The following is a 112,036-nucleotide window of genomic DNA, read 5'->3' as shown; positions in this document are numbered from 1 at the left end:
TCTACGCCCGGCTCCTGGACTGGCCGGATGACCCGGCGCCCGCCGCCGACAACTCGTGGGTCTCGATCACCGGCGACAGCGGCCGCGTCGACTTCCAGCGGGTCGACAACTACGTGCCGCCGACCTGGCCCGCGGCCGACCGCCCGCAGATGCTCCACCTGGACCTCCAGGTGGCCGATCTGGCCGCCGCGCACGAGCGCGCCATGACCCTCGGCGCCCGCCTGCTCGACGACGCCCAGGAGACCTTCTGGGTCTACGCCGACCCTGCGGGCCACCCGTTCTGTCTCTGCGCCTGCTGATCATCGGCGCAGCTCAGCCCTCTATTCGTCATGTGTATACACATGCTGTAGAGTCCGTCGCATGTCAATCGGACACGCCTTGCTCGGACTGCTCGAAACCGGACCCCGACACGGCTACGACCTCAAGCGCGTCTACGACGAGCACTTCGGCGCGGACCGGCCCCTGGCCTACGGGCAGGTCTACTCCACGCTCTCGCGGCTGCTGCGCAACGGACTGGTGGAGGAGAGCGGTGTCGAACCAGGGGGCGGCCCGGAACGCAAGCGGTACGCGATCACCGACGCGGGCGTCACCGACGTGGCGGTGTGGCTCGTGACTCCCGAGAGCCCGCAGATCTACCTGCAGAGCGCGCTCTACACCAAGGTCGTGCTCGCGCTGATGTCCGGCCGCAGCGCCGAGGACGTGCTCGACGCCCAGCGCGTCGCGCATCTCAAGGCGATGCGCGAGCTGACCGCGCGCAAGCAGCAGGGCGACCTGGCCGACCAGCTCATCTGCGACCACGCGCTGTTCCACCTGGAGGCGGACCTGCGGTGGCTGGAGTTGACCACGGCCAGGCTCGCCGACCTCGGCAGGCAGGTGGCGTCGTGACCGACGTCCTGCTCAGCGGCACCGACCTGCGCAAGTCCTTCGGTCAGACGCCCGCGCTCGACGGCGCCTCGATGACGGTGCGCCGCGGCGAGATCGTCGCGGTCATGGGGCCGTCCGGGTCGGGTAAGTCGACCTTGCTGCACTGCCTCGCGGGCATCGTCGCGCCCGAGTCGGGCTCGGTGGTCTACGCGGGCCAGGAGCTGTCGGCCATGTCCGACAAGAAGCGCAGTGCGTTGCGGCGCACCGAGTTCGGCCTGGTTTTCCAGTTCGGTCAACTTGTTCCAGAACTCTCGTGCGTGGAGAACGTCGCCCTGCCGCTGCGGTTGTCCGGTGTCGCCCGCAAGGAGGCCGAGCGCGTCGCCAAGGACTGGCTCGGCAGGCTGGAGGTCGACGCCGCCGCGGACAAGCGTCCCGGCGAGGTCTCCGGCGGCCAGGGCCAGCGGGTCGCGGTCGCCCGCGCGTTGGTCGCGGCCCCGAAGGTGATCTTCGCCGACGAACCGACCGGCGCGCTCGATTCGCTCAACGGCGAACAGGTGATGCGGCTGCTGGTGAGCACCGCGAAGGAGACCGGCGCGGCCATCGTGCTGGTCACCCACGAGCCGCGGGTGGCCGCGTACTCCGACCGCGAGGTCGTGGTGCGCGACGGGCGGACCCGTCAGGTGGAGCTGGTCCAGTGAGGGCCAGGCTCAACGACCTCGCCATCGGGATCCGGCTGGCCGTCGGGGGCGGCCGGACCTCGTTGGCGCGGTTCGTGCTCAGCGCGGTCGGCGTCGGCATCGCGGTCGCGGTGCTGCTGCTGGCCTCGTCGGTCGGCCCGATGATGGACGCGCGCGAGCAGCGTGGCATCGCCCAGTCGCCGAACACGGACGCGATCGCGGGCGTCGACCCGCTGTACTACTTCTCGTCCGGGACCGAATTCGGCGCCACATTCATCAACGTGGGCTACTTGAACGCCGGCGGTCCCGCCGCGCCCACGCCGCCCGGCGTGCCGAAGCTGCCCACCGAGGACGAGGTCTACCTCTCGCCAGGGCTGGCAGAGCTGTTGGCAAGCCCGGACGGCGAGCTGCTCCGCCCGCGGTTCCCGCAGCGCGTCGTCGGCGTGCTGGACCGCGACTCGGTCCGCGACCCGGGCGAACTGTTCGCCTACACCGGCGCCGGGCCGGAGATCCGCGAATCGTCGATGGCGGTGTACTCCTTCGGCAGGGCGCCGGTCGATCATCCGCTGGACCCTGGGCTGCTGCTGTTGCTCCTGCTCGGCACGGTCGCGCTGTTGGTGCCGGTCTTCATCTTCGTGGCGTCCAGCACCCGGATCGCGGGCGCGGAACGCGATCGCAGGCTCTCGGCGCTGCGGCTCGTCGGCTCTGACAGCGGTCAGGTACGCCGCATCGCGGCTGCCGAGGCGCTGGTGAGCGCTGTCGCGGGCCTGGTGCTGGGTGCCGGACTGTTCCTGGTGGGCCGGGAACTGGCCGCGAAAGTCCGCATCCTGGACGTGAGCGTGTACCCGTCCGACATCGTCCCGGTCTGGTGGCTCGCGGCGCTGGTGGCGCTGGCCATCCCGGTGCTCGCGGTGCTGACGGCGCAGTTCGCGTTGCGCCGCACCATCATCGAGCCGCTGGGGGTGGTTCGGTACAGCAAGCCGATCCGCAGGCGGTTCGCGTGGCGGATCGGCGTGGTGGCCCTCGGGGTGGCGCTGCTGTACTGGCACGGCGGCACCAGCGCCAACAGCCAGTTCTGGGCGTACAGCATCGCCGCGGGCGCGACGCTCGTGCTCCTCGGCGTGCCGATCCTGCTGCCGTGGGTGGTGGAGCGCACGGTCGCCCGGCTGGGCGGCGGCGGCCCGTCGTCCTGGCAGCTCGCGATCCGCCGACTCCAACTCGACAGCGGCACGTCGGCCCGCGTCGTCGGCGGGGTGGCCGTGGTGCTGGCGGGCGCGATCGCCGTGCAGGCGGTGCTGCTCTCGCAGGCCCAGGTCTACGACGTGCCGCTGACGGCGGCCGCCGATCGGCAGCAGATCCTGGGCATCGACGTCGACGAGGAGTTCGTCGACGCCGCCGCCCGCGCGGTCCGCGGCGTCGACGGTGTCCGCGCCGTCGACAAGATCCAGAACGTCACGGTCCGGTTCGACGCCGAGGGCAGCATGAGTTCCCTTCCGGTGGCGGACTGCGCCACGATCGAACGGTACTTCGCGGTCACGGGCTGCGTCGACGGCCAACTGTTCTCCGTCGACATCGGCGATTCCTACCTGGGCGGCTTCACCCCCGGGCGGAGCGTGGCCGTGGTCGAGTTCGACAAGACCGGCTACCGAGTCGTCGCGACCTGGACCGTGCCCGAGTCCCGCGGGCTCTCGCCGCCCGTGCGGCAGATCGACTTCATGGGGACGGTGATCGCCACGCCCGGCGCCCTGCCCGCCGCCACGAAGTCGACGTCCTTGCGGGTCGAACTGGACCAGGTCCACTCAGCCGCGGCGGAGTCGGTGCGCAACGCCGTCGCGCCGCTGCGGTGGCGGGTGTCGATGTACTCCTCGAATGTCTACACCGGACTGGACCCGAACCAGGAGACGTACCTGACCATTCGCCAGGGTCTGCTCATCGGGTCGGTGTTCACCCTGATGCTGGCCGGGATCAGCCTGCTTGTGCTTGCCCTGGAACACATCCGCGAACGCAGACGACCACTGGCGATCCTCGCGGCCGGCGGTGTGCCGACCGGGGCATTGGCCCGGTCGCTGCTGTGGCAGATCGCCGTGCCGATCGGGCTGGGGGTGGCGGTCGCGGTGGTCACCGGGATCGCGTTGGGCGGCCTGGTCATGCGCCTGTCGGTTGACCCACTCATCGTCGACTGGGCCGGTGTCGGCGTCATGGCATCGGCGGCGGCCGTGCTCGGGGTGCTGGTGTCGCTGGTGACCATGCCGTTCCTGCGCAGCGCGACCAGGTTGAACTCGCTGCGCACGGAATAGCTGGGGGTGATCGCCTGGGGGCCGTTTCGGGGGCGGCCCCCAGGCGGCCTGGGCACCGGTTACCTGTCGAGGCCCCAGAATCGGCCGATGTGCCAGGCGGCGCAGATGTTGGCGTCCGGGAAGAAGAGTCCGGTGTGGCCGCATTGCCCGGTGGCGCCGCCGGGGTCGACGGCTTGGCCGTGGCCCATGCCGGTGATCGTGTATGACTCGACCACGGTGCGGGATCCGCTGCGGTAGACCGCGTGCGGGTAGCCCGCCACGGTGTCGGTCGCCGACGGGGTGGCCGGGATGCCGTGCACGTTGGTCCACTGGTCGACGATCTCGCGCAGGTTGCCTGGCGAGACCGTGAAGTCCAGCGGGCCGTGCCACACGCTGACGGTCGGCCAGGGGCCGGGGTGTCCGGTCGATCGCACCTTGTCGCCCCACTGGCCTGGGGTCAGGTTCATCCCGGGGAGCAGGCAGACTCCGGCCGTGACGAGGACGGTCGAGCACAGGTAAGGCACGCCCGCGACGATGCCGCCGCCCGCGAACAGGTCCGGGTACGAGCCCAGCATCGCCGAGGTCATCGCGCCGCCCGCGGACAGGCCGGTCGCGTAGACACGGACCCCGCCGACATCCGCCACGGTCCGGCGGGTCATCTGGGCGATCGACTCGGCCTCGCCCCAGCCGCGTCGGGTGTCGGCGCCGTAGAACCAGTTGAAGCACCGGCTCGGGTTGTTGATCATTTGCTGCTGCGGCAGCACGACGGTGAACCGCCAGCGCTGGGCCAGTTCGATCCAGCCCGCGTCGGTGCCGTAGTCCGCGCCGCCCGCCAGGCAGCCGTGCAGCGCGACGACCACCGGCCTGCCCGCGGGCAGGCCGTCGGGCACGTAGCGGAACATCCTGAGGTTGCCGGGATTGTCGCCGAACCCGGTCACCTCCGAGATCGACGCGGCCGACGCCGGTGCCGTGCCGCTCAGCAGGCCGGCCAGCATCGTCAGTGCGATCACCAGTGAACGCATCCCGATCACCCCCGTGTGATGTGGATCACCTGACGGTAGAAGATTACGTTGGACATTGACCACAGTGGCGCACACCACATTCGCCCAGCGCATTGTGTGGCCCGGCGGCATATCCGTTGGCCCGTGACGTCCCTAGGTTCACCTACACCCAACGACGTGGAGGTGTGCCGTGTTCACCCGCATCGCCCTGGCCGTGGTCGGCCTGGTGGCCGCGACGGCTGTCCCCGCCACCGCCACCGGCCACTCCGGCCACTGCGCGGCCCAGGACCGGCTGCGCGTGCCGGGTGCCGAGCAGCAGAAGACCGCCTGCCTCGACGACCTCACGACCGTCGGCACCCTCGCGTCCGGCCACACCGTGCTCGCCGACTGGAACGGCCTCACCTCGGTCGGGCTGCCGCAGCCGTCGGGCGTCCCGGGAATCCAGGTGGACGGCTACTTCCCGGACACCTCGACGTCGAACACCAACAACGGCTGGAACCACGACTCCCAGTTCGTGGTGCGGCTGCCGGACCGGTGGAACGGCGGACTGGTGGTGTCCGGCGCGCCCGGCGTGCGGCGCCAGTACGCGAACGACCGCACGATCGCCGACCACGTGCTCGCCGCCGGGTACGCCTTCGCGTCCACCGACAAGGGCAACATCGGCGCCGCGTTCTACACCGACGGCAGGCGCCCCGGCGACGCGGTGGCGGAGTGGAACACCCGGGTCACCCAGTTGACGGTGGCGGCGAAAGTCGTTGTGGCGCAACGCTATGGTCGACTTCCCGCGCGCACCCTCGCGGCCGGTGTGTCCAACGGCGGCTACCTGGTGCGCTGGCAGTTGGAGAACCGCGCGTTCCTCTACGACGGCGGTGTCGACTGGGAGGGCACGCTGTGGACCGAGCGCGGCCCGAACCTGTTCACCTCTCTGCCCACCGTGATCAAGAACTACCCGGCGTACGTGGCCGGTGATCCCGCCGCGCGCCAGGCCATCCTCGACGCCGGGATGGCGCCGGGCTCGGAGTTCCTGTGGGCCTTCCACTACCAGGTCTACTGGGACCTCACCCAGCGCATCTACCGCGAGGAGTTCGACCCCGGCTTCGACGGCGACCTGCAGGCCGGAGTTCCCTTCTGTGCCAGCGGAACGCCGAACTGCGACGCCGACTACGACTACGCGTCCCGGCCGCGGCAGGTGCACTCGGCGGTCGAGCGGATCTCGCTGACCGGCCGCATCGGCAAGCCGATGATCACCCTGCACGGCACCCTGGACGCGCTGCTGCCGATCTCGACGGGCTCGGACGTGTACGCGCAGATGATCTCCGACCGCGGCCGCGGCTCGCTGCACCGGTACTTCCGCATCGTCGACGGGACGCATGTGGACGGTCTGTACGACGCGTACCCGGCCAAGCTCCGCCCGATCGCCCCGTGCTTCCTCACCGCGTTCGACGCGGTGGCGGGCTGGACCAACGGCCAGCGGCCACCGCGGTCGGCGACGATTCCGCGGTCGCCCACGGTGAACGAGGCCACCACCTGCGCGTTGTCCTGACCACAGGTGCGCAACTGGTAATACGTTGATTAGTTGATGAGTGACCCAAGTCACAATCGCGCTCTGTTCGGTGGCGGTCTTCGGTGAGGATTCGCTCGGCGGCACCCTGTGGCCGCCCAGCGAATCCTCACCCCTGCATGGAGGACGCACATGTCGAACACCCGCTCCACCCGAGTGCGCTCGGTCCTGGTCGCGGCGACGCTCGCCGTCGGCGGTCTGACCCTGGTCACCGGCGCGGGCACCGCCAACACCGCGGCGCGCCCCGAACTCTGCGATGACGTCCTCTCGGCCGCCCGGGTCAAACCGGGCACCGCGGCGGGCGTCGAGCGCAACGAGTTGACCAAGGCCGAAGCCGACCGGATGGACAAGGAACTGCGGGACAAACTCGCGCAGTTGACCGCGACCGGACAGCTCGGCAAGGCGGGCGCCACGATCCCCGTCGTGTTCCATGTGGTGACCGGCGCCAACGGCGTCGGCGCCATCTCCGACGCCACGATCGCCCAGCAGATCCGGGTGCTCAACGACGGCTTCGCTGGCTCGGAAGCCCCCGGTGTCGCCGCGAACACCGGATTCACCTTCACGTTGCAGCAGACCAAACGCTGGTCGAACGCGACCTGGTTCACCAGGGCCGATCGGTCCAATGTGGAGCGGGACATGAAGTCCTCGACCCGCGTCGGCACGGCCACCACGCTCAACGTGTGGTCGGTCGACATCTCCGGCCTCGGCTATGCCACGTTCCCGTCGTCGTATGCGAAGAATGCCAAGGTGGACGGCGTCGTCATCGACTACACCAGCGTGCCGGGCGGCAGCGCGGCAAACTTCGACCTCGGCAAGACGCTCACCCACGAGGCCGGGCACTGGATGGGGCTCTACCACACCTTCCAGGGCGGCTGTACCTCGACCAATGACGAGGTCGCGGACACCCCGGCGCAGTCCAGCCCGACCTCCGGCTGCCCGCAGGGCCGCGATTCCTGTGCCCTGCCCGGCCTCGACCCGATCCGCAACTACATGGACTACTCCTACGACGACTGCTACGACCAGTTCACCCCGGGCCAGTCGGCCCGAATCCAGAGCGCGTGGACGGTCTACCGCGCGGGCAAGTGAAGTCCGGCCCCGGCGGGCGGTCGTCCCGCTCGCCGGGGCCAACGCACTAGCCCGCCAGGAGGGCGTCCAGGCCTGCGGCGACGACACGGTCGGCGTCTTCGCGGTATTTCAGCACGGCGCCCAGGGTGACCGCCGCGCTCGCGGCGTCGAGTTCCGTGCGGCCCAGCGCTATCAGGGCCGTGGCCCAGTCGATCGACTCGGCTACGCCCGGGGGCTTGAGGAGTTCGGCTTCGCGGAGTTTGCGGACCGCGTGCGCGACCTGGGCGGCCAGCCGCTCGCTGATGCCGGGGAGTCGGCTGCGCAGGATGGCCAGTTCGCGAGTGAGGTTCGGGTGTTCCAGCCAGTGGTAGAGGCATCGCCGCTTGAGCGCGTCGTGGACCTCGCGGGTGCGGTTGGAGGTGAGCACGACCAGCGGCGGGATCTCGGCGCGGACCTCGCCCAGTTCCGGCACGGTCACCGAATTCTCCCCCAGCACCTCCAACAGGAACGCCTCGAACTCGTCGTCGGCGCGGTCGACCTCGTCGACGAGCAGGACGCACGGGGCGTTCTCCAAGGCCCGCAGCAGCGGCCGCGCGAGGAGGAAACGCCTGGTATACAACGACTTCTCGGCCTCGTCCGGGTCGAGTTGGCCCGCTGTCGACGCCTCAAGTGCGCGCAGGTGCAGCAACTGGCGGGGGAAGTCCCAGTCGTAGAGGGCCTGGGTGGCGTCGATGCCCTCGTGGCACTGCAGCCGGATAAGCTCGACGTCGAGGGCCTTGGCCAGCGCGGCGGCGAGGGAGGTCTTGCCGGTGCCCGGTTCGCCTTCGCAGAACAGGGGGCGGCCCATCCGCAGCGCCAGGAACGCGGCGGTGGCCAGGCCCTCGTCCGCCAGATAACCGACCTGGTCGAGGGCACCGACCAACTCGTCCGGTGCGGCGAACTGCGGCCACGGCTCCATGGAGTCACAGTAACCGGCACAACCGCGCCGCGCCGAGTCCGCTCGGGGTGACCCTGACCTTGAGTTCAGGGGCCTTCCCGGATGTCGGGACGCCGTCCGCCGGGGAGTCTGGAGTCATGACGAACGACATCTACTCCGACAGCCCGCCGCGCGGGAACGTCCGCAAGCTGCGCCGCAGCCGCACCGACCGGATGGTCGCCGGGGTCTGTGGCGGCGTCGCCGCCGTGCTCGGCGTGGAAGCCGCCCTGGTGCGCATCCTGCTGGTGGCCGCGACCCTGCTCGGCTTCGGCACCGGCGCCCTGATCTACCTGGCCTGCTGGATCCTGATGCCCGAAGCGGACTGACGCGCCCTAAGGTCGGCCCGTGGTGACCAACCGGACCGGGACGGCCAAGGCGCTGGTGCTGCTCGCGGCGGCGACGCTGTTCGCCGCCGGGGGCGTGGTGTGTTTCGTGGTGATCGTGTTCGGCCCGACGCTGACCAAGGGGCAGGGGTCGCCGGTCGCGGGGGCGGTCGCCTATTCGGTGATCACGCTGCTCACGGTGGTGCTGGCGGTGGTCGCGGCCATCCGTGCCGCGACAACCCGGCGCACGATCCTGGCAGGCTGCGGGACGCTGCTGGTCGGCACCATCGTCGCGATCGGGACGCTGCTGGTCCTCGTCACGACTTGAGGACAGTCACCAGCGCTGGCCGCGCTGGACCTCCAGCAGCTTCGGCCGGACGTCGACGATGTAGACCAGCGCGGCGACGAGACCGGCCATCCAGAAGATCCACCCGTTGCCCGCGAAACTGAACAGCAGCAACGCGACCGCGGCTCCGGCGGTGATGCCCAGCCAGGCGGTCTTGGTCATCCGGTTGGCGGCGGAGTAGGCGTCCGGCCGCTGCATGAGCGCATGGATGAACGCGAAGACGCCGACCGGAACCGCTGCCCAGTCGATGATCGTCAGAATCCAGACCGCGGTCACCGGCACCCGTCCAGCCTACGTGCGAACCGGGCATCTCCACCACTTCCCCCCATCTCGGCCCGCAACACGCGCCGTAGCAGCGGTTTCACCCCCCGGCGCAGCACCGAGCCCCCGCACTCGGGGTGCGGGGGCTCGGGTGCGTTGCGACAGTTACTTGGCGGTCGGCGCGGTGGGCTTGGCGGTGGTCGACCGGACGGCGGGCTTGCGGGCCGGGGCGGTCTTGTTGGCGACCTTGCGGGAGGTGCTGCGCACCTCGTGCGCGATGTCCTCGCCCGCCTCCTCGACGGCCTCGGACACCTCCGCGGCGACCTTCTCGGCGGTGCGGGCGGTCTTCTCGCCGACCGAGCGGGTCTTGCGGGTCACCCTGGCGAGCACGTCCTCGGCCAGCGTGCGGGCGTCACCGGCGACGTCGCCGACGCGCTCCTGAGCGGCCGAGATGGCCTCTTCGAGCTGCTCGATGGCCTTCTTGACCTGCGGCTGGGAGCGCAGCTTGCCCAGCGCGTCCTCGCCTTGGTCGGCCAGCTTCTGGTAAAGCTTCAGCGCGGCGTCGGTGTACTCGTCGACGAGCTTGCGCAGCTCGGCCGGGTCGAGCTTGTCGCGCAGGCCGGTGAGGTCACTGGGCAGGTCCTCGACGGCGGTCTTGGTGGCGTCGGCGCGCACCTTGGCCTTGTTGACGGCGTCAGCGACGGCCTTGGCGGCCAGGTCGCCCGCGCCGAGCGCGGCCAGCAGCGGGGTGCGGGCCTGCTCGATGGCGGTGTTCACCACGGACACGGCCTGCTCGCCCACCTTGCGGACGTCATCGCTCTTGGGCAGCGTCATTCTGCTCACTCCTCGAAGCTGGGGTCCGATCGGTTTCGTCGTCCACATCAGACCCCTCTACTGTGGACTGTTTGAGGGAATTCTCGCGCCGGAAGGACTCGTAGATGTCCAGCAGCACTTGCTTCTGGCGTTCGGTCAGTTCGTCCGCGGTGCGCACGGCGTCGGCCACGGGGCCGCCTGCCGGGAGATCGAGGATGCCCGCCTGCACGTACAGCGCCTCGGCGGAGATCCGCAGCCCCTTGGCGATCTGTTGCAGGATCTCGGCGCTCGGCCTGCGCAGCCCGCGCTCGATCTGACTCAGGTACGGATTGGAGACCCCGGCGAGTTTCGAGAGCTGGCGCAGCGAGATCTTGGCGTTGTTGCGCTGCTGCTTGATGTACTCGCCGATGTCGCGCCCCAAGTCGGCGACCTTGTCGATCGCCCGGACCTCGCCGTTGCCGGTCTCGTCCATTCGGTACCGCCTCCTTGGTGACAGGATCGACGGTACGCCGCGGTGCTAGCAGTTGCAAGCGGTCTGCTTGCACACGATCGGTGGGGTCGGTCACACCGGTCCGAGGTGCTCAGAGGCGGGCGCGTACCCAGTCCGCGACCGCGGCCGCCGTCTCGTCCACAGTGGCCGTCGTGGTGTCCAGCAGTGCCATGGGCGGGCTGGTCAGATCGGCGTTGTCCTTGATCCAGCCGTTGAACGCGAGCATGTCGGACACGCGCTGCTCGTCGTCCCATTCGCGCCAGGCGGGACGGGCGCACAAGCGTTTGCGCAGCGTCTCGTCCTCGGCGACCAGTGCGAGGTAGTGGATTTCCGTGAACAGCGCCCGCTCGGGGCGGCGCTCGAACTGCGGCGGCGCGACCGTCCCGCACAGCACGGCGGGCCGACCGCTCTGGTTGACCATCGCGACCGTGCGCAGCCAGGTCTGCCGGAACGCGCCGAAGTCGTCGTCCGGGTCGCGCAGGGCGCCGACCCACAGCACGTCCTGCTCCAGCACGACCACCCGCGAACCGAGCAGCGCGCCGAGCCGACGGCACACCGTCGACTTGCCGGTGCCGCTGGGCCCGGTGAGGGCGAACATCGGGAGCCGCGCGAACGGCTCCCGATGTCCACATCGGACACAGACGAGCACAGCCTGACCGTCGTCGTGGTCGACCTGAGGTGCGTCGGCCCACTCACCGCAGGCCGCGCAGATCATCAGGTTCACCGACTCGACTCAGTCGAAGAGGTCTTCGAGGAAGCTCTTGCGCCGCTTCTTGTGGTGCCCGCCGTGCGAGCTGTGGCCGTACCCGGGCGGCGAGTCGCGGTGCCCGTAGCCGGGCGGCGAATCGCGGTAGCCCGCGTGGCCGCCATAGCCGGGGGGCGAGTCGCGGTAACCCGGCTGCGGCGCGTAGCCCGGCGGCGGGTACGCGGCAGCGGGCGGCGGGTAGGCCGCGGTCGGCGGAGGCGGGCTCGGCTGATACGCCTGGGGCGGAGCCGCCGTGTAGTGGCGCTGCTCGGCACTGGCGATCTGCTCAAGCTCACCACGGTCGAGGAAGATCCCCCGACACCCTTCGCACTGGTCGATGTGGACGCCGAGGCGGTCCACCGTGCGCATCGCGTTCTGACACTTCGGACAAATCACTGTGCCAGCCTACGCAGACATTGATGCGCGCGCCCGCATGGTTGGACCCGACACGCCAAATCGGAAAGTTGTAGGAGCGGCACACATGGCTGCCGGGTCGCGGTGAACCTAACGTCGTGTGCCATGACCAGTGGTCCTGATCACAACCCCACCGACGGCCTCGACGGGCGCACCGCGTTGGTGACCGGCGGCGCAGGCGGTATCGGCCGCGCCTGTGTGCGGGCACTCGCCGCGGCGGGCGCCAAGGTGCACGTGGTCGACCGCGACGGCCCCGGCGCCGAAGCGGCGGCCGCCGAGGTGGGCGGCTGGGCGCACGTCGTCGACCTGGCCGACGCCGCGGCAGTGGAGACGTTGCCGACCGAGGTCGACGTGCTGGTGAACAACGCCGGACTCCAGCACGTCGCCGCACTGCACGAGTTCCCCCCGGAGCGGTTCGCGCTGATCCAGCAGGTCATGGTGACCGCGCCGTTCCTGCTCATCCGCCGGTGCCTGCCGCACATGTACGCGCGCGGCTGGGGCCGGATCGTCAACATCTCCAGCGTGCACGGCCTGCGGGCCAGCGCGTACAAGGCGGCGTACGTCGCGGCGAAGCACGCGCTGGAGGGGCTGTCCAAGGTGGCGGCCATCGAAGGCGCGCCGCACGGCGTGACGAGCAACTGCGTCAGCCCGGGGTACGTGCGCACCCCGCTGGTGCAGAACCAGATCGACGCGCAGTCCCGCGAGCACGGCATCGCCGCCGACGAGGTCGTCGAGCGCGTGCTGCTGGACCGGGCGCCGATCAAGCGGCTCATCGAACCGGAGGACGTCGCCGAACTCGTGCGCTGGCTGTGCGGCAAGAACGCGGGCCACCTGACCGGGGCGTCGGTCCCGATCGACGGTGGCTGGACCGCGAACTGATTCCCTTCCCCACCCTGTCAACGGAAATGCGGTGACAACCTTGTCAGCCAACACGGCAACGAAGCCCAAGTCGTTCGTGCGGATCGTCGGGGCGAGCCTGATCGGCACGACGATCGAGTGGTACGACTTTTTCCTCTACACCGCGGCCGCCGCGCTGGTGTTCAACAAGCTGTTCTTCCCGACCGCCGACCCGCTGACCGGCACCCTGTTGGCGTTCCTGACCTACGCCATCGGTTTCCTCGCCCGCCCGATCGGCGGGCTGGTGTTCGGCCACTTCGGCGACAAGGTCGGCCGCAAGAAGCTGCTGGTGCTGAGCCTGCTGCTGATGGGTGGCGCGACGTTCGCGATGGGTCTGTTGCCCACCTACGCCGCGATCGGCGTGGCGGCGCCGATCCTGCTGACGCTGTTGCGCCTGGTCCAGGGCTTCGCGCTGGGCGGCGAGTGGGGCGGCGCGGTGTTGATCGTCTCCGAGCACGGCGACGACAAGCGGCGCGGGTTCTGGGCGTCGTGGCCGCAGTGCGGCGCGCCCGGCGGCAACCTGCTGGCCACGGCCGTGCTGGCGATCCTGGCCGCGGTGCAGACCGACGAGGCGTTCCTGTCCTACGGCTGGCGCATCCCGTTCCTGATCTCCGGCGTGCTGGTCGTCATCGGCCTGTGGATCCGGCTCACCGTCACCGAGTCGCCGGTTTTCCTTGCCGCGCAGCAGAAGGCGGCGGAGCGCGCGGAGGAGAAGCAGCACGTGCCGGTGGTCGAGGTGTTCCGCGACAGCTGGCGCCAGGTGCTGATCACGATCGGCGCGCGCATGGCCGAGAACGTGTCCTACTACGTGATCACCGCGTTCATCCTGGTCTACGTCACCACCGGCCTCGGGCTGGCCAAGGGCGTCGGGCTGAACGCGGTGCTGGTCGGCTCGGCGGTGCACTTCATCTCGCTGCCGCTGTGGGGCTCGCTTTCCGACCGGATCGGCCGTCGGCCGGTCTACCTGTTCGGCGCGGTCGGCATGGCGGTGTGGAGCTTCGCGTTCTTCGCGATGCTGGACACCAAGTCCAGCGGCGTGATCATCCTCGCGACGACGGTCGGCCTGGTGCTGCACGGGGCGATGTACGGCCCGCAGGCGGCGTTCTTCTCCGAGCAGTACAACACCCGGGTCCGCTACACCGGTCTGTCGGTGGGCAGCCAACTGTCCTCGATCGCGGCGGGCGCCGTGGCGCCGCTGATCGCGGTGGCGCTGTTCAAGGCCTACGACAGCACGGTGCCGGTCTCGCTCTACGTGGTCGCGATGTGCGCGATCACCGTGGTCGCGGTCCTGTCGGCCCGTGAGACCAAGGGCGAGTCGCTCGGTGACCGGCTTGAGGAGGCCGACATCCCGGCCGCGCGCCCCTCGGCGGACGCCGCGTCCACCGAAGCGGTGCGCTGACCTGACCGACTTGCCCCGGGCCCGCCTGGCCACCACACCGGGCGGTCCCGGGGCGCCCACTTTTCAGTGCACAGGACAGCGTGCGGTGCGACTATGACCCCCGTGAACGCACACGACGCCGTGCGCAAGCTGTTCGATCTGCTCGCCCGCGGCGCCAACGCAGAGCAGTTGGCCCAGGTCGCGGTGGCCGCGGGGGCCGCCGGGCTCGACGGCGCCGACCTCGCGCTGCTGGAGCAGGCGACCAAGGACGCGCTGCGCATTCGGCACACCCTGGCCGAGCACCGGCGGCGGGAAGCCGAGCTGACCGCGCTGTTCGACACCGCCAGCGACCTCGCCGGGCTGCGCGACACCGATGCCGTGCTCCGCTCGATCGTGCACCGGGCGCGGATGCTGCTCGGCGTCGACGTCTCCTACCTGACGCTGAACGACGAGCACGCGGGCAAGACCTACATGCGGGTCACCGACGGGTCGGTGTCGGCGCTGTTCCAGCAGGTCAACCTGGGGATGGGCGAGGGGCTCGGCGGTCTGGTGGCGCAGACCGCCCGCCCGTACGCCAGCCGCGACTACTTCGCCGACGAGCGGTTCCACCACACCCACCCGATCGACTCCTCGGTGCGCGACGAGGGCCTGGCCGCGATCCTCGGGGTGCCGCTGGCGATCGGCAGCAAGGTCATCGGTGTGCTCTACGCCGCCGACCGCACCCCCCGCGACTTCGCCGCCGAGGAGGTCGCGCTGCTGTCGTCGCTGGCCGACCACGCCGCGATCGCCATCGACAACGCCCACCTGCTCGACGAGACCCGCCTCGCGCTGTCCGACCTCAACAAGGCGAGCGAGACGATCAGCGCGCACAACGAGGCCCTGCACCGCGCCGAGGCGGCGCACGACAAGCTGATGGACTTGGTGCTGCGCGGCGGCGATGTGCCCGATGTGGCCGCGGCGGTGGCCGAGGTGCTACGCGGCGGCATCACCATGTACGACACCAAGGGCATCGAGTTGGCCAGGGTCGGCGCGGGTACGGTCCGGCCGCCGGAGACGGCGGTCGCGGCGTCCCGGTCGTCCGGCCGCGCGGTGTCCACACAGGATATCTGGGTGTGCGCTGTGCAAGCGGGACAAGAACTTCTGGGCAGCCTCCTGCTCACCGGCCGGCCCACCCTCGGCGACGCGGACCGGCGGCTGTTCGAGCGCGCGGGCGTGGTCACCGCGCTGCTGCTCATGCTGCGCCGCTCGGTCGCCCAGGCCGAGGACGAGGTGCGCGGCGAACTGCTGACCGACCTGCTGACCGCGCCGGAGCGCAACCCCGCGGCACTGATCGCCCGCGGCCACCGCCTCGGGGTCGATCTGGCCGAGCCGCACGCCGTGCTGGTGGCCACCGCCGACCACGTCCCCCGCAGGCGCCTCGCGCTGGCCGCGGCCAGGTACGGCGCGCTGGTGGGGGTGCACGCCGAGCAGGTGGTCCTGCTGGCGCGCGAGGGCGACCCCGGCAAGCTCGCCTGCCGGATCGCCGCCGAGCTGGGGTCCACTTTGGACGTGGAGGTCACCGTCGGCGCCGCGGGCCCGGTCGCGGGCGTCGGCGCCCTGGTCGACGCGCACGCCGAGGCGGCCCGCTGCGTGCGGTCGCTGCTGGCCCTTGGCCGCGCGGGCCAGGGCGGCTCGATGGCCGACCTGGGTTTCGTCGGGCTGCTGCTGGGCGACCGCGCCGACATCGAGGGCTTCGTGCACACCACCCTCGGCCCCGTCCTCGACTACGACGACCGGCGGGGTACCGAGCTGCTGCGCACGCTGGAGGCGTACTTCATCTGCGGGGCGAACCTGACGCGGGCCAAGGACGTGCTGCACGTCCACGTGAACACCGTCGTCCAGCGGCTGGAGCGGATCGGCTCCCTGCTGGGGGAGGACTGGCAGACGCCCGAGCGAACCCTGGAGATCCAACTGGCGTTGCGGCTGTACCGACTGTCCCCTTGACACCGCGCGTCCTGGTTGTCCCGCAAGGCTTAGCTTGGCAGGGTGGGCAGGGCGGCGTCGAAGAGCCAGCTCGCGAACAGCTCGGTGAGCGGCCAGGGGGTGTGCCGCTGCGCCATCGACGTGAAACCCTCCGTCGTCACGGTCGCGTGCCGGTGGGTCGCGGTCCACTCGACCAGCAGCGCGAAGAAGGCGTTGTCCCCCAAGCGAATCCGCAGCGCGTGCAGGGTCGCCGCGCCGCGCAGGTACACCCGGTCGTCGAACAACTGGCGGACGCCAGGGTCGGCCAGGCGCAAGTCCCGCGGGAGCGCGGCCAGGTCGCGCCACGCCCGGCGGGCGTGGGTGTCGGCGGAATCGCCGCCGGAGACCTCGGACCAGAGCCATTCCGCGTAGGTCGCGAAGCCCTCGTTGAGCCAGATGTGCCGCCACTCGGCCACGGTCAGGCTGTTGCCGAACCACTGGTGCGCCAACTCGTGCGCCACCAGGTTCTCCGCTCCCCGCCGACCGTCGACGTGGTTCGCGCCGAAGATCGACAGGGCCTGTGCCTCGACCGGGGCGTCCAGGTCCGCGTCCACCACGACTACGCCATAGCGGTCGAACGGGTAGGAGCCGAACAGGTTCTCGAACGCCGCCAGCATCTTCGGCTGGCGCCCGAAGTCGTGCTGGAACGGCACCATCAGCCGCGCGGGTACGGCGGCGTCCATCGACACCCTGCCCACGGCGGACTCGGTCAGCACGTACCGTCCTATTTGGACACTGATCAGGTACGACGACGTCGGCTGCGGGAGCCGGTACACCCACGTCGTGGTGCTCGCGGCCGTCCGCCGCGACTCCAGCACCCCGTTCGCCACCACCTGGTAGACCGACGCGACCGTCACCTCGATCCGGTACGCCGCCTTGTCACCGGGGTGGTCGTTGCACGGGAACCACGACGGCGAGCCGATCGGTTGGCTCGCCACGATGACGCCGTCGTCGAGGTAGTCCCAGCCCAGTTCGCCCCAGTGGCTCGGGATCGGCGCGGGCGACCCGCCGTAGCGCACCTCGACGGTGAACTCCGCGTCCGCCGCGAGCGCCCGCGCGGGGACCACGTGCAGCTTCGCGCCGCGCTGGGAGTAGCGCGCGGGCTTGCCGTTCACCGTGACGCGGCTCACCCGCAGCCCGCCGAAGTCCAGGCTGAACCGGGACAGCGTCTGCGTGGCGACGGCCGTCAGCCTGGCCCGGCCGTCGAGCCTGCCGGGGCCGACTCGGTAGTCCAGCACGAGGTCGTAGTGCGTGACGCGATAGCCGCCGTTTCCGTGCTGCGGCAGGTAGGCGTCGGCGGACGTGACGGCGCCGGGCTGACCGGCGCGAGCCGGATCAGCCTTGGCGCTCATGGCCCCATTCAAACAGGACGGGTCAGACAGCGGCAGACCACACCGCGATCGGGTTGCCCAGCCACCGGCTGCCCTCGGGCACCGACTCGCCGCGCATCACCAGCGACGCGGGGCCGACGGTGGTCCGCTCGCCGATGGCCGCGCCGGGCAGCACGATGCCGTGCGGGCCGAGCGTGGCGCCCGCGCCGACGGTGACCGTGTCCATGCTCATGATCCGGTCGTGGAACAGGTGGGTCTGCAGCACGCAGCCGCGGTTCACCGTGGCGCCCGCGCCGACGCGCACCAGGTCGTACTCCGGCAGCCAGTACGTCTCCACCCACGCGCCCCGGCCGATCTTCGCGCCGAGGCCGCGCAGCCACACCGCCAGCAGCGGCGTACCGTGCGCCGACGCCGCGAACCATGGCACCGCGAGCATCTCCACGAACGTGTCCGCCAGCTCGTTACGCCAGACGAACGAGCTCCACAGTGGACGGTCGATCGCGGCGAACCGGCCTACCAGCAACCATTTCGCCAACGCCGCCACCGCGCACGCGGCCAACCCCGCGCCGAGCAGCAGCACGCCGCCGAGCAGCAGCGCCACGCCGAAGCCGAGGCGCGCGGCCACCAGTTCGAACCCGGCCGCGACCAACACCGCCAGCGCCACCGACGCCATCACCGGCACGATCCGGCACAGCTCCACCAGCGCCCGCGCCACCATCAGCCGCCGGGGCGGGTCGAAGGTGGTGCTCTCGTCGCCGGACTCGGGGGTGCGCGGCAGCCTCATCGGCGGCATGCCCAGGTAGGACGAGCCCGCCTTGGCCTTCTTCGGCGTCGAGGACAGCACGCCGACCAGGCCCCGGTTGGGCACCTTGCGGCCCGGCGCCGTCATCCCCGAGTTGCCGAGGAACGCGCGCTTGCCGATCCGCGCCTCCGCGATCCGCATCCAGCCGCCGCCCAGCTCGTAGGAGGCGATCAGGGTGTCGTCGGCGAGGAACGCGCCGTCGGCGATCGTGGTCATGCTCGGCAGCGCCAGCACGGTCGACGCCTCCACGCGGCGGCCGACCCGCATGCCGAGCGCCCGCAGCCAGACCGGGGTGAACAGGCTGGCGTACAACGGATACAGCCCGACCCGCGCGAGCCCCATCAGCCGCTCGGTGGCCCACGCCTGCCAGGCAATGCGGCTGTGCACCGGGTGTTTGCCCGCGCGCAGGCCGATGCTCAGTGCCCGCACGCCGACCAGCACCGCGACGGCGTAGGCGACCAGCCAGACCGCCGTCGCCGCGGGCACCGCGAGCAGCGCGGGGCCGAGCGCCGCGCCGAGCGTCGGCGAGCCGTCGAGGGCCGCGCCGAGCACCAGCAGCGCGGGCACCGCGGCGGCGACCGGGACCAGGCTCAGCGCGACCGACATGACCGCGTACGCGAAGACCCAGCGCCTGCGCCGCGGCGGCCGCGCGTGCTGGTGGCTCGCCTTGCCCGCGCGGCTAGCGGGCGACCCGGACCAGAGCTGACCGGCGGGAACCGCGCCACCCACGCCGGATCCCGGCGCTACCTCGGCCCGCTTGCCGACGCGTGCACCGGGGAACAGGGTGCTGCGCGCGCCGACCGTGGCGCCCGCGCCGATCCTGATGCGGCCGATGTGCAGCACGTCGCCGTCGAGCCAGTGGCCGGACAGATCCACCTCGGGCTCCACCGCCGCGCCCTTGCCGAGCTTGAGCAGGCCGGTGACCGGCGGCAGCGAGTGCAGGTCGACGTCCGAGCCGATGCGCGCGCCGAGTGCCCGCGCGTAGTGCGTCAGCCAGGGCGCGCCCGCGAGGTTCGTCGCCCCGGTCAGCTCGACCATCCGCTCGGCCGCCCACAGTCGCAGGTGGACACTGCCGCCGCGCGGGTAGCTGCCCGGCCGGACACCGCGCAGCAGCACCCGCGCCGTGCCCGCCGCGATGGCCATGCGGCCCGCCGGGCTGAGGAACACCAGCCAGCCCGCCAGCACCAGCCACCAGGACACCGTCGGCGCCCACGGCAGGCCGAGCACGTTGTTGACCGCGGCCAGCGTGACCGCCCAGCGGGCGCCCACCACGGTGAGCATCGGGATGGTCAGCAGTACCTGCGCGACCTGCGCGCGGCGCGGCGTCGGGGTGATCACCCGGTCGCTCTGCACGCTCGTGGCGCACGCGTCGATCAGCGCGGCCAGCCCGCCCAGCGTCGAGTGCTGGTAGACGTCGCGGACGGCGATGCCGGGGTAGGTCTCCCGAATCCGGGACACGAGCTGCGCGGCCGACAGACTGCCGCCGCCGTGGGCGAAGAAGTCGGCGTCCGGGCTGGTGAAGCCGACGCCGAGCAGGTCTGTCCACAGCCCGGACAGCCATGTCTGGGTGGCGGTGAGCGGGGCGGCGGTGTCCAGCGCGGGCAGCGGCCACGGCAGGGCGGCGCGGTCGACCTTGCCGGACGTCCGCGTCGGCAGCGTGTCGACCACCGCGATCACCGGCACCAGCGCGGCGGGCAGCGCGGCCCGCAGCCGCTCGACCGCGGCGGCGGCGTCGAACCCCTCACCGGCGACCACATAGCCGACCAGGAGCTGATTGCCCGCCTTGGTCGCGCGCACGGCCGCGGCGGCGCCCGCCACGTCGGGGAGAGCCTGGAGCGCGGCGTCGACCTCGCCCAGCTCGATCCGGCGCCCGCCGAGCTTGATCTGCTCGTCGGCGCGGCCGAGGAACAGCAGGCCCGCGGGCTCGGCCTTGACCACGTCGCCGCTGCGGTACGCGCGCGACCAGGCCAGCGCGGGCAGCGGGGCGTACTTCTCGGCGTCCTTGCCGGGGTCGAGGTAGCGGGCCAGACCGGCGCCGCCGATGACCAGTTCGCCGGTGCCGCCCATGGGCACCAGCGCGCCCGCCTGGTCGACCACGGCCAGCTCCCAGCCGTCGAGCGGGAGGCCGATGCGCACCGGGTCCTCGCCGGTCAGCCGGGCGGCGCACGCGACCACCGTGGCCTCGGTGGGGCCGTAGGTGTTCCACACCTCGCGGCCCGGCACGGCCAGCCGCTCGGCCAGCTCGGGCGGGCACGCCTCGCCGCCGAAGATCAGCAGCCGGACGTCGTCGAGCGCCTCCGCGGGCCACAGCGCGGCCAGCGTCGGCACGGTGGAGACCACGGTGATCTCGCGCTCGACCAGCCAGGGACCCAGGTCGACGCCCGTGCGCACGAGCGAGCGCGGCGCGGGCACCAGGCACGCGCCGTGTCGCCAGGCCAGCCACATCTCCTCGCACGAGGCGTCGAACGCGACCGACAACCCGGCCAGCACCCGGTCGTCGGGGCCCAGGTGGTCCTCAGGCAGGAACAGGTCGGCCTCGGCGTCGACGAACGCCGCCGCCGACCGGTGGCTCACCGCGACGCCCTTGGGCTTACCGGTGGAACCAGAGGTGAAGATGATCCACGCGTCGTCGTCGGGCGTGGGGGTGCCGGTCAGGCCGAGCGGCGTGCCGCGCATGGTCAGCGCGCGCTCGGCGCCCAGCACGGCGCACACGTCCGCCTCGCCGAACACCAGGTCGGCGCGCTCGTCCGGGTCCTCGAAGTCGACCGGCACGTAGGCCGCGCCCGCGGCGAGGACGGCCAGGATCGACAGGTACAGGTCGGCGGTGCCCGACGGCACCCGGATGCCGACCCGGTCGCCGCGGCCGATCCCGGTCTCGGCGAGGGTGCGCCGCAGGGCGTCGACCTCGGCCAGCAGTGCCTGGTAGGTGAGCGGCGTGGTGCCTGCATCGATCGCGTGCGCGTCGGGGTGGCGCGCGGCGGCGGCGGTGAGGATGTCGAGCAGGGTGCGGGGGACGCTCTCGGGTCCCGCGCGGAACACCGCGAGTCCGCGCTCAGCGGCGTCGGCAAGGAGATCCGGGGCGGCGAGCAGGGGCAGCGGCTGATCGACGAGCGTCATCTGGACGGACGCATTTCTCACCTTTTCGGCGGTACTGGGACGCCTGGCTGATGGCGCTGACCAGCGAACATTACCGGCGGTCACGTGCATTGTCGCGCTGTGGACGTGCCGCGTGTCGGGATTCACACGTTCGGGTTACCGGCAGGTCAACGAATCCGATGTCGTCCACAAATATCGTACACCGATTTCAGCACGCGAAACCCTGCTATACAAGTAGATCCATGCCAACTCGAAACACGATATCGGTATCCGATATCGTGGTGGAATGGATGTGGTCCGGGACTTCAGGAACGGCGCGCTGCGGCTGCGCGTGCTCCGGTACGCCGCCGCCGACGAGGTGCACGGCGCCTGGCTGAGCACGGAACTGGGCGCGCGCGGGTACCGCGTCTCACCCGGCACGCTCTACCCGCTGCTGCACCGGCTGCAAGAGGCGAACCTGCTCAAGTCGCGCACCGAGGTGGTCGACGGCAGGCGGGTCCGCCGCTACCGCGCCACCAAGCGCGGCAAGCGCGTGCTGGCCGACTGCCGCGCGGTGCTCGCCGAACTGGCCGCCGAGGTCGGCTGAGCAGCGTCCGCCACCGGATCGGGTGACAATGGTCGGGTGAGTGTGCCGTTTGTCGACCCGCTGCCCGGCCTGGTGGGATTCGCCGTGGCCCTGCGGGAGGCAGGCGTCGCGTGCGGGCCGGACCGGGTGCAGGCATACCTCGCGGCCGTGGCCGACCTCGATCCGGCCGAGACCACCCAGCTCTACTGGGCGGGCAGGCTCACCCTGTGCTCGGAGCCCGACGACCTCCCGCGCTACGACAACGCCTTCCAGGCGTGGTTCATCGGTGACGCGCTGTACACCCCGCGCCCCGGCAAGGACCACCGGCCGCGGCGCGGCGGGGTGGCCGCGCTGTCGCTCGCGCCGGAGCTGGGCGGCGAGTCCGACAGCGAGGTTCCCCACGTCGACCGCACGGCCAGCGACACCGAACTGCTGCGCCACCGCGATATCTCCGGGCTCAGCGCCGCCGAGCGCGCCCACCTGCGCGAGATGATCGCCCTGCTCCGCCCCGACCCGCCGCAGCGCCCCGCGCTGCGCTGGCGCCCGCACCGCCGCGGCCCGATCGACGCGCACGGCACCGTGAAGATCATGCGCGCGTCCGGCGGCGAGCCCATCCGACTCGCCCGCAAGCGCAAGCGCAGCAGGCCCCGCCGCGTGGTGCTGCTGGTCGACGTCTCCGGCTCGATGCACCCCTACGCCGACGCGCTGCTCCGCTTCGGCCACGCGATGGCCCGGCGGGCCCCTATGAGCACCGAGGTCTTCACTCTCGGCACCCGGCTGACCCGGCTCACCCGCCAACTCCGCCAGCGCGACCCGGAACTCGCCCTCACCGCCGCCGCCCGCGCGGTGCCCGATTTCGCGGGCGGCACCCGGCTCGGCGAGACGCTGCGCGCGTTCCTCGACCGCTGGGGCCAGCGCGGCGTTGCTCGCCAGGCCGTCGTGGTGCTGTTCTCCGACGGCTGGGAGCGGGGCGACCCGAGCCTGCTGGCCGAGCAGATGGCCCGGCTCAACCGGCTGGCCCACCGCGTCTACTGGGTCAACCCGCACGCTGGAGGCGCCGCCTACCAGCCCGTACAGTCGGGAATCGCCGCGGCGCTGCCGCACGTGCACCGCCTGCTGGCGGGCCACAGCGTGGCCACACTCGAACGACTGCTGCAGGAGGTACGCCGTGCGTGACGTGCTCGACGAGGTGATGCGTCGCTACGACGCCGGCGAGTCGGTCGCCATCGGCACCGTGGTCGCCACCTTCTCCTCCGCGCCGCGCGCGGCGGGCGCCTCGATGCTGGTCTCGGTCGACGGCACGGTGACGGGCAGCGTGTCCGGGGGCTGCGTCGAGGGCGCGGTCTACGAGCTGGGCCGCGAGGTGCTCGACACCGACAAGCCCGTCCTGCAGCGCTACGGCGTCAGCGACGACGACGCTTTCGCCGTGGGCCTGACCTGCGGTGGCATCATCGACATCTTCGTAGAGCGGCTCGACCGCGAGAGCTTTCCCGCGCTCGCCGAGCTGGCCGAGTCGGTGCGCGCCGAGGTCCCCGTCGCGCTCGTCACGATCGTCGCGCACCCCGACCCGGAGCGGCTGGGCAAGCGCCTGGTCGTGTGGCCGGACCGCACCGCGGGCGGCACCGGGTCGGCCCGCATCGACGCCGCCATCGTGGACGACGCGCGCGGCCTGCTCGCGGGCGGCCGCAGCGGCACCGTCGGCTACGGCACCGACGGCGAGCGCCGCGGCGAGGGCATGTCGGTGTTCGTCAGCTCCTTCGAGCCGCCGCCGCGAATGCTGGTCTTCGGCGCGATCGACTTCGCCGCCGCCATGGCCCGCATGGGGTCCTACCTCGGCTACCGGGTCACCGTCTGCGACGCGCGGCCTGTCTTCGCCACCACAAGCCGGTTCCCCGGCGCGCACGAGGTGGTGGTCGACTGGCCGCACCGGTACCTGACCGCCGAGCTGGCCGCGGGCCGGGTCGACGAGCGCACGGTTGTCACCGTGCTCACCCACGACCCGAAGTTCGACGTGCCGGTGCTGGAGGTCGCGCTGCGCAGCAAGCTCGGCTACGTCGGCGCGATGGGCTCCCGGCGCACCCACGACGACCGGATGGCCCGGCTGCGCGAGGCCGGTCTGACCGAGGACGAGCTGTGCGGGCTGGCCTCGCCGATTGGTCTGGACCTTGGTGCGCGCACCCCGGAGGAGACCGCCGTGTCGATCGCCGCGGAGATCATCTCGCTGCGCTGGGGCGGGCACGGCCAGCGGCTCACCGCGCTGTCCGGGCGCATTCACGGCTGACGTTCGCACGCCGCATCCACGGCCGATTCAGGCCACGTGCAGCGCATCTGCGGACGATGTTCACCTGCGCCCCGGTTGGGGTTGTCGGATGGTCCCAACGGGGGCAGGCTCTCGTGTGAGTCCGATCACCTGCGCCCCCGGACTTGTACGTGAACCGTTCGCCGCCAGCCCGCCTCAGGCGGGCGATTTAGCTTGGAGGCACGATGCGCATCACCGTCACTGTCGACGGAACGAATTACACCGACGAAGTCGAACCCCGCCAACTCCTGGTCCATTACTTGCGCGAACAGGTGGGCAAAGTCGGCACCGTCGTCGGCTGCGACACGAGTAACTGCGGCGCCTGCACCGTGCACCTCAACGGCCAGAGCGTCAAATCCTGTTCGGTGCTGGCGGTGCAGGCCGATGGCAGTGAGATCACGACCATCGAGGGACTGGCACGAGACGGCAAACTGCACCCGGTGCAGCAGGCGTTCCACGACAACCACGCGCTGCAGTGCGGGTTCTGCACGCCTGGGATGATCATGCAGTCGATCGATCTGCTCGGCGACAACCCCGACCCGGACGAGCAGCAGGTGCGACACGGCCTCGAAGGCAACCTGTGCCGGTGCACCGGCTACCAGAACATCGTCAAAGCGGTGCGGGACGCCGCACAGAAGATGAGCCCCGGCGCCGGTCCCGAGGCCGAACAGGTCTCGCGCACCCCGAGCCACGCCACCGGGGGTGAATGATGACCGCCACCGTCGAGCCCGAGGTCGGCAAAGCGCGGCTCCGCAAGGAGGACGCGCGCCTCATCACCGGCCGCACCCGCTGGACCGACAACCTCACCCTGCCCGGCCTGCTGCACATCGAGTTCCTGCGCAGCCCGTCCGCGCACGCCCGAATCGTCAGCATCGACACGACCGAGGCCAAGAACAAGCCCGGCGTCATCGCGGTGCTCACGGGCGCGGACATCGCCGCCGAGCAGGGCAGCCTGCCGTGCGCGTGGCCGATCACCCCGGACATGAAGGCGCCCCCGGCGCCCTCGCTGGCCGTGGACACGGTCAACTTCGCCGGTGAGGCCGTCGCGGTGGTCGTCGCGCGGACGAAGTACGAGGCGCGCGACGCGCTGGAGGCCATCGAGATCGACTACGAGGATCTCCCGGTCGTGCTCGACATGGCGGCGGCGGTCGCCGACGACGCCGATCTCGTGCACGCCGACCTCGGCACCAACAAGTCGGCGCTGTGGGTCTTCGACTCGGCCGCCGCCGGAACCGGTGGCGACGTCGAGGAGGCCATCGCGGGCGCCGAGGTGCTCATCGAGCGCACCTACCGCCAGCAGCGGCTGATCCCGGCGTTCATGGAGCCCCGCTCGGTGCTGGTCGACCCCACGGGTGAGCAGATCACCATGTGGTCGGCCACCCAGGTGCCGCACATCCTGCGGCTCATGCTCGCCCTCACCACGGGCGTGCCCGAGCACAAGATCCGGGTGATCGCCCCGGACGTCGGCGGCGGGTTCGGCGGCAAGCTCCAGGTGACCCCGGAGGAAGTGGTCACCCTGGTCGTCGCCAAACGCCTGGGCAAGCCGGTCAAGTGGACCGAGTCCCGCTCGGAGTCGCTGGTGTCGGCCCACCACGGCCGCGACCAGATCCAGAAGCTCACCCTGGCGGCCAAGAGCGACGGCACGGTCACCGGCCTCAAGGTCGAGCTGCTCGCCGACATGGGCGCGTACCTGCGCCTGGTCACCCCGGGCGTGCCGATCCTGGGCGCGTTCATGTTCAACGCCATCTACAAGTTCCCGGCCTACCACTTCGCGTGCACCAACGTCTTCACCAACAAGACGCCCACCGACGCCTATCGCGGCGCCGGGAGGCCGGAGGCGACGTTCGCGATCGAGCGGCTGATGGACGAGCTGGCCGTCGAGCTGGGCGTGGACCCGCTGGAGATCCGCGAGAAGAACTGGATCAAGCACGAGGAGTTCCCGTTCACCTCGGTGTGCGGGCTGCAGTACGACTCGGGCAACTACGAGGCGGCCACCGCCAAGGCGAAGGAACTCTTCGACTACGACGGCCTGCGCGCCGAGCAGAAGCAGCGTCGCGAGAGCGGCGACACCATGCAGCTCGGCATCGGCATCTCCACCTTCACCGAGATGTGCGGCCTCGCGCCCTCGCGGGTGCTCGGCTCCCTCGCCTACGGCGCGGGCGGCTGGGAGCACGCGGCGATCAGGATGCTGCCCAGCGGCAAGGTCGAGGTCGTCACGGGATCGTCGGCGCACGGCCAGGGCCACGAGACGGCGTGGAGCCAGATCGTCGCCGACCAGCTCGGCGTGCCGTTCGAGGACATCGAGGTCCTGCACGGCGACACCCAGACCTCGCCAAAGGGCCTGGACACCTATGGCTCGCGGTCGCTGACCGTCGGCGCCATGGCGGTGCTCAAGGCGGGCGACAAGGTGATCGAGAAGGCCCGCCGGATCGCGGCGCACATGATGGAGTGCGCCGAAGACGACCTGGAGTTCGCGGGCGGGAAGTTCACCGTCAAGGGCACCGAGAAGGCCACCGGCATCACCGACATCGCCCTCGCGGTGTTCGCCGCGCACGACCTGCCCGACGGCGTGGAGCCCTCGCTCGACTCCGAGGCCACCTACGACCCGGAGAACTTCTCGTTCCCGCACGGCACGCACCTGTGCGCGGTCGACGTGGACACCGAGACCGGGTTCGTCAAGATCCGCAAGTACGTCTGCGTCGACGACATCGGCACGGTGGTCAACCCGGTCATCGTCGAGGGTCAGGTGCACGGCGGACTCGCGCAGGGTCTCGCGCAGGCGCTCTACGAGGAGGCTGTGTACGACGAGAGCGGCACCCTCACCACCGGCACGCTGGCCGACTACCTGGTGCCGTCGGCGATGGACCTGCCGCACTTCATCACCGGCCGCACCGAGACCCCGTCGACCACGAACCAGTTGGGCGTCAAGGGTGTCGGCGAGGCGGGCACGATCGCGTCCACCCCGGCCGTGGTCAACGCGGTGGTGGACGCCGTGCGCCAGTTCGGCGTGAACGACATCGAGATGCCGTGCACCCCGATGCGGGTGTGGACGGCGATCAACGGCGGCCCGACGGACGCGGGCGGTACAGGGGCGCAGGCCGGCGGCGGTCTGGGTTCGATCGACGCGACCGGAGGTGCCCAGTGATCCCCTCGGCTTTCGACTACGTCGCCCCCACTTCGGTGGACGACGCGGTGCGGGCACTCGCCGAGGCGGGCGAGGACGCCAAGGTGCTCGCGGGCGGGCAGAGTCTGCTCCCCGTGCTGCGCATGCGTCTGGCCGCGCCGACCGTGCTGATCGATCTCGGCAAGGTGGCCGAGTTGCGCGGTGTCCGCGAGGACGGCGACGCGATCGTCATCGGCGCCATGACCACGCACTACGACGTCCAGCGCGACGCCATGGTGCACGAGCACGCCCGGCTGCTGCAGGTCGCCACCGACACGGTGGCCGACCCGCAGGTTCGCCACCGGGGCACCTTCGGCGGGTCGATCGCGCACGCGGACCCGGCGGGCGACCTGCTCGCCCCCGTGCTCGCGCTGGACGCCGAGCTTGTGCTGTGCGGCCCGGACGGCAGACGCACGGTGTCGGCGGCGGACTTCTTCGTCGACTACTTCACCACCGCGCTGCGCCCCGACGAGCTGCTGGTCGAGGTGCGGGTGCCCAAGCACACCGGGTGGAGCGCGCATTACGAGAAGTTCAACCGGGTCGCGCAGGCGTGGTCGATCGTCGCCGTCGCGGCGACGGTGCGGGCCGAGGGCGGCTCGATCGCGGAGGCGCGGGTGGGGCTGACGAACATGTCGTCGGTGCCGGTCCGGGCCACCGCGGTCGAGCAGGCCCTGGTCGGCCAACCGGCCACGGCCGAGAGCATCAAGGCCGCCGCCGAACACGCCGCCGAGGGCACCAGCCCGTCCAGCGACGGCAACGCCGATGCCGCCTACCGGCAGCACTTGGCTCGCGTGCTCACCTCACGCGCGCTGTCCGCTGCCGTCGGCGCCTAGGAGGTCAGGCAAGTGCAGTTGGAGCACCGGTTTTCCGTTCCGGCGGGGATCGATACCGTCTGGGCGGCCGTGCTCGACCCGGAACGGGTGGCGCCGTGCATGCCCGGCGCCACCCTGACCGCGGTCGACGGCGATTCGTTCACCGGCAACGTCAAGGTCAAGCTCGGCCCGATCTCGTTGCTGTACAAGGGCTCGGGTGAGTTTCTGGCGAAGGACGAGGCCGCTCGCCGGGTCGTCATCAAGGCCGCGGGCAAGGACTCCCGCGGCAACGGCACCGCCTCGGCCACGGTCACCCTGACCCTGGTCGCCGACGGTGCCGACGCCACGACCGGCGAGGTCGTGACCGACCTGGCCATCACGGGCAAGCCCGCCCAGTTCGGTCGCGGTTTGATCGTCGAGGTCGGCGGCAAGATCCTCGACGCGTTCGCGGGCTGCCTGGCGACCAAGCTGGGCGGCCCGGCCGAGGATGCGGCGCCCGCACCCCCGGTCGACGCCAAGAAGGCCGACACCAAGGCCCAGCCCGAACCGGACCGGCCGCTGCACGCTGTCCCCGAGGAGCCGAAGGTTCCCCGGGCGGCCGCGGCGGAACCGGCCTCGGCGCCGATCGACCTGATGGAGTTCGCGGGACCGTCCCTGGTCAAACGCGCGCTCCCGCTGGCCGTCGGCGCGGTGCTGATCCTGGTGTTCCTGATGATTCGCAGGCGGCACTGACCGCCGGAACCTGACCTGTGGCCTCCCCGCCGAGCACTGTCGGGGAGGCCACAGGTGTCTGCGGACGTGGTCGAGTAAGGTGCCCGGGTGCGCCTGCGCCAGGCATCCGCCGTCTTGTTCAGTGGTCTCGTGCTGGCCGGATGCGCGGCCACGCCCGCGAGTCCACCCGCCCAGCGGTCGATCCCGGCCGGGCCACCGCCGAGCACCGCCGCCAGCCCCCCGCCGGCCACCGGGTTCACCCTCGTCGCGGGTGGCGACGTGCTGATCCACCCGGAACTCACCGACCAGGCGGAATGGGACGGCGACGGCAAACGCGACTTCGCGCCGCTGTTCGCGGGGGTCAAACCGGTGCTGGACCAGGCCGACCTCGCGCTGTGCCACCTGGAAGTCCCCATCGCCGAGGCAGGCGGCCGGTTCCAGGGCTACCCGAAGTTCAACGCGCCGCCGGAGCTGGCTCCCGGCCTCGCCACCAGCGGATTCGACGTCTGCTCAACGGCGTCGAACCACACCATGGACCAGGGTCCGGCGGGCGTGAAGGCTACGCTGGACGCCCTCGACAAGGCCGAGATCGGGCACACCGGCTCCGCGCGGTCGGCCGCCGAGGCGGCCAAGCCGCTGATCCGCACCGCCAACGGAGTCAAGGTCGGCCTGGTGTCGTACACCTTCGGCTTCAACAAGGGCACCACCCGGCCCGCGCAGTCGCCGTGGATGGCGAACCTGCTCGACCCCAAGGCGGTGCTCGCCGAGGCGCGTGCCGCGCGGGCGGCGGGTGCCGAGGTCGTCGTGGCGAGCCTGCACTGGGGTGTCGAGGGGCAGCACGAGCCGTCCGCCGACCAGCGCAAGATCGCCAAACAGATCCTCGCCGACCCCGCGGTGGACGTGATCATCGGCCACCACGCGCACGTGGTGCAGCCCTTCGAGCGGATCGACGGCAAGTGGGTGACCTACGGCCTTGGCAACCAGGTCGCCAAGCACGACGAGCCCAAGGGGGTCACGGAGGAAGGCGTGCTGGCGCGCTTCCGGTTCGTCAAGACCGGCCAGACCTGGGCCGTCGACAAGGCCGAGTACCTGCCGACACTGGTGGATCTCGGGCCGCCGATCCGGCTGCGGAACCTCACCGTCGGCACCGAGCTGACCCCGGCCCGGCGCAACCAGGCGCTCGCGCGGACCGACGAGATCGTGCTGAGCCGTGGCGGCGCCGCTGCCGGGCTGACCCGACCGGGCGCCTGAGGCCGGGTTGTCAACCGAGATCGACGTCGAGCAGGCCTACCTCACCATGCTCTACGCGCACCTCGACGAACTCCGCACCGACACCGACGCCCGGCTGGCCAGGACGTTGCGGGAGACCAGCAGCCTGCCGCAGGCGATGACCCTGCGCGACGCGGCCACCGCGCACTACACCGAACAGCTCGCGCAGTACAGCGCGGTCGAGAACGGGCTGTGCTTCGGCAGGCTCGACTTCGCCGACGACACCCGCGCCTATGTCGGCAGGCTCGGCCTGTTCGACGCCGAAGGCGACTACGAACCCCTGCTGATGGACTGGCGTGCCCCCGCGGCGCGCCCGTTCTACATGGCCACCGCCGCCGCGCCGGACGGTGTCCGCAGGCGCAGGCACATCCGCACCAGCAGGCGCAAGGTGACCGGGCTGGACGACGAGATCCTCGACCTCAGCGCCGGCGCGCGGAACGTCCACGAGGGACTCGCCGGTGAGGCCGCGCTGCTCTCCGCGCTCAACGCGAGCCGCACCGGGCGGATGAGCGACATCGTGGAGACCATCCAGGCCGAGCAGGACGAGATCATCCGCGCCGGTCTCAACGGTGTCCTGGTCGTGCGGGGCGGGCCGGGCACCGGCAAGACGGCTGTCGCGCTGCACCGCGCCGCGTTCCTGCTCTACACCTACCGTGAGCAGCTTTCCCGCCGCGGCGTGCTGATCATCGGCCCCAACGCGACGTTCCTGTCCTACATCGGGCAGGTGCTACCCGCGCTCGGCGAGACGGGCGTGTTGCTGCAAACCGTCGCCGAGCTGTACCCGGGCGAGCACGGCACCCGGCCGGAACCGGCGGCGGCCGCGGAACTCAAGGGCCGCGTCGGGATGGTCGAGGTTCTGCGCAAGGCCGTGGCCGACCGCCAGGAGGTGCCGGACGAGCCGCTGGTCCTCGTGGTCGACCGGGTGGAACTGGTGCTCGACGGTCCGACCGTGGCGGCCGCGCGTGCCACGGCGAGACGGTCGGGGCGTCCGCACAACGACGCGCGCCCGGTGTTCGCGGGCGAGATCGTCGCCGCGCTGGCCCGGCAGGAGGCCGACCGGCTGGGCGCCGAGTTCCTCGACCAGGCCGACCTGGCCGACATCCGCCGCGAGCTGGGCGAGGACGGCGTCGTCCAGGACGCCGTCGAGGCGCTGTGGCCGGTGCTGACCCCGCAGCGCCTCCTCGCCGACCTCTACGCCTCGCTCGACCGGCTCGCCGCCGCGATGCCCGGCCACACCGGCGCCGAGCGCGCCCTGCTGCTGCGCTCGCCCCGGTTGGGTTGGACCGCCGCCGACGCCCCGCTGCTTGACGAGGCCGCCGAACTGCTCGGCGCCGACGACCGCGCCGAGCGCGCACGCGCCGAGCGGCGCCGCAAGGACGCGCAGGACTACGCCCAGGGCGTGCTCGACATCCTGCAACTGGAAGACGAGGCCGACCCGGACATCCTGACCGCCTACGACCTGATCGACGCGGGCAGGCTCGCCGACCGGTACGACGACGACGACCACCGCACCGCGGCCGAGCGCGCCGCCGCCGACCGCACGTGGACCTTCGGCCACGTGATCGTGGACGAGGCGCAGGAGTTGTCCGCGATGGCGTGGCGGGTCCTGATGCGCCGCTGCCCGTCGCGCTCGATGACGCTGGTCGGCGACACCGCGCAGACCGGCGCCCTCGCGGGCACCGACTCGTGGGCGGACGTGCTCGGCCCGTACGTCGAGGACCGCTGGCGGCTCACCGAGCTGACGGTCAACTACCGCACGCCCGCCGAGGTGATGGCCGTCGCCGCCGACGTGCTGGCGGAGCTGGACGTGGACCTGGCGCCGCCGCGTTCGGTGCGCGAGACCGGGGTCGAGCCCTGGCGGCTGCGGGTTGCCGAGGACGAGCTGCCCGAGGTGCTGGCCGGGTTGGCGGCCGACGCCGGGCCGGGCACGCTGGCCGTGCTGGCGCCGGAGTCGCTGGTCGACGCGGTGGGCCGGGCGGTGGCCGCGGCGGTGCCGGACGCCGCGGTGGGGGAACAGCCCGACCTGGAGACCCGGGTGGCGGTGTTGACCGTGCGGCAGGCGAAGGGCCTGGAGTTCGACGCGGTGCTGCTCGCCGAGCCCGGGTTGATGGTGGCCGAGTCCGCCCGCGGGCTCAACGACCTGTACGTGGCGCTGACCAGGGCGACGCAGCGGGTGGGCGTGGTGCACGCGGGCGAACTGCCGCCCGCGCTGGCCCGTCTCGCTACAGCACCACGGTCGGCGTGACGACGGTGCGCGGCTTGCCGCCGGTCATCCGCACCAGGATCTGCGTGGTGCCGCGCGGAACCTCGGTGAGGACGAAACGGCCGCCCTCGTCGGCGGTCGTCGCGGTGGAGCCGTGGTCCGCCACCCGGACCTCGACAGAGTGTTCACCGGCGGGTACCAGCCAGCCGTCGATGCGCTGGCGCTCGCCGGTGCGGGTGACGTTGACCATGACGGTGAGGTCGCCGACGAAGAACGTGATGGTGCCCGGCGCGCCGCCGCGCACCCCGACCAGCGGGCGCTGGTCGGCCCAGCTCGCGGCCTCCAGCTCCATCTCGGCGTCGATGTCCTCGATGGCGATGGCGAACTGGGCGCGGTCGACGAGCCCGTCGGGAACCGGGTCGAGTTCGTCTACCAGCCTGGCCACCTGGGCCAGCCAGTACTCCTGCTCGGCGGGTTCCATCTCGTAGTCGTCCATTGTCCTCATCTGCCACCATCCCCGTTGTCGTACAAGGCGCGCAAGGAGTTGAGGCAACGTCCTCGGGTCGGCCCGATGCTGCCGTGCGGCATCCGCATCGTCTCCGCGACGGTGCGGTACTCGGCACGACCGGCCAGCACGGTCAGCCGCAAGAGCTGCTGACAGCGCTGGGGCAACTTGTGGAAAGCGGACCAGAGCTGGCGGTCCCGCTCGTCGCGCAGGGCTTCCGCCTCGGGCATCGGCTCGCTGCTGAGCACGTGCTCGGCCACTTCCGGCGCCAGCTCGACCTGCGCCGACCCGCGCTGGCGGGTCCGGTTGGCCTCGCGGCGGGTGGTGGTGATCAGCCAGCCGACCAGGGCCCGGGGCTCGTCGAGCCGGTCGAGGTGGCGCAGCAGCGCCAGCCACACCGTCTGGACGACGTCCTCGGCGGTCGTCCGGTCCAGCCCTGTCCCTCTCGCCACGTGCCAGACCAGCGGAGTCAGCTCGGCGACCAGCACGTCGAGTGCTCTGCGGTCGCCGTCACGGCCCGCGATCATGCACGCGGCGTGCCGCTCCGAGCCCTCCAGTCCGTCCCATGGCGGATTCGTCCCTACCGTGTGGAGCTCGGTCACCGCTCCCACCCCATCTTCCGTGTTCCGGGGTTGTGCATTCTGGTGGCTATCTGTACATCGCTCGCCCGTGTGTCGACGCGTCTCCGTAGCCGCCGACTCACCCGAACGGATGAACTTATCCACCATCAGTGTCCCTACAGCGCGTGGAGCACGAAAGTCAGTGCCCGCTGCGCCTCGCCTTCCCATGGTCGGGCCAGTTCGGCCCGCAGCTCGTGCAGGCCAGACGCGGTCACGTCGAAGGCCAGTCTGCGCTCGCCCGCCGCTCCCGGCGCCCCGATTTCCGCCGGTTGCCGAACGTGTTCGTCGGCGACCATGCGCAGCGCCTCCGGCAACCGCCACCGCCACCGGTAGCCCGTCGTCGGGGACTCCGGCAGCCGCAGCTCGACCGTATCGCCCTTGTGCAGCTCGGTCGGCCCGTCGGCATCCGTCGCCGCCAGGTGCACCAACGCCATCGGTGGCTCCTCTTCGCATACCGGCTCTCCGTCGTGCGTCGCGGCCGGACAGGTCCCCTGCACCCGTCCGGCCGCCACGGTCCGCGTGGGTCACACGAGCATCTGGTCGATCCGGCCGGACGCGTCCTCGTGGTAGTCCACGGCCAGGTTGTCGTGCGTGGCCATCGTGGCCAGCATGGTCATGTGGCTGTGCCCGGACTCGGACGCGGGCGAGAGCCGCTTCCAGCCGATCCCGTCGACCCAGACCCACCCGCCGGTCGTGGCGTCGTAGGACCACAGGTGCGTGATCGTCCGGTTGAGCACCCAGCCTGCGGCGATCCCGGCGGCGGGCGCGCCCTGTGCGTCGAGCGGCGGTGGCACGGGCGCGCTGTCGACCCGGACCTCGGCGGTGGTGCAGGCGTCGATCCCGGCGGGCGTCGGCGGCGCCACGGCGGCGTCCACGGCGATCGGCTCGGGCGGTGCGATGGCCGGGCTCTTGCGGGCGCGGCGCGCGACGGTGGTGGTCATGGCGTGTCCCTTCAGTCCGCGACCAGCACGGAGCCCAGCTCGGTGCCGTCGACGAACGGGGTGACCAGGTGGCCGCTCGCCCGGGCGTGGGTGAGTTCGGCCAGCTTGTTCGTGGTGGTGTGCGGTCCGCCCGCGAGGTGCGACCAGCCGAAGTGCTGCAGGTAGGCCCAGCCGTTGGCGTCGTGCGCGGTGGCGAACAGCCGCAGCGTGCGCTGCGCCGGGAGCCAGGCCCGCAGCGACACCGACGTGCAGCCGAAGACGGTCGGCCGCGGGTCGGGGTAGTCCTCGATGAACGAGTCGCCGTAGGCGATGCGGAAGAAGCCGCCGTCGCCCCAGCCGGTGCCCCAGGAGTTCTTCGCGATCCAGCAGCCCGCCGCGTCGTCCCAGCCGATCAGCGCCACGCAGTGCCCGCCCGCGACCGATTCGGTGGTGTGTCGGTAGACCCCGGAGCGGTAGTGGAAGAAGTCGTCGTAGACCACGAAGCACGCTTCGACGGCGCCGTAGCCGCTGACGTGCGCCTTGATGGCGGCCGGGTTGGCGGTGAGGTCGGTGACGCCGACGGCCTTGGCCAACCGGTTGGGCCAGTCGGCGTTGGGCGAGCCGGAGCCGGTGTCGCTGTAGGGGAAGTAGTCCTCGAAGGTCACCCCGACGGCCGCGCAGTCGGCGAACAGGTCGTCGGGCCACGAGCCGGTGGCGCAGGTGTAGCCGCGGGCCTTCGCGTGCACGTGGAACAGGTGCGCCTCGGACAGGTCCAGCGCGAGACCGGGCGTGCCGCGGGTGTAGGCGGCGGTGCTCTCCATCGCCGCGACAGTCCCGAAGGCCACGCACGCCCCGCAGCCGCCCTGGTCGCGGATCGGGCCCGCGTAGTCGTGTCCGCCGACATCGCGGAGGTCGAAGCTGGTGGGCAGCGCGGCGGCGGCGGTGTCCTGCGCGGCGGCGGCCATCGCCTCGGGCTGGCCCGCCCGGTCGGCGATCTCCTGCTCGCTCGGCGCGGGCACCCCCAGCCGGGCGGTGCGCCACTTGGCGGAAAGTCTGCTCATCCGCGTCTCGGCGGCCTGCCACGGGTGGCCCTGCTGGGCAAGGGTCTCTCGGACAGCCGCGATCTCCGACGCATTCGGTCGATCGTGGCTCATCGTTCCTCCCGATCCGGGGGACGGATTTTCTCGGACACCTGCAAAGAGCGCGTTCCGGCGTCCTGGATACGTCCGCGAAACGGCCAGTTTGCGCCGTGTCAGCAGGTCGCCTGCCCGATTTCGGCGCCGACTAGTGGTTGCGACCGGAGGTTCGTCGGGGGTATCGGTGGATCGAGGTTTCCGCTGGGCGTGCCGGTGGAAGGTCCTCGTACCGGGTTGTACTCGGGCCTTTCGCCGGTGCGTCCAGCGGGAAGCTCGGCCGCCGATACCCCCGGCGAGTCTCCGGTCGTGACCACTAACCTGAATCGGTGACCTGGACCATCGCCGGAACCCTGACCGTGCTGCCCGCCCTGGACCACCCCGAGCTGCTCGCCGAGCCCGTCGCCAAGGCCCTCGCCGCGCTCGACGGCGGCCACCGCGTCGGGGTGGCCGAGATCGACCCCGACCTCGCCGACACGGCCGCGTTCTGCGCCGCCTACGGCTCCCCGCTCGACGCGTCGGCCAACTGTGTCGTCGTGCTCGGCAAGCGCGGCGCCACCGAGCGGCTCGCCGCTTGCCTGGTGCCGGCCACCACCCGAGCCGACGTCAACGGGCTCGCCCGCCGCAGGCTCGACGTGCGCAAGGCGTCGTTCGCGCCGATGGACCGCGCGGTCGAGGCGACCGGGATGGCGTACGGCGGCATCACCCCGATCGGCCTGCCCGCCGACTGGCCGTTGCTCATCGACGCCGCGGTAGCCGCCGCGCCCGAGGTCGTCGTCGGCAGCGGCATCCGGGGCAGCAAGCTGCTCGTCCCCGGCGACCTGCTCGCCGCGCTGCCCGGCGCCGAGGTGCTCGACGGACTGGCCCGCCCGGCGGAGTAATCCCTACGTTCGTCGGTTGCCCCGATATGCCCTGTTCGGGTCCGATTTCCTGGGCTTGCATACCGCCGTTGGGGCAGGCCGGAAGGGGCCAGGCGTGAGTACGCAGTTCGAGGTCGACGGAACCCGCGCCGAGCGGGCCACCATCCGGGTCGGCGTGGTCGACGACGAGCCGATGGCGCGCACCTTCGTCGCCAAAATCCTGGGCTCCGCCCCCGACCTCGAAGTCGTCGCGGAGGGGGCCAACGGCGCCGAGGCGCTGGAGCTGGTCCGCACCCAGAACCTCGACGTGCTGCTGCTCGACCTGCGCATGCCCGGCATGGACGGCCTGGGGGCGCTGCGTGAACTGCGCAGAAGGCCCACGGCCCCCGCCGTGGTCGTGCTCACCACCTTCCACGCCGACCAGGCCGTCGCCACGGCGCTGCGACTCGGGGCGAAGGGGTTCCTGCTCAAGCACGTCGACCCGGCCGAGCTGGTCCGCGCGGTGCGGGTCGCCGCGCGGGGCGGCGCCGTGCTCGACCCGACGCTCACTCAGGACCTGATGGGTCACCTCGCCTCCCACCACCTCGACCGGCTCGGCGCGGCCACCGAGGTCGCCCGCCTCTCCGCCCGCCTCCTCGATGTCCTGCGGCTGGTGGGCATGGGCCGCAGCAACGGCGAGATCGCCGGGGACCTCGGCCTGTCCGACTCGACCGTGCGCGGCTACGTCTCCGAGATCCTCGCCGCCACCGGCTGCTCGAACCGGGTCACCGCCGCCGTCCTGGCCCAGCGGGCGGGCCTGCTCGACTAGTCCGTTCAGGCCGTCGCCGCGTAGCGCTCCAGCAGGGCCACGGCCTCCGCGGCGTCGTCGGTGACCAGGATCCACTGCTCGGCCGCGCGCCCGCGGGCCAACTGCCGGACCAGCGGCGCCGCGGGTACCTCCTCGGTCCAGAACCGGGTGCCCAGGAACACCATCGGCGCGGGCGGCCCAAGCGAGGAGTAGTGGTTCTGCGTGTAGTCCTGGAACACCTCCTGCACCGTGCCCGCGCTTCCGGGGGTGTAGACGATGCCGCCCGTGGCCACGGCCAGCAGGCCGTCCTCGCGCACGGAGTTGGCGAAGTACTTCGCGTGCAGCTCGCAGAACGGGTTGGGCGGTTCGTGGCCGTAGAACCAGGTGGGGATGCCGATGGTGCGCGGGGACGCGCTCACCGGGAGGTCGACAGCCAGTCCTGCCGCGAGCCAGCGCCCGATCTCCACCGCGTCGACGGTCGTCCCGCTGGCGAACCGGGGCACCGCCGCCAGCGTCCGCACCGCGTCGTCCACAGTGGACGAATCGGACAGCCGCACGCCCAGCGGCACCGCCTCCATCGCGCCAGGGCCGCCGCCGGTGAGCACGGTGAACCCACTGCGTCCCAACGCGACACCCAGGTCTACCGCCGCCCGATAGCCCGCGGAGTCCCGGGTGAGCGCGTGTCCGCCCATCACGGCTACCGGACGCCCGGTGAGCACGTCGTTCAGTGCCTCGGAGATGCCGTGGTCGTGCAGCCGCTCGGTGAGCGCGTGCAGCGGGTCGATGTGGCCGCACTGTGCCTTGACGTGCTGGTAGATCCGCGCGTCTGGAGTGTCCGCATAGGACTCCGGGCGGTCCGGGTCGAAGCCGTCGAACAGTTCGGCGGCGGTGTAGAGGCTCGACCGGTATATCTCGTACGGCAGATCGGGCACCATGGGGAACAGCAGCGCCCCGGCCGCCTCCGCGCGCCGCGCGCTCTCCGGGGTCAGCACGCAGCCGAGCAGTAGCGCGCCGTCCATCGCGGTGCGCAGCAGCCGGTCGTGGTGCGGCGGGGAGAGGTCGAGCCGGGTGAGTACCGCGTTGCGCAGGTCCATGCCCTGGTCGCGGTGGTGGCGCAGGGAGTCCAGGTCGGTGATCTCGGTCCGCACGCGGGTAGCCTACGGGCGCCGGTCAGCCGACGTACGGAGAACCATGAACCAGGTCCAGACCATCGCCGAGCGCACCGTCAACGCCCCGGTCGACCGGGTTCGCGCCGCCGTCGCCGACTACGCGGGCACCCGGTCGAAGATCCTCACCGGGCACTACAGCGACTACGCGGTCCAGTCGGGCGGCACCGGCGCGGGCACCGTCGCGCACTGGAAGCTGCGGGCCACGAAGAAGCGCGTCCGCGACTGCGTTGTCGAGGTCAGCGAGCCGCAGGCGGGCACCCTGGTCGAGGCCGACCGCAACTCCACCCTGATCACCACCTGGACCGTCGACGGCGCGGGCGAGACCAGCACCGTTCGGCTGGCGACCACCTGGGAGGGCGCGGGCGGCATCGGCGGCTTCTTCGAGCGCACCTTCGCCCCGGCAGGCCTGCGCCGCATCCACGACGAACTCCTGGCAAACCTGGCCGCCGAAGTCGAGCGGTGAGTTCGACCACTTCGGGAACAGTGTTTCGGCAGGTCGTGTTGATCACGAGTGCCGTGTCCGCCGACCAGGGAGCAACGCCGCGATGACCGCGCTGGAGATCCACCTCGCCGCCCGCCCCACGGGCAAGCCCACCCTCGACAACTTCGCCTTGGTCGAGGTGGCCGTCCCGGAGCCCGCGCCCGGTCAGGTCCTGGTCCGCAACCACGTGATGAGCGTCGACCCCTACATGCGCGGCCGGATGAACGACGTGAAGTCCTACGCGCCGCCGTTCGTGCTGGGCGCCCCGCTCACCGGTGCCGCGATAGGCGAGGTCGTGAAGTCCACTGTGGACTCCCTGCGGCCGGGTGACTTCGTGCTGCACGACTTCGGCTGGCGCGACTACGCCGTGGTCGATGCCCGGGGCGCGGTCAAGGTCGACCCGGACGCCGCGCCGCTGGGCGCCTACCTCGGGGTGCTCGGCATGACCGGGTTGACGGCGTATGTGGGCCTGCTCGACATCGCCGAGTTCCGCGAGGGCGACACGGTGTTCGTCTCCGCCGCCGCGGGTGCCGTCGGCGCGCAGGTCGGCCAGCTCGCCAAGCTGCGCGGCGCCAAGCGCGTCATCGGCAGCGCGGGCAGCGACGACAAGGTGCGCTACCTGCTTGACGAACTCGGCTTCGACGCGGCCTTCAACTACAAGTCCGCGCCCGTCGCCGAGCAGCTCGCGGCCGCCGCGCCCGAGGGCATCGACGTCTACTTCGACAACGTCGGCGGCGACCACCTGGAGGCCGCGATCTCGGCGATGAACCTGAACGGCCGGATCGCCGTCTGCGGGATGATCTCCATCTACAACGCCACGGAGCCGACCCCCGCGCCGCGCAACCTGTTCCAGTTCATCGGCAAGCGGCTCGCGATGCGCGGCTTCCTCGTGTTCGACCACTCGGCGCGTCGCTCGGACTTCGTGCGCGAGGTCGGCCCCTGGGTGCGCGACGGCACGCTGCGCTACACCGAGACGGTGGTCGAGGGCCTGCGCAACGCCCCGACCGCGTTCCTGGATCTGCTCGACGGCGCCAACACCGGCAAGATGCTGGTCACGCTGGTATGACCTAGCCGAGTGCCTGCATGAACGGCAGGAACAGCCGCTCGCGGTCGCCCGGCAGTGTTCGGTCGCCGTGCACCATGATCGAACACGCGAACGCGGGCTCGAACCCGTGGCCCGCGGCCCACTCGGCCAGGCCGGGACGGGAGTCGTCGAGGTCGAGTCGGACCTGGCCGTCGGTCTCGGCGGCCAGGTCGGCGATCAGGGCGCGGGCGTCGGTCTCGTCGGCGGCGATCACCGGGCCCACGATCGCGTACTCGGCGTCCCTGCCGCTGCGCCAGGTCGCGGCGAAGCCGGTGATCGCGCCGTCCCGCTCGACCACACGCAGGCGTTCGGCGTAGGCGGGTAACGCGCACAGGACGTGCGCGCGGTCGGCGCCGAACACCTCCGTGTCGAGCCGGATGATGCCGGGCAGGTCGGCGCTGGTCGCCGGTCGGGTCGTGCCGGGGGCGGTGCCGGTGAAGGTGCCGACGCGCGTGTCGGCCGCCGCGACCGCGCGGAAGCCGAGTTTGCGGTAGAGCGGACACCCGTCGGGCGTCGCGTAGAGGGTGATCGTGGCGTCTCCGGCGGCCTCGATGACGTGCCGCATGAGCCGGGTGCCCAGCCCGCGCCCGTCGTACCTGGCGGCGACCAGCACCATGCTGATCGCCGCCAGGTCGCCGAAGGTGGCCAGGATCGCCGCCGCGGCCAGCCCGCCCGCCGGGTCGGCGATCCCGTAGCCCTGGCCCACGCGTAGGAGGAACGTCCACTTGTCGTCCTCGTAGGGCCACTCGCGATCGCCCGCGAGCGTGAGGCAGGCGTCGAGATCCACTGTGGACAGTAGGTATGGGTCGGTGGTCGGCAGGGTGGGCAGGTCGCGGGTGTTCACCGCACGAGAATGCTCGGTGATCGCCGTTTCGGGCAATCGAATTACTCGAATGCACATTCTCAGAATTTCGTCAAACGGCTATCCCCACACCAAAGTGGCAATGACATCCACCCCAACCCCCACTAATCTCGAACTTGACCCCAGGAGGCCAACATGAAACCCATCACCCCACCGGCGATCCAGCTCAGAACACCACGGTCTTGTTGCCGTGCACCAGAATGCGGCTTTCCAGGTGCCAGCGCAGCCCGCGCGCCAGCACCACTTTCTCGATGTCGCGGCCTTTGCGCACCATGTCGGCCACGGAGTCGTCATGGTCCACCCGGATCACGTCCTGCTCGACGATCGGCCCCGCGTCCAACTCGGCGGTGACGTAATGGCAGGTCGCCCCGATCAGCTTCACCCCCCGCTTGTGCGCCTGGTGGTACGGGCGCGCCCCCACGAACGACGGAAGGAAACTGTGGTGGATATTCAGCGCGCGACCGGCCCAGTCCGCGCACAGTTCGGTCGGCAGCACCTGCATGAACCGCGCCAACACGATCGCGTCCGGCGAATTCGCGTCCACCAGTTGCCGCAACTGCGCGAACGCGGCCACCTTGCCTTCCGGGTCGGCCACCGGGAACGGCACATGGTGGAAGGGGATGCCGTGCGCCCGGGTGATGCTGGCGAGGTCGGTGTGGTTGCCGATCACCGCCCGGATGTCGATGTCCAGTTCGCTGCTGTGCACGCGGCCGAGCAGGTCGTAGAGGCAGTGCCCCTCCTTGGACACCAGGATCACCACGCGCCGTTTGGCCCCGGTGTCCACGATGCTCCAGTCCGACTGCCCGCTCAGCTCCCGCGCCACCAAGGCGAACCGCTTGCGCAGCTCCACCACGCCGTAGGGCAGCGAGTCGGCCCGGACCTCCTGGCGGGTGAAGAACCAGTTGGTGTCCGGGTCGGAGTGGTAGTCCGCCTCGACGATCCACCCGCCCGCCTCGGTCAGGAACCCGGCGATCTTCGCGACGATACCGGTCCGGTCCGGGCACCCCAGCTTGATCACATAGCGACGCTCATTGGACGGCACGCGGCAGATTGTCGCAGTCCGCCGCACGTCCGGCACTTGTCGCCACGTTCGGATGCTTCCGCCGCGCACGCACACCGGATGAAACCGGGCGGCCTGCGCGGTGCGCGAAAGGCAGGATGAGGCGTGCTGGTTGATCATTTTCCGCTCTCGGGGCTGCGGCTGCGAACGCCGCGGCTGGAGCTGCGCCTGCCCGCACCCGAGGAACTCGGGGCCTTGGCTGAGTTGGCGGTCGACGGTGTCCATTCGCCCGAGGTCATGCCGTTCCGCACGCCGTGGACCCAGCAGCCACCCGCCGATGTGGCCCGCAAGGTCGTCCAAGACCAGGGCCAGGGAATCGGCACCGAGATGCGAGCGGCCGTGCCGCATCTGGCATTCGCCGGACTGGACGCCGCCGAGGCGGTCTCCGCCGCGTTCGAGCGCAACATGTCGTCGCTGGTCGTCTCCCGCAAGTTCGGCTACCAACCCGACGGCATCGAGCGGTCTCGTGGTCCTCGACGAGCTGGTCATCGACCGCCGGATGCGCCTCACCCGCGCGGCATGGGAGCGGCACCGCACTGTCGCGGTCGCCATCGATGGACTCGCCCCGTGCCGCACCCTGTTCGGGCTCGACGCCGCGTAACCACAGATGGGCCGCATACCTCCGCAAATGGGGGCATCACGTGGCTTGTTCGGCGACCGCGCAAAAAGGTGTAGGGCAATTACGGTGGAGATGGTTGTAGTCCCCTCGATATCGCTGTCGTGCGGACTAGAGGAAGTGTGAAAAGGTGGCCAAAGTGCGGGCTAAGCGCTCGATGAAACCGGTGGCGAAGCGATTCGCCCTGGTGCTGACGGTCGTCATGGGCAGGTTCACCCTGTTCACCGGGACGGCCCAGGCGGCAAGCTAAGTACCCATTCCCAGCAACTACGTGTACGCCCCGAGTCGGGTATCTACCACGATTACTGCACCGGCCTCGCCCCGAACAAGCCCTACATCATCCTGGCCGACACCTACTACAACTTCGTCCGCGTGCTGGCGCCGTAGTCGTCCTGGCGCGGCAATGACCAGCCTGCCTGTCCTCGTGCGGTCGCCACACGAGGACAGGCTGTCGGCAACCACTAGTGGTCGTGACCACTAGATGAGCCGGGTGCGGGCGTACTCGGCCATGGCCGCGCGGAGGAACTCCGCCAGGCGGGGGTCGGTCTTGTCGAAGTTCGCGCGGAACCTCGGGTCGTCCGCGTACAGGTCACCGAGACCGGTGTAGGACTCCCGGTTCGGGGTCCAGAACCCCAGCAGCCACTGGTGGTGGCCGCGCACGGTCTCCTGGACCTCCGCGTCCCGCGGGCTCCGGCCCGCCTCGATGTGGGCGACGAGGGCGTGGAGGGAGTCGGCCCAGACCTTGCCCTGGTCCTGCCACCAGTCCTTGCCCTTGTCCTTGACTCGGGCGCTGGCGGCGTCCACCGCGTCCGCGCCCCAGCGCTCGCGGGCCTCCTGCTGGAGTTGCTCCTGCTTGGCGGAGTCGAACCCCTCGAACCACTCTTCTGCCGACTTGGTCGTCATGTTGTCACCTCCTTCCACCTCATCGATCGTCCTGGAGACGGTCCTGGCCAGTTGGTCGAACCGGTCGCGTTCGGCGAGCAGCCACCGGTGGTGCATGCGCAGCGCCGCCACCTTGTCGCGCCCGTCGTGCACGATTTCGGCGATGGCGTCGAGGCCGAGGCCCAGCTCACGCAGGACCAGGATCTGTTGCAACCGCAGCAACTGCTCGCGCTCGTAGTACCGGTAGCCGTTGCCGCCGACCGACGCCGGGCGCAGCAGCCCGATGTCGTCGTAGTGCCGCAGCGTTCGCGACGTCACCTTCGACATCCGGGCCACCTGTGCGATCGACCAGGCCATCGTCCCGTCTCCTCCGGGCCGGTCCGTCCGACCCGATGTCCACGGTAGAAGTTGACGCAACGTCAAAGTCAAGCGCTGACCGAACTCCAGCCCAACGTGACTTCGCCGAGCCGCCAGCGCTTGCGGGTGTCCAGGACCGGCCAGCCCCCGGCCGCGAGCAGCCGCACGGCCTCCACCCAGCGCGCCCGGGGCCCGAACGGCGCGAACGGGGCCGCGGTCGCCCAGCACGCGTCGAGCGCGGTGAGCAGGTCGTGCACGCGTTCGCCGGGGACGTTGCGGTGGATCAGCGCCTTCGGGAGGCGCTCGGCCAGGTCGGACGGGCGCTCCAGCCCGGCGGGCAGACACGCCAGGGTGATCGTGCGCGGGCCGTCGGCGTCCAGGGTCACCCAGGTGCAGCGCCTGCCGATCTCGTCGCAGGTGCCCTCGACCAGCAGGCCGCCGGGGGCGAGCCGGTCGAGCATCGTGGCCCACGCCGACGCGGACTCCGCCTCGGGGTACTGCCGCAGCACGTTGAACGCGCGCAGCAGCACCGGCCGCGCGCCCGCCAGTTCGAAACCGCCGCGCCGGAAGTCCAGCCTCGGCGGGTCGGCGACGGGCCTGGCGGCCTCGACTCGCGCCGGGTCGATCTCCAGACCGAGCACCCGGACGTCGGCGCGCACCGCCCGCAGCCGCGCGGCCAGTTCGACCGTGGTGATCGGCGTGGCGCCATAGCCGAGATCGACGACCAGGGGGTCCGCGGCGCCGGTCAGCGCCGCGCGGACCTGGGGGGAGCCGACCAGCCACCGGTCGACGCGGCGCAGTCGGTTCGGGTTCGTGGTGCCTCGGGTCGGCGCGCCGAGCGCCCGCGCCCGGCCCGCGGCCAGCCGGGCCACGCGGTCAGCGGCCGTGCTCGGCCAGCCACTTGGCGGCGAACTCGGCCTCGGCGGCCAGCAGCTTGCCGACCTGCTCGGCGATCACGGCCTCGATCTTGCCGCCGAACAGCGGGATGCGGACCTTCACCTCGGCGGCCGTGGTCAAGTCGCTGCCCACGGCGGTGTCGGTGAGCCGGACGCGGCCCTTGATGTCGCCGGGCACGCCGGAGACGGTGGCGCTCGTCGTGCCTGCGAACGCGGCGCCGTCGGGCCGCCAGGACTCCGTGCGCTCGACCACGAGGTCGTCCTTGATCACCGACCGGGCCGCGGACGGCAGCAGCGCGTTGTCGAGGCCCTGACGCAGCTTGTAGGTCACGGTGCCACCCTCGGCCGAGTACGCGACCAGCGCGGCGCCCTTGCCGCCCAGCACGCGCAGGCGCTCGTCGAGAAATGCCCGGTCGATGAGCGAGGAGTGCACGGTCGACGCGGGTGCGGCGAACTCGGCACGGTGCTCGATGCGGCTTCCCATGGCCAGGAGGTTACCGTTGGCGCCCGTGACGGGCCTCCCCCTCGGCGCCGACGTGCGCGCCTGCGTACCGCTCAGCGGCTACACGACGCTGCGGCTCGGCGGACCCGCGGCCACCTTCGTGGCCGCCGCGACCGCCGCCGAGGTGGTCGACGCGGTCCGCGCCGCCGATGCGGACAGCGCGCCCCTGCTGGTCCTCGGCGGCGGATCCAACCTGGTCGTGGGCGACCTCGGGTTCGACGGCACAGTGGTGCGGGTGGCCAACCGCGGCAGCAAGATCGACTGCGTGGCCCCGGGCCGGGTCCAGCTCACCGTCGAGGCGGGGGAGGACTGGGACACGGTCGTGGCGGGCACCGTCGAGGCCGGTCTCGGCGGGCTGGAGTGCCTCTCGGGCATCCCCGGCCTGGTCGGCGCGACCCCGGTGCAGAACGTCGGCGCGTACGGCGTCGAGGTCGCCCAGGTCCTGGTCTCGGTCGACCTGCTCGACCGGGCGACCGGCGAGGTGCGCACGCTCGACGTGTCCGAACTCGGCCTGGGCTACCGCACGAGCGTGCTCAAGAACACCGACCGCGCCGTGGTCCTGCGGGCGCGGTTCGAGCTGGTCGACGACGGCCTGTCCACCCCGGTCCGCTACACCGAGCTGGCCCGCGCGCTCGGCGTGCGCCAGGACGAGCGGGTGCCGGTGGCCGCCGCGCGGGAGGCGGTGCTGGCGCTGCGCCGGGGCAAGGGCATGGTGCTCGACCCGGCCGACCACGACACGTGGAGCGCGGGCTCGTTCTTCACCAACCCGATCGTTCTCGACGCCGCGCTGGACGAGGTGCTGGCCCGGATCGTCGCGCGGGTGGGCCCGGATGTGGCCGTGCCGCGCTACCCGGCGAGCCCCGGCGCGTCGAAGCTGTCGGCGGCGTGGCTGATCGAGCGGGCGGGCTTCGGCAAGGGCCACGCGGGCCCCGGCGGCCGCGTGGCGCTGTCCGACAAGCACACGCTCGCCCTGACCAACCGCGGCGACGCCACCACCGCCGACCTGCTGGCCCTGGCCCTGGAGGTCCGCGACGGCGTCCGGGCCACGTTCGGCGTCGACCTGCACCCGGAGCCGGTGCTGGTCAACTGCACTCTCTAGTCCCGGTGGGCGCGGGTGGCTGAGGCTTGTGCGCGGGGCTTGAGCACGATCTGGTCCAGGTTCACGTGCGGCGGCCGGGTGACCGCGAACGTGATCACGTCGGCCACGTCGTCGGCGGTGAGCGGCTCGATGCCCGCGTAGACGCCTGCCGCGCGCTCGGCGTCGCCGTCGAAGCGGGTCACCGAGAACTCGGTCTCCACCATGCCCGGCAGGATCTCGGTGAACCGCACCGGCTCGCCGAGGTGCTCACCGCGCAGGGTGCGGTGCAGGGCCGACTGGGCGTGCTTGGCCGAGGTGTAGCCCGCGCCGCCGTCGTAGACCTCGTAGGCGGCTATCGAGGTCATGGTCACCACGTGCCCGTTGCCCGAGGCGACGAGTTTCGGCAGCAGCGCCTTGGTGATCCGCAGGGTGCCCAGCACGTTGGTCTCCCACATCCACCGCCAGTGCGCCTCGTCGGCGGTGTCGACGCGGTCGAGGCCGCGGGCGCCGCCTGCGTTGTTCACCAGCACGTGGCACGCTGGTATCTGGGCACAGAACGCCTCGACCGACCCGGCGTCGGTCACGTCCAGCTCGATGGCCCGGCCGCCCGTCTCGGCCGCGACCTCGCCGAGCCGGTCCAGCCGCCGGGCGCCGAGGACGACGCCGAACCCGGCCGCAGCCAACCGCCGGGCGGTCGCCGCCCCGATGCCCGCGCTCGCTCCGGTCACTACCGCAATGGGGTTCGTCACGGCACCGATCCTCCCTTTCGACTGAACCGAACCTCCGCCGAGGTCGTTATGAGCACTGTCACACTCGGTCCGGCCGCACCCCGTCGCCGCCCGCACGTCCTCATCAGTGGGGACTCGACTCGACTTCGGAGGTTCACGGTGAGACGCACAGGGCGCGGAACACGGACGACCGGCCTGCTCGGGGCCTTCCTCCTGGTCTTCGCGCTGCTCGCCGCGTGTACGTCGGAGACCGGCGGGTTGCCGGGCGGCGGTGGACAGGCCCAGGACGCCCCGCCGAAGGCCAAGCTGACCGCGGTCCCGGTCGCCGATGCCACCGAGGTGCCGGTGTCCGAGCCGGTCAAGGTCGCCGTCACCGAGGGCGCCATCGACTCGGTCGAGCTGACCAACGCCGACGGTAAGGCCATCGCGGGCAAGGTCGCCGCCGACAAGCTGAGCTGGACCTCGTCGGAGGTGCTCGGCTACGGCAAGTCCTACACCTACACGGCTGCCGCGACCGGTGTCGACGGCAAGAAGGTCGAGCTCAAGGGCTCCTTCACCACCCTCAAGCCCGCGAAGACGCCGCGCGCCACGATCAACCCGGCCGACGACGCGCAGGTCGGCGTGGCCATGCCGATCAGCATCAAGTTCCCGGAGGGCAAGGTCACCGACAAGGCGACCGTGCAGAAGGCGCTCAAGGTCGACACGTCGGTGCCGGTCGAGGGCTCGTGGGCCTGGCTCAACGACCAGCAGGTCGACTGGCGGCCCAAGGTGTACTGGCCCGAGGGCACCAAGGTCACGGTCACCGCGTCGCTCTACGGCCTGGCCTACGGCGGCGGCGCCTACGGCAAGTCCGACCTGAGCACCAGGTTCACCATCAGCCGCAACCAGGTCGTGAAGATCAACACGCCCGACCACGAGATGAACGTCTACCGCGACGGCAAGCTGTTCGCGAGCTACCCGTCGAGCAACGGCAAGGACGCCGACCCGAACCTGAACACGCCCAACGGCACCATGATCGTGATGCAGAAGGACCCGATCGGCGACTTCTCCAATCCGCAGTACGGCTACACCAACGTCAAGAAGAAGTGGGCCGTCCGGTTCTCCAACCACGGCGAGTTCATCCACGAGAACGAGGAGAACCGCGCCAACATCGGCAAGGCGAACACCTCGCACGGCTGTGTGAACCTGTTCGAGGCCGACGCCAAGGCGTACTTCGACAGCGCGCTGATCGGCGACCCGATCGAGGTCACGGGCTCCGCGGCGAACATGCCCACCACCTCCGACGTGTTCGACTGGCTGATCTCGTGGAGCCAGTGGCAGAAGATGTCGGCGCTGTAGTGCGCCGGTCGGTTCGCGGCGCGGGTGGTGTCCGGCTCGCGGTGCGCACCGCGGGCGACCCGGCGCAGCCGCCGATCGTGTTCGTGCACGGCTGGGCGCAGTCCGCGCTGGTGTGGTCGGCGCAGTTCGCCGACCCGGACCTGGCCGCCGCGCACCACCTGCTCGCGGTAGACCTGCGCGGTCACGGGGAATCGGACGTGCCCGCGGACGGCTACGCCGACCCGGCGGTGTGGGCGGCCGACCTCGCCGCCGTGCTCGACTTTGCCCAGGCGCCCGCGGTGGTTGTCGGCTGGTCCTACGGCGGTCTGGTCGTCACCGACTACGTGCGTGAGCGCGGGTGTGCGGCGTTGGCCGGGATCGTGCTGGTCGGCGCGTTGACCGAGATCGGCCGCGACCGCCCGGGCGGGGCTATCGGCGCGCTCATGCGCGGTGCGCTCCCGGCGGCGCTCTCCGAAGACCCGGCGGTCGCTATCCCGGCCGTCACCGCGCTCACCGTGGGCATGACAGCCGAGCCCGGGTCGGGCATGGACGTGCAGCACCGGGTCGGGGCCACCCTGCTGGTGCCGCCGCGGGTGCGCAAAGCCCTGTTCAAGCGGGACATCGGCAGCGCGGAGGTGCTCGCGGGCATCACCGTGCCGACGCTGGTCGCGCACGGCACGGAGGACACCGTGGTCGACCCGAGCGCGGCCGAGTACGCGGTCGGGAAGATTCCGGGGGCGTCGGCGCGTTGGTTTCCCGGTGTGGGGCACATGCCCTTCGCCGAACGCGCCGACGAGTTCAACCGCGCCCTCCGCGAGGACGGGGCGGGCCGGAAGGAGTGAACGTGGTGCCTCCGACCCTGCTGCGGCGACCGCGCCGGGTGGCCGTCCTGTCGGTCCACACGTCCCCGCTCGAACAGCCCGGAACGGGCGACGCGGGCGGCATGAACGTCTACATCACCGAGACCGCCACCCGGATGGCCCGCCGCGGCATCGCCGTGGAGGTGTTCACCCGGGCCACCGCGTCCGACCTGCCCCCGGTCGCCGAGTTGGCGCCGGGGGTTCTGGTGCGGCACGTGTCGGCGGGCCCGTTCGAGGGGCTGGAGCGCTCGGAGTTACCCGCGCAGCTCTGCGGGTTCACCGCGGGCGTGCTGCGCGCCGAGGCCCGGCACGAGCCCGGCCACTACGACCTCGTGCACTCGCACTACTGGCTGTCCGGCCAGGTCGGCTGGCTGGTCCGGGACCGCTGGGGGGTGCCGCTGGTGCACACCGCGCACACCCTGGCCAAGGTCAAGAACGCCGCGCTGGCCGTTGGCGACACGCCCGAGCCGCGCGTGCGGGTGATCGGTGAGCAGCAGGTGGTGGACGAGGCCGACCGGCTGACCGCGAACACCGATGTCGAGGCCCGCCAGCTTGTCGACCTCTACGGCGCCGATCCCGACAAGGTCCACGTGATCGCCCCCGGCGTCGATCTCGACCGCTTCCGCCCCGGCGACCGGCACGCCGCGCGCCGCGGGCTGGGGATCGCGCCGGACGCGACGGTGTTCGCGTTCGTCGGCCGGATCCAGCCGCTCAAGGCGCCCGACGTGCTGCTGCGGGCCACCGCCGAGCTGCTCGCCCGGGGCGACGTGCCGCGCGACCGGCTCGTGGTGCTGGTCGCGGGCGGTCCGTCCGGGTCGGGGCTCGACCAGCCCGCCGCCCTGCAAGACCTGGCCGTCGCCCTGGACATCACCGACGTCGTGCGTTTCCTGCCGCCGCAGTCCGGCGACGCGCTGGCCGCGGTCTACCGGGCCGCCGACGTGGTGGCCGTGCCCAGCCACAACGAGAGCTTCGGCTTGGTCGCCCTGGAGGCGCAGGCGTGCGGCACGCCCGTGGTGGCCGCCGCTGTCGGCGGGCTGCCGGTCGCGGTCGCCGACGGGGAGTCCGGGCTGCTGGTCGACGGCCACGCCGCCGCCGACTGGGCCGACGCCCTCTCCCACCTGGCCCTGCGCCCGGGGCTGCGCGTCGAGCTGGGCGTGGGTGCCGTCGAGCACGCCAGGGCCTTCTCCTGGGAGCGCACCACCGACGCGCTCGTCGCGGGCTACGTCGAGGCGGGACACGCGCTGCGGTACTCCCTCGCGCGTGCTGAGGTTGCGGTGTGAACACGCTGGACGAGGTCATCAAAGCCGCGCTGGACGAGGGGGAGCTGACCTACGAGCACCCGGAGCCGGGGCGCTTCCACGTCACGCTGCCCGGCACGAAGAAGCAGCAGACCAACTGCTGGCTGATCGTCGGCAACCACGCGCTGGTGGTGGAGGCGTTCGTCTGCCGCAAGCCCGACGAGGCGCACGAAGAGGTGTACCGCTTCCTGTTGCGCCGCAACGCCAAGCTCTACGGCGTGCACTACACGATCGACCGGGCGGGCGACATCTACCTGCTCGGCAGGGTCGGCCTCGGCGCGGTCACCGCCGCCGAGCTGGACAAGTTGCTCGGCCAGGTGCTGGAGGCTGCGGACGGCGACTTCAACACCCTGCTGGAGATCGGCTTCGCCACCGCGATCCGCCGCGAGTGGGACTGGCGCAGCTCGCGCGGCGAGTCGCTGGCCAACCTCAAGGCGTTCGAGCACCTGCTCGAACCCGCACAACGGCGCCGTGTCTCAGACGAGGCCGACTCGTGACCGCCCCCTCGCAACGCCCCGCCGGTCCCGGCACGTCTGCTGTGCAGGAGAACGGGAACCTGGAGGGGTCATGCGCACGTACCACCGGAGAGTTCGCTTAGCCGGGCTGCTGTTGCTCGCCGTCGCGGCGGTCGGGACGACCGCCGCCTGCGGCTCGTCCGAGTCGAGTTCGACGGCCGCGTACGACGTCGGCGCCCCGGCCGTCGCGCCGCAGACGCCCGGCGCCCGCAACGGGGCAGGCGACGGGGCCACGTCGGGCGGCAGCGGCCGTGACCCCGCCGCCACCGAGTCGAAAGCGCAGGAGGTCAACCAGCCCGGCGTCGACCGCAAGCTGGTGCGCACCGCGAGCCTGGACATCACCGCACCCGATCTGCTCGACACCGCGGGCCGGGCGCGCGCGGCCGTGGTCGGCGCGGGCGGGTACTCCGGGCAGGAGCAGGTCGGCGAGCGGAACGCGACGCTGACCCTGTACGTGCCCTCGGACCGGTTCGACGCGGTGCTCGGGGAACTCGAACGGTTCGGCAAGGTCACCTCGCGCACGCAGAACGCGCAGGACGTCACCGAGCAGGTGGTCGATGTGGAAAGCCGCGTCCTGACCCAGCGGGCCAGCCTGGAGCGGGTGCGCGCACTGCTCGGGAGGGCGACCGGGATCGCCGAGATCGTGCAGATCGAGTCCGAGGTGACCAGGCGCGAGGCCGACCTGGAATCGCTGCTCAAGCGGCGGGAGGCGCTCGCGGGCAGCGTGGCCATGTCCACGGTGACGCTGCGGATCAGCCTCGGCGGCCCGGCCCCGGCGCCGGTCGAGGACGACGACACCTTCCTCGACGCGCTGGCGGCAGGCTGGTCGGCGTTCCTGGCCGCGGGCGGCTTCGTGCTGCGGCTGGTCGGCACGGTGTTGCCGTTCGCGGTGGTGCTGGGGGTGCCCGCGGTGCTGGTGTGGCGTTGGCGGCGCGGTCGGCCTGCGCCCGTGGTGGTGCGGCCCGCCGAGTGAAGCCGAGCGCGGGGCGGTTCGAGCGAGGGGGGAGTCGCGTATTCGAACCGCCCCGCGTCAGTCCCTCCGTAACCCCGTGGCGGGGGGCACCCGGGGTCCGGGCGGGATGTGCGGCTCGGCAGGGGAGTCGAGCCGCATGGCTCACACTGGATCAGGGAGTGCGTGGGAGCTGATCCAATGCGGCAGAAGCCAACTTGTCAGATGGTGGACAGGTGCACAAGAGCAGGTAATCGCCCGATCGAGGAAACTGCGCACATTTGGTAACAATTAGGTCACGGAATTTCATGATTCGGCAACTATCCGTCGGTCTAGTTCGAGTCGGCGGGGCGAGGACGCCCGGTCGGGTGAACTCGGCCGGCCCGCCGCGCCTGTGGATGGTTTCGGCGGGCGGTCGGGGCCATCTGGCAGGCTCACCGCCATGGCCATCGGAACCTTGGTGCTGCTCCGCCACGGCGAGAGTGTGTGGAACGCCCAGAACCTGTTCACCGGCTGGGTGGACGTCGACCTGACGGAGAACGGCGTCGCCGAGGCGACCCGCGGCGGCGTGCTGCTGCGCGAGGCCGGGGTGCTTCCCGACGTCGTGCACACGTCCCTGCAACGGCGGGCCATCTCCACCGCGAACCTGGCCCTCGACGCCGCCGACCGGCACTGGATTCCGGTCAAGCGCGACTGGCGCCTCAACGAACGGCACTACGGCGCGCTCCAGGGCAAGAACAAGAAGCAGACCCTGGCGGAGTTCGGCGAGGAGCAGTTCATGCTCTGGCGCCGCTCGTACGACACCCCGCCGCCGCCCATCGAGCCGGGCAGCGAGTTCAGCCAGGACGCCGACCCCCGCTACGCCGGTCTCGGCGACGCCCTCCCGCTCACCGAGTGCCTCAAGGACGTGGTGGCGCGGATCATGCCGTACTGGGAGAGCGAGGTGGTGCCCGATCTGCGGGCGGGCGCCAACGTTCTGATCGCCGCCCACGGCAACTCGCTGCGCGCGCTGGCCAAGCACCTGGACGACATCTCGGACGAGGCCATCGCGGGCCTGAACATCCCGACCGGCATCCCGCTGCGCTACGACCTCGATGACGACCTGCGCCCACGCGACCCGGGCGGCAGCTACCTCGACCCGGTGGCCGCCGAGGCCGCCATCGGCAAGGTCGCCAACCAGGGCCGCTGAGAGCCCGGCCGCGGTCCGCCGGGGGTCCGCGCCCCGCGACAAGGCAGGCCGCGCGGAGGCTCTACCAGCCACGTCCGGGACGCTTGGGTTACCCGCCGGTAGGACACGGAAGGGTGAACGAGGACTGGCCAGGCCGCGAACAAGCGGCCGGATCGATGTCAGCACCGTCACTGAACGGCGGGGCGGGCTGGTCCAAACCCCTCCCCACCTGCCTACGATCCTGTCCGTGGCCGCCCCGGTCTATCTCACGCTGTCGCTCGGCACCCTGCTGATCGGCCTGCTCGTCGGTTTCCTGATCGGCCGATCCCGGCCCAGGTCAACCGGTCGCAGGCCGGTGGGGCCGACCGTGTCCGAACTCCTGCAACGGCTCGTGCACTCGTCGCGGACCAGTGTCATCGTGCTCAACCGGTTCGGCGACGTGGTGATCCACAACCCGAGATCCCAGGAGCTCGGCCTGGTGCGCAACCACCAGGTGGACGACCGCGCCCGCAAGGCGGCGGAGGTCGTCCGGGAGACCGGCGACCCCATCGAGATCGACCTGTCGCCGCTGGAGTCGCGCGGCGGTCGCACGCCGGAGGCGGTGCTCGGCGAGGTCCGGCCGCTCGGCGACGGGTTCACCGTGGTCGACGCCGACGACCAGTCCGACGCCGTGCGCCTGGAGGCGACCCGGCGCGACTTCGTGGCCAACGTCAGCCACGAGCTCAAGACCCCGGTCGGCGCGATGGCGCTGCTCGCCGAGGCCGTGCTGGACGCCGCGGACGATCCGGTCGAGGTGCGCCGGTTCACCGCCAAGATCCTGCGCGAGGGCACCCGCCTGGGGACGCTGGTGACCGAGCTGATCGCGCTGTCCCGGCTCCAAGGCGCCGAACGGCTGCCGGAGATGCACACCGTCCAGGTCGACGCCGTGGTGCGGGAGGCGCTCGGGCGCGCGCAGCTCGTCATGGAGTCCACCGGTATCGCGGTCACCACCGACGACGCGAGCGGGCTGCTGGTCGAGGGCGACCGGACGCTGCTGGTCACCGCCCTGTCGAACCTGCTGGAGAACGCCCTGGCCTACTCGCCGCCGGGGAGCCCGGTGTCGGTGAGCAGGCGCCTGGTCGACGGCTTCATCGAGATCGCGGTGACCGACCGCGGCATCGGGATCGCCGAGGAGGAGCAGCAGCGCGTGTTCGAGCGGTTCTACCGCGTCGACAAGGCGCGCTCGCGGGCGACCGGCGGCACCGGCCTGGGCCTGGCCATCGTCAAGCACGTCGCCGCCAACCACGGCGGCACCGTCAAGCTGTGGAGCAAGCCAGGGCTCGGCTCCACCTTCACCCTGCGCATTCCCGCGCACCTGGACGTCCCGGCGGTCGCCGGCGCGGACAACCCGAACGGGGCGGAGCTCACCAGGGTGGGCGCCCGGATGGCCATCAGCCCGTCCACCGCACCGACAGCACCGTCGAGGTCCGACGGCGCCGGTTCCGATCATGGAGGAATGGCATGACGAGAGTGCTGATCGTCGAGGACGAGGAGTCCTTCGCCGACCCGCTTGCCTTCCTGCTGCGCAAGGAGGGTTTCACTGCCGCGGTGGCCGCGACCGGCCAGCAGGCGCTGGAGGAGTTCGACCGCAACGGCGCCGACATCGTGCTGCTCGACCTGATGCTGCCCGGCATGAGCGGCACCGACGTGTGCAAGGCGCTGCGCCAGCGCTCGACCGTGCCGGTGATCATGGTCACCGCCCGGGACAGCGAGATCGACAAGGTCGTCGGCCTGGAGTTGGGCGCGGACGATTACGTCACCAAGCCGTACTCGGCGCGCGAGTTGATCGCCCGGGTGCGGGCCGTGCTGCGCCGCGGCGGGGAGGCGGGCGCCGACGGCGAGCTGCTGCCGCAGGTGCTGGCCGCGGGCCCGGTGCGGATGGACGTCGAGCGGCACGTGGTGACCGTCGACGGCGAGGACGTGCCGCTGCCGCTCAAGGAGTTCGACCTGCTGGAGTACCTGCTGCGCAACGTCGGCCGGGTGCTCACCCGCGGCCAGCTCATCGACCGGGTGTGGGGCGCGGACTACGTCGGCGACACCAAGACCCTCGACGTGCACGTCAAGCGGTTGCGCTCGAAGATCGAGCCCGACCCGGCCTCGCCGCGGCACCTGGTCACCGTCCGCGGCCTGGGTTACAAGTTCGAGTCCTGATCGACACCGGGTACGGTTCACGCCGTGCGTCTCGGTGTGCTGGACGTCGGCTCCAATACCGTCCACCTGCTGGTGGTGGACGCGCATCGTGGTGCCCACCCGACGCCTGCGCGCTCGGAGAAGACCGTGCTGCGGCTGGCGGAGCGGATCACCCGCTCCGGGCAGCTCTCGAAGGTCGGCGCGGACGAACTTGTCCGCACGGTGGCCGCGGCGAGGGATTCCTCGGTGCGGCTGGGTTGCGCGGACCTGATGGCGTTCGCCACTTCCGCGGTGCGCGAGGCCGGGAACTCCACCGCGGTGCTGCGCCGGGTCGCCAAGGAGACCGGGGTGGAGCTGAAGGTTCTCTCCGGTGAGGACGAGGCCCGCTACACCTTCCTCGCCGCCCGCCGCTGGTACGGGTGGTCCGCGGGGAACCTGCTGGTCGTCGACATCGGCGGCGGCTCGCTGGAGATCGCCGCGGGCATCGATGAGAACCCCGATTTCGCCTGGTCGCTCCCGCTGGGCGCGGGCAGGCTGACCCGGACCCGGTTCCGCACCGACCCGCCGAGTCGCGACGAGGTCGAGGAGACCGGGGAGTGGCTGGCCGAGCAGTTGGCGCCGGTGGCGAAGAACATGGCGAAGGCCGGCCCGCCGGACCGCGTGGTGGCGACGTCGAAGACGTTCCGCACGCTCGCCCGGCTGACCGGCGCGGCGCCGTCCTCGGCGGGCCCGCGGGTGCGCCGGACGCTCACCGACACCGCGCTGAGCCAGCTCATCGCGTTCATTTCGCGGATGTCCGCGGCGGATCTGGCCCAACTGGAGGGTGTCAGCCCGAGCCGGGCGCACCAGCTCGTGGCGGGCGCGCTTGTGGCGCAGGCCACTATGCGAGCGTTGTCACTGCCGGAACTGGAGATCGGGCCGTGGGCGTTGCGGGAGGGCGTGATCCTGCGGCGGCTGGACCAGACGAACGCCGAGGACCACACTGTCTCCTCGGACTGACATGACCGGGATCGAACTTGACCGGGCGGACACCGATCCGGTGCCGCCCGCGGAGCGTGCCGGCACTGGACGGATCGGCCAGCACGGGGCACGGTGGAGTGGATGAGCCAAGAAGGCGGGTCGGAGCGCACACAGCGCACCGTGGCGGAGTTGCTGGCCAAATACGGCGGCAACTCGGGCGAGAACGCACCCAGGCGACGGCGCCGCAGGCCCGACGACGTCTCGGAGACCGCCCCCCAGGCGATCATCGAGCGGGTCATGTCGGACAGCGGCAAGATGCTGCCGATCCGCGAGGACCAGGCGCCGCACGAGCGCGCGTCGCACCGGCAGGGCCGTCCGCAGCCGCCGCCCATGCCGCCCCGGCGCCCCGCCCCGGGGCGCGACGGCACTGATGCGCTGGCGGAGCCGCCGCGCAGGCCGCCGCCCGCGGGTCGGGACGCCACGGAGTCGATCGCCGAGCCGCCGCGCAGACCGGCCCCGTCGCCCGTCGCCCGGCTCGACGTGCCCGAACCGCAGGCCGACCTGCGCCGCCAGCCGCTTCCCGCACGGCAGGACACCCCGGAACCGCTCACCGAGCAGATCCCGCGGGTGCCCGCCGTTGTCGACCCGCGCGGGCCCGCCGTCGACGCGCCCGATCCCGCCGAGCCCCCCGCCGGGCTGGGCAAGGGGCCGCGCCGCGCGCCGCTGTTGCCCCGGCGCGCGCCCGGCACCTCGCGCCGACCCGCGCCGCCGCAGACTTCGCAGCGACTCCCAGTGCCGCCGCCACAGCCGTCGCAGCCGCTGCCCGTCCCGGTGGTGCCGCAGCCGTCGCAGCAGCTTCCCGCGCCCGGTGAGGCGCCCGTACGGCCGCGCCCGGGATTCCCGCCCAACCGGCAGCCCGCGGAGTTCCCCGGCGACGCGTCGGAGACGGCCATCGACCCGCGGGGTGCCCCGGCGGAGTTCCATGAGGAGTTCGAGGGCTTCGACAAGAAGGCCGCGACCCGGTTCGGGGACTACCAGGCCCACGACGACTACGCCGACGAGCGCGACAGCGTCGCGGTCCGGGACGACCGCGACGACTTCGACTTGGACGACGACCGGGACGACCTGGACGAACTCGATGACCTGGACGAACTCGATGACTTGGACGAAGACGACGAGGACGAAGACGAGGAGGCCGCCGAGGGGTCGGTGGGCCGCGAGTGGCTCATCATGGCCGGGCAGCTCGCCCTGGGCGTGGTCGGCGGCGCCGCGGTCTGGCTGGGCTTCAACTGGCTGTGGGGCTTCCTGCCCGCCGCCGCGCTGATCGCCGCTGTCGTCGTGATCGTCGGCATGGTGCTCATCGTGCGCAAGATCCGCCGCGCCGAGGATTTGCAGACGACCGTGCTGGCCGTGCTGGTCGGCCTGGTGGTCACGGTTTCGCCCGCCGCGCTGTTGCTGCTCGGACGTTGACCGCGATCCCGGTCGGGCTGTCCACCGCCTCGGTGTGGCCGCAGACCGCGGCGACCGCGTTCGCCCTGGCCGCCGACCTGGGCTACGACGGCCTGGAGATCATGGTCTGGGCCGACCCGCTGAGCCAGGACGTGCCCGCGCTGCGCCGCCGCTCGGTGCGGATGGGTATCCCGATCATGGCCGTGCACGCGCCCTGTCTGCTGATCACGCAGCGGATCTGGTCGCCCGACCCGGAGACCCGGCTGCGCCGCTCGGTGGAGGCCGCGCAGGACTTGGGCGCGCCGACCGTGGTGGTGCATCCGCCGTTCCGGTGGCAGCGCCGCTACGCCGACTCGTTCGCCGATCTGGTCGCCGAGTTGGAGGATGCCACCGGGGTGGCCGTGGCGGTGGAGAACATGTTCCCGGTGCGCCGGGGGTTGGGGCCGCGGTCGGTGGAGATGTCGGCGTTCCGCCCGTCCATCGACCCCACCGACGTCGGGCACCGCAACTACACCCTCGACCTGTCGCACACCTCCGCCGCCCACGTCGACGCGATGGAGTTGTTCAAGCGGATGGGTACGGGCCTCACCCACGTGCACCTCGCGGACGGCCGGGGGCTGCCCAAGGACGAGCATCTCGTACCCGGGCGCGGCGACGAGCCGTGTGCCGAGCTGTGCGAGGCGCTGGCCGCGCAGGGGTTCGCGGGCCAGGTCGTGCTGGAGATCAACACCCGGCGCGCGAAAGGTCCCGCCGACCGGGCGAAAGACCTGGCCGAGGCGTTGCTGTTCGCCCGGCTCAACCTGGGGATAAGCATGGGAAGGTAGGACGACCGGACGGCGGTCGGTCGGTGTCAGCCCGGGACGTACAGTCTGCGGCGTGAACCCGTTGCGTTCGTTGATTCTGGCCGCCGCGCGGAACGGCGCCATCCGCCGGGTGGTGGCGACCGCGCCCGTCAGCCGGGACGTGGTCCGCCGGTTCGTGGCCGGGGAGACCACCGAGGATGCCGTCGCCACGACGCGGCGGCTGGTCGAGTCCGGTCTCACCGTCACCCTCGACTATCTCGGCGAGGACACCACCGACAGCACCCTGGCCGAGGCCACCGTGCGGGCGTATCTGGAGCTGCTCGACCGGCTGCGCGCCGAGGGCCTGGCCGACCGGGCCGAGGTGAGCGTCAAGTTGTCGGCTGTCGGCCAACTCTTGGACGAGCGGCTCGCGCTGGACAACGCGAGCCGCGTCTGCCGCGCGGCGGAGACGGCGGGCACGACGGTGACCCTCGACATGGAGGACCACACCACCACGGACTCCACGCTGCGCATCCTCGCCGAGCTGCGCCGCACCTGGCCGTGGGTGGGTGCGGTGCTCCAGGCATATCTGCGCCGCACGCTGGACGACGTCGGGCGCCTGGCCGCGGAGGGTTCGCGGGTCCGGCTGTGCAAGGGCGCCTACAAGGAGCCGGACACGGTTGCCTTCGCGGACGCGGGCGAGGTCGACCGCGGCTATGTCCGCTGCGTCAACGCGCTGCTCGCGGGTGACGGCTATCCGATGTTCGCCACGCACGACCCCCGGCTGGTGCGGATCATCAGCGAGCGCGCGGAGGCGCACGAGCGCAAGCCGGGCAGTTTCGAGTTCCAGATGCTCTACGGGATCCGCCCGGACGAACAGCTCCGTCTGGCCCAGCTAGGTCACACCGTGCGGGTCTACCTCCCCTACGGCGGCGAATGGTACGGATACCTCATGCGCAGAATGGCCGAGCGGCCCGCGAACACGACTTTCTTCCTTCGTGCCCTGATGAGCCGGAACTGAGCGCCCGGCGTGGGGCGTATTGCCGATCGCGCGGCCCCGGCGTGGCAGGCTGTCGCTCATGAGTAGTGCTGCTGGACACGGCGACGTGCGGACTGGCGGGCAGCCACCCGCGGGCGGGGCGTTCGCCGCTGCGGCCAGGGTGCGACCGTTGGGGGACGGCACGTTCGCCGCCGACCTCCCGGCCACCTGGACCGTGGGGGGCAAGCCGCACGGCGGATTTCTGCTCGCCCTGTTGGCCAAGGCGGCCGTGGCGACGCACAGCGGGTCCGGTGCGCCGCTGGTCGACCCGCTCGCGGTGAGCGCGCAGTTCCTCCGCCCGCCCGCGGTCGGCCCGGTGCTGTTGCGCGCCGACGTGCGCAAGTCCGGCAGACGCACCACTGTCGTGTCCGTCCACTTGGAACAGAGTGGGCGGGCGTGCGTGGAGGGTGTGGTCACCACCGGCAGGCTGCCGCGCGAGCGGGCCGCCTGGTCCGACCTGCCCAACCAGCCCGCCGAGCCGCCGGGCAACGCCATCGATCTGGCCACGCTGCCCTCGGCCGCGGTGTTCCGGCTGACGGAGGTGTGCGACATCCGGCTCGACCCGAACGGCGCGGGCTTCCTGCACGGCCACATCGGCGACCCGCTGCGGCTGCGGCTGTGGGTGCGCCCGCGCGGCGAGCAGGCCGACCCGCTGTTCACGCTGATCGCGGGCGACGTCTCGATGCCGGTGACGTTCAACCTCGGCAGGCTCGGCTGGTCGCCGACGGTCCAGTTGACCGCGCACCTGCGCTCGCGCCCGGCGCCGGGCTGGCTGCGGGTGCAGGTGGAGTCCAAGGCCGTGCACGGCATGTGGTTCGACTCGGATGCCACGGTGGTCGACTCGACCGGTCGGCTGGTCTGCCAGGCGCGCCAGCTCGCGTTGTCCGCGATCGGGTGACGGGCGCTGTTAGCTTGGCGGCATGACTGAGGCGAAGGCGCGGCCCACGGTCGCCGTGCTCGGGGCGGGCAAGATCGGCGAGGCGCTGCTGTCCGGGCTGCTGCACGGCGGCAGGCGGGCCGATGAGCTGCTGTTCACCGAGCGCTACCCGGAGCGGTCGGCCGAGCTGACCGGCACCTACGGCATCCGCTCGACCGATGTCCCCACCGCGGCCAAGATCGCCGACGTGCTGATCGTCGCGGTCAAGCCGCAGGACATCGAGCCGCTGCTGGACGAGCTGGCCCCGGTCGTGGACACCGACACGCTCGTGGTGTCGCTCTGCGCGGGCCTGCCGACCGCGCTGTTCGAGCGCAGGCTGGCCGCGGGTGTGCCGGTGGTGCGGGTCATGCCGAACACGCCGATGCTGGTCGGCGAGGCCATGAGCGCCATCTCGCCCGGCAAGCACGCGGGGGCCGAGCACCTGGCGATCGTCGAGGAGCTGCTCGGCATGGTCGGCAAGGTCGTGCGGGTGCCGGAGTCGCAGCAGGACGCGGTGACCGCGCTGTCCGGGTCCGGTCCGGCGTACTTCTTCTTCCTGGTCGAGGCCATGATCGACGCGGGCATCCTGCTCGGCCTGCCGCGCGCGGTGGCCGAGAAGCTGATCATCCAGTCCGCCGTGGGCGCGGCGGCGATGCTGGTCGAGACCGGCGAGCACCCGGTGATCCTGCGCGAGGCCGTCACCTCGCCCGCGGGCACCACGATCATGGCGATCCGGGAGTTGGAGCGGCACGGGGTCCGCGCGGCGCTCATCGCCGCGATCGAGGCCGCCCGCGACCGGTCCCGCGAGCTGGGGCAGGCCCACGAGCCGGGCTGAGCCCGGATTTTGCCCCGCCCATGGCGTCGCATGAGTCACACCAGTCCCGCTACTCTCGACCGAAGCACGTGCGTGTCGAATCCGTCGGTGGGGAAGCCGGCGGCGCGACGCGTGTTTAAGGACGCGGTGAGCCATGCCGGCAAGGAAGCGCGACCCGGACCCACCCGGACTTCCGCAGGTGCAGTTCCTGACGGTGGCCGAGGTGGCGACCATCATGCGAGTCTCCAAGATGACGGTGTACCGGTTGGTGCACAACGGCGAACTGCCCGCCGTGCGAGTGGGCAAATCCTTCCGTGTGCCGGAGAAAGCGGTGCACGACTACCTGCAGAACGCCTACTTCGACGCGGGCTGAGCCGCCCGCCGGCCGGCCGCCGGCCGGTGCTCTCGGGCACCCGGGTACTCTGGTCAGCCGTTGTGCCTGGTGTTTTGGCGTGCGTCCGTGACGTCGCCGCACCGGAGCGCCGGACACCGGAATCGACCTCCCGACGAGAGCTAAGGACCCACATGGGCTCGGTCATCAAGAAGCGCCGCAAGCGCATGTCGAAGAAGAAGCACCGCAAGTTGCTGCGCAAGACTCGCGTCCAGCGTCGCAAGCTCAAGAAGTAGTTTCTTTGACTGCCCGGCAGCGCCCGCACCGATCCGGTGCGGGCGCTGCCGCGTCCGGGCCTCCACCATTCGGGTGACATCCCCCAACAACCCGTGTGACCTGCGTTAAGAGTGTGTTGCTGCGTTCGGCCGAACCCGTTGGTGCGAGTACAGTCGGCCACTCGGTTCCCCTCAGCTAGACCACTCCGCAGGGATTCCCATGACGCCCAAAGTCGTCCTGGTCACCGGTGTCGGCGGCTACCTCGGTGGCAACCTGGCCGCCCGGCTCGCGGCGAACCCGGACATCGATCGCGTACTCGGCGTGGACACCGTGCCACCGCCCAAGGACGTCGTCCGCACCATGGGCCGCGCCGAGTTCGTCCGCGCCGACATCCGCAACCCGCTGATCGCCAAGGTGATCACCTCCGCGAACGTCGACACCATCGTGCACGCGTCCACCACGGCGAATCCGCCCGGTCCCACGCGGCGCACGGTGCTCAAGGAGATGAACGTCATCGGCACCATGCAGTTGCTCGCCGCGTGCCAGCGGGCGCCGTCGGTGCGCAAGCTAGTGGTGAAGTCGACGGCCGCGGTGTACGGCGCGAGCGCCCGTTCGCCCGCGGTGTTCACCGAGGAGGACACCCCGAAGGACATCTCCTCCAGCGGCTACGCCAAGGACGCCGTGGAGGTCGAGGGCTACGTGCGCGGCTTCGCCCGCAGGCGCCCCGACGTGGCGGTCACCATGCTGCGGCTGACGAACCTCATCGGCCCGCGCGTCGACACGGTGCTGACCCGGTACTTCGCGCTGCCCGTGGTGCCCACGGTGCTCGGCTACGACGCCCGCATCCAACTGCTGCACTCCGAGGACGCGCTGGCCGTGCTGGAGTTGGCGAGCATGGGCGAGCACCCGGGCGTGTTCAACGTCGGCGGCGACGGTGTGCTGATGCTGTCGCAGGCCATCCGGCGTGCGGGCAGGCTGCCGCTGCCGGTGCTGCGCCAGGCCATGCCCGCCGCGGGCAGGTTGCTGCGCGGCGCCCGTGTGGTCGACTTCTCGCCCGATCACGTGCGGTATCTGAACTACGGCCGGGTTGTCGACACCACCCGGCTCAAGTCGGTCTTCGGGTTCACCCCGCGCTGGACCACCCGACAGGCGTTCGACGACTACGTGCACGGCACCGGGCTGCGCCCGGTTCTCGACCCGGCGCTGTTCGCCGGGCTGGAGCGACGGGTTCTGGGGACCCCGTCCTGACCACGCGCCAGGAGGGTGCAGGAATGCAGGAAGCCCGGGTAATCCCGTTGCAGCGGGCGGACCGCCACCGGCGGTTCACCGCGCCGACCAAGGAGATCGAGGGGCCGCCGGTCGAGCCGGTCCCGCTGCGGCCGGAACGTCCGGCGCCCGAAGTGTCCGGTGTCCGCCGCGGCATCGCCGACGCCATCGGCTTCGCCCACCGCAGGCTCGCGGGCGACTACCGCGTGGACGAGTTCGGCTTCGACCCGGAGCTGACCGACCGGCTGCTGCTCCCGCCGCTGCGGCTGCTGTACCGCAACTGGTTCCGCGTCGAGGTCAGCGGCGTGGAGAACCTGCCGCTCGACGGTGGCGCGCTGGTGGTGTGCAACCACTCGGGCACCTTGCCCATCGACGCGCTGATGACCGGCCTCGCCGTGCACGACAATCACCCGCGCGGGCGCTATCTGCGGATGCTCGGTGCCGATCTGGTGTTCCAGGTGCCGCTGCTGGGCGCGCTGGCCCGCAAGTCGGGGCAGACCTTGGCGTGCAACCCCGACGCGGAGCAACTCCTGCGTTCGGGTGAGCTGGTCGGGGTGTGGCCGGAGGGCTTCAAGGGCGTCGGCAAGCCCTTCGCCGACCGGTACAAGCTCCAGCGCTTCGGCCGGGGCGGGTTCGTCTCGGCCGCGCTGCGCACGGGCGTGCCGATCATCCCGTGCTCCATCGTGGGCGCCGAGGAAATCTACCCGAAGATCGGCGACCTGAAGACCGTGGCCCGGCTGCTCGGGCTGCCGTACTTCCCGATCACGCCGTTCTTCCCGCTGCTGGGTCCGCTCGGCGCCATCCCGCTGCCGTCGAAGTGGCATATCCGCTTCGGCGAGCCCATCGCGACCGACGACCACGCCGTGGGCGCGGCCGACGATCCGATGCTGGTTTTCACCCTGGCCGACCAGGTCCGCGAGACCATCCAGCAGACGCTCTACCGGATGCTCAGCCAACGCGGCGGCACGTTCTTCGGTTAGCGGTCGGCGTGTCGGGCGAGCAGGTCGTGCCAGGTGCCCGCCGGGAAGGCCAGCGTCGGTCCGGTGGTGTTCTTGGAGTCCCGCACGGCCACACCCACACCCGGCCAGCCCACCTCGACACAGTCACCGCCGTTGGCGCTGAAGCTGCTCGTGCGCCAGGAAACGTGCTCAGGCAGCCAGCCCACCTCGACACAGGTACCGCCGTTGGCGCTGAAGCTGCTCGTGCGCCAGGAAACCTGGCTCAGCTCAGGCATCATCATGACCCTCTCGATCCGCATAGAGCCTGGTTGCCAACGCGGCAATCATGTCCCGGGATTGTCCCTCGTCTAACGACGTGTCCGCCAGCAGGTCAAGGATCCGCTGATAGGCGCCGATCTCCACTGGATCTTCCAGGAACAGGCAGGATGTTTCGCTGTCCAGGTATACCACTGGCTTGAAGTCGGCGACATCAAGCAGGGTGAACGGTCCGGCCGAGGCGGCGTGCACGCCGATTGCCACCGGGACAATCCGCAAACTCAGGTACTTGCGCACCGACATGCGGAGCAGGTGATGCAGTTGATCAGACATGACTTCTGATCCGCCTACAGGCATCCGCAGGGCGAACTCGTGTAGGTAAAAGGTGAACTTCGGCGGCCGGATACGGCTGAACAGGTTCTGCCGAGCCAATCGTGCAGCTACCCGGTCATCGACTTCGTCCGGCGGCACCGTGCCTGCTCCTTGGATCAGCGCTCGGGCGTAGTCGCCAATCTGTAGCAGTCCGGGTACCCAGGTCGACTGGAACTGGACGATCGTCAGGGCCTTGTCCTCGTGGTCGATCAGGGTGCGGACCTGCTTGGGCAGGCGGGGGCCGTATTGCTGGAACCAGCCGGAGACATTGCCCTCCCGGCTGAGCTTCACCAGCCGGTCGCATTCGCTGCTCTTCACCCCGCAGGCGGTGAGGAACGCGACCACATCGGTCTCCGAGCCACCGCGTTTGCCCGACAGCAGCCGCGACACGCGACTGTCCGACCAGCCCAGCCGCAGCGCCAGTTCGTGTCCGTTGAGACCGGCCATCTCCATCGCCGCGCGCAGGGCGTCACCCAGTTCGCGGGTGCGCACCGTGGGCTCTCGATCACGCATGCGCCGACCATAAGGCCCCGGCGCGACCCATTCGGCGTGTTCGCGATCGTTGTCCCCCGAAGAGAGGTTGGCTTGTCCCCGGTGCCGGCTGTCTAGTACAGACAGAGCGAGCCGTGGGGGCTCCTCTGGATTTCGGAGGCGGCTGAATGAACCCCGTGCGGGCCGAAGCGTTCTACCTACTGCGGTACAGCCTCTATGAGTACCTGGACGAGGCCGAGCTGTTCGCCTCCGGCCACGAATGGTCCGAAGAGGACATCGACGCGGCGCAGGCCGTCATTCCCGACCTGTGCGACGTCATCAGGATGATCGTGATCGAGCACGCCGACGAGCCGGACGGGCGCTGCCGGGTCTGCGCCACCGAGTGGCCCTGCCCGGTCGTGCAGACCGTCAACCGCAAGGTGAAGGACAAGACCACCGAATTCGGCAAGCTCATCGCCCGGATGCGCGAACGGACCTTCGATCAGCTCGCGCGCTTGCGGTAGGCCAGGCCCGCCGCGACCGCGCCCGCCACGGCGCCCGCGCCCAGCACCGACGGCACGCCGATCTTGGCCGCCTTGCGGCCGGTGCGGAAGTCGCGGATCTCCCAGCCGCGCTTGCGGGCCGTCTCGCGCAGGCCGCTGTCGGGGTTGACCGCGACCGCCGTGCCCACCACGGACAGCATCGGGACGTCGTTGGACGAGTCCGAGTACGCGGTGCAGCGGCGCAGGTCCAGGCCCTCCCGCGCGGCCAGCGAACGCACCGCGTGCGCCTTCGCGGCGCCGTGCAGCATCTCGCCGACGAGCTTGCCGGTGAACACGCCGTCCGTACTCTCCGCGACCGTGCCGAGCGCGCCGGTCAGGCCGAGCCTGCGGGCGATGATCCCGGCCAGCTCGACCGGCGTCGCGGTCACCAGCCAGACGCGCTGGCCCGCGTCGAGGTGCAGTTGGGCGAGCGCGCGGGTGCCCGGCCAGATTTTGTCGGCCATCAGCTCGTCGTAGATTTCTTCGCCCAGCGCGGTCAGCTCGGCCACCGTATGTCCGGCCACAAAGGACAGTGCCTGTTCCCGGCTGGTGCGGACGTTCTCGACCGTCTCCTTGCCACCGACGCGGAACATCACCTGCTGCAACGCGAACTTCACCAGATCGGAGTTGCTGAAGAACTTCCGCGCGGCCAGCCCGCGGGCGAAGTGGAAGATCGACGCGCCCATCATGACCGTGTTGTCCACGTCGAAGAACGCGGCCGCGGTGAGGTCGACCGGCGTGGGCCCGCCCGTGTCGGCCTTCTCCATCGCGACGGCGGCCTCGGCGCTCGCCTCGCCCGCGACAGCGGCCAGGCGTTCGCGTTCGAGTTCGGGGTTCTGTCCACCCCCACGCCGCAGGGACACCGCACGCCTCCTGGTCGATCAGGCACCGCAACTTAGCCGTGGGCACAGCGTAGCGATCGGCCGCCCGGTCGCGCGCGGACCTCAACTGATCAGGAGTCCGGGCAGTCCGGGGAGCAGCGGCGGCAGCGCGATCGTGGGCAGCGGCAGGGGCAACGGGAGCGTGATGGTCGGCGCCGTCGAGCCGCCCGGGCCGGTCGAGTTCGGCCCGCCCAGCAACGGCGGCAGCACCACGATCGTCTGCGGCGGCGCGGACGCACCCGGCGGCGTCAGCGCGGGCTGACCTGGCGCGGCCTCGGTCGGCTGCGCCTGCGGCGGCGTCGTGAGGGCGGGCCCGGTCGGCGCGGGTCGCGTGCCCGCCTCGGTGTTCGACGGGAGTATCCGGGGGCCGTCCGCCCGCGGCTCGCAGACACCCGTCGCGGGCATCGGGCCGACGTCATCGACGGCCCCGGAGGTGATCTGGTAGCACGGCAGCCGCGCGATCAGCGCGTCCGACCGGCGCTCGATCTTGGCCAGCAACGCCACCGACGCGGCCTGGCGGGTGCTCGCCGCGCTCGGCAGCTTCGGCCCGAGCGCGCTGAGCCGGTCGCCCTGCTGGTTCGCCCAGGTGCGCAGGATCTCAAGCTGGCTGCCGTCGCCCGAGGTGGCCAGCGCGGTGAGCTGGCGGGTGCCCGCGGCGGCGTCGGTGTCGAAGTCGCCGAGGGCGGACAGGTAACTGCCGATCGGCGCGTCGGCCGGATTCGGGTGGCGCTGGGTCAGCGTCTCGATCTCGGTGATCCGCGCGGTGGCGAACTCCAGGTGCTTGAACGCCCGGTCCTCGTCGCCGAAGGTGAGCCCCAGCGACGCGGCCTCCCCGGTGCGTTTGACGCCGTAGAGCGCGTCGCCGGGCAGCGCGTCGCGGGCCAGCAGCAAGCTCATGCCCGCCAGCGAGAACACCAGGGCCAGCACCGCGATCGACGCCACGACCAACCGCCCGCGGGCGCCCGACCCCGTTCTCGGCGCCTCCCCGGGGCGAGTGCCGCCCGGCGCTAAAGCACTGCGCGTACGCGGCGCGCGACCCGCGCGCGGAGACCTGGTCGCGCGGGGCCGGTCGAGCACCGGCGCGGTCGGGTCCGCGGACTCGGCCAGGCCGGCGAGGATGCGTTCGCGCATCCGGTCGCGCGTGGCCGGGTCGGGTGCGGTCAGCGGGGCGAGACCCGCGAACAGTTCGACGACGGTGCGGTCGTCGGCACTGAGGTTGTCGGCACTGCGGTCGTCGGCACTGAGGTCGGGGTCCCGCGGTTGCGGCCTACCGACGCGAGCACTGCGCTCACGCCGACCGCGCGGGGTCGATGGACCCGATCCGCTCTCCACTGTCTCGCTCCGACTTGTAGGGATCTCGCTGTGTGAAACGACTGGTGGGCCGCAGGGTTACGGCCCGGGCACGGCACGCGTGGCCGAATGACACTACCGAGTGAACGCCGTCACCTCAGTTCGGCGGGCAGCAGCAGCGCGAGCCTGCGTACGGCCCGATGTTGCAGCGCCTTCACCGCGCCCTCGTTGCGGCTCATGATCGCCGCGGTCTCGGCCACGGACAAGCCCTGCAGGAAGCGCAGCACGATGCACTCCCGCTGGTCGTCGCCGAGCTGGTCGACGCACGCCAGCAGCGCCTCGCGGGTCACCTTGGACATCACCTGCTGCTCGGGCCCCGCCTCGACCCGCTCGGAGTCGCGGATCTCCGGGGTGGTCACCTCCAGCCGGTAGCGGCTGGACTTGACGTGGTCGAGCACCAGGTTGCGGGCGATCGTGACGAACCACGCGCCCACGTCGCGGCCCTGGTAGCTCACCGAGCCGATCCGGCGCAGCGCGCGCAGGAACGTCTCACTGGTGACGTCCTCGGCCAGCTCGCGGTCGCCGACGCGGAACAGCACGTACCGGAACACCACGTCCACGTAGTGGTCGTAGAGCTTGCCGAACGCGACCTTGTCCCCGGCCTGCGCGGCGTGCACCAACTCCCACGACTCGCGGTGCGCCGAATCGGCGTCCGGGACCGCGGGCTGCATGACCGGCTCGGCGGCGCGCGCGGGCACCCCATCCGTCGCCGGTCGGGCCTGCGGCACGGACGCGGCCGCGTTGGTTCGCGTCTGGCGGGTCATCGAGCAGCCGCACACTCCCTCAACGGTCCGAGCGGTCGCACCACCGCTGGGCTCCACTGGCAGCTTACGTGTTGTTACTTGGTAGTAGGTACCGCGCTGAAGTTCCAAGCATGAGACGCAGTGGGTAGTTAACCGTGACGTCGGTGATCGATGCCACACTGCGTCTCCCGTGATCCTTCGTGATCGCTCGTGATCCCCACGGAGATGAGGTCCAGGAATGGCCGATGCGTCCACCGGCAATGTCGCGGACCTGGTGGCTGGAGCGTGCGCGAAGGTACCTCGCCACGTGGCCTTCGTCGACGTTTCGACGCAGCGTTCACTCACTTGGCAGCAGGTCGACGCCGGCGTCAACCGGTACGCGAACGTGCTGGTGGGAGCCGGGATGGCGGCGGGCGACCGGGTCGCGCTGCTGCTGCCCAACAGCGCCGAGCTGTGCGTCGCGGTGTTCGCCGTGCTGCGCGCGGGCGGCGTCGCGGTGCCCATCGGAGTCGACTCCGCACCCCGCGAGATCGAGCGCGTCCTGGCCGACAGCGGCGCCGCGCTGGCCGTCGGCGAAATCGGTGTCGGCGGGGCGACGGTGCTCGACCCGCCCGACCTGAGCGACGGCGAGGCCGAGCCGGTGGCCGCCGTGCGCGGGGGCGAAGACCTCGCGGTGCTCTGCTACACCTCCGGCACCGCGGGCGTGCCCCGCGGCGTGATGCTGTCCCACCGGGCACTGCTGGCCAACGTCGAGCAGTGCGCGCAACTGCGGCCCGCCCCGGTCACCTCCACCGACAAGGTGCTGCTGATCGTGCCGCTCTCGCACGCCTACGGGCTGTCCGGGCTGTGGCAGACCGCCGCCGCGGGGGCCACCGCGGTCCTGCTCGACCGCTTCGGCGTCGAGCGCGCCCTCGACGCCTGCCAGACGCACCGGGTGTCGAAGATCGTCGGCGTGCCCACGATGTACCAGGCGTTCGTCGCGGCGGGCGCGGAACGGCTCGGCGAGGCACTGGCCACCGTCCGGCTGGCCACCTCCGGCGCCGCCCCGCTCGACCCGCGCACGCTCGCCCTGTTCCGCCAGGAGACCGGTCTGATCGTGTTCGAGGGCTACGGGCTCACCGAGACCGGCCCAGTGCTCACCTCGACGCTGGTAGGCGGCGTGGCCAAGCCCGGCTCGGTCGGCCGCGCGATCCCCGGCGTCGAGATCCGCCTGGTCGACAGCGACGGACGGCCGCTGACCTCGCTCGCCGACCCCGACGAGAGCATCGCCGTCGACTTCGTGGACGAGGACACCGACACCGGCCTGGTCGCCGCCCGCGGGGCCAACCTGTTCAGCGGCTACTGGCCGGACGGCGCGCATGGCCCCGACGCCGAAGGGTGGTTCCGCACCGGCGACGTCGGCTACCTGGACGAGGACGGCGACCTGCACCTGGTCGACCGGGCCAACGACCTGATCATCGTCAACGGCTTCAACGTCTACCCGCACGAGGTCGAGCAGGTCGTCGCGGAGTTGGCCGAGGTGGCGGAGGTCGCGGCTGTCGGTGTGCCGGACGACCGCGCGGGCGAGCGGGTGAAGGTCGTCGTGGTGCTGCGCCCCGACACCGAGCTGACCGAGGAGCGGCTGCTCGCGCACTGCGCCGAGCGGCTGGCCAGGTTCAAGGTGCCAGGGTCGGTCGAGTTCATCGAGGCCCTGCCGCACTCGGTCACCGGCAAGCTCCGCCGGGCGAGCCTGCGCGGTAGCGTGGCCGGGTGAGCGTGGCAGGGGTGAGCAGGGTGACGGTGATGACGCGGCAGGGCTGTTCGGCCTGTGTCGTCGCCGAGGCCGACGTCGAGCGCATCTGTGCCGAACTGGACGTCGCGTGGGACACCGCCGACGTCGACGGCGACCCGGAGTTGCGCGCCGAATACGGCGACCGCGTCCCGGTGATCCTGGTCGACGGCGCCGAGCACGGGTACTGGAAGGTCGAGGAGCACCGGCTGCGCGCGGCGCTGCGCCCCTGATCAGCGGCCTACCGGGCCTTTTCCGGCGGACATTCGCGAATTCGTTAGATCCGCGGGCCGACCTGCTCCGAATACAGACCGTGGACGTCAAAGAGAGCACTCAGACCACCCAGCGCATCCGGTGGCCGATAGCGGCGCTGATCGGCATCATCGCCGTCGCCGCCGCACTCGCGGCCGGGCATTTCGTGGCCGGCCTGGTGGGTCCGAATGCCTCGCCTTTCCTCGCCGTCGGCAACTCCGCGATCGATATGACGCCTGCCTGGCTCAAGGACTTCGCGATACGCACCTTCGGCACCTACGACAAGATCGTCCTGCTCGGCGGGATGGCACTGACCATCCTGCTGGCCGCGATCGTCGCGGGCCTGCTGTCGCGCCGCTCGCCGCTGCCGGGCATGGTGCTCGCGGGCATCCTCGGCGTGCTCGGCATCCTCGCGGTGCTCGACCGGCCCGACCTGGGCCAGATCGCCGTGCTGGCGCCCGTCGCCAGCCTGGCCGCCGGTCTCGTGGTGTTCCGCTGGCTGCACGACCTGGCCGTGCGCAACGCGCAGATCATCGATGAGCCCACCTCCGACGGCGAGGGCGCGACCCGACGCAAGTTCATGGTCACCTCCGGCGGTGTCGCGGTGGGAGCGGTCGTCCTCGGCGGCGCGGGCCAGTTCCTCTCCGGCCGCGTCGACGTCGAGGGGTCCCGGGCCGCGGTCGGTGCGCTCAAGCCCGCGATGCCCGCTGCCGCGATTCCCGCGGGCGCCGACTTCGCCGCGCTCGGCACACCGAAGTTCATCACCACCAACCGGGACTTCTACCGCATCGACACCGCGCTGACGGTGCCCCGGCTGCGGGCGGAGGACTGGAACCTGAAGATCCACGGCATGGTCGACTCCGAGTTGACCTTCGACTTCGGCGACATCCGCGACCGACCGCTGGTGGAGCGCACGATCACGATGACCTGTGTGTCCAATGAGGTCGGTGGTCCGTACGTCTCCACGGCCAACTTCGTCGGCGTCCCGATGCGCGAGCTGCTCATGGAGGCGGGCGTCAAGCCGGGGGCCGACCAGCTCTTCTCGACCAGTGTGGACGGTTGGACCACGGGCACGCCGGTCGAGGATCTGATGGACGAGAAGCGCGGCGCGCTGCTCGCGATCGGGATGAACGGCGAGCCGCTGCCCCTGGAGCACGGGTTCCCCGCGCGCATGGTGGTGCCGGGTCTCTACGGCTACGTGTCGGCCACCAAGTGGGTCGTCGACATGGAGCTGACGAAGTTCGGCGAGAAGACCTTCTACTGGGAGGAGCGTGGCTGGGCGAAGCGGGCGCCGATCAAGACCCAGTCCCGCATCGACGCTCCCCGCGGGTTCGCCACCGTGCCCGCTGGAAAGGTGACTGTCGCCGGCATCGCCTGGGCGCAGCACACCGGTATCGACAAGGTGGAAGTGCGGATGGACGGCGGCGAGTGGAAGCCCGCCGAGCTGGCCACCGAGGTGAACAACCAGACCTGGCGCATGTGGCGACTCGACTTCGACCTGACGGCCGGAAGCCACCGCGCGGAGGTGCGCGCCACCGATCGCAACGGTCGGACTCAAGGCGAAGAGCGGGTTCCCCCGATCCCGGACGGTGCCACCGGGTGGCACTCGTCACTCTTCACCGTGAATTAGCAGGTCAATACCCCTCTGGGGTGCGCCCTTTCACTCGAAAGGGCGACGTGCGGCAGATTTTTCAGATTCATCCGAAAGTGCACCCAACCTTCGGCGCGACTGTGCCGAAGTAACCCATGAATGCCTTCTGTTCGGAACGGAGTGATCCTGTTGAGGAACATCAAACTGGTTACCGGTGCTGCCGCCCTCGCCGCTGCCGCCCTGACGCTGACTGCGTGTAGCAGCAGCGACACGGCGAGCTCGGGCTCCAGCAGCACGGCTGCTGCGCCCACCACCACGACGGCTGCTGCCACGTCTTCGGCGGCCAGTGGCGGTACCGGTGTCACCACCCCGGCCGACACCTTCGGCCCGGCCTGCGCGTCCCTGCCGAAGGACGGCGAGCCCGGCTCGCTGACCTCCATGGGTCCGCAGCCGCTCGCGACCGCCGCCAGCACCAACCCGGTGCTGACCAAGCTGGTCGCGGCTGTCGGTGCCGTCCCGGGTCTGGCCGACACCCTGAACACCACCGACGGTCTCACCGTCTTCGCGCCCGCCGACCCGGCGTTCGCCGCCCTGGGTGACGCAGCGTTCGCCGACCTTGCCGGCAAGCCCGCCGTGCTCGGCCCGATCCTGCAGTTCCACGTGGTGCCGAAGCGCTACGACGCCAAGGGCCTGGCGGCCGCGGGCACCGTGACCCCGCTCAACACCGCCGGTGGCGAGATCAAGATCGAGGGCACCGGTGACGCCATGACCATCAATGGCGCCAAGATCCTGTGCGGCAACATCCCGACGAAGAACGCGACTGTCTTCGTCATCGACACCGTGCTCATGCCGAAGGCCTGATCACACCCAGTTAGCCAGTGGCGGGGCGGAGAGCGATCTCCGCCCCGCCGCTTTGCTGTGTCCGGCACCCTGAGAGTGGTCCCCTGTCAGCGCCCTCAGCGATGATGTGGGCTGAATCAAGCCCCTGGCCACCGACTTTGTGCACGCGTTCACAAGCGGTACCGTGTGACCATCCCGGAGACGATTCTCGTCAAGGAGTACCAGCGTGGCGGCACAGCGAGGCCAGCGGAACGGGGTCGGCGACACCCCGCCCGCCCCGACCGCCGCGGAGATCACCACCCCCATCCCGCGCGTGGCCGACGTACCCGCCGCGCGTGAGCGGGCCCGCGCCATCCCCGAGGCCGCGGTTGCCCGGCTCGCCGTCTACCTCCGCGTCCTCTCGGGCATGCAGGAGCAGGGCTGCGGCACGGTGTCCAGCGAGGAACTGTCCGCCGCCGCCGGGGTCAACTCCGCGAAGCTCCGCAAAGACCTGTCCTACATCGGCTCCTACGGCACCCGCGGCGTCGGCTACGAGGTCGCGGTGCTCATCGAGGAGATCGAGCGCATCCTCGGCCTGACCCGCAAGCACAGCGTCGCCGTCGTCGGCATCGGCAACCTCGGCCACGCCCTGGCCAACTACGGCGGGTTCCCCGGCCGCGGCTTCCCCGTGACCGCGCTGTTCGACGTCGACCCGGACCTGCTCGGCGTGCCCGTCGGCGGGCTGCTGGTCGCCCACATCGACGACATCCCGCGGGTGTGCGCCGAGCGCGAGGTCACCATCGGCGTCATCGCCACGCCGCCGCCCGCCGCGCAGACGGTCTGCGACCGTTTGGTCGAAGCGGGCGTGCAGTGCATCCTGAACTTCGCGCCGGTCGTCCTGCAGGTGCCCGACCACGTCGAGGTCCGCAAGGTCGACCTGGCCGTCGAGTTGCAGGTGCTGTCGTTCCACGTGGCCCGCAGGGCCGACAACGCGTCCGCCATGAACGGCGTCGCGCAGGCTCTGGAGGTCAACGGGATGGTGGTGTCGTGAGTATCTTGGCTGTCGGCATGTCGCACCGCACCGCCGACCTGAACGTCCTCGAACGCGTGACCGTGTCCGCGACCGACGTGCCCAAGGTGCTGCACGAGCTGCTGGCCTGCGACAACATCACCGAGGCGGTGCTGGTCTCCACCTGCAACCGGGTCGAGGTCTACGCCGTTGTCGAGGCGTTCCACGCGGGTCTCGCGGATGTCGTCGGCGTGCTGTCGCGCCAGTCCGGCGAGGACGTCTCCGCGCTCTATGAGCACCTGTACGTGCACTACGCGGGCGCCGCCGCGCAGCACCTGTTCACCGTCGCCGCCGGGCTCGACTCGATGGTCGTCGGCGAGTCCCAGATCCTCGGCCAGGTCCGGCTGGCCTACCAGGCCGCGCGCGACGCGGGCACCGTCGGGCGTCCGCTGCACGAGCTGACCCAGCAGGCGCTGCGCATCGGCAAGCGCGTACACACCGACACCGGCCTGGACCAGGCGGGCGGCTCGGTGGTGTCCGAGGCGCTGGCCGACGCCGAGCGGGCGCTCGGCGGGCTGGCCGGGCGTCGTGCGCTGATCGTCGGCGCGGGCTCCATGGGCGGCCTGGCCGCCGCCGCGCTGCGCCGGGCGGGCATCGGCGACGTCGTCGTCGCGAACCGGAGCGAGGCCAACGGCGCGCGGCTGGCGGCGTCGCTGCGCGAGCAGGGCGTCCCGGCCGAGTCGGTCGGGCTCACGGACCTGCGGTCGCAGGTGGCCGCCGCCGACGTGGTGGTCTCCTGCACCGGCGCGGTCGGCGCGGTGGTGCCGGTCGAGGCAGTCGACCCGCGCGGGGCCGACCGGCCGCTGGTGATCTGCGACCTCGGCCTCCCGCGCGACGTCGAGCACGGTGTGGCCGAGCTGGCGGGCGTGCGCGTGGTCGACCTGGAAAGCCTCCAGCGCAGGCTCGCCGAGTCGCCCAGCGGGCTCGACACCCGGCGCGCGGGCGAGATCGTGGCCGAGGAAGTGCGCGCCTACCTCGCCGCGCAGCGCTCCGCCGAGGTCACCCCGACCGTCGCCGCGCTGCGCAAGCGGGCCGCCGAAGTGGTCGACGCCGAGCTGCTGCGCCTCGACGCGCGGCTGCCCGAACTGGACGCCCCGGTCCGCGACGAGCTGGCCCGCACGGTCCGCCGCGTGGTGGACAAACTGCTGCACACCCCCACGGTCCGAGTCAAGGAACTGGCCTCAGGACCCGACGGCACCGGCTACGCCGAGGCGCTGCGCGAGCTGTTCCAGCTCGACCCGCAGGCGCCCGCCGCCGTGTCGACCCCCTTCGAGTCTTCTGTGGACGGTGGGCACTGATGGTTCGGACGATCAGGATCGGCACCCGCGGCAGCGCGCTCGCCTTGGCACAGACCGGAACCATCGCCGACGCGCTGGAGAAGGCCGGCGCCAAGGTGGAGATCGTCACCGTGGCCACCCCGGGCGACCTCTCCGACGCGCCGATCGCCGAGATCGGCGTCGGCGTGTTCACCTCCGCGCTGCGCGACGCGCTGGCCGAGGGCACCGTCGACGTGGCCGTGCACTCCTACAAAGACCTGCCGACCGCGCCCGACCCGCGGCTGTCGCTGGCCGCGGTGCCCCCGCGCCAAGACCCGCGCGACGCGCTGATCGCCCGCGACGGCCTCACCCTGGGCGAACTGCCGCCGGGGTCCACTGTGGGCACCGGCTCGCCGCGGCGGGCCGCGCAACTGCACGCGCTCGGCTTCGGCCTGGAGATCGTGCCCATCCGGGGCAATGTGGACACCCGGATACAGATGGTGACCGACGGCAAGCTCGACGGGGTGGTGCTGGCCCGCGCGGGCCTCGCCAGGCTCGGGCGGCTGGCCGAGATCACCGAGACCCTCGACCCGATCCAGATGCTGCCCGCGCCCGCACAGGGCGCCCTGGCGGTCGAGTGCCGCGTCGACGACGTCGACGTCGAACACCTTCTTCAGTCCACAGTGGACGACGAAGCCACCCGGGCCGCGGTCACCGCGGAGCGCGCCATGCTGGCCGCGCTCGAAGCGGGCTGCAGCGCGCCGGTTGGCGCTTTGGCCGACGTCGTGGAGGATCTCGACAGCAACGACCAGGTGATCTACCGCCTGTCGCTGCGCGGGGTCGCCGCAGCGTATATCGCAGGCGGGAACCCGATCGGGCCCGTCGAGATCATGCGCGCCTCGGCCACCGGTGACCTGACCGCAGGAGAGCAGCTTGGTCGTGCGTTGGCCGCCGAGCTGCTGGAACTCGGGGCCGGGGTGCTCTCCGGTCCCGAGGCGTAGTTGATGGGAAGTGGCCTGACATGACCACCCGTGCACGTAAGTCCCCCGGTCGCGTCGCTTTCGTGGGTTCCGGCCCCGGCGACGCCGGGCTGCTCACCGTTCGAGCCAAGGAACTGCTCGAACGGGCGGAACTCGTGGTGACCGACCCCGACGTCCCAGCGGGCGTACTGGCGTTCGCCCGAGCCGACGTCGAGGTGCGCCCCGCCGTTGGCGAGCCCGCCGACGTCGCCAAAGACCTCGTCGGCGAAGCCAGGGCGGGTCGCGTCGTGGTCCGGCTGGTCTCGGGCGACCCGCTGACGCACTCCGCGGTCGTCGCCGAGGCGCAGGCCGTGGCGCGCACCCACGCGGTGTTCGACGTGGTGCCGGGCGTCTCCCCGGCCACCGCCGTCCCGGCGTACGCGGGCATCGCGCTCGGCTCCACGCACACCGAGGTCGACGTCCGCGGCGACATCGACTGGGCGGGCCTCGCGGGCGTACCCGGTCCGATCGTGCTGCACGCCACCGCCAGCCACCTCGCCGAGGCGGCGTCCTCGCTGGTCGAGCACGGCCTGGCGCCGCAAACCCCGGTCGCGGTGACCGCCGACGGTACCTGCTCCAGCCAGCGCACCGTCGACACCACCCTGGCCTCGCTGGCCGCCGACGCGGGCGAGATCTCCGGGCACCTCGTGGTGACCGTGGGCGCCGCCGTGTCGCAGCGGTCCAAGCTGTCCTGGTGGGAGTCGCGCGCGCTCTACGGCTGGCGCGTGCTGGTGCCCCGCACCAAGGACCAGGCGGCCGAGATGAGCGAGCGGCTGCACCTGCACGGCGCCATCCCGTCCGAGGTGCCGACCATCTCCGTCGAGCCGCCGCGCAGCCCCGCGCAGATGGAGCGCTCGGTCAAGGGCCTGGTCGACGGCCGCTACCAGTGGGTCATCTTCACCTCGACCAACGCCGTGCGCGCGGTCTGGGAGAAGTTCGCCGAGTTCGGCCTCGACGCCCGCGCGTTCTCCGGGGTCAAGATCGCCTGCGTCGGCGAGGCCACCGCGGCGAAGGTGCGCTCGTTCGGCATCAACCCTGAGCTGGTGCCCTCGGGCGAGCAGTCCAGCGAGGGCCTGCTGGCCGACTTCCCGCCGTACGACGACATCCTCGACCCGGTCGAGCGGGTGCTGTTGCCGCGCGCCGACATCGCCACGGAGACTCTCGCCGCCGGCCTGCGCGACCGCGGCTGGGAGATCGACGACGTGACCGCGTACCGCACGGTCCGCGCCGCGCCGCCGCCCGCCGACACCCGCGAGATGATCAAGACCGGCGGGTTCGACGCGGTGTGCTTCACCTCGTCGTCCACCGTGCGGAACCTGGTCGGCATCGCGGGCAAGCCGCACGCGCGGACCCTGGTGGCCTGTATCGGCCCCAAGACCGCGGAGACGGCGCGCGAGTTCGGCCTGCGGGTCGACGTCCAGCCCGAGGATGCCACCGTGCCCGCCCTGGTCGACGCGCTCGCCGAGCACGCCGCGCGGCTGCGCGCGGAGGGTGCGCTGCCGCCCCCGCGCAAGACCAAGCGCGCCAGGCGTTAGGACCACCCGTGGGCGGCGCTTCGATCGCGCCGCCCACGGCTTTCAGTGGGAGGTTCTCCATGTTCCCGAGCCACCGGCCGCGCAGGCTGCGCAGCACGCCCGCGCTGCGGCGCCTGGTCACCGAGACCGTCGTGCGGCCGCACCAGCTCGTGCTGCCCATGTTCGTCAAGGAGTCCGCGACCGAGCCGACCCCGGTCGCGAGCATGCTCGGCGTCGTCCAGCACACCCGCGACAGCCTGCGTAAAGCGGCGGTCGAGGCGGTCCAGGCAGGCGTCGGCGGCATCATGCTGTTCGGCATCCCGACCACCCGCGACGCCATCGGCTCCGGCGGCGTCGACCCCGACGGCATCCTCAACGCCGCCCTGCGCGACCTGCGCGCCGAACTCGGCGACGACACGGTCCTCATGTCCGACCTCTGCCTCGACGAGTTCACCGACCACGGCCACTGCGGCGTCCTCGACGCCCACGGCGGCGTGGACAACGACGCGACTCTCGCGGTATACGCAGACATGGCCGTCGCCCAGGCGTCGGCGGGCGCCCACCTGCTCGGCCCCAGCGGCATGATGGACGGCCAGGTCGGCGTCGTCCGCGCGGCACTCGACGCCGCCGGGTACACCGACACGGGCATCCTGGCCTACTCCGCCAAGTACGCCTCGGCGTTCTACGGCCCCTTCCGCGACGCCGTCGAGTCACAGCTCTCGGGCGACCGCAAGACCTACCAGCAAGACCCGGCCAACCTGCGCGAATCGCTGCGGGAGACCACGCTCGACCTCGCCGAGGGCGCCGACCTGGTCATGGTCAAACCCGCCCTCGCCTACCTCGACGTGATCCGCGCCGTCAAGGAGATCTCCGACGTCCCGGTCGCCGCCTACCAGGTGTCCGGGGAGTACGCCATGATCGAAGCCGCCGCCGCCAACGGCTGGCTCGACCGCAGGCGCACGGTGCTGGAAGCCCTCACCTCGATCCGCCGCGCGGGCGCGGACCTGATCCTGACCTACTGGGCGGCCGAGGCCGCGGCGTGGCTGCGCGAAGACTGATCAGGACTTCGGCTCCGGCGTCCCGTTCGGCCACACACACGGCGAACTCGCCCCGATGGACAGTTCGCCCTTGAAGTTCTCTTTCAGCGACATGCGGAAGCCGTCCTCGCCCTTGTCCAGCGATACGAACTTCGTCTTGTCCCACGTGTCTTCGCCGATGGTGAATCCGTTATCGCGGAACCACTTCCGCAACGCTGCCACCTGCCGACCGTTTTCCGTCGTTGGCACGTCGCGAATCCAGTACACGTGGTCGGCGAAGACCCGGCCTTTGGGGCCATTGTCGGTCGGATCGTCGCAGTCCGACATGTCCAGTCCCAGCGGTTCCAGGCGGAACGGGACGTCGAGGACGCTGACAGCCTGCTTGATGTATTCCTCCACCCGATCTTCGGCTTGTTTTCGGGTAATGGTGTTGTCCATGGCACTCCCGGTGCAACTGGTCGCGAACAAGGTCATCGCGGCCATCCATGCCGCGAACTTGGTGCCTTTGGCGACTCGTTCCATGTCAGTCGGTGGGCCTTCCTGCGATAATATTTCCCATATTGTCGAGTGAGCGATTGTTCTTGTCCCAGTATTCGCTGTGGGCGGCGGTGGTATAGCCGGTCCAGATATCCCAGGTATCCGGGTTTGAAGTGAAGACGCTTCCGCCGAAGCCGGTGTCGGCGGGGTCCGGGCCGTGGACATCGGCCGGACCGGGGATGTTGCTGACGTTGATGACGTCGTCTCGGCGACGGTGGCGTGCACTCGCTCGGGCGGCAAGTTGAGTTGGCCCGCGTTGTCCACGCCGACGCCTGGGCTGCCGACGAAGACCACGTCGTCGGCGTTGATGTGTAGGTCGCGGGCGGTGTGGCCGATGACAGTCGAGCCGTAGCTATGGCCGATCACAGTGTTGTGCGACGGCGGTCCCGAATGGGTGGCACGCAGCCCCTCCTGGAATCGGGCCAAGTCCTGTCGGGCATCTCGGGCATAGGCGCCGTCGGCGGCTTCCACGATGTCCTGCGGCGCGTCATAGCCGATCCAGGTGATCGCCGCAGTTGACGGTGATCCAGAGCGGTTGGCGGCGTCGAGCATTTTATCGGCGCGGTCGATGTCGGTGCCGCAGGTGCCGAGGCCCGCGCCGGTACCGGGCACGAAGGTGGCGACGTTGGTTGCGGTGTCCGGGTTGCCGATCGCGACGATGGCTCGGCCGTTGCCCGAACTGTCGATACCCAGCAGGTACGCCGGTGGCTGGTCCGGTCGAGTCGAATGGATCCGGGTCTCGATCTTGTCGAGGCCGCCGAGTTTGTCGTTGACGGCGTTGAGTTCGGCGTCCTGTTCCCGGGTGCGGCGGGGAACGTTTTCGAGGCGTTGTCTGTGGGCTTGAAGTTCGGTGCGTTCCTCGACGAGCTGAAATCGGTTGGCGCGATCGCGGATCACGGCGGGGATGCCGTCGAGCATGCCGAGTTCACTCGCGCGGGTGAACAGCAGTGATTCCTGTTCCATCGGGGTCAGCGAGTCCCACCATTTCCGCACGTCCACTGGCGCTGTTCCGCGTGGCGGGACGGTTGCCGAGGCGGCCGTGATGACACCCGGTGAATCGGCGGTGAGTCGGCGGAATGCGGCGGCGATCTCGGCGTCCGCCGCGCTCGCCTGGGCAATGGCGTCCCGGAACACGCCCGAGTACTTGGCGATCAGCTCCCGAATGCGGATCGGCTCGTCCACCATGCGGGTGTGCGGGTGGTCGTCGTGGATGCCGCCGTCGGCGGTGATCGTCAGGCCCCGGTACCGGGCTTCGGCGGCGCCGTCGAGGACCGCGCGTCGCGCGGCCCCGATCCGGTCGGCGGCGTCGCCCCAGAGCCGATAGGCCGTGAACAAGGTGTCCGAGCAGGTGTCCAACGCCGTGGCGTGGGCCTGGAAGGTGGCCTTGGCGGCGTGGCCGCTTCGCCTTCCCAGCGCTCCAGTTGGTCGTTGGCCCGCCGAACCTCGGCGGCGCGCTCGCCCAGGGTGTTCGACATCGCGAGCCACGCCCGCTCGGCCTGCCGGAACACCTGCGGGTCGACATCGTGTAGATCGGCGAAGGTCACCACTGGTCCAGCCTCCGCAGGTTCGTGGTGTTCCGCGACTCGGCGGCGGCGTAGTCGGCGGCGTTCACGCTGAGCTTGTCGCCGTCCAGGGCCAACTTCGCCGCCGTGGCGTCCACCGCGCGCTGCCAGCTCTGTTCGCACTCCGCGCCTGCCGCCACCAGGTCGAACCCGTGCACCGTGGTGCTGATGGCGTCCTGCGTCCCACTGAACCCGGCCGCGTCGCGCCGGATCTGCTCCGCGATGTCCACCACGCCGGTGCCCGTGCCCGCCAACTCTTCGGCGGTGAGCTGAATCCGCTCACCCGGTGCTGTCACGCCCGCCTCCCCACGTCCGGTCAGAACGTAAGAATGACGCGCCTCGACACGACTCGGAGCCGTCCGACTGCGAAGTGGAGTAGAACTACCTACCCGTCACGGCGCCCAGGAACGCGGCGAGCCCGGCGGGACTGACCGCAAGGACCGGCCCACGAGTGTTCTTGGAGTCCCGCACGGCGGTGAGCCCGGGCCGATTCGCCACCTCAACGCAATCGCCGCCGCTGGAACCGCTGAAGCTGCTCTTGCGCCACGGTGTGCTGGGCATCCCCGGACTCCGTCCGTCAGGTGATCACGGAAACTTCTCCGCCACCTTAGCAATCAGCGCGCGGGAGTCGTCGGGGTCCATGGCCGAGGCCCGCAACCGGTTGAAGATCAACGTGTAGCGGCCGACCTCGGCCGGACTCTCCGGGTAGGTCGCGCCGATGACGTCCTCCAGGTAGACGATCGAGTCGTCCGTGTCCGGTAGGTTGAGCAGGGAGAACGCCGAGGGGACCACTGGGTGGGGTGGTGCGTCGAACGGCAGGACGTGCAGGTCCACATTCGGCAGCTCGCACACCTCCAGCAGGTGGGCGAACTGGCGGGCCATCGTGTACTTGTCGCCGATGATCTTGAGGAGGGCGGACTCGCTCAGCACCGCCGTGTACTGGGCCGGATCGTCCCGAGTGAGGATCGCTTGGCGGGCCATCCTCAGGTCGACCGGGTTGCGGAGCACCTGATCGCCCATGTCCGGCTCCCAGGCGCGCAGCACAGCTCGGGCGTAGTCCTCGACTTGCAGCAGCCCGGGTACCGCCTCGGTTTGGTACTGCTTGACTTCCGAGCAGGCGGCTTCGAGGCTGACGTAGCGGCGGAACCAGTCGGGCACCGCGTCGCGATACGGTTCCCACCACTGGCGTTTGCGCGGCTGGTCGTTCACCTTGATCAGATTCTGGACGACGTCGTCCGCGACCTCGTAGTACGCCAGCAATGTGATCATCTGCTCGGTCCTGATGCCGAGCAGACCATTCTCGATCTTGCTCACCTTGGAGTGGCTGCACCCGAGATGCTCGGCGGCCTGGACGCTGGTCTTGCGCGCGGCCACCCGATGTCTGCGCAGCTCGTAGCCGACCTGACGGAGTTGGACGTTGGTGTTCGGGTTGTCGAGCATGGAGCCAGTGTGCCCGATAGTCGACCACGCACCCTTCCTTCGATCGGGTGAATCGCCGATGGAACCGTTCCATGGATGTTCCGAAGGTGTCACGCTGGCCTCGTCGAGGGAGGTCGGATGGACGGTCGTGGGTTGACCATGCTGGAGTCGGGGTTCGGGTGGGTGGCCGGGGCGCCGAAGTTTGCGTGTCGGTGGTCGATCAAGGCGTTCACCCCGGAGTTCACCTTCTGCACCACGCTGTTCGACCTGTTGCCCAACCGGCGACACGTGGTGATCTATCCGGCGGCGGTCAGCAGGTTCTCCGTCCGACTGGACCGAACGGCCGTCGAGATGCTCGGCGCCACCCTGGAAACCCGGGACGCGTGCGCGGTGCTCGCGCTACATCCGTTGCACGGCAACCGGTTGCTGGGCCTGCGCCCGCTCACCGAGCCGAAGGTGCCTGCCTGGTCCGACCGGCCCGCCGACGCCCCGCCGTACCTCGGCCCGATGGAGCTCTACCTCGAACTGCCCGACGACGGGATCCGCGTCCTGTTTCTGCGCGAGCGGCTCTATACGCTGACCGACACCCTCGCCGAGATCCGGCAAGCCCTGCGCTGACCCCTTGCCCGGCGCGCTCCCGCTCGGCCGGACCGGTGGCTGACTCGGTGCTGGGCCGAGCGGGTGAGTGGTCACTCATCCCGCTGAATCGGCCACCAACGGTCACCCTGTTCGGTATTCTCCTCGCGGAGAGTCGTTCGAGGGGGATGAGACTGCCATGCCGTTCCTACAGAACACCGGCCCGATTGACGCCACCCAGCCCGGCGGGGCTATCGGCTCCGCACTGTCCGGCATGTCCACCATGCGCGTCGACCCGGACAACATCGTCGAACTCGCCCACGACCTGGCCTCCGTTCGCGACGACGTTCTCCACTTCCTCATGTATGAGGGCGACCTGATGCGGGTTCTGCCGCCGGGGGCCGATCCGGTGAGCAGGGACGGCGCCGAGGGTTTCACCGAGAACGCGGACCAAGCGGTTACGGCGGCACATGGATACGTCGAAGAGATGACCCGAGTGATCGACTCCTTGCGCGAGACATCGAGATCATACGGGCTGGTCGAGGAGAGCAACACGGATGCTTTCCTTCGGCAGGCAGGCCAGTGAGCTCGATTCGTCTGCTTGCCCTGCTCGGTGCCGCGTCGCTGATCACGGCGTGTAGCACCGTGTCGTCGGGCACTCCGGTGTTGCCGACAGGTGTGGTTGGCTCGTCCACGACAGCGAGCGGCGGAACACCGATGTCGAGGCCGGCTTCGGCCCGGCCGCGCGAGATCAAGTTGGCCGGTCAGGACCCGTGCGCACTTACGCCACCGTCTGACTGGGCGAAGTTCGAGATCGAGAAGTCCGGTAGGCCGGAGGTTTCGCCATCGTCCAAAGAGCCGAAATGTGTTTACACCGGGCAACTAGGCGGACTCGGTCTCACTGTGAACTCCAAGGAGGGCATTGAGGTGTGGGACGAGCGTGCGCGTGCTGTCCAGATCGAGGACGCGCCGCCGATACTGGGGTTCCCGACGATCCGGGTCGATCAGAAGTCGCCGCCTGGCACGTGTTCGGCGGTGGTCGACGTGGCCGATGGGCAGACCTTGGACATCATGGTGATCGCGTTGTCAGAAGCGGCGGCGCGCAAGTGTGAGATCGCGTACGAGTTCGCGGAGTCGGCGATGAAGGTGTTGGTGGGGTCGTGAAATCCGAGTCGGGTGCGAGGGGGCACTGATGGAGTTCAGGGATCACGGGTACAACTGGGACGCGTGGCGGCATCGGTCGCTCTACGACATGATCCACGGGCGGCCCGGGGTCCTCGCCGAGACAGGCGGGTCCAGCGTGGCGAACGTGTCCGAGGCTACCGCGCGCTGGCAGCGGTTCACCGCGTTGATGGCGGAGGCGAAGTCGCGCACCGACGCCGCGCTGGCCAAGGCGGGGGTCACCTGGGAGGGTGGCGCCGCCGACTCGATGAACGCCGGGATGGCACCGCTGTCCCAGTGGGCGGTCGACGCACAGGACGCGGGCACGGCGAGTGCGGGCGGAGTCGAGCAATTCAGCTCGTCCTATCTCGTCGCTCAGCACCGAATGCCCGAGCCTGTCGAGGTCGACTCGACCGCGAACTCCGACCACGCGGGTATTCCCGCCGCGTTCACTCACCTGTTCGGTGGACAGACCGACCAGGACCGGCAGGAAGCCGAGGCGCAGCAGGCAAAGCAGGAAGCCGTCCTGATCATGAACGCCTACCACGCGGAGACTGCGGCAGCGCGGACGAGTGTCGGCCAGTTCGTGGCACCGCCGGCTGTTGTGGTGCGTGTGCCGCCCCCGAGCATTGCAGGCGGCGAAGTCGGTTCGCTCGCGGCCGGTTTCCTCGGTCCGTCCGGTGTGGACGGTCCGGGTCGGGCGGACTCGGGGTACCGCGAGGCCGTTGGGCCAGGTCCACGCGGTGCCGTTCCGCCGCGAGGTCCGGGCGCGGTGGTCGTTCCCGCGCAGGACACCAGTGCCAGTGGTGCGAACCCGGTCACGGTCGGCGCCACCCCAGGCGGTGGTTCCGGTGGCGGGTCAGTGGCAGCGAGGCCGAATCCCGGTGTAGGGCTGGCGTTCCCGGGTTGGCCCGGCGGGTCGGTCGGCCCGGTGACAGGCCGGACAGGTGGAGGTTTCGGCGGTGGTCGGGGATTCGGCGCCGACGACTCGCGGGGTCGCGCTGGTGGTTCGGGTGGCCGGGGTACGGGCGGTGGGTTCGGCGGTGCGCCAGCGGAGCAGGGTGGTCGCGGCGTGGGACGCGGCCCGTCGGTCGGTGTTGGTGGCCCGGGCGTGGGCGACGGGTCGACGGTGGGGCACCGTGGTGGTGGGGGCAGTAGTGGTGCGGGCAGCCGTGCAGGAGTGGGACCGGGTGCAGGCATGGGCGTCGGGGGCGGTGCGAAACCGGAGGAAGACAGCGAGCACTTCGCTGCCGAGTACCTGCGGGGTACCCACGACGACTTCTGGGACGACCTTCCTCCGGTGGCGCCGCCGGTGATCGGCGAGTTGTGAGTGCGCCGATCGAGCTGTCCTGGCCGGAGTACGACTTCCTGTGGGAGCACTTCGGACTTGGCGTGCGCCCGGTGGTGCTGGATATCGAGTCGCACGGCTACACCGGCCCGGAGCGGCTCGAACGTCGTGGCGAGGCGTGGAAGTCGTTGGCTGCCAGGGGACTCGGCGTCCCCGGTGACTTTCACTCCGACCTCAAAGCGAACTTCGGACTGTTGGCGCGGCCTGAGTGGGAGATCGACGCGCGACTGCACCTGTCGGCCGAAGGCCCACGCACGTCCGCCTTGCTCGCCGCGTCCGGTGCCCGAGCAGTCATCGGTGTCCTCGAACCGGGCACGCTGACCCTGCGCCGCGTGCCTGGGACCGGGCTGGCCCGTTCGGTGGCCGCCCTGCTGCCACCGCATCGGCCGGGCAGCGGGGCGTCGATCACGCTTCCCGCCAAGACCCTGGACATGTGCGCGGCCCGCGCGGGCAGCAACCGGGACGCGCTGCTGCGCGGGTTGATCTCCGAAGGGTTGGGCAAGGAGGAAGCCCGCAAGATCGTCGACGTGGTGGGCGACGTGGTCCGCTTCGGACACTTCGGTGTCGCCCGGACACCGTCGCACGGCAAGCGCAGGCGCGCCGGACACGTCGTCAGCGTCTACGACAGTTCCACTGGCCGATACCTGTTCACCAGGCGGCCCAGCGGTGGCACGCGCTGGGTGACCCTCTCGCCGGGCACCGAGGTCGCGATCGTCCGGCAGATCGACGAACTGATCGCGGAACTCGTCAACGCCTGAGGTGGTGGCCGCCCGGTATGTTCGCGCGGTGAGCGCTGACGACGAAGCCCCGGTCATGCCCACCGCCGCCGAGGCCGAGGCCGCCGGGGAGTCCCGCACGGACGCGCCCCGTGTGGTCAAGGTGGCCTTCTGGGTGTGGATCGCCGCTGGTGTCACGGGGGTGGCGGGGGCCGTGTTGTTCTTCGCGCTGCGCGACCGGCTGGTCGAGGCGGAGCTGCGCAGACGGCCCGACCTGGACCCCGTCGTGCTGGATCAGAGCACTATCGGGTTGTCCTGGTGGCTGCTCGCGGGTTCGGTGATGTTCCTCGGCTTCTTCGCCCTGCTCGCCTACAAGGCGCGCGGTGGGGTGCGCAAGGCGCGCACGCTGCTCGTCACCCTCGGCGTGTTCGCCGCGCTGTTCCAGTACACGATCGGCCGGGTGGGCCTGCTCGGGCTGGTCAGCGCCCTGCTGATCGTCGTCGCGGTGGGGCTGCTCTACGCGCCCGCCGCGCGGCGGTTTCTCGCGGAGAGTGACGAGCGGTGATCGACCCGGACGACGGTCCGGTGCTCTACGCCGAGCCCGGGTCGAGTTGGTGGCCGGTGCTCTGGGGGCCGGTGTTCTGCGCGGCGGGCGCGGGCATCGAGGCGGTCACCGGCCCGGTCCACGGCATCGCGTGGCTCCTCGTCGGCGTCGCACTGGTGGGCCTGAGTGCCACCTGGGTGAACGCTCGGCGAAAACTCTGTGCCGTCTCGCTCACCCCGCGCACGCTGCGCCTGGGTCAGGAGACGTTGGCGGTCGAGCGGGTCGCCCGGGTGACCGACGTCGGGACGCCCCCGGGCGCCCGGCCGCTCGGCGGCGGCTGGGACGTGCCGCGGAAAACGACGGAGGTTCCGGTCGAGTTGACCGACGGGTCGGTGGTGCTGGCCTGGGCCGCCGACCCGGATGCGCTGCTCACCGCCCTGCGACCGCTGGTCGAGCCGGACACCGACGAGGTCCGGGCTTGACCGCGACACTGTGATTCGCGTCATAGGAGACCCGCGAAGTGCGTCGCCTTGGCCGACCCAATAGCTTCTTCCCCATGACGAGTGGACCGAACGACCCATACGAGCCCATGCCCGCCGCCCCGCCGGTCGACGACCGGTCGATGGGCGCCGCAGGCGTGCGGCCCAAGTCCGTGGACATGGCCTTCAACCTCTGGATCGCCAACGCAGCCCTGGGCCTGCTGGGATTCATTGTCACCCTGGCGGTCGGCAGGGAGGCGATGCGCGACACCGCGCGAACGACACTGCAGGATTCCGGGACCAGGTTCACCGAAGCCGACCTGGACGCCGCGGTCACCGCGGCGATGGTCTTCACCGGCATCGTGGCGCTGCTCTTCGTCGGCCTCTACGTCCTGTTCGCGTTCAAGATGCGCGCGGGCCGCAACTGGGCGCGGATCACGCTGGCCGTCCTCGGCACCATCGGCCTGGTGCTGGGCCTGCTCGGCGTCGTCCAGGGCGGTCAGGGCGCGGTCGCGCTGATCGTGAGCATCGTGCAGATCGCGCTGATCGCGGGCGCCCTGTACTTCATGTTCGTCAAGGACTCCTCGGACTACTTCGAGGCCGCCAAGCGCGCGTCGTGAATGCTCGCGGCGGGGCGCTCAGCGCCCCGCCGCGTAACACGGGCGGGCCCGGGGCATACATAACTCCCGTGACCGTGCCGTCTGCATCCACGCCCCTGGCCCGCGCCCGACCCGGGGCGGTGACCGGGGCCTTCTGCGGCGCGGTCGCCGCGGCGGGGCTGGCCGGGATGCTGGTCGTGGTCTCCGACCGGGCACTGGGCTATCTCGGCCTGGGCGCCGCCGTCTCCGCCGTCACGGCTCTCGCGGCCGCGTTCCCGATGCGCGCGGGCCGCCCGCGAGCCCGCCTCGCGCTGATGCTGTCCGCGCTGTTCGGGGCGCTGTGCGCGCCCGCCGCGGCCAACGCTGTCGACTCGTCGACGGCACCGATCCTGGGTGGCGTGCTGGTCGCCGGGTGGGCGGCCGTGGTGTGTCTGCTGCTGCGGGCCGACGCCCGCGACTTCTTCGGCACCCCGGTGACCCCGGTGTCGAAGGCGGAGGCATGAGAGGCTGACCGGTGTGACCGCACGGGGGACCACCGAAGCCGAGACGTCCAACCTGACCTGGCCCGTACCCACCGCCGGGCTGAACCAGCCGTGGCGGTTGGCCCTCGCCGTGGGTGAAGTCCTCGCGGCCGTGCTGCTCGGCTGGCTGGCCGTGTGGCTGTGGTCCGAGGGCACGGTGCTCGTGGCCGCCGTCGACGGCAGGCCCGAACTGGTCTTCGAGCGCTACCTGGGCAACTGGATCGCGGGCGCCATCGGCGTCGCCACGCTGGCCGTGCTGCTGCTGTTCGACGCGCCCCGGCAGGCGGTTCTGGGCGTGCGCACCCGCTCCCGCGCCAGGTGAGCGCGGCCACTCTCCGCGATTTGGAAGACTGGCCAGGTGAGCACCGAAGTCCAGCAAGCACACGTCCGCGCGTCCGCCGCGTTGTTCGACCGCGCCAAGGCGGTGACACCGGGCGGGGTGAACTCGCCGGTCCGGGCGTTCGCCGCGGTCGGCGGCACCCCCCGGTTCATGGTCAGCGGCACGGGCGCCTACCTCTGGGACGCTGACGACAACCGCTATGTCGACCTGGTCTGCTCGTGGGGCCCGATGATCCTGGGCCACGCGCACCCGGCCGTGGTCGACGCCGTGCGCACGGCCGCGGGCTACGGGCTGTCCTTCGGCACGCCGACCGCGGGCGAGATCGACCTCGCCGAGGAGATCATCCGCCGGGTCGCGCCGGTCCAGCAGGTCCGGCTGGTCAACTCCGGCACCGAGGCCACGATGAGCGCCATCCGGCTAGCGCGCGGGTTCACCGGCCGCTCCCGGATCGTGAAGTTCGCCGGCTGCTACCACGGCCACGTCGACGCGCTGCTCGCCGAGGCGGGCTCCGGCGTGGCCACCCTGGGGCTGCCGACGACGCCCGGCGTCACCGGCGCGCAGGCCGAGGACACCCTCGTGCTGCCCTACAACGACCTCGACGCGGTCCGCGCCACCTTCGCCGAGCACGGCTCCACGATCGCCGCGGTGATCACCGAGGCGGCCGCGGGCAACATGGGCGCGATCGCCCCGGCACCAGGGTTCAACGAGGGCCTGCGCGAGGTGACCCGCGAGCACGGCGCGCTGCTGGTCATGGACGAGGTGATGACCGGTTTCCGGGTGTCCGCCGCCGGTTGGTACGGCCTGGCGCCTGTCGAGGCCGACCTGTACACCTTCGGCAAGGTCATGTCCGGCGGTCTTCCGGCCGCCGCGTTCGGCGGGCGCGCCGACGTGATGGCCGCGCTGGCGCCGTCCGGCCCGGTTTACCAGGCGGGCACGCTGTCCGGGAACCCGGTGGCTGTCGCCGCCGGCCTGGCCACCTTGCGCGCCGCCGACGAGTCGGTCTACCGCGCGCTCGACGCGAACGCCGCCCGTCTGGGCGCTCTGTTCACCGAGGCGCTGACAGCCGCGAGCGTGCCGCATCGGGTGCAGTTCGCGGGCAACCTGCTCAGCGTCTTCTTCACCGAGGACCCGGTCACCGACTACGCGGGCGCCAAGGCCGCGCAGACCTGGCGGTTCCCGGCGTTCTTCCACGCCCTGCTCGACCACGGCGTCTACGGCCCGCCGAGCGCGTACGAGGCGTGGTTCGTCAGCGCGGCCCTCGATGACGCCGCCTTCACCGAGATCGCCGCTGCCCTGCCGCACGCCGCGGCCGCCGCCGCGGCCGCCGAGGAGCCCGCATGACGCAGACGACCGTCCACCTGGTCCGCCACGGCGAGGTGCACAACCCGACCGGCATCCTCTACGGCCGCCTCCCCGGATTCCGGCTGTCGGCCGCCGGAGAGCGCCAGGCGCTCACCGTGGCCGAGCACCTGCGCGACTTCGACATCGTGCACGTGGTCGCCTCGCCGCTGGAGCGGGCGCGGCAGACGGCCACCCCGATAGCCGCGTCCCACCGGCTCGAACTGGCCACCGACGACCGGCTCATCGAGTCCGACAGCCTCTTCGAGGGCAAGAAGGTCTCCATCGGCGACGGCGCGCTGCGTTCCCCGCGCAACTGGCCCCACCTGCGCGACCCGTTCACCCCGTCGTGGGGCGAGCCCTACCAGCGGATCGCGCACCGGATGCTCGCCGCGGTCCACCGAGCGCGTTCCGCGGCGCACGGCCACGAGGCGGTGTGCGTGTCCCACCAGCTTCCGGTGTGGACGATCCGGCGGTACCTGGAGGGCAAGCGCCTCTGGCACAACCCGACCCGCCGCCAGTGCTCGCTGGCCTCGCTGACCAGCCTGGTCTTCACCGACGAGGAACTGGTCGAGATCCGCTACAGCGAACCCGCGGGCGTCAGCGACCCGAAGACGACGGGGGCCTAGGTGCGTCGGGCGTTGTTGGCTGTGGTGAGTGTCCTTGCCCTGTCCGGGTGCGCGACAGGCAAGGACGCGGTGGCGTCGGGGACCGAGTTCGTGTTCGTCTCCCCGGGCGGTCAGACCGAGATCACCTACGACGGCGCCGACCGCAAGCCGCTGCCCGAGGTGGCCGGGCCGGACCTGATGGACGAGACCAAACAGATCAAGCTGTCCGACTTCCGGGGCAAAGTCGTCGTGCTCAACGTGTGGGGCCAGTGGTGCGGCCCGTGCCGCACCGAGGCGCCCGAACTGCAGAAGGTCCAGGACGACTACGACGAGCGCGGCGTGCAGGTGCTGGGCATCGATGTCCGGGACTACCAGCGCGGCGAGCCGCAGGACTTCATGCGCGACCGGGGCCTGACCTACCCGTCGATCTACGACCCGCCCGGCCGCTCGCTGCTCGCCCTCAAGGGCTACCCGCGCTCGGTCGTCCCGGCGACCTTCCTGATCGACAAGCAGGGCCGCGTGGCCGCCGTCTACCTGCGCGAGCTGCTGGCCGCCGACCTGACCACGATCCTCGACCGGCTCACCGCCGAATAACGCCCGAGTGTGACCCTGCCCGCGTCACCCGACCACCGCTCACGGCCCACACACGGCCACTCCTTACCCTGATCGGGTGGACCCCACCGAGCTCGCCGCGTCCGGCCCGCTGCTGCTGGCCAGCGGGGTCGCGCTGCTCGCCGGGATGATCTCGTTCGCCTCGCCCTGCGTGGTCCCGCTGGTCCCCGGCTACCTGGCCTACCTCGCCGCGCTCGTCGGAGCGGACGCGCCCGCCGTCGACGCCGACGAGGACGTCAAACAGGGGCGCTACCGGGTGCTCGGCGCGGTCGCCCTGTTCGTCCTGGGATTCACCGTGGTGTTCGCGGCGGGCGTGGGCAGCCTCGTCTGGCTGGCCGATGCGCTGCTGATCAACGAACTGCTCTTGCAGCGAATCGGCGGCGTGCTCACGATCGCGATGGCGTTGGTCTTCATCGGACTGGTGCCGCGGCTGCAGAAGGACGTCCGCCTGCACAAGGTGCCGCGGATGGGTCTCGCGGGCGCCCCCATCCTCGGCGGCATCTTCGGCCTCGGCTGGACCCCGTGCATCGGCCCGACGCTGTCCGGCGTGCTGTCCATCGCCAGCGCGACCGGCGGCACCGCGGCGCGCGGGTTCTTCCTGGTCGTCGTCTACTGCCTCGGCCTTGGCGTGCCGTTCCTGCTCATCGCGGTCGGGGTGCGGTGGGCGGTGCGGGCCACTGGCTGGCTGCGCACGCACGGCCGCACCATCCAGCTCGTCGGCGGCGGGCTGCTGCTCGTCGTCGGGTTGCTGCTGGTCACGGGCCTGTGGGGAGACCTGGTGTCCTGGCTGCGCAACACCGTGATCAACGACGTGCGGCTGCCGCTGTGATCGCCTTCCTGCGCAACACCTGGCGCGGCCTGACCTCGATGCGCACCGCGCTGGTGCTGCTGTTCCTGCTCGCCCTGGCCGCGATGCCGGGCGCGCTGCTGCCGCAGCGGTCGCTGAACCCGCCCAACGTCGAGGCGTACATCGCCGCGAACGGCTGGTGGGGCCGGTTCCTCGACCGGCTGGAGTTCTTCGACGTCTACGCCAGCGTGTGGTTCTCCGCGATCTACCTGCTGCTGTTCGTCTCGCTGGTCGGCTGCCTGGTGCCGCGCACGGTCGAGTACGCCAAGGCCCTGCGCCAACAGCCCGTGCTCACCCCGCGCAACCTGTCCCGCCTGCCACACCACGAGTCGGCCACCACCGACGCCGCGCCCGCCGACGTGCTGGCCGCCGCCCGCACCCGGCTGCGCGGCTGGCGACAGATCGAGCGTGAAGAAGACGGCGGCGCCCACAGCCTCAGCGCCGAGCGCGGCTACCTGCGCGAGTCCGGCAACCTGGTCTTCCACTTCGCCATGCTCGGCCTGATCGTCTCGCTCGCGCTCGGCAAGATGGTCAACTACGAGGGCCAGGTCATCGTGCTGGCCAACGGCGCCGAGTTCTGCAACGCGGGCACCCTGGGCTACGACTCGTTCCGCCCCGGCCTGCGCGTCGACGGCACCGACCTCGAACCGTTCTGCGTGCGGGTCAACGACTTCGCCGTCGAATACCTGCCCAACGGCCAGGCCGCCCAGTTCATCGCGGACATCGACTACCAGTCCGGCACCGACCTCGACACGGGCACCTGGCGGCCCTACGACCTGCGCGTCAACGAGCCGCTGCGCACCGCGGGCGACCGCGTCTACCTGCTCGGCCACGGCTACGCCCCGACGTTCACCGTGACCTTCCCGGACGGCCAGCGCCGCACCCAGACCCTGCAATGGCGCCCGGTCGACAGCCTCACGCTGCTGTCCGAGGGCGCCACCAAGTTCGACCCGCCGGGCGTCACCGACTCCGCGGAACGCCGCAAGCGCCAGATCGCCGTCACCGGGCTGTTCGCGCCCACCGCGCTCATCCAGGACAAGATCCTGACCTCCGGCTTCCCCGACCTGACCGACCCGGCCGTCGCCGTCGACGTCATGCGCGGCGACCTCGGCATCGACTCCGGCCGCGGCCAATCGATCTTCGAAATCGACCGCGCGCTGGTCGACAGCGGCAGGCTGGTGCGCGTGGCCAGGGAGAACCTCAAGCCCGGCGGCGAGATCGCGCTCGACGACGGCACCAAGGTCCGGTTCGACGGCGTGCAGCGGTGGGTGTCGCTGCAGGTCTCGCACGACCCGACCCAAGGCTGGGTGCTCGGCTTCGCGGTGCTGATGATCCTCGGCCTCGGCGTCTCGCTGACGGTCAAGCGGCGCAGGCTGTGGGTGCGTGCCGCCCCCGACGGCGAAGGTCGTACCGTGGTCTCGGTCGGCGGCCTCGCCCGAACCGACCAGGCGGGCTACGGCGAGGAATTCAGCAGGATCGCAGCCGAGCTGCGCACTCCCCGGAGGGACACCTGATGCCGGTCAACGACACGCTGGCCACCTACAGCGACTGGACCTACGGCGCCGCCGCCCTGATCTACGTGTTCGCCATGGTCTGCTACGCCGTCGAGCAGGCGTTCAGCCGCGCGGCGAAGAAGTCGGAGCAGGCCCGCGAGCTGGTCGGCGCGGGCGCGCCGGTCACCACCCCGCGGATCGGCATCATCGCCGAGGCGCCGCGGCGGAGCAGGCCGGAGCGGTTCGGCCGGATGGCCGTCGCGCTCACCGTGCTCGGCGCCGTGCTGCACCTGTCGTCGCTGGTGCTGCGCGGGGTGGCGACCGGGCGCGCGCCCTGGGGCAACATGTACGAGTACGGCGCCGCCACGATGTTCGTCGCCGTCGTCACCTGGCTGGTGCTGATGCGCCGGTTCGACGTGCGCAGGCTGGGCGCGTTCGTGCTCACCCCGGTCGTCATCCTGATGTTCCTCGGCGGCACCGTGCTCTACACCGAGGCCGCCCCGGTGCAGCCCGCGCTGCAGTCGTACTGGCTGGTCGTGCACGTGTCCGCGGCGATCATCTCCAGCGGGCTGTTCCTCGTCCCCGGTGTGATCAGCGTGCTGTACCTGGTCAAGGTGCGCAACGAGGCAAACCCGGCGCGCTTCGCCCGGATCGGCCCGAAGTTGTCCGACTCCGACACCCTCGACCGGCTCGCCTACCGCACCACGATCTTCGCCTTCCCGATCTACACCTTCGGCATCATCTGCGGCGCGATCTGGGCCGAGGCCGCGTGGGGCCGGTTCTGGGGCTGGGACCCGAAGGAGACCGTCGCGTTCGTCGCGTGGGTCGTCTACGCGGGCTACCTGCACTCGCGCGCCACCGCGGGCTGGCGCGGCACCCGGGCCGCGGTGATCAACTCGACCGGGTTCGCCATGATCGTGTTCAACCTGTTCTTCATCAACCTGGTCATTTCCGGCCTGCACTCCTACGCGTAGCCGGTCACCCCCTTTCTGTGTCCGCGGCGGTAAGCGACTACCGTCGCAACCGAGGGCGGGAAGTTCCCCGCTCACCGCATGCAGGAGGGTTCCAGGGGTGACTGGACGCCAAGAAGAGTCCGACGTGGCCTGGCGGCCGCCTGTGCCCGACGGCGGCCGCGCCGCGCATGACGCGGACGCCGACACGCACGACTTCGGGCCCGCGCCCGCCGCGAGTTCCCACCTCGACGACGACGCGAAAACCGACTCGACCAGACACCCGGACCCGGCGTCGTCGGGTCCGCACCGCGACCCGGCGCGGCCGGGCCAAGCCGCTCCGGGCTCCTCTGGCCCGCACCAGGTCAATCAGGCGCAGTCCGGTCCGAATCAGGTCGCGGGCCAGTCCGGCCCGCACCAGGTCAACCCGGCGCAGTCCGGCCCGCACCAGGTCGCGGGCCAGTCGGGTCCGCACGGCCCGTACCAGGGCGGTCCCGGCCAGTCCGGTCCGCACCGGGTGGGGCAGCCGCACCCGTACGCCGGCCAGCCCTACCCGCAGGCAGGCCCGCCACCCGGCCAGCAGCGCGGTCCGGCACCCGCGGGCCGTAGCGACGAGCTGTCCTCCGCGCGGCTGCTCAAGCAGACCAAGCGCGCGCCGCAGTCCGGCTGGCGCAAGGCCGTCTACAAGGCCACCGGCCACCTGGTCAACGTCGGCGAGAGCCCCGCCGACCTGCACCGACGTGAGCTGATCGCCCGGGTCAACCAGCCGCTGCGGGGCTGCTACAAGATCGCGATGCTGAGCCTCAAGGGCGGCGTCGGCAAGACGACCACCACTACGACGCTCGGCTCGACCTTCTCCTCACTGCGCGGCGATCGGGTCATCGCGGTCGACGCCAACCCCGACCGCGGCACGCTGAGTCAGAAGATCCCGCTGGAGACCACCGCCACGGTCCGCCACCTGCTGCGCGACGCCAACCGGATCCGCCGCTACAGCGACATCCGCGCGTACACCTCGCAGGGCCCCAGCAGGCTCGAAGTGCTGGCCAGCGAGCAGGACCCGGCCGTGTCGGAGGCGTTCAGCGAGGACGATTACCGGCGCACGGTCGCCCTGTTGGAGCACTTCTACAACATCGTGCTCACCGACTGCGGCACCGGTCTGATGCACTCGGCGATGAAGGGTGTCCTCGACATCGCGGACTCGCTGGTGATCGTCTCGTCCGGCTCGGTCGACGGCGCCCGCAGCGCCTCGGCCACCCTGGACTGGCTCGACGCCCACGGCTACCGCGACCTGGTGGCCCGCTCCGTCGCGGTGATCAACTCGGTGCGACCGAAGTCCGGCTCGGTCGACCTGGAGAAGCTCTCCCAGCACTTCGGGTCGCGCTGCCGCGCGGTGTGCCGCATCCCGTTCGACCCGCACCTGGAGGAGGGCGCCGAGATCGAACTGGACCGGCTCGCGCCCGAGACCAGGCTCGCGCTGTTGGAGATGGCCTCGACCGTGGCCGACGACTTCCCCAACGAGATGAACCGGCTGCGCTGAACCGGTGTCCGCCGTCCGCCGCGCTCAGGCGGGCGGCGGGGTGCCGTCCTCGTCCTTGCGCTTGCGGTTCTCGTCGAGCCCGCGCAGGAACTCGGGGTCGTCGTCCGGCGCGATCGGGGCCGACCGGCGCTGGGTGGCACCGGCGGTCTGCACCCCGAACGCCCGCCACAGCAGCACGGCGACCGTCAGTGCGCCGATCACGCCGAGCAGATAGATCATGGAGCCACCTCCGAACGGGTCAGGTGTTCGAGATTAGCCCGTTTGTCGGTTTCGTGGGCGTGTGGTGACGCTACCCGCGCTCCGGCTGCTCGCCTGCCTCGGTGGTCAACTCCGCGAGCAGGGACTTCACCTCGGACTCGCGGAACCGGCGGTGCCCACCCGGGGTTCGGATGGACCCGATGCGGCCCGCCGTGGCCCACCGGGTGACGGTCTTGGGGTCGACCCGGAACAGCGCGGCGACCTCCCCAGGGGTCAGCAGACGCTCTCCGACGGGCGCAATCGTCACTTCGCCACCTCCGTGACTCGTCCCACTATGGGCAAATCAGGAGCATCGTGGCATCTCGCCCTTCAGGTACTCGAACGGTTGGCTGATGGTAAAGAGGTAGTAAGGGACAAATCGGCTGGTTCGGACAGGGTGGTCCGGGGCCGTACGCTGCCGTCGTGGACTCAGTGGATCGCCGCATCATCGCGGCGCTGCGCACCAACGGCCGGGTCACCTACGCCGACCTGGGCAGGCAAGTGGGGCTGTCGGCCTCCGCCGTGCACGAGCGGGTGGGCAAGCTGGAGGCCGCCGGGGTGATCACCGGCTACCACGCCATGGTCGACCCGCGCGCGGTCGGCCTCGGCGTCACCGCGCTGGTCGGCATTCACCCGACCGACACCGCCGACGACGAGGACGTGGCCGACGCGCTGGGCAAGCTGCACGAGGTCGAGTCGTGCTACCGGGTCGCGGGCGACGAGGCGTTCGTGGTCAAGGTCCGGGTGGCCACAGTGGACGACCTGGAGCGCGCGCTCGGCAGGCTGCGCCGGATCAACGGCGTGGCCCGGACCCGCTCGACTGTGGTGCTGTCCACCCGGTTCGAGGGCAGGCCGAACACCGCCGAGCCGGCCGACGAGTCCGACGGTGACGCGCGGTAGCCTCCGCCCGTGCAGGAGGAGCAGGACAAGCCGGGTGCGAACCTGGGGCGCGACATCGCGCTCTACACGGGTGGCCGCGTCGTGCTGGTCGCCGCCGTCGCCGGGGTGCTGCTGCTGTTCGACATCCCGCTGCTGGTCAGCCTGGCCATCGCGGTCGTCGTCGGGTTCCCGCTCGGCCTGCTGCTGTTCCGCGGTCTGAACAGCCGGGTCACCGCGGGCCTCGCCGAGCGCGGCGCGGAACGCAACGCCGAGCGTGCTCGACTGCGCGCGGAACTGCGCGGCGAGCCCGCACCCGAGGAGGGTCCATGAACGTCGTCGGACAGGTACTGGTCGCCGCGCTGGTGTTCGTCCTGCTCGGGTGGTGAAGGTCCGATGACCGCGGTCGACCGCTGTAGCGCCAAGACCCGGTCCTGGGTCTGCGCGGCCGTCCGCATCATCGAGGCGGACGCCAACCGCAGCGCGGACACGCACCTGCTGCCGTTCCCGCTCCCGCTGGACTGGAACGTGCGGCTCTACCTCAAGGACGAGTCGACCCACCCCACCGGCTCGCTCAAGCACCGGCTCGCCCGATCGCTGTTCCTCTACGCGCTGTGCAACGGCTGGATAGTCGAGGGCACCCCGGTCATCGAGGCGTCCTCGGGTTCCACGGCGGTCTCCGAGGCGTACTTCGCCCGGATGCTGGGCCTGCCGTTCATCGCCGTCATGCCGCGCACCACCAGCGGCGAGAAGGTCGAGCTGATCGAGCGGCAGGGCGGGCGCTGCCATTTCGTGGACGAGCCCGGCCAGATATACACCGAGTCCCGCCGCCTCGCCGACGACCTCGGCGGCCACTTCATCGACCAGTTCACCCACGCCGAGCGCGCCACCGACTGGCGCGGCAACAACAACATCGCCGAGTCGATCTTCGAGCAGATGGCCATGGAGCCCTACCCCGAGCCGGACTGGGTCGTCGTCGGCGCGGGCACGGGCGGCACCAGCGCCACCATCGGGCGCTACATCCGTTACCGCGCGCTCGACACCCGGCTCGCCGTGGTCGACCCCGAGAACTCGGTCTTCTTCGACGCCTGGCGAGACGCTGAGCCCAGCCTGACCGGCTGCCGCGGCTCGCGGATCGAGGGCATCGGCAGGCCGCGGGTCGAGCCGTCGTTCCTCGGTCAGGTGATCGACCGGATGATCAAGGTGCCGGACGCGGCGTCGATCGCGGTGATCCGGGTGGTCGAGGAGATCCTCGGGCGCCGCGTCGGCGGGTCCACCGGCACCAACCTGTGGGGCGCGTTCCAGGTCGTGGCCGAACTGACCGCGGCAGGCCAGGCGGGCAGCGTCGTCACTCTGCTCTGCGACGGCGGCGAGCGCTACGTGCACACCTACTACGACGACGCGTGGCTGGCCGCGCAGGGCCTCGACATCGCGCCCCACCAAGCGTTTCTCCGCGATTTCCTGGCCACCGGCCGCTGGGGCGACCAATAGTCCGTCAAGGATTGTCGGTGTGCCCCGATTCGCGGTGACCGATTCGCAATGGAAAAGTGCTCGTGCCAGGCTGGAACCAGCGTCCGAACGGGACCGTCAACCCGGGACGTAGGCGGCGTGACGCGCTGTAGGGGATCAGCCGGAGTCAGGGAGCACCGATGGGTGAACAGTTCAAGGTCGTACCCGAGCAGTTGCGCGGGTACGCGGGCCTGCTCGATCGCAACGCGGGTCACTTCACGACCATCGAGGCACACGCGCGCGACAAGGGTGGCGACACCAGCGGTTTCACCGGTCTGCTGAGCCTGTTGGTGCCGGTGGTCGACGGGGTGGTCGGCCTCTACGCGGACACGCTGCGGTTCGCCAACGAGAAGCTGGTCGGGGTCAAGGACTCCCTTGTGGACGCCGCGGCCGGATACGAGCAGGCCGACCAGGCGAACAGCAACCGAATGACCATTGTGGACGGTCAGCGCTCGACGGCGGCTGGCGACATCCCGAGCGTGTCTGGAGGTGCCCGATGAGCTACGCCGACGTGTCCGATCCGAACACCGCGCTGGCCAACACCGAAACCCTCGGCGAGGGACCGAAGATCGAGGAGGCCATCGCCGAAGCGGGCCTGCAGGTCCAGGTCGTCAACTGGATCTGGGAGCAGGTCACCGGCAGCAACCTGGTCGAGTCGATCATCACGCCGATCACCGGCGACTTCGAGAAGATCGGCACGACCGGCAAGCAGTGGGAGAACATCTCCGAGGCCCTGCAGGCCGTGCGCGACAACCTCAACGGCGGCCTCGGCGAACTCGACCCGCACTGGGACGGCGAGGCCGCGCAGAAGTTCTCGCTGCTCATCCAGACAGTGTGGACAGTCGGCATCGAGGTCGACGCGCAGGCCGCCAAGCTCATCGGCACCGCGTTCGAGAAGGTCGCCGAAGCGTCCAAGAAAGCCTGCGAGCTTGCGCTCAAGCTGATCAAGAAGTTGATCAACAAGCTAATCGAGGCCATCGCGCTGATCCCGATCCCGATCGTGGGCTGGGCGCGCGCGGTCAAGCTGGTCGTCGACGCGATCGAGATCTACAACGCGATCATGGAGATCATCCGCGGCATCCAGCAGATCATCGAGGGCTGCCAGACGGTCATCCAGGGCGTGCAGGACCTGGGCACCGCGCTGTCGAAGATCCAGGACGTCCGCAACCTCAACGACGCGATCAACTCCGGCAACGATCTGGCCGACTCCCGGGACACGATCAACGAGGGCCGGGAGTCGGTCAGCTCCGGCGCGGGCGACGTCCGCTCGGGCGGCACCAACGGCCTGCGCAGCGGGTACCGGGCCGACCAGAACTACGGGGACTACCGGGCGGACCGGGACGCCGCGAACGCGCCGCCGCCGTCCTCGCCGCCGTCGCCGTCGAACTCGAATTCGAACCCCCAGCCCGCGCCCTCGGGCAGCCGGTAAGGAGATCCCCGCATGGACGACACGTGGAAGAGCGTGCAACTGCGCGAGGCCGAGGCCCAGCTCGACCTTGCGGTGGTCTCGCTGGACGCGACCCTCGCCGAGATCGGCCAGAAGTACGAGCAGCAGGAGGAGCAGGAGACCGGCCTCACCGACGAGGACATCCGGCTGATCTCCGAGCACGCCCGCAGCGCCGAGGCACCCAAGGAACTGCGCGACCTGCAGACCCGCATCGATCAGGGCGACCTCACCTGGCGCGACGTCACCAGCGGCCGCGCCGCGGGCGACCCGGGCGTGCGCCAAGCTCTGGAGGCGGGCCTGCCGCAGCTGCAGCAGGCGTACACGATGCTGGACGAGGGCCACTCGGTCGACGACGTCATCGACGCGGGCACCCACCGCCCACCCCGCCGCGACGACGAAGACGGCGACGGCATAGTCCTTCGGAACGACGCGTGGTGATCAAGGGACTTCGCGCCCGGCTCGGCCTGGTGCCGCTGCTGCTGGCGGCACTGGTGCTTGCGGCGACCGCGCTGACCTACGCGGTGGCCACGTTCAGCGGCACCAGCTTCTCCGGCAGCAACCGGCCGGGCTCGGTGGTGGAGTACCGCTGGACCGGCGGCACCATCCTGGTCCAGCGCGGGAAGGGCAACCGGGGCTGCAGTGTCCGGCCCGACAACGGCCCCGAGGTCGACATCTCGGTGCGCTCACAGAAGACCGCACGCTACGACGCGGTCACCGAGTTGCAGCCGTGGTTCAGCGGAGCGGCGACGGTCAAGTGCCAGGGCTCGTTCAAGGTGTGGACGGGCGCGATGGCGGGTCTGAAGAAGTTCACCAGCTCGTTCGGGTTCTTCGCGGGAGCGGCAGCGCTGACGGTGCTCCCGCTCCTCGCGGGCATCCTCCGCCGCGGCCGCCGCCGGACTTGACGCCCGGGTGTCAGCCGAATGCGATCGCGGCGCCGGTGGCCACGGCCCAGACCAGCATGGCCAGCCCGGTCTGCTTGAGCACGGGGATCAGCGCCAACCCGACCTCACCGCCGGTGACCCGCCGCAGGGCGGGCACCACCAGTGCCGCGGCCACCAGCCCCGCCAGCGCGAACGGCGTCTCCGCCACGGCGGCGACCACCGTCACCGCGAACGGGATCGCCACGAGGACGGTGTAGAGCACCCTGGTGCGCGGCTCTCCGAGCCGCACCGCCAGGGTGTTCTTGCCCGCGACCCGGTCGGTCGGCACGTCGCGCAGGTTGTTGGTCACCAGGACGGCGGCCGAGAACGAGCCCATCGCGACCGCGCAGGCGACCCCGAGCCAGGTGACCCGGCCCACCTGGACGTACTGGGTGCCGAGCACCGCGACCAGGCCGAAGAACAGGAACACCGCGGCCTCGCCCCAGCCCGAGTAGCCGTAGGGCTTGGTGCCGCCGGTGTAGTACCAGGCCCCCACGATGCACGCCGCGCCGACCGCGAGCAGCCACCAGTGCCCGGACACGGCGACCAACACCAGGCCCGCGACGGCACCGATGCCGAAGCACACCAGCGCGGCCAGCCGAACCGAGCCCGGCGCGGCGACCCCCGAGCCGACCAGGCGCAGCGGCCCGACCCGTTGGGCGTCGGTGCCCCGGACTCCGTCGGAATAGTCGTTGGCGTAGTTGACGCCGACCTGCAGCGCCAACGCCACGACCAGCGCCAACAGCGCCCGCACCACCGAGAACCCGCCCACGGCACCCGCCGCGCCCGCGCCGACGAGCACGGGCGCCACCGAGTTCGGCAGCGTGCGCACTCGGGCGCCTTCGATCCACTCCGCGACAGTCGCCATGTCCTCATCTTCGTTGATGCCACACCGGGTGCTTGCCGACAGGGTCTCGATCAGCCGGTCCGGTACCGCAACCGGACAGTCGCCTCGACGCGCGGCGGACCTCCGCCCGTCGCCTCGTCAGCCGGTTGCGCGGCGAGGCTCGCCACCGTTCGCACGGCGACGAGGGTCCGACTACCCGTTGCCCTCCGACGCCCCGTGCCGCTCCGCGAACTGGCTCAACAGCGCGGCGACGGCCGTCCGGTCCGTCTTGCCCGGCCCCCGCAGCGGTAGGGAGTCCACGACGCGCAGCAGCTTGGGAACGGCCGCGGCACCCAGCTCGGCCCGGACCGCGGCCAGCAACGCGTCCGCCGCCGGGACGTCGCCGCCCGCCTGCTCGGCGGCGACGACCGCGGCCGCGATGCGTTGTCCCCATTCGGGATCCGGGAGACCCACGACGCAGGCTTCGGCCACGCCGGGGTGCCCGGTGAGGACTCGCTCCACCGCGGCCGCCGCGATCTTCACGCCACCGGTGTTGATCACGTCGTCGGCGCGGCCGAGCAGGTCGAGGACGCCGTCGGCGGACACGCGGCCGAGGTCGGTCGTGCGGAACCAACCGTCGGCGAACGCCTGCGCCGTCCCCTCCGGGTCGAGGCGGTAGCCGTGCGCGAGCGTGGGGCCTGCCAACTCGACCACACCCGCGACGACCCGCACCCCGACCCCGGCGAGCGGCACCCCGTCGTACACGCACCCGCCCGCGGTCTCGCTCATCCCGTAGGTGGTGACCACGCGCACCCCGGCCGCGCGGGCCAGGTCGAGCGTCATCCTGGCCGTCGCCGCACCGCCGACCAGGACGGCGTCGAAAGACCGGAGTGCGGCCAGTCCGTCGCCGCCGTCCCGAACCAGCCGGGTCAACTGCGTGGGCACCAGGGCGGTGTAGCGGAGTCCGGGCAGGCCGAGCACGTCCGACGCCGCCTCGGTGAACGCACGCGGCCGGAACCCGTTCGCCAGGGGCATCACGTGCGGCGGGTGGCCGGCCAGGATCGACCGCACCAGCACCTGCACCCCCGCGATGTGGTGGGCGGGCATCGCCAGCAGCCACGTCCCCGCACCCCCGAGCCGCCCATGGGTCGCTTCGGCTGAGGCGCGGAGCGCGTCCGCCGACAGCAGCACCCCCTTGGGCACCCCGGTCGACCCGGACGTCCGCACGATGAGCGCGGTCCCCGGCTCCACCGGCTCCCCGGGCCGCATCGCGTCGGCGGACTGCTCGGGCCCAAGCGGCAGGACGGCGGGCCCGCTCCCGTCCAGTGCCGCTCGCAGCGCCCGCGCCAGCTCCGCGACCGCGGTCGGCCGGTGATCCACTGGGACTACGCGCATATCGTCATCCTGTCAGCCCATGGCCTCACCTCCTTCGGATCGGGACCGGCCGGGTGCCGCTCGATCAGGATGCATGAGATTGGGAATTCGTGAAGTGGACTGTCCACAGGGGGGCAGTTATCCACAGGGCACGGGTTATTCCGAGGGGCGATCGAGGAAGCCCTTCTACGCTTGCGGAGTGACCAAGACCTGGCGTCGCCCGCTCGACGAGCCGCTGCGCGACGCGTACCTGGCCCGGCTCGGCTGGCGGTCCCCACCGCCGCCGACGCTGGAATCGCTGCGCGCGCTGCATCGCGCGCAGATCGAGTGCATCCCGTACGAGGTCGTCTGGCTCGCCCTCGGCGAGACCCGCACCATCGAGCCGCTCGACTCCGTCCGGCACATCGCCGCAGGTCGCGGCGGCTATTGCTACCACCTCAACGGCGCGCTCGGCATCCTGCTCGACTGGCTCGGCTTCGACGTGCACTGGCGCGTCGGCGGCGTGCAGGGCACCAGCGAGCAGGAGCCCGCGAGCGCGGTCGGCAACCACCTGGTGCTCGAAGTCCACGGCCTGCCCACCGAGGAATCGCCCGGCGGCCGCTGGTTCGTCGACAGCGGCCTCGGCGACGGCCTGCACGAGCCCGCGCCGCTGGTCGAGGCCGTGTTCGCGCAGGGGCCGTTCACCTTCGCGCTGCGGCCCTCCGCGACGTCCCCGCGCGGCTGGCGCTTCGATCACGACGCGGCGGGCTCGTTCTTCGGCATGGATTTTGCCGTGGGCGATGCCGCCGTCGCCGACTTCGAAGACCGACACCACACCCTGACAACGTCCCCCGACTCGGGGTTCGTCCGCGTGGTCACCCTCGCCCGCCGCGACGCCGGGGCCGTCGAGATCCTGCGCGGCCTCGTTCTCAAACGCCTCGACGCCACCGGCAGGCACACCGTCGACCTGACCACCCGGGCCGACTACTTCGCCGCCCTGGCCGACATCTTCCGATTACCACTGTCCGATGTGGACACAGACCGGCGGGCGGGCTTGTGGGCCCGCCTGCAATCCGACCACGAGCGCCATCTCGCCGATCAGTAGTAGTAGGGGAACCGCGACCAGTCTGGATCGCGCTTCTCCAGGAAGGAGTCCCGACCCTCCACGGCCTCGTCGGTCATGTACGCCAGCCGGGTCGTCTCGCCCGCGAACACCTGCTGGCCGATCAGACCGTCGTCGATGAGGTTGAACGAGTACTTGAGCATGCGCTGGGCCGTCGGCGACTTGCCGTTGATCTCGCGTGCCCATTGCAGGGCGGTCGCCTCCAGCTCCGCGTGCGGCACCGCCTGGTTCACCGCGCCCATGGCGACCATGTCGTCGGCCGAGTACGTCCGGCCGAGGAAGAAGATTTCCCTGGCGAACTTCTGCCCCACCTGCCGCGCGAGGTAGGCCGAGCCGAAGCCGCCGTCGAAGCTGCCCACGTCGGCGTCGGTCTGCTTGAACTTGGCGTGTTCGGCGCTGGCCAGGGTCAGGTCGCAGGTCGCGTGCAGGCTGTGGCCGCCGCCCGCCGCCCAGCCGGGCACCACGGCGATGACCACCTTCGGCATGAACCGGATCAGTCGCTGGCACTCCAGGATGTGCAGCCGACCGGCGCGCGCCGGGTCGATGGTGTCCGAGGTTTCGCCCTCGGCGTACTGGTAGCCCGTGCGGCCGCGGATTCGCTGGTCGCCGCCGGAGCAGAACGCCCAGCCGCCGTCTTTGGCCGACGGGCCGTTGCCGGTGATCAGCACGCAGCCCACGTCCGAACTCATCCTGGCGTGGTCGAGCGCGCGGTACAGCTCGTCCACGGTGTGCGGGCGGAACGCGTTGCGAATCTCGGGACGGTCGAAGGCGATTCGCACCGCACCGGTGTCGACGGCCCGGTGGTAAGTGATGTCGGTGAAGTCGAACCCGTCGATCTTGCGCCACTGCGTCGGGTCGAACAGTTCGGATACCTCGCGATCAGCCACGCGGCGAGCATGCCGGCGCGCCTGTGGACAGCCGTTCGCGGGGTTCGGGGTCGGCGTGTAAAGCTGGGATGGTGCACGACCTGGACTCAGCCCTGGAGGTCATTCGCGCGCGGGACGACACCGCGGCGAAGCACGCGCACGCCCTCTGGCATGTGATGCGTGCGACCGCGGCGCACCCGACCAAGGTCACCCGGTACGAGGTGCAGCAGATGGTGTGGGCCACCCTGCCCCAGGCGCACCGCAGCCCGGGTGGCGCGGGAGCCTTCACCGACCTGCACGTCACCTGCGAATCCTTCGCCGAGCTGCTGGCCCTGCTCGGCTATGCGAGCTATGCCGAGCTGTGCCGGGCCGAGGTGACCGGCCGCATCCTCGACGCCGCCGAAGACGAGCCGCGCTACCGGGCGATGACCGCGCAGGCGTGGCGCGAGTCCGGCGTCTGGCCGCCGGACATCCCGATCCTCACCTGGGCCGAGCAGGCGGGCCCCGTCGAGTCCGCCCTGCACGCGGCGGCCGGGCGGTTGCTGGAGGAGGCCATCGAGGCGGGCACCGTCACCGCCGACGGCACGGGGGAAGACCTCCGTGTCGCGCTGGTCATGCGGCTGCTCACCAGCCCGGAGACCGAGGGTGACGACACCTGGTTCGGCAAGCTCCTCGACGAGCGGCTCGCCGAGTGGACCTTGGGCCGCGGCAGCCAGACCCGTCGTGAGCTGCTGGTCCGACTCAGACCGGAGGTCCGCCGCACCCCCGATACCGGCGCCGCCGGCCTGCCCGCGCTGCAGACCCTGCTCGACGGCTGCCGCGGCGACGGCGCCCGCCTCACCGACCGCGGCTACCTGCCGACCGGCCTCGTCGTCCAGTTGGCCGACCAGATGCCCACCTGCCGCGAGCTGGTCGGCACCGGTCGCAGCGAGTCCCGGTGGCCGCCGGTCAAGCTGCTGCGGGAGTTGGCCGCAGACTTCGGCCTGGTTCGCCAGACCGGCAACCGGCTGCACCTCACCGACCGGGGCGCCACGCTGATCGACGCCCCCGACTCGCTGCTGACCACGGTCGGTGAACGCCTGGTGGTTCTCGACCGGCCCGCCCTGGGCGTCATCCAGGAGGTGGTCTTCGCCGCGCTGCTGCTGGAGGAGCGGATCGCGCCGACCCGGATCTTCGAGAAGGTCGCCTATGTGCTCGGCGAGGAGTCCTGGACCGGGCCGGACGGCGCCCGGCTCGGCGCGCCGCACGCCGCCGAGGTCGGCGCCTGGTTCCTGCGCAGGCTGCGCGTCCTCGACGTCCTCGACGCCGAGTGGACCGCCCGGCGCGTCGGCCTCACCGACGCGGGCCGCTCGATCGCCCGGCTGGCCCTGCGTGCCCGGGTGCTGTTCTGTCACCGCCCCGTCGGGAGCACCCGTGGCGCTGCCCCGTGGTGACCCGCAACCGGAACGGAGCTTCGTGAACCCGTCCACCGCGATGGCCACCGTGGTGGTCGACGAACTCGTGCGCAACGACGTGCGTCAGGTCGTGCTGTGTCCTGGCTCGCGCAACGCGGCGCTGGCGTTCGCGCTGCACGAGGCGGCCGTCGCCGGGGAGTTGACGCTGCACGTGCGGATCGACGAGCGGTCCGCCGGGTTCGTCGCGCTCGGGATCGGCCGCGCCACCGGCCGCCCGGTCGCGGTGGTGTGCACCTCCGGTACGGCAGTCGCGAACCTGCATCCCTCGGTCCTGGAGGCCCACCACTCCGGCGTGGGGCTGCTGATGATCACCGCCGACCGACCGCCGGAGCTGCACGGCACGGGCGCGAACCAGACCATCGACCAGCGCACCCTTTTCGGCAGCGCCGCCGTCGCCGTCGACTTCCCGGTCGCCGAGCGGCGGGCCGGGCTCACGCCGGTGTGGCGGGGCCTGGTGTGCCGCGGGGTTGCCCGCGCGGAGACCGGCAGGCCGGTCCAGCTCAACATCCCGTTCCGCGAACCGCTGGTGCCGACCTTTGCCGACGACTGGCCGGACGACCTCGACGGGCGACCCGACCGGCTGCGCTGGACCACCTCGTCCGCGGCCCGCTCGGTCCCCGGCAACCGGGTCGACTTCCCGCTGCCCGCCCGCACGCTGATGGTTGTCGGCAGCGGCGATCCGGCGCGGGCGCGGGCGGCCGCGGCCGTGGCCGCCGAGGTGGGGTGGCCGGTCATCGCGGAGCCGAGCGGTGCGGCGGCGGCCATCGCGGGCGGCGCGCGGGTGCTGCGCCGGGGTCCGCTGCTGTTGGGCAGCGGTGCCCTGCCCGGCAGGCTGCGCCCCGACGCGGTTGTCGTGGTCGGACGACCGACGCTGTCGCGCGGGGTGCGCGGTCTGATGGACCGGGTGCCGGTCTACGGCATCGGTGACCATCCACAGTGGACCGATCCGCAGTACGTCGCGACCCACGTCCGCGGTTGGCTCGACGGCGACGACCTGCCCCGCGTCGTGGGCCGTGATCCGTCCTGGCTGGCCGGGTGGCGCGAGGTCGAGGATGCCGCGGCGACCGCCGTGGACAAGCTCCTCGGTGAGGAGGCGTGGCCCACCGGCCTGCACGTCGCCCGCGATCTGGTCGAGTCCCTTCCCCCGGACGCGACCCTGTTCCTCGGCTCATCCAACCCGGTCCGCGACGTCGACCTGGTCGCCGACCACCGCGCCGACCTCGCCGTGCACGCGAACCGCGGTGTCGCGGGTATCGACGGCAACCTGTCGACCGCCGCCGGTATCGCCCTGGGCGGAACTCGCCCGACCTACGCCCTCATCGGCGACCTCACGTTCCTGCACGACGTCAACGGCCTGCTCATCGGCCCGGCCGAGCAGCGCCCGGACCTCACCGTGGTCGTCCTCAACGACGACGGCGGCGGCATCTTCTCGCTGCTGGAACAGGGCGCCGCCGAGCACAAGCACAGCTTCGAGCGGGTCTTCGGCACCCCGCACGGGGTCAACCTGGGCCAGGTCTGCGCCGGGTACGGCGTCCCGTACACCCTGGCCACCTCGCCGGACGCCTTGGCCGCCGCGCTCCAGCCCGCGCCGGGGCTGCGGGTAGTGGAGGTGCGCACCGATCGGGCCCGGCTGCGCGACCTGCACGCCCGGCTGCGCGCCGTCGTCGCCGAGGGGATGGGCTGATCGGGCGGATCAAGCCGGCGGGGAGGCCGGATAGGCTCGCGGACGTGGAGGAGTCCGACGTGACCCGAACGGGCGATTCGCGGGCGCGCGTGCGCCGGATCGTGGCCATCGTCCTGCTGTCCGTCGGCACCCTGCTCACCGCGCTCGGAGTGCTGCTCGTGGTCGCCGCGGTGACCGAGGACGCGGCCATCGAGGAGTACACCGGGCGGGCGAACGCCGAGGTGGTGAGCGTCGCGTTCAACCGGACGCTGGTTCGCTTCCAGACCCCGGACGGTGCCGAGCACGTGCCCGCCGCGGGCGTGCTCTACCCCGAGGCGCTGGCGGAGGGCCAGGTCGTGCGGATCGAGTACGACCTGCGCAACCCCGACCTGGTCCGGGTCGCGGGGCGCGGGGCGTCGCTCACCGTGCTGCCCGTGGTCAGCAGCCTGCTGCTGGTGTGGGCGGTGATCGCGGGGGCGGTGTGGTGGCTGCGCAGGCAGGGACCGCTGCACCTGCGCCCGCTGCGACCGCGCCGACTCAAGGTGTAACACTTCTCTGCGGAATTGGCGTAGAGGTGTAACATCGCGAGCGTGGACCTGGAACGCGAATTCGAGCGGGTCGTCGCCGCGGACAACCGGATCGAGCCGCGCGACTGGATGCCCGACGGCTACCGCAAGACGCTGATCCGGCAGATCGCGCAGCACGCGCACTCCGAGATCATCGGGATGCAGCCCGAGGGCGCCTGGATCAGCCGCGCGCCGTCGCTGCGCCGCAAGGCCATCCTGCTGGCCAAGGTGCAGGACGAGGCGGGCCACGGGCTCTACCTCTACGCCGCCGCCGAGACCCTCGGCGCCGACCGCGAGGACCTCACCACCAAACTCGTCGAGGGCAGGCAGAAGTACTCCTCGATCTTCAACTACCCCACGCCGACCTTCGCCGACGTCGGCGTCATCGGCTGGCTGGTGGACGGCGCGGCGATCTGCAACCAGGTGCCGCTGTGCCGCACCTCCTACGGGCCCTACGCCCGCGCGATGATCCGCGTCTGCAAGGAGGAGTCCTTCCACCAGCGCCAGGGCTACGAGCTGCTGATGACCATGATGCGCGGCAGCGCGGCGCAGCGCGCCCTGGTGCAGGAGTCGGTGGACCGCTGGTGGTGGCCCGCGCTGATGATGTTCGGCCCGCCCGACGCGGAGTCGTCCAACACCGAGCAGTCGATGGTGTGGCGGATCAAGCGGCACACCAACGACGAGCTGCGCCAGCGGTTTGTCGACATGTCGGTGCCGCAGGCCGACAAGCTCGGCGTCACCTTCCCCGACCCGAAGCTGGCCTGGAACGCCGACCGCGGCCACCACGACTTCGGCGAGATCGACTGGACCGAGTTCTGGCAGGTCGTCAAGGGCGACGGTCCGTGCAACGCCGAGCGCGTCGAACACCGGCGCGCGGCGCACGAGGACGGCGCGTGGGTCCGGGAGGCCGCGGCCGCATACGCCGCGAAGAAGAGTGGCAAGGAGCGGGTGGCATGACGGAGCCGAGGTCGGCGTGGCCGCTGTACGAGGTGTTCGTGCGCGGCAAGCGCGGGCTCAACCACGTGCACGTCGGGTCGCTGCACGCGTCCGACGACGAGATGGCGCTGCGTAACGCCCGCGATCTCTACACCCGGCGCAACGAGGGGGTGAGCATCTGGGTGGTGCCCGCCACGGCGATCACCGCGTCCAGCCCGGACGAGAAGGACCCGTTCTTCGCGCCCAGCGGCGACAAAGTCTACCGGCACCCCACGTTCTACGCGATCCCCGAGGACGTGCCGCACCTATGACTCGGGTGTCCCGCAAGACACAGCGACAACGCCGACCCCGGGAATGGCGGCCATGAGTTTCGACAACGCCTATGACGGTCTGACCGAGGACAGTGAAGAGAAGCACTGGGCGTTCGGCACCGGCTTCACCGCCGCGCTGTCCGGTGTGGACCGTGCGATCCCGTCCGATGTGGACACCGAGGATCTGGCCGCCTACAGCCTGATGCTCGGCGACGACGCGCTGATCTACGCCCAGCGCCTCGCCGAGTGGTGTTCGCGCGCGCCCGAGTTGGAAGAGGACGTGGCGCTGGCCAACATCGCGCTCGACCTGCTCGGTCAGGCGCGCCTGCTGCTCTCCCGGGCGGGCGAGGTCGAGGGCGCGGGCCGCGACGAGGACGCGCTGGCCTACCTGCGCGACGAACACGAGTTCCGCAACGTCCGGCTGGTCGAGATCGACTGCGGCCCCGGCCCCGGCGGCGACTTCGCGGCCACCATCGGGCGTCTGCTGCTGTTCTCGTCGTGGCGGCTCGCCCTGCTCCAGCGGCTCACCGGATCGCGTGATCCGGTACTGGCCGCCGTCGCCGCGAAGGGCGTCAAGGAGTTGGCCTACCACCGCGACCACGCGGCCCAGTGGGTACTGCGGCTCGCGGGCGGCACCGACCACTCGCGCGAGCGCATGGTCGCCGGGCTCGCCCGCGTCTGGCCGCTGTACGACGAGCTGTTCACCCCGCACGCGGTCGAGCTGCGCCTCGCCGAGGCGGGGGTCGCGATCGACCCGGCCGAGCTGCGGTCCGAAGTGGACACCGTGCTCGACACCGTCCTCGGCGCCGCCGAACTGGCCCGCCCCGACGTGCCGACGGTGTCCGGGGTCGCCGGCCGCGACGGCGTGCACACCGAGGCGCTGGGCTTGCTGCTCGCCGAGTTGCAGCACGTCGCCCGCTCGATGCCGGGAGCGCTCTGGTGAGCGCCCGCCGGGTCGCCGAGCAGGTGCTCGATCCTGAGCTGCCGGTACTCACCCTCGCCGACCTCGGGGTGCTGCGCGATGTGCGGGAGGACGGCGGCCGGGTGGTCGTGACCATCACGCCGACCTATTCCGGCTGCCCGGCGATCGATGAGATGCGCGCCGACCTGCGCGCCCGGCTGACCGCGGCGGGCTACACCGACGTCGAGGTCCACACGACCCTGCACCCCGCGTGGACCACCGACTGGATCAGCGACGCGGGCCTGCGCAAGCTGGCCGAGCACGGAGTCGCGCCGCCACAACGGATCGGCCCGCGGTCCGCCGGTCCGGTGCCGCTCAACCTGGAGCCGCCCGCGCGCCGCGTGCCGTGTCCGCGCTGCGGTTCGCCGCGCACCACGGAGCTGTCCCGGTTCGGTTCCACCGCGTGCAAGGCGCTGCGTCGCTGCGAAGACTGCCGCGAACCGTTCGAGCAGATCAAGGAGATCTGAGTGACCGCCGTACTGCGCCGCTCGACCTTCCACGCGCTGCCGGTCGCGCGCGTCGACCGGCTCTGTGAGGACGCCGTCGCGGTCACCTTCGCCGTGCCGCCGGAACTGGCCGACGAGTTCGCCTTCCGCGCCGGGCAGTACCTGACGCTGCGCCAGGATGTCGACGGACGCGAGGAGCGCCGGTCGTACTCGATCTGCGCGGCCGTCGGCGCCGCGCCGCGCATCGGGGTGCGCCGCGTCGAGGGGGGCCTGTTCTCCAGCAGGCTGGTGGACTCCCTGCAAGCGGGTGACGTGCTGGAAGTCCTTGCCCCGCAAGGGAACTTCACCCCGGAGCTGGACGTCCCCGGGCATCACACGTTCATCGCGGCGGGCTCGGGCATCACCCCGGTACTGTCCATTGTGGGCACTGTGCTCGCCGCCGACCCGGCCAACCGGGTCACCCTGCTCT

The 112,036-nt window shown here is 71.2% G+C and carries 122 protein-coding genes (2 of these 122 running past the window's edge); 87 read left to right on the top strand and 35 right to left on the bottom strand.

Annotation, left to right across the window (positions count from 1 at the left end):
* The 4 genes from ACT4N7_RS12415 to ACT4N7_RS12400 all read left to right on the top strand — a co-directional run.
* On the top strand, positions 1-299 hold the 3' portion of the coding sequence (locus ACT4N7_RS12415; RefSeq protein ID WP_444828819.1) for a VOC family protein. It extends 70 nt beyond the left edge of the window; 299 of the gene's 369 nt are visible here — the last part of the coding sequence; the start codon falls outside the window, past its left edge; its stop codon occupies positions 297-299.
* A gap of 61 nt (positions 300-360) precedes the next feature.
* Positions 361-885: a PadR family transcriptional regulator gene (locus ACT4N7_RS12410; protein ID WP_444828818.1), complete on the top strand. Its 525-nt coding sequence runs from the start codon at positions 361-363 to the stop codon at positions 883-885.
* A complete protein-coding gene (locus ACT4N7_RS12405; protein WP_444828817.1) occupies positions 882-1,562 on the top strand; it encodes an ABC transporter ATP-binding protein in 681 nt (226 codons plus the stop codon). The genes ACT4N7_RS12410 and ACT4N7_RS12405 overlap by 4 nt, the downstream gene beginning before the upstream one ends.
* Positions 1,559-3,838 carry an FtsX-like permease family protein gene (locus ACT4N7_RS12400; RefSeq protein ID WP_444828816.1) on the top strand — a complete coding sequence of 760 codons (2,280 nt, stop codon included), beginning with the start codon at positions 1,559-1,561 and terminating at the stop codon, positions 3,836-3,838. The genes ACT4N7_RS12405 and ACT4N7_RS12400 overlap by 4 nt, the downstream gene beginning before the upstream one ends.
* A 59-nt stretch (positions 3,839-3,897) precedes the next feature.
* Here ACT4N7_RS12400 and ACT4N7_RS12395 read toward each other — a convergent pair whose 3' ends face one another.
* Complete coding sequence (locus tag ACT4N7_RS12395; RefSeq protein ID WP_444828815.1) at positions 3,898-4,839, bottom strand: extracellular catalytic domain type 1 short-chain-length polyhydroxyalkanoate depolymerase; 942 nt, start codon at positions 4,837-4,839, stop codon at positions 3,898-3,900.
* A 187-nt stretch (positions 4,840-5,026) separates the two neighbouring features.
* Between ACT4N7_RS12395 and ACT4N7_RS12390 the strand changes: the two genes are divergently transcribed.
* Positions 5,027-6,361 carry a tannase/feruloyl esterase family alpha/beta hydrolase gene (locus ACT4N7_RS12390; RefSeq protein ID WP_444828946.1) on the top strand — a complete coding sequence of 445 codons (1,335 nt, stop codon included), beginning with the start codon at positions 5,027-5,029 and terminating at the stop codon, positions 6,359-6,361.
* A gap of 150 nt (positions 6,362-6,511) precedes the next feature.
* Complete coding sequence (locus ACT4N7_RS12385; protein ID WP_444828814.1) at positions 6,512-7,465, top strand: zinc metalloprotease; 954 nt, start codon at positions 6,512-6,514, stop codon at positions 7,463-7,465.
* Positions 7,466-7,511: 46 nt separating this feature from the next.
* On the opposite strand, the gene ACT4N7_RS12380 is transcribed toward ACT4N7_RS12385, so the two are convergent.
* Complete coding sequence (locus tag ACT4N7_RS12380; RefSeq protein WP_444828813.1) at positions 7,512-8,402, bottom strand: AAA family ATPase; 891 nt, start codon at positions 8,400-8,402, stop codon at positions 7,512-7,514.
* A gap of 116 nt (positions 8,403-8,518) precedes the next feature.
* Here ACT4N7_RS12380 and ACT4N7_RS12375 point away from each other — a divergent pair, with 116 nt between their 5' ends.
* Both ACT4N7_RS12375 and ACT4N7_RS12370 read left to right on the top strand, forming a co-directional pair.
* Positions 8,519-8,746, top strand: coding sequence for a PspC domain-containing protein (locus ACT4N7_RS12375; protein WP_444828812.1), 228 nt, complete (start codon positions 8,519-8,521; stop codon positions 8,744-8,746).
* Between the two features lie 19 nt (positions 8,747-8,765).
* Positions 8,766-9,071, top strand: coding sequence for a hypothetical protein (locus ACT4N7_RS12370; RefSeq protein WP_444828811.1), 306 nt, complete (start codon positions 8,766-8,768; stop codon positions 9,069-9,071).
* Positions 9,072-9,077: 6 nt separating this feature from the next.
* Here the strand turns inward: ACT4N7_RS12370 and ACT4N7_RS12365 are convergent, their stop codons facing one another.
* From ACT4N7_RS12365 to ACT4N7_RS12345, 5 genes are all read right to left on the bottom strand, one after another.
* Positions 9,078-9,371 carry a DUF2516 family protein gene (locus ACT4N7_RS12365; protein WP_444828810.1) on the bottom strand — a complete coding sequence of 98 codons (294 nt, stop codon included), beginning with the start codon at positions 9,369-9,371 and terminating at the stop codon, positions 9,078-9,080.
* A 144-nt stretch (positions 9,372-9,515) separates the two neighbouring features.
* Positions 9,516-10,184, bottom strand: a complete 669-nt coding sequence (locus tag ACT4N7_RS12360) for a hypothetical protein (RefSeq protein ID WP_444828809.1) — start codon at positions 10,182-10,184, stop codon at positions 9,516-9,518.
* The gene (locus tag ACT4N7_RS12355) at positions 10,162-10,635 is read right to left on the bottom strand and encodes a helix-turn-helix domain-containing protein (RefSeq protein WP_444828808.1); all 474 of its coding nucleotides are present in this window, start codon (positions 10,633-10,635) and stop codon (positions 10,162-10,164) included. Before ACT4N7_RS12355 ends, ACT4N7_RS12360 begins: the two co-directional genes overlap by 23 nt.
* A 109-nt stretch (positions 10,636-10,744) precedes the next feature.
* Positions 10,745-11,368, bottom strand: coding sequence for an AAA family ATPase (locus ACT4N7_RS12350; RefSeq protein WP_444828945.1), 624 nt, complete (start codon positions 11,366-11,368; stop codon positions 10,745-10,747).
* An 18-nt stretch (positions 11,369-11,386) separates the two neighbouring features.
* On the bottom strand, positions 11,387-11,794 hold the full coding sequence (locus ACT4N7_RS12345; protein WP_444828806.1) for a TFIIB-type zinc ribbon-containing protein: 408 nt from the start codon (positions 11,792-11,794) through the stop codon (positions 11,387-11,389).
* A 123-nt stretch (positions 11,795-11,917) separates the two neighbouring features.
* Here ACT4N7_RS12345 and ACT4N7_RS12340 point away from each other — a divergent pair, with 123 nt between their 5' ends.
* The 3 genes from ACT4N7_RS12340 to ACT4N7_RS12330 all read left to right on the top strand — a co-directional run bounded on the left by ACT4N7_RS12340 (position 11,918) and on the right by ACT4N7_RS12330 (position 16,070).
* Positions 11,918-12,691 (top strand): 3-hydroxybutyrate dehydrogenase, encoded by a 774-nt coding sequence (locus ACT4N7_RS12340; protein ID WP_444828805.1) that lies wholly within the window; start codon positions 11,918-11,920, stop codon positions 12,689-12,691.
* Positions 12,692-12,722: 31 nt separating this feature from the next.
* The gene (locus ACT4N7_RS12335) at positions 12,723-14,108 is read left to right on the top strand and encodes an MFS transporter (protein WP_444828804.1); all 1,386 of its coding nucleotides are present in this window, start codon (positions 12,723-12,725) and stop codon (positions 14,106-14,108) included.
* Between the two features lie 93 nt (positions 14,109-14,201).
* Complete coding sequence (locus ACT4N7_RS12330) at positions 14,202-16,070, top strand: helix-turn-helix domain-containing protein (protein WP_444828803.1); 1,869 nt, start codon at positions 14,202-14,204, stop codon at positions 16,068-16,070.
* Between the two features lie 29 nt (positions 16,071-16,099).
* Here the strand turns inward: ACT4N7_RS12330 and ACT4N7_RS12325 are convergent, their stop codons facing one another.
* Complete coding sequence (locus tag ACT4N7_RS12325; RefSeq protein ID WP_444828802.1) at positions 16,100-17,440, bottom strand: M1 family metallopeptidase; 1,341 nt, start codon at positions 17,438-17,440, stop codon at positions 16,100-16,102.
* 22 nt (positions 17,441-17,462) lie between these two features.
* Positions 17,463-21,338: a Pls/PosA family non-ribosomal peptide synthetase gene (locus ACT4N7_RS12320; RefSeq protein ID WP_444828944.1), complete on the bottom strand. Its 3,876-nt coding sequence runs from the start codon at positions 21,336-21,338 to the stop codon at positions 17,463-17,465.
* A 265-nt stretch (positions 21,339-21,603) separates the two neighbouring features.
* Between ACT4N7_RS12320 and ACT4N7_RS12315 the strand changes: the two genes are divergently transcribed.
* The 9 genes from ACT4N7_RS12315 to ACT4N7_RS12275 all read left to right on the top strand — a co-directional run bounded on the left by ACT4N7_RS12315 (position 21,604) and on the right by ACT4N7_RS12275 (position 32,381).
* On the top strand, positions 21,604-21,903 hold the full coding sequence (locus ACT4N7_RS12315; protein ID WP_444828801.1) for a PadR family transcriptional regulator: 300 nt from the start codon (positions 21,604-21,606) through the stop codon (positions 21,901-21,903).
* Positions 21,904-21,939: 36 nt separating this feature from the next.
* Entirely contained in the window at positions 21,940-23,058 is a 1,119-nt protein-coding gene (locus ACT4N7_RS12310; protein ID WP_444828800.1) for a vWA domain-containing protein, read from the top strand.
* Entirely contained in the window at positions 23,051-24,163 is a 1,113-nt protein-coding gene (locus ACT4N7_RS12305; RefSeq protein ID WP_444828799.1) for an XdhC family protein, read from the top strand. Before ACT4N7_RS12310 ends, ACT4N7_RS12305 begins: the two co-directional genes overlap by 8 nt.
* A gap of 203 nt (positions 24,164-24,366) precedes the next feature.
* On the top strand, positions 24,367-24,891 hold the full coding sequence (locus ACT4N7_RS12300; RefSeq protein WP_444828798.1) for a (2Fe-2S)-binding protein: 525 nt from the start codon (positions 24,367-24,369) through the stop codon (positions 24,889-24,891).
* On the top strand, positions 24,891-27,326 hold the full coding sequence (locus tag ACT4N7_RS12295) for a xanthine dehydrogenase family protein molybdopterin-binding subunit (RefSeq protein WP_444828797.1): 2,436 nt from the start codon (positions 24,891-24,893) through the stop codon (positions 27,324-27,326). The genes ACT4N7_RS12300 and ACT4N7_RS12295 overlap by 1 nt, the downstream gene beginning before the upstream one ends.
* Positions 27,323-28,177 (top strand): FAD binding domain-containing protein, encoded by an 855-nt coding sequence (locus tag ACT4N7_RS12290; RefSeq protein WP_444828796.1) that lies wholly within the window; start codon positions 27,323-27,325, stop codon positions 28,175-28,177. Before ACT4N7_RS12295 ends, ACT4N7_RS12290 begins: the two co-directional genes overlap by 4 nt.
* Before the next feature lie 12 nt (positions 28,178-28,189).
* Positions 28,190-28,888: an SRPBCC family protein gene (locus ACT4N7_RS12285; protein WP_444828795.1), complete on the top strand. Its 699-nt coding sequence runs from the start codon at positions 28,190-28,192 to the stop codon at positions 28,886-28,888.
* 87 nt (positions 28,889-28,975) lie between these two features.
* The gene (locus ACT4N7_RS12280; RefSeq protein ID WP_444828794.1) at positions 28,976-30,118 is read left to right on the top strand and encodes a CapA family protein; all 1,143 of its coding nucleotides are present in this window, start codon (positions 28,976-28,978) and stop codon (positions 30,116-30,118) included.
* A 46-nt stretch (positions 30,119-30,164) separates the two neighbouring features.
* Positions 30,165-32,381 carry a HelD family protein gene (locus ACT4N7_RS12275; RefSeq protein WP_444828943.1) on the top strand — a complete coding sequence of 739 codons (2,217 nt, stop codon included), beginning with the start codon at positions 30,165-30,167 and terminating at the stop codon, positions 32,379-32,381.
* Here the strand turns inward: ACT4N7_RS12275 and ACT4N7_RS12270 are convergent.
* From ACT4N7_RS12270 to ACT4N7_RS12250, 5 genes are all read right to left on the bottom strand, one after another.
* Complete coding sequence (locus ACT4N7_RS12270; RefSeq protein ID WP_444828942.1) at positions 32,359-32,835, bottom strand: carboxypeptidase regulatory-like domain-containing protein; 477 nt, start codon at positions 32,833-32,835, stop codon at positions 32,359-32,361. The genes ACT4N7_RS12275 and ACT4N7_RS12270 overlap by 23 nt on opposite strands.
* Positions 32,836-32,840: 5 nt before the next feature.
* Positions 32,841-33,446 (bottom strand): RNA polymerase sigma factor, encoded by a 606-nt coding sequence (locus ACT4N7_RS12265; RefSeq protein WP_444828793.1) that lies wholly within the window; start codon positions 33,444-33,446, stop codon positions 32,841-32,843.
* Positions 33,447-33,580: 134 nt separating this feature from the next.
* A complete protein-coding gene (locus ACT4N7_RS12260) occupies positions 33,581-33,898 on the bottom strand; it encodes a protease inhibitor I42 family protein (RefSeq protein ID WP_444828792.1) in 318 nt (105 codons plus the stop codon).
* Positions 33,899-33,988: 90 nt separating this feature from the next.
* Entirely contained in the window at positions 33,989-34,405 is a 417-nt protein-coding gene (locus ACT4N7_RS12255; protein ID WP_444828791.1) for a hypothetical protein, read from the bottom strand.
* Between the two features lie 11 nt (positions 34,406-34,416).
* Positions 34,417-35,538, bottom strand: a complete 1,122-nt coding sequence (locus ACT4N7_RS12250) for a C1 family peptidase (RefSeq protein WP_444828790.1) — start codon at positions 35,536-35,538, stop codon at positions 34,417-34,419.
* Positions 35,539-35,846: 308 nt separating this feature from the next.
* On the opposite strand from ACT4N7_RS12250, the gene ACT4N7_RS12245 reads away from it, so the two are divergent.
* Positions 35,847-36,398 (top strand): YbaK/EbsC family protein, encoded by a 552-nt coding sequence (locus tag ACT4N7_RS12245; protein ID WP_444828789.1) that lies wholly within the window; start codon positions 35,847-35,849, stop codon positions 36,396-36,398.
* 94 nt (positions 36,399-36,492) lie between these two features.
* On the top strand, positions 36,493-37,185 hold the full coding sequence (locus ACT4N7_RS12240; RefSeq protein ID WP_444828788.1) for a response regulator: 693 nt from the start codon (positions 36,493-36,495) through the stop codon (positions 37,183-37,185).
* A gap of 5 nt (positions 37,186-37,190) precedes the next feature.
* Here the strand turns inward: ACT4N7_RS12240 and ACT4N7_RS12235 are convergent, their stop codons facing one another.
* Positions 37,191-38,312 carry an LOG family protein gene (locus tag ACT4N7_RS12235; RefSeq protein ID WP_444828787.1) on the bottom strand — a complete coding sequence of 374 codons (1,122 nt, stop codon included), beginning with the start codon at positions 38,310-38,312 and terminating at the stop codon, positions 37,191-37,193.
* A 43-nt stretch (positions 38,313-38,355) separates the two neighbouring features.
* On the opposite strand from ACT4N7_RS12235, the gene ACT4N7_RS12230 reads away from it, so the two are divergent.
* Together ACT4N7_RS12230 and ACT4N7_RS12225 are read left to right on the top strand one after the other, a co-directional pair.
* Positions 38,356-38,796 (top strand): SRPBCC family protein, encoded by a 441-nt coding sequence (locus ACT4N7_RS12230; protein WP_444828786.1) that lies wholly within the window; start codon positions 38,356-38,358, stop codon positions 38,794-38,796.
* A gap of 82 nt (positions 38,797-38,878) precedes the next feature.
* Complete coding sequence (locus ACT4N7_RS12225) at positions 38,879-39,880, top strand: NADP-dependent oxidoreductase (RefSeq protein WP_444828785.1); 1,002 nt, start codon at positions 38,879-38,881, stop codon at positions 39,878-39,880.
* A gap of 1 nt (position 39,881) precedes the next feature.
* Here ACT4N7_RS12225 and ACT4N7_RS12220 read toward each other — a convergent pair whose 3' ends face one another.
* On the bottom strand, positions 39,882-40,742 hold the full coding sequence (locus tag ACT4N7_RS12220; RefSeq protein WP_444828784.1) for a GNAT family N-acetyltransferase: 861 nt from the start codon (positions 40,740-40,742) through the stop codon (positions 39,882-39,884).
* 184 nt (positions 40,743-40,926) lie between these two features.
* Entirely contained in the window at positions 40,927-41,802 is an 876-nt protein-coding gene (purU, locus tag ACT4N7_RS12215; RefSeq protein ID WP_444828783.1) for a formyltetrahydrofolate deformylase, read from the bottom strand.
* 484 nt (positions 41,803-42,286) lie between these two features.
* On the opposite strand from purU, the gene ACT4N7_RS12210 reads away from it, so the two are divergent.
* Positions 42,287-42,421 (top strand): hypothetical protein, encoded by a 135-nt coding sequence (locus ACT4N7_RS12210; protein ID WP_444828782.1) that lies wholly within the window; start codon positions 42,287-42,289, stop codon positions 42,419-42,421.
* Positions 42,422-42,913: 492 nt separating this feature from the next.
* Here ACT4N7_RS12210 and ACT4N7_RS12205 read toward each other — a convergent pair whose 3' ends face one another.
* The 3 genes from ACT4N7_RS12205 to ACT4N7_RS12195 all read right to left on the bottom strand — a co-directional run bounded on the left by ACT4N7_RS12205 (position 42,914) and on the right by ACT4N7_RS12195 (position 45,055).
* The gene (locus ACT4N7_RS12205; protein WP_444828781.1) at positions 42,914-43,675 is read right to left on the bottom strand and encodes a MerR family transcriptional regulator; all 762 of its coding nucleotides are present in this window, start codon (positions 43,673-43,675) and stop codon (positions 42,914-42,916) included.
* A gap of 68 nt (positions 43,676-43,743) precedes the next feature.
* Complete coding sequence (locus tag ACT4N7_RS12200; protein WP_444828780.1) at positions 43,744-44,547, bottom strand: class I SAM-dependent methyltransferase; 804 nt, start codon at positions 44,545-44,547, stop codon at positions 43,744-43,746.
* 4 nt (positions 44,548-44,551) lie between these two features.
* A complete protein-coding gene (locus tag ACT4N7_RS12195) occupies positions 44,552-45,055 on the bottom strand; it encodes a DUF2505 domain-containing protein (protein ID WP_444828779.1) in 504 nt (167 codons plus the stop codon).
* A 25-nt stretch (positions 45,056-45,080) separates the two neighbouring features.
* On the opposite strand from ACT4N7_RS12195, the gene ACT4N7_RS12190 reads away from it, so the two are divergent.
* A complete protein-coding gene (locus tag ACT4N7_RS12190) occupies positions 45,081-46,172 on the top strand; it encodes a UDP-N-acetylmuramate dehydrogenase (protein ID WP_444828778.1) in 1,092 nt (363 codons plus the stop codon).
* On the opposite strand, the gene ACT4N7_RS12185 is transcribed toward ACT4N7_RS12190, so the two are convergent.
* A complete protein-coding gene (locus ACT4N7_RS12185) occupies positions 46,169-46,900 on the bottom strand; it encodes an SDR family NAD(P)-dependent oxidoreductase (RefSeq protein ID WP_444828777.1) in 732 nt (243 codons plus the stop codon). The two genes, ACT4N7_RS12190 and ACT4N7_RS12185, sit on opposite strands and share 4 nt — an antisense overlap.
* 174 nt (positions 46,901-47,074) lie before the next feature.
* On the opposite strand from ACT4N7_RS12185, the gene ACT4N7_RS12180 reads away from it, so the two are divergent.
* The 18 genes from ACT4N7_RS12180 to ACT4N7_RS12095 all read left to right on the top strand — a co-directional run bounded on the left by ACT4N7_RS12180 (position 47,075) and on the right by ACT4N7_RS12095 (position 63,968).
* Positions 47,075-48,217 carry a L,D-transpeptidase gene (locus ACT4N7_RS12180; protein ID WP_444828941.1) on the top strand — a complete coding sequence of 381 codons (1,143 nt, stop codon included), beginning with the start codon at positions 47,075-47,077 and terminating at the stop codon, positions 48,215-48,217.
* Positions 48,217-49,038 (top strand): alpha/beta fold hydrolase, encoded by an 822-nt coding sequence (locus tag ACT4N7_RS12175; RefSeq protein WP_444828940.1) that lies wholly within the window; start codon positions 48,217-48,219, stop codon positions 49,036-49,038. Before ACT4N7_RS12180 ends, ACT4N7_RS12175 begins: the two co-directional genes overlap by 1 nt.
* 2 nt (positions 49,039-49,040) lie before the next feature.
* Positions 49,041-50,336, top strand: coding sequence for a D-inositol-3-phosphate glycosyltransferase (gene mshA / locus ACT4N7_RS12170; RefSeq protein ID WP_444828776.1), 1,296 nt, complete (start codon positions 49,041-49,043; stop codon positions 50,334-50,336).
* Positions 50,333-50,851: a YbjN domain-containing protein gene (locus ACT4N7_RS12165; protein WP_444828775.1), complete on the top strand. Its 519-nt coding sequence runs from the start codon at positions 50,333-50,335 to the stop codon at positions 50,849-50,851. Before mshA ends, ACT4N7_RS12165 begins: the two co-directional genes overlap by 4 nt.
* Positions 50,852-50,921: 70 nt before the next feature.
* Positions 50,922-51,842 carry a DUF4349 domain-containing protein gene (locus tag ACT4N7_RS12160; protein ID WP_444828774.1) on the top strand — a complete coding sequence of 307 codons (921 nt, stop codon included), beginning with the start codon at positions 50,922-50,924 and terminating at the stop codon, positions 51,840-51,842.
* Positions 51,843-52,260: 418 nt separating this feature from the next.
* Positions 52,261-53,007 (top strand): phosphoglyceromutase, encoded by a 747-nt coding sequence (locus ACT4N7_RS12155; RefSeq protein ID WP_444828773.1) that lies wholly within the window; start codon positions 52,261-52,263, stop codon positions 53,005-53,007.
* A 226-nt stretch (positions 53,008-53,233) separates the two neighbouring features.
* On the top strand, positions 53,234-54,490 hold the full coding sequence (locus ACT4N7_RS12150; RefSeq protein ID WP_444828772.1) for a sensor histidine kinase: 1,257 nt from the start codon (positions 53,234-53,236) through the stop codon (positions 54,488-54,490).
* On the top strand, positions 54,487-55,176 hold the full coding sequence (locus ACT4N7_RS12145) for a response regulator (RefSeq protein WP_444828771.1): 690 nt from the start codon (positions 54,487-54,489) through the stop codon (positions 55,174-55,176). The genes ACT4N7_RS12150 and ACT4N7_RS12145 overlap by 4 nt, the downstream gene beginning before the upstream one ends.
* Before the next feature lie 24 nt (positions 55,177-55,200).
* Positions 55,201-56,154, top strand: coding sequence for a Ppx/GppA phosphatase family protein (locus tag ACT4N7_RS12140; RefSeq protein WP_444828770.1), 954 nt, complete (start codon positions 55,201-55,203; stop codon positions 56,152-56,154).
* A gap of 102 nt (positions 56,155-56,256) precedes the next feature.
* Positions 56,257-57,585 (top strand): hypothetical protein, encoded by a 1,329-nt coding sequence (locus ACT4N7_RS12135; RefSeq protein WP_444828769.1) that lies wholly within the window; start codon positions 56,257-56,259, stop codon positions 57,583-57,585.
* On the top strand, positions 57,582-58,388 hold the full coding sequence (locus ACT4N7_RS12130) for a sugar phosphate isomerase/epimerase family protein (protein ID WP_444828768.1): 807 nt from the start codon (positions 57,582-57,584) through the stop codon (positions 58,386-58,388). Before ACT4N7_RS12135 ends, ACT4N7_RS12130 begins: the two co-directional genes overlap by 4 nt.
* 52 nt (positions 58,389-58,440) lie before the next feature.
* Positions 58,441-59,367, top strand: coding sequence for a proline dehydrogenase family protein (locus ACT4N7_RS12125; protein WP_444828767.1), 927 nt, complete (start codon positions 58,441-58,443; stop codon positions 59,365-59,367).
* 58 nt (positions 59,368-59,425) lie between these two features.
* A complete protein-coding gene (locus tag ACT4N7_RS12120; RefSeq protein WP_444828766.1) occupies positions 59,426-60,283 on the top strand; it encodes a thioesterase family protein in 858 nt (285 codons plus the stop codon).
* Between the two features lie 22 nt (positions 60,284-60,305).
* Complete coding sequence (gene proC / locus ACT4N7_RS12115; RefSeq protein ID WP_444828765.1) at positions 60,306-61,136, top strand: pyrroline-5-carboxylate reductase; 831 nt, start codon at positions 60,306-60,308, stop codon at positions 61,134-61,136.
* Between the two features lie 133 nt (positions 61,137-61,269).
* Positions 61,270-61,488 (top strand): helix-turn-helix domain-containing protein, encoded by a 219-nt coding sequence (locus ACT4N7_RS12110; protein WP_444828764.1) that lies wholly within the window; start codon positions 61,270-61,272, stop codon positions 61,486-61,488.
* A gap of 152 nt (positions 61,489-61,640) precedes the next feature.
* Positions 61,641-61,742 (top strand): 30S ribosomal protein bS22, encoded by a 102-nt coding sequence (locus tag ACT4N7_RS12105; protein ID WP_018684825.1) that lies wholly within the window; start codon positions 61,641-61,643, stop codon positions 61,740-61,742.
* A gap of 199 nt (positions 61,743-61,941) precedes the next feature.
* Complete coding sequence (locus ACT4N7_RS12100) at positions 61,942-62,970, top strand: NAD-dependent epimerase/dehydratase family protein (RefSeq protein WP_444828763.1); 1,029 nt, start codon at positions 61,942-61,944, stop codon at positions 62,968-62,970.
* A 23-nt stretch (positions 62,971-62,993) separates the two neighbouring features.
* Positions 62,994-63,968: a lysophospholipid acyltransferase family protein gene (locus tag ACT4N7_RS12095; RefSeq protein ID WP_444828762.1), complete on the top strand. Its 975-nt coding sequence runs from the start codon at positions 62,994-62,996 to the stop codon at positions 63,966-63,968.
* Here ACT4N7_RS12095 and ACT4N7_RS12090 read toward each other — a convergent pair.
* Both ACT4N7_RS12090 and ACT4N7_RS12085 read right to left on the bottom strand, forming a co-directional pair.
* Complete coding sequence (locus tag ACT4N7_RS12090) at positions 63,965-64,222, bottom strand: DUF397 domain-containing protein (RefSeq protein WP_444828761.1); 258 nt, start codon at positions 64,220-64,222, stop codon at positions 63,965-63,967. The genes ACT4N7_RS12095 and ACT4N7_RS12090 overlap by 4 nt on opposite strands.
* Positions 64,215-65,087 (bottom strand): helix-turn-helix domain-containing protein, encoded by an 873-nt coding sequence (locus tag ACT4N7_RS12085; protein ID WP_444828760.1) that lies wholly within the window; start codon positions 65,085-65,087, stop codon positions 64,215-64,217. Before ACT4N7_RS12085 ends, ACT4N7_RS12090 begins: the two co-directional genes overlap by 8 nt.
* A 146-nt stretch (positions 65,088-65,233) precedes the next feature.
* Here ACT4N7_RS12085 and ACT4N7_RS12080 point away from each other — a divergent pair, with 146 nt between their 5' ends.
* A complete protein-coding gene (locus ACT4N7_RS12080; protein WP_444828759.1) occupies positions 65,234-65,569 on the top strand; it encodes a hypothetical protein in 336 nt (111 codons plus the stop codon).
* Here the strand turns inward: ACT4N7_RS12080 and ACT4N7_RS12075 are convergent.
* The 3 genes from ACT4N7_RS12075 to ACT4N7_RS12065 all read right to left on the bottom strand — a co-directional run bounded on the left by ACT4N7_RS12075 (position 65,548) and on the right by ACT4N7_RS12065 (position 68,582).
* Positions 65,548-66,354: an HAD family hydrolase gene (locus ACT4N7_RS12075; RefSeq protein WP_444828939.1), complete on the bottom strand. Its 807-nt coding sequence runs from the start codon at positions 66,352-66,354 to the stop codon at positions 65,548-65,550. The two genes, ACT4N7_RS12080 and ACT4N7_RS12075, sit on opposite strands and share 22 nt — an antisense overlap.
* Positions 66,355-66,531: 177 nt before the next feature.
* Positions 66,532-67,800, bottom strand: a complete 1,269-nt coding sequence (locus ACT4N7_RS12070) for a DUF5667 domain-containing protein (protein WP_444828758.1) — start codon at positions 67,798-67,800, stop codon at positions 66,532-66,534.
* A gap of 110 nt (positions 67,801-67,910) precedes the next feature.
* Entirely contained in the window at positions 67,911-68,582 is a 672-nt protein-coding gene (locus ACT4N7_RS12065; RefSeq protein WP_444828757.1) for a sigma-70 family RNA polymerase sigma factor, read from the bottom strand.
* A gap of 217 nt (positions 68,583-68,799) precedes the next feature.
* Here ACT4N7_RS12065 and ACT4N7_RS12060 point away from each other — a divergent pair, with 217 nt between their 5' ends.
* The 9 genes from ACT4N7_RS12060 (at position 68,800) to hemB (ending at position 78,907) form a co-directional block, all read left to right on the top strand.
* The gene (locus tag ACT4N7_RS12060) at positions 68,800-70,314 is read left to right on the top strand and encodes an AMP-binding protein (protein WP_444828756.1); all 1,515 of its coding nucleotides are present in this window, start codon (positions 68,800-68,802) and stop codon (positions 70,312-70,314) included.
* A gap of 29 nt (positions 70,315-70,343) precedes the next feature.
* Positions 70,344-70,562, top strand: a complete 219-nt coding sequence (locus ACT4N7_RS12055; protein ID WP_444828938.1) for a glutaredoxin family protein — start codon at positions 70,344-70,346, stop codon at positions 70,560-70,562.
* A gap of 80 nt (positions 70,563-70,642) precedes the next feature.
* The gene (locus ACT4N7_RS12050; RefSeq protein ID WP_444828755.1) at positions 70,643-72,211 is read left to right on the top strand and encodes a molybdopterin-dependent oxidoreductase; all 1,569 of its coding nucleotides are present in this window, start codon (positions 70,643-70,645) and stop codon (positions 72,209-72,211) included.
* A 120-nt stretch (positions 72,212-72,331) separates the two neighbouring features.
* Positions 72,332-73,033, top strand: a complete 702-nt coding sequence (locus tag ACT4N7_RS12045; protein ID WP_444828754.1) for a fasciclin domain-containing protein — start codon at positions 72,332-72,334, stop codon at positions 73,031-73,033.
* Between the two features lie 205 nt (positions 73,034-73,238).
* Positions 73,239-74,042: a redox-sensing transcriptional repressor Rex gene (locus ACT4N7_RS12040; RefSeq protein WP_444828753.1), complete on the top strand. Its 804-nt coding sequence runs from the start codon at positions 73,239-73,241 to the stop codon at positions 74,040-74,042.
* Positions 74,039-75,358, top strand: a complete 1,320-nt coding sequence (locus ACT4N7_RS12035; RefSeq protein ID WP_444828752.1) for a glutamyl-tRNA reductase — start codon at positions 74,039-74,041, stop codon at positions 75,356-75,358. Before ACT4N7_RS12040 ends, ACT4N7_RS12035 begins: the two co-directional genes overlap by 4 nt.
* Positions 75,358-76,317 carry a hydroxymethylbilane synthase gene (gene hemC, locus ACT4N7_RS12030; protein WP_444828751.1) on the top strand — a complete coding sequence of 320 codons (960 nt, stop codon included), beginning with the start codon at positions 75,358-75,360 and terminating at the stop codon, positions 76,315-76,317. The genes ACT4N7_RS12035 and hemC overlap by 1 nt, the downstream gene beginning before the upstream one ends.
* 20 nt (positions 76,318-76,337) lie before the next feature.
* Complete coding sequence (locus ACT4N7_RS12025) at positions 76,338-77,870, top strand: uroporphyrinogen-III synthase (RefSeq protein WP_444828750.1); 1,533 nt, start codon at positions 76,338-76,340, stop codon at positions 77,868-77,870.
* Between the two features lie 59 nt (positions 77,871-77,929).
* Positions 77,930-78,907 (top strand): porphobilinogen synthase, encoded by a 978-nt coding sequence (gene hemB, locus ACT4N7_RS12020; protein ID WP_444828749.1) that lies wholly within the window; start codon positions 77,930-77,932, stop codon positions 78,905-78,907.
* On the opposite strand, the gene ACT4N7_RS12015 is transcribed toward hemB, so the two are convergent.
* The 4 genes from ACT4N7_RS12015 to ACT4N7_RS12000 form a co-directional block, all read right to left on the bottom strand.
* Positions 78,908-80,779, bottom strand: a complete 1,872-nt coding sequence (locus ACT4N7_RS12015; protein ID WP_444828748.1) for an alpha/beta hydrolase — start codon at positions 80,777-80,779, stop codon at positions 78,908-78,910.
* Positions 80,780-80,963: 184 nt separating this feature from the next.
* Positions 80,964-81,281 (bottom strand): hypothetical protein, encoded by a 318-nt coding sequence (locus ACT4N7_RS12010; protein ID WP_444828747.1) that lies wholly within the window; start codon positions 81,279-81,281, stop codon positions 80,964-80,966.
* A gap of 85 nt (positions 81,282-81,366) precedes the next feature.
* Entirely contained in the window at positions 81,367-81,546 is a 180-nt protein-coding gene (locus ACT4N7_RS12005) for a DUF397 domain-containing protein (RefSeq protein ID WP_444828746.1), read from the bottom strand.
* Positions 81,547-81,570: 24 nt separating this feature from the next.
* Positions 81,571-82,425: a helix-turn-helix domain-containing protein gene (locus ACT4N7_RS12000; protein WP_444828745.1), complete on the bottom strand. Its 855-nt coding sequence runs from the start codon at positions 82,423-82,425 to the stop codon at positions 81,571-81,573.
* A gap of 117 nt (positions 82,426-82,542) precedes the next feature.
* Here ACT4N7_RS12000 and ACT4N7_RS11995 point away from each other — a divergent pair, with 117 nt between their 5' ends.
* The 17 genes from ACT4N7_RS11995 to ACT4N7_RS11915 all read left to right on the top strand — a co-directional run bounded on the left by ACT4N7_RS11995 (position 82,543) and on the right by ACT4N7_RS11915 (position 96,073).
* Positions 82,543-83,022 (top strand): hypothetical protein, encoded by a 480-nt coding sequence (locus ACT4N7_RS11995; RefSeq protein ID WP_444828744.1) that lies wholly within the window; start codon positions 82,543-82,545, stop codon positions 83,020-83,022.
* A gap of 157 nt (positions 83,023-83,179) precedes the next feature.
* The gene (locus tag ACT4N7_RS11990; protein WP_444828743.1) at positions 83,180-83,566 is read left to right on the top strand and encodes a PE family protein; all 387 of its coding nucleotides are present in this window, start codon (positions 83,180-83,182) and stop codon (positions 83,564-83,566) included.
* Complete coding sequence (locus ACT4N7_RS11985; RefSeq protein ID WP_444828742.1) at positions 83,563-84,144, top strand: DUF3558 domain-containing protein; 582 nt, start codon at positions 83,563-83,565, stop codon at positions 84,142-84,144. Before ACT4N7_RS11990 ends, ACT4N7_RS11985 begins: the two co-directional genes overlap by 4 nt.
* Before the next feature lie 28 nt (positions 84,145-84,172).
* On the top strand, positions 84,173-85,471 hold the full coding sequence (locus ACT4N7_RS11980; RefSeq protein WP_444828741.1) for a PPE domain-containing protein: 1,299 nt from the start codon (positions 84,173-84,175) through the stop codon (positions 85,469-85,471).
* Entirely contained in the window at positions 85,468-86,247 is a 780-nt protein-coding gene (locus tag ACT4N7_RS11975) for an ESX secretion-associated protein EspG (RefSeq protein ID WP_444828740.1), read from the top strand. The genes ACT4N7_RS11980 and ACT4N7_RS11975 overlap by 4 nt, the downstream gene beginning before the upstream one ends.
* Before the next feature lie 28 nt (positions 86,248-86,275).
* A complete protein-coding gene (locus tag ACT4N7_RS11970) occupies positions 86,276-86,770 on the top strand; it encodes a hypothetical protein (protein ID WP_444828739.1) in 495 nt (164 codons plus the stop codon).
* A complete protein-coding gene (locus ACT4N7_RS11965; protein WP_444828738.1) occupies positions 86,767-87,231 on the top strand; it encodes a hypothetical protein in 465 nt (154 codons plus the stop codon). The genes ACT4N7_RS11970 and ACT4N7_RS11965 overlap by 4 nt, the downstream gene beginning before the upstream one ends.
* 74 nt (positions 87,232-87,305) lie before the next feature.
* Positions 87,306-87,848, top strand: a complete 543-nt coding sequence (locus ACT4N7_RS11960) for a hypothetical protein (RefSeq protein ID WP_444828737.1) — start codon at positions 87,306-87,308, stop codon at positions 87,846-87,848.
* A gap of 68 nt (positions 87,849-87,916) precedes the next feature.
* Positions 87,917-88,330, top strand: a complete 414-nt coding sequence (locus ACT4N7_RS11955) for a hypothetical protein (protein ID WP_444828736.1) — start codon at positions 87,917-87,919, stop codon at positions 88,328-88,330.
* Positions 88,331-88,343: 13 nt separating this feature from the next.
* Positions 88,344-88,670, top strand: a complete 327-nt coding sequence (locus tag ACT4N7_RS11950; RefSeq protein ID WP_444828735.1) for a hypothetical protein — start codon at positions 88,344-88,346, stop codon at positions 88,668-88,670.
* 36 nt (positions 88,671-88,706) lie between these two features.
* Positions 88,707-90,029 carry a glutamate-1-semialdehyde 2,1-aminomutase gene (hemL, locus tag ACT4N7_RS11945; RefSeq protein ID WP_444828734.1) on the top strand — a complete coding sequence of 441 codons (1,323 nt, stop codon included), beginning with the start codon at positions 88,707-88,709 and terminating at the stop codon, positions 90,027-90,029.
* Positions 90,026-90,655, top strand: coding sequence for a histidine phosphatase family protein (locus tag ACT4N7_RS11940; RefSeq protein WP_444828733.1), 630 nt, complete (start codon positions 90,026-90,028; stop codon positions 90,653-90,655). The genes hemL and ACT4N7_RS11940 overlap by 4 nt, the downstream gene beginning before the upstream one ends.
* Positions 90,656-91,228: a TlpA family protein disulfide reductase gene (locus ACT4N7_RS11935; protein WP_444828732.1), complete on the top strand. Its 573-nt coding sequence runs from the start codon at positions 90,656-90,658 to the stop codon at positions 91,226-91,228.
* 76 nt (positions 91,229-91,304) lie between these two features.
* On the top strand, positions 91,305-92,075 hold the full coding sequence (locus tag ACT4N7_RS11930) for a cytochrome c biogenesis CcdA family protein (RefSeq protein ID WP_444828731.1): 771 nt from the start codon (positions 91,305-91,307) through the stop codon (positions 92,073-92,075).
* Positions 92,076-92,113: 38 nt separating this feature from the next.
* Positions 92,114-93,607 carry a cytochrome c biogenesis protein ResB gene (gene resB, locus ACT4N7_RS11925; protein ID WP_444828937.1) on the top strand — a complete coding sequence of 498 codons (1,494 nt, stop codon included), beginning with the start codon at positions 92,114-92,116 and terminating at the stop codon, positions 93,605-93,607.
* Positions 93,607-94,560: a c-type cytochrome biogenesis protein CcsB gene (gene ccsB / locus ACT4N7_RS11920; protein ID WP_444828730.1), complete on the top strand. Its 954-nt coding sequence runs from the start codon at positions 93,607-93,609 to the stop codon at positions 94,558-94,560. The genes resB and ccsB overlap by 1 nt, the downstream gene beginning before the upstream one ends.
* Before the next feature lie 97 nt (positions 94,561-94,657).
* A complete protein-coding gene (locus ACT4N7_RS11915) occupies positions 94,658-96,073 on the top strand; it encodes an AAA family ATPase (RefSeq protein ID WP_444828729.1) in 1,416 nt (471 codons plus the stop codon).
* Between the two features lie 24 nt (positions 96,074-96,097).
* Here the strand turns inward: ACT4N7_RS11915 and ACT4N7_RS11910 are convergent, their stop codons facing one another.
* Entirely contained in the window at positions 96,098-96,292 is a 195-nt protein-coding gene (locus tag ACT4N7_RS11910) for a hypothetical protein (protein ID WP_444828728.1), read from the bottom strand.
* Positions 96,293-96,362: 70 nt separating this feature from the next.
* Positions 96,363-96,578 (bottom strand): BldC family transcriptional regulator, encoded by a 216-nt coding sequence (locus tag ACT4N7_RS11905; RefSeq protein ID WP_444828727.1) that lies wholly within the window; start codon positions 96,576-96,578, stop codon positions 96,363-96,365.
* A 155-nt stretch (positions 96,579-96,733) separates the two neighbouring features.
* Between ACT4N7_RS11905 and ACT4N7_RS11900 the strand changes: the two genes are divergently transcribed.
* The 7 genes from ACT4N7_RS11900 to ACT4N7_RS11870 all read left to right on the top strand — a co-directional run bounded on the left by ACT4N7_RS11900 (position 96,734) and on the right by ACT4N7_RS11870 (position 101,044).
* Entirely contained in the window at positions 96,734-97,210 is a 477-nt protein-coding gene (locus ACT4N7_RS11900; protein WP_444828726.1) for an Lrp/AsnC family transcriptional regulator, read from the top strand.
* Positions 97,211-97,219: 9 nt separating this feature from the next.
* Positions 97,220-97,519 (top strand): DUF4229 domain-containing protein, encoded by a 300-nt coding sequence (locus ACT4N7_RS11895; RefSeq protein WP_444828725.1) that lies wholly within the window; start codon positions 97,220-97,222, stop codon positions 97,517-97,519.
* Between the two features lie 63 nt (positions 97,520-97,582).
* Positions 97,583-98,677: a PLP-dependent cysteine synthase family protein gene (locus tag ACT4N7_RS11890; RefSeq protein ID WP_444828724.1), complete on the top strand. Its 1,095-nt coding sequence runs from the start codon at positions 97,583-97,585 to the stop codon at positions 98,675-98,677.
* A 158-nt stretch (positions 98,678-98,835) separates the two neighbouring features.
* A complete protein-coding gene (locus ACT4N7_RS11885; protein WP_444828723.1) occupies positions 98,836-99,195 on the top strand; it encodes a hypothetical protein in 360 nt (119 codons plus the stop codon).
* Positions 99,192-100,124, top strand: a complete 933-nt coding sequence (locus ACT4N7_RS11880; protein ID WP_444828722.1) for a WXG100 family type VII secretion target — start codon at positions 99,192-99,194, stop codon at positions 100,122-100,124. The genes ACT4N7_RS11885 and ACT4N7_RS11880 overlap by 4 nt, the downstream gene beginning before the upstream one ends.
* A gap of 12 nt (positions 100,125-100,136) precedes the next feature.
* Positions 100,137-100,580 (top strand): hypothetical protein, encoded by a 444-nt coding sequence (locus tag ACT4N7_RS11875; protein ID WP_444828721.1) that lies wholly within the window; start codon positions 100,137-100,139, stop codon positions 100,578-100,580.
* Positions 100,577-101,044 carry a hypothetical protein gene (locus ACT4N7_RS11870; RefSeq protein ID WP_444828720.1) on the top strand — a complete coding sequence of 156 codons (468 nt, stop codon included), beginning with the start codon at positions 100,577-100,579 and terminating at the stop codon, positions 101,042-101,044. Before ACT4N7_RS11875 ends, ACT4N7_RS11870 begins: the two co-directional genes overlap by 4 nt.
* A gap of 10 nt (positions 101,045-101,054) precedes the next feature.
* Here ACT4N7_RS11870 and ACT4N7_RS11865 read toward each other — a convergent pair whose 3' ends face one another.
* Both ACT4N7_RS11865 and menE read right to left on the bottom strand, forming a co-directional pair.
* Positions 101,055-101,930 (bottom strand): 1,4-dihydroxy-2-naphthoate polyprenyltransferase, encoded by an 876-nt coding sequence (locus tag ACT4N7_RS11865; protein WP_444828719.1) that lies wholly within the window; start codon positions 101,928-101,930, stop codon positions 101,055-101,057.
* Positions 101,931-102,101: 171 nt separating this feature from the next.
* Complete coding sequence (gene menE / locus ACT4N7_RS11860) at positions 102,102-103,283, bottom strand: o-succinylbenzoate--CoA ligase (RefSeq protein WP_444828718.1); 1,182 nt, start codon at positions 103,281-103,283, stop codon at positions 102,102-102,104.
* Positions 103,284-103,461: 178 nt separating this feature from the next.
* Between menE and ACT4N7_RS11855 the strand changes: the two genes are divergently transcribed.
* Positions 103,462-104,346 (top strand): arylamine N-acetyltransferase family protein, encoded by an 885-nt coding sequence (locus ACT4N7_RS11855; RefSeq protein WP_444828717.1) that lies wholly within the window; start codon positions 103,462-103,464, stop codon positions 104,344-104,346.
* Here ACT4N7_RS11855 and ACT4N7_RS11850 read toward each other — a convergent pair.
* Positions 104,340-105,251, bottom strand: coding sequence for a 1,4-dihydroxy-2-naphthoyl-CoA synthase (locus ACT4N7_RS11850; RefSeq protein ID WP_444828716.1), 912 nt, complete (start codon positions 105,249-105,251; stop codon positions 104,340-104,342). The genes ACT4N7_RS11855 and ACT4N7_RS11850 overlap by 7 nt on opposite strands.
* Before the next feature lie 71 nt (positions 105,252-105,322).
* Here ACT4N7_RS11850 and ACT4N7_RS11845 point away from each other — a divergent pair, with 71 nt between their 5' ends.
* The 8 genes in view from ACT4N7_RS11845 to paaE are tightly spaced (at most 59 nt apart) and all read left to right on the top strand, a layout consistent with a single transcriptional unit that may run on beyond the window.
* The gene (locus ACT4N7_RS11845) at positions 105,323-106,663 is read left to right on the top strand and encodes a hypothetical protein (protein ID WP_444828715.1); all 1,341 of its coding nucleotides are present in this window, start codon (positions 105,323-105,325) and stop codon (positions 106,661-106,663) included.
* Positions 106,664-106,685: 22 nt separating this feature from the next.
* Positions 106,686-108,368, top strand: a complete 1,683-nt coding sequence (gene menD / locus ACT4N7_RS11840; protein WP_444828714.1) for a 2-succinyl-5-enolpyruvyl-6-hydroxy-3-cyclohexene-1-carboxylic-acid synthase — start codon at positions 106,686-106,688, stop codon at positions 108,366-108,368.
* A 59-nt stretch (positions 108,369-108,427) separates the two neighbouring features.
* On the top strand, positions 108,428-108,895 hold the full coding sequence (locus ACT4N7_RS11835; RefSeq protein ID WP_444828713.1) for a DUF3592 domain-containing protein: 468 nt from the start codon (positions 108,428-108,430) through the stop codon (positions 108,893-108,895).
* 42 nt (positions 108,896-108,937) lie between these two features.
* A complete protein-coding gene (gene paaA / locus ACT4N7_RS11830) occupies positions 108,938-109,870 on the top strand; it encodes a 1,2-phenylacetyl-CoA epoxidase subunit PaaA (RefSeq protein WP_444828712.1) in 933 nt (310 codons plus the stop codon).
* A complete protein-coding gene (gene paaB / locus ACT4N7_RS11825) occupies positions 109,867-110,160 on the top strand; it encodes a 1,2-phenylacetyl-CoA epoxidase subunit PaaB (RefSeq protein WP_444828711.1) in 294 nt (97 codons plus the stop codon). Before paaA ends, paaB begins: the two co-directional genes overlap by 4 nt.
* A 52-nt stretch (positions 110,161-110,212) precedes the next feature.
* Positions 110,213-111,103: a 1,2-phenylacetyl-CoA epoxidase subunit PaaC gene (gene paaC, locus ACT4N7_RS11820; RefSeq protein WP_444828710.1), complete on the top strand. Its 891-nt coding sequence runs from the start codon at positions 110,213-110,215 to the stop codon at positions 111,101-111,103.
* Positions 111,097-111,588: a 1,2-phenylacetyl-CoA epoxidase subunit PaaD gene (gene paaD, locus ACT4N7_RS11815; protein ID WP_444828936.1), complete on the top strand. Its 492-nt coding sequence runs from the start codon at positions 111,097-111,099 to the stop codon at positions 111,586-111,588. The genes paaC and paaD overlap by 7 nt, the downstream gene beginning before the upstream one ends.
* Positions 111,589-112,036, top strand: partial view of a 1,2-phenylacetyl-CoA epoxidase subunit PaaE gene (paaE, locus tag ACT4N7_RS11810; protein ID WP_444828709.1) — the start only. It continues 629 nt past the right edge of the window; the window shows 448 of its 1,077 coding nt (coding positions 1-448); its start codon is at positions 111,589-111,591; its stop codon lies off the right edge, out of view. It begins immediately after the preceding gene.

This window comes from Actinokineospora sp. (assembly GCF_052390155.1).
Classification (GTDB): Bacteria; Actinomycetota; Actinomycetes; order Mycobacteriales; family Pseudonocardiaceae; genus Actinokineospora.
The sequence above is the reverse complement of the archived record's forward strand: the minus strand, read 5'-3'. Positions and strand labels throughout refer to the sequence as shown.

Coding starts and splice junctions, on each gene's coding strand:
- ACT4N7_RS12410 (WP_444828818.1), top strand. CDS start 361: ATGTCAATCGGACACGCCTTGCTCGGACTGCTCGAAACCGGACCCCGA.
- ACT4N7_RS12395 (WP_444828815.1), bottom strand. CDS start 4,839: ATGCGTTCACTGGTGATCGCACTGACGATGCTGGCCGGCCTGCTGAGC.
- ACT4N7_RS12385 (WP_444828814.1), top strand. CDS start 6,512: ATGTCGAACACCCGCTCCACCCGAGTGCGCTCGGTCCTGGTCGCGGCG.
- ACT4N7_RS12380 (WP_444828813.1), bottom strand. CDS start 8,402: ATGGAGCCGTGGCCGCAGTTCGCCGCACCGGACGAGTTGGTCGGTGCC.
- ACT4N7_RS12375 (WP_444828812.1), top strand. CDS start 8,519: ATGACGAACGACATCTACTCCGACAGCCCGCCGCGCGGGAACGTCCGC.
- ACT4N7_RS12360 (WP_444828809.1), bottom strand. CDS start 10,184: ATGACGCTGCCCAAGAGCGATGACGTCCGCAAGGTGGGCGAGCAGGCC.
- ACT4N7_RS12355 (WP_444828808.1), bottom strand. CDS start 10,635: ATGGACGAGACCGGCAACGGCGAGGTCCGGGCGATCGACAAGGTCGCC.
- ACT4N7_RS12350 (WP_444828945.1), bottom strand. CDS start 11,368: ATGATCTGCGCGGCCTGCGGTGAGTGGGCCGACGCACCTCAGGTCGAC.
- ACT4N7_RS12340 (WP_444828805.1), top strand. CDS start 11,918: ATGACCAGTGGTCCTGATCACAACCCCACCGACGGCCTCGACGGGCGC.
- ACT4N7_RS12330 (WP_444828803.1), top strand. CDS start 14,202: ATGACCCCCGTGAACGCACACGACGCCGTGCGCAAGCTGTTCGATCTG.
- ACT4N7_RS12325 (WP_444828802.1), bottom strand. CDS start 17,440: ATGAGCGCCAAGGCTGATCCGGCTCGCGCCGGTCAGCCCGGCGCCGTC.
- ACT4N7_RS12320 (WP_444828944.1), bottom strand. CDS start 21,338: ATGACGCTCGTCGATCAGCCGCTGCCCCTGCTCGCCGCCCCGGATCTC.
- ACT4N7_RS12315 (WP_444828801.1), top strand. CDS start 21,604: ATGGATGTGGTCCGGGACTTCAGGAACGGCGCGCTGCGGCTGCGCGTG.
- ACT4N7_RS12300 (WP_444828798.1), top strand. CDS start 24,367: ATGCGCATCACCGTCACTGTCGACGGAACGAATTACACCGACGAAGTC.
- ACT4N7_RS12295 (WP_444828797.1), top strand. CDS start 24,891: ATGACCGCCACCGTCGAGCCCGAGGTCGGCAAAGCGCGGCTCCGCAAG.
- ACT4N7_RS12275 (WP_444828943.1), top strand. CDS start 30,165: ATGCTCTACGCGCACCTCGACGAACTCCGCACCGACACCGACGCCCGG.
- ACT4N7_RS12270 (WP_444828942.1), bottom strand. CDS start 32,835: ATGGACGACTACGAGATGGAACCCGCCGAGCAGGAGTACTGGCTGGCC.
- ACT4N7_RS12260 (WP_444828792.1), bottom strand. CDS start 33,898: ATGGCGTTGGTGCACCTGGCGGCGACGGATGCCGACGGGCCGACCGAG.
- ACT4N7_RS12255 (WP_444828791.1), bottom strand. CDS start 34,405: ATGACCACCACCGTCGCGCGCCGCGCCCGCAAGAGCCCGGCCATCGCA.
- ACT4N7_RS12250 (WP_444828790.1), bottom strand. CDS start 35,538: ATGAGCCACGATCGACCGAATGCGTCGGAGATCGCGGCTGTCCGAGAG.
- ACT4N7_RS12230 (WP_444828786.1), top strand. CDS start 38,356: ATGAACCAGGTCCAGACCATCGCCGAGCGCACCGTCAACGCCCCGGTC.
- ACT4N7_RS12225 (WP_444828785.1), top strand. CDS start 38,879: ATGACCGCGCTGGAGATCCACCTCGCCGCCCGCCCCACGGGCAAGCCC.
- ACT4N7_RS12205 (WP_444828781.1), bottom strand. CDS start 43,675: ATGGCCTGGTCGATCGCACAGGTGGCCCGGATGTCGAAGGTGACGTCG.
- ACT4N7_RS12195 (WP_444828779.1), bottom strand. CDS start 45,055: ATGGGAAGCCGCATCGAGCACCGTGCCGAGTTCGCCGCACCCGCGTCG.
- ACT4N7_RS12160 (WP_444828774.1), top strand. CDS start 50,922: ATGCGCACGTACCACCGGAGAGTTCGCTTAGCCGGGCTGCTGTTGCTC.
- ACT4N7_RS12155 (WP_444828773.1), top strand. CDS start 52,261: ATGGCCATCGGAACCTTGGTGCTGCTCCGCCACGGCGAGAGTGTGTGG.
- ACT4N7_RS12145 (WP_444828771.1), top strand. CDS start 54,487: ATGACGAGAGTGCTGATCGTCGAGGACGAGGAGTCCTTCGCCGACCCG.
- ACT4N7_RS12135 (WP_444828769.1), top strand. CDS start 56,257: ATGAGCCAAGAAGGCGGGTCGGAGCGCACACAGCGCACCGTGGCGGAG.
- ACT4N7_RS12120 (WP_444828766.1), top strand. CDS start 59,426: ATGAGTAGTGCTGCTGGACACGGCGACGTGCGGACTGGCGGGCAGCCA.
- proC (WP_444828765.1), top strand. CDS start 60,306: ATGACTGAGGCGAAGGCGCGGCCCACGGTCGCCGTGCTCGGGGCGGGC.
- ACT4N7_RS12110 (WP_444828764.1), top strand. CDS start 61,270: ATGCCGGCAAGGAAGCGCGACCCGGACCCACCCGGACTTCCGCAGGTG.
- ACT4N7_RS12105 (WP_018684825.1), top strand. CDS start 61,641: ATGGGCTCGGTCATCAAGAAGCGCCGCAAGCGCATGTCGAAGAAGAAG.
- ACT4N7_RS12100 (WP_444828763.1), top strand. CDS start 61,942: ATGACGCCCAAAGTCGTCCTGGTCACCGGTGTCGGCGGCTACCTCGGT.
- ACT4N7_RS12095 (WP_444828762.1), top strand. CDS start 62,994: ATGCAGGAAGCCCGGGTAATCCCGTTGCAGCGGGCGGACCGCCACCGG.
- ACT4N7_RS12090 (WP_444828761.1), bottom strand. CDS start 64,222: ATGCCTGAGCTGAGCCAGGTTTCCTGGCGCACGAGCAGCTTCAGCGCC.
- ACT4N7_RS12085 (WP_444828760.1), bottom strand. CDS start 65,087: ATGCGTGATCGAGAGCCCACGGTGCGCACCCGCGAACTGGGTGACGCC.
- ACT4N7_RS12080 (WP_444828759.1), top strand. CDS start 65,234: ATGAACCCCGTGCGGGCCGAAGCGTTCTACCTACTGCGGTACAGCCTC.
- ACT4N7_RS12075 (WP_444828939.1), bottom strand. CDS start 66,354: ATGGAGAAGGCCGACACGGGCGGGCCCACGCCGGTCGACCTCACCGCG.
- ACT4N7_RS12065 (WP_444828757.1), bottom strand. CDS start 68,582: ATGACCCGCCAGACGCGAACCAACGCGGCCGCGTCCGTGCCGCAGGCC.
- ACT4N7_RS12060 (WP_444828756.1), top strand. CDS start 68,800: ATGGCCGATGCGTCCACCGGCAATGTCGCGGACCTGGTGGCTGGAGCG.
- ACT4N7_RS12055 (WP_444828938.1), top strand. CDS start 70,344: ATGACGCGGCAGGGCTGTTCGGCCTGTGTCGTCGCCGAGGCCGACGTC.
- ACT4N7_RS12045 (WP_444828754.1), top strand. CDS start 72,332: ATGCCTTCTGTTCGGAACGGAGTGATCCTGTTGAGGAACATCAAACTG.
- hemC (WP_444828751.1), top strand. CDS start 75,358: ATGGTTCGGACGATCAGGATCGGCACCCGCGGCAGCGCGCTCGCCTTG.
- ACT4N7_RS12025 (WP_444828750.1), top strand. CDS start 76,338: ATGACCACCCGTGCACGTAAGTCCCCCGGTCGCGTCGCTTTCGTGGGT.
- hemB (WP_444828749.1), top strand. CDS start 77,930: ATGTTCCCGAGCCACCGGCCGCGCAGGCTGCGCAGCACGCCCGCGCTG.
- ACT4N7_RS12005 (WP_444828746.1), bottom strand. CDS start 81,546: ATGCCCAGCACACCGTGGCGCAAGAGCAGCTTCAGCGGTTCCAGCGGC.
- ACT4N7_RS12000 (WP_444828745.1), bottom strand. CDS start 82,425: ATGCTCGACAACCCGAACACCAACGTCCAACTCCGTCAGGTCGGCTAC.
- ACT4N7_RS11995 (WP_444828744.1), top strand. CDS start 82,543: ATGGACGGTCGTGGGTTGACCATGCTGGAGTCGGGGTTCGGGTGGGTG.
- ACT4N7_RS11990 (WP_444828743.1), top strand. CDS start 83,180: ATGCCGTTCCTACAGAACACCGGCCCGATTGACGCCACCCAGCCCGGC.
- ACT4N7_RS11980 (WP_444828741.1), top strand. CDS start 84,173: ATGGAGTTCAGGGATCACGGGTACAACTGGGACGCGTGGCGGCATCGG.
- ACT4N7_RS11960 (WP_444828737.1), top strand. CDS start 87,306: ATGACGAGTGGACCGAACGACCCATACGAGCCCATGCCCGCCGCCCCG.
- ACT4N7_RS11940 (WP_444828733.1), top strand. CDS start 90,026: ATGACGCAGACGACCGTCCACCTGGTCCGCCACGGCGAGGTGCACAAC.
- resB (WP_444828937.1), top strand. CDS start 92,114: ATGCGCACCGCGCTGGTGCTGCTGTTCCTGCTCGCCCTGGCCGCGATG.
- ccsB (WP_444828730.1), top strand. CDS start 93,607: ATGCCGGTCAACGACACGCTGGCCACCTACAGCGACTGGACCTACGGC.
- ACT4N7_RS11910 (WP_444828728.1), bottom strand. CDS start 96,292: ATGATCTATCTGCTCGGCGTGATCGGCGCACTGACGGTCGCCGTGCTG.
- ACT4N7_RS11890 (WP_444828724.1), top strand. CDS start 97,583: ATGACCGCGGTCGACCGCTGTAGCGCCAAGACCCGGTCCTGGGTCTGC.
- ACT4N7_RS11885 (WP_444828723.1), top strand. CDS start 98,836: ATGGGTGAACAGTTCAAGGTCGTACCCGAGCAGTTGCGCGGGTACGCG.
- ACT4N7_RS11880 (WP_444828722.1), top strand. CDS start 99,192: ATGAGCTACGCCGACGTGTCCGATCCGAACACCGCGCTGGCCAACACC.
- ACT4N7_RS11875 (WP_444828721.1), top strand. CDS start 100,137: ATGGACGACACGTGGAAGAGCGTGCAACTGCGCGAGGCCGAGGCCCAG.
- ACT4N7_RS11865 (WP_444828719.1), bottom strand. CDS start 101,930: ATGGCGACTGTCGCGGAGTGGATCGAAGGCGCCCGAGTGCGCACGCTG.
- menE (WP_444828718.1), bottom strand. CDS start 103,283: ATGCGCGTAGTCCCAGTGGATCACCGGCCGACCGCGGTCGCGGAGCTG.
- paaB (WP_444828711.1), top strand. CDS start 109,867: ATGACGGAGCCGAGGTCGGCGTGGCCGCTGTACGAGGTGTTCGTGCGC.
- paaC (WP_444828710.1), top strand. CDS start 110,213: ATGAGTTTCGACAACGCCTATGACGGTCTGACCGAGGACAGTGAAGAG.